The following is a 113,586-nucleotide window of genomic DNA, read 5'->3' on the forward strand; positions in this document are numbered from 1 at the left end:
CGGATACTTCCTCGGTGCCGGCACGAATCTGATCCTCTCGGGAAATCAGACCCTCCACCAGACCCGGGGCGATTCAGGCGGGTGGGGCTCCTCGGCGTGATCTACAGGCCGCATGCCGTCCATTGCGATGATCCCTTGCGCATCCATGCCCGCGATCTGTCGCGGCCTGCTCGAGTAGGACTATTGACGCTGTACGCCGCGCCCAATCGCGATGCCGAAAAGACCACCCACGCTTACGGCGGCCAGGACGAGCACGGTCGCCCCAGGGCCGCTCGTCATCCAGGTGGACACGCCCGCCGCCACTCCTGATCCGAACAGCGCGAACCAGACTTGTGTTCGCACCGACGACGCTGAGCGAGTCATAGCGCGCCAGTCCGCATGACTCATCGACCGCTCGGCACCGCGGTCCCGCACCGCCGGTGTGTCTCCCTGAGGTCCGTCATCGACCCCAGCCGTTGCCGTTGAATCCGAAGACGGTGGGTCGACGGCCGTCCTGGTGGCGGGGCGCCGCCGAGGAGAACTGTGGGGAGGGTCGAGGCCGGAGCAGGTAGTTCGGGTTCAGGTATCGAATCAATTCGCGCATTCGCGCTCGGAACCCATGTGGGCGAGGAGCAAGCGTGACCGGTTGGTCGCCGGGCTCAAAACTGTACTTTTGCTCCATAGAATGATGCTAACGCCGCCCTAACGATGTCGAGTGCTCGTTTGGTTCAGACGGTGATGTACCGGTACAGGGTGGCGCGACCTACGCCGAGGACCTCAGCGATCTCGGTCATGGTGACACCGTCGCCCCGCATCCTTCTGGCCTGTCGGATCTTGGCGGGGGTCATCTTGGGTGGGCGCCCTCCGGTGCGTCCCTGCTCTCGGGCGGCGGCCAGGCCGAGCTGGGTGCGCTCGCGAATGAGGTTGCGCTCGAATTCGGTGATTGCGCCGAAGATGGTGAAGACGAGTTTGCCGGAGGTCGACGTCGTGTCGATCTTCTCGTTCAGCGAGACGAACTCGACGCCGCGGGACTGGAGCTCGTCGACGACCTGGAGCAGGTGGGGGAGTGACCTCCCGATCCGGTCGAAGCGCCACACGGCCACAAGTCGGCGGCACGCACGCTCGACACTAATGCAGACCTGCTTCCCTACGACCTCGAGGCGGTCGCCGGGGCGCTCGACCGAGCGTGCTACTCGGCTCTGCCGGCGTTCGAAAATCCTGCTGCGGACTGTGTGCGGACTGGGGGCGATTTGCCAATGCCGACAACACTTCGAAACGAGGAAACCCTGACCGGGTTTCCCTGGTCAGGGTTTCATCTGTGTCTCAACCAACACGTCGGGGTGGCGGGATTCGAACCCACGACCTCCTCGTCCCGAACGAGGCACGCTACCAAGCTGCGCCACACCCCGTGGTCGTCCTCGCGGACGGCCTCGCACAGACTACCGCCCGAACCGTTCTCGGACTAAATCGCCCGACAGACCGTCCGCGGCCGCATGGACGAGAGGGCAGAACACGGTGTCGACGATGTCGTCGACGGCGGCCTCGCTGAGATCGCCGTTGACGATGAACTCGTAGCGCGCCAGGTCGAAGGCGAGCGAGCGGATGCGGTCGGGGATGGGCTCGGGGCCGATCTCGCCGCGCGCTCGGGCCGCGTCGAGGATCGTGTCGGTGACAGCGGCGCCCTTGTCCCGTAGCAGTTGCAGCGGGGTTGCACCGGGGGTCTCGACGGCCTCGGCCAACACGCCGAGCGCGACGCCTCGACCCATCGAGTCGAAGCGATCGAGCACCGACAGGAGCGTCGCGCGCACATCCTCGGCCATCGACCCGGTGTCGACCGGTCGCAAGGCGGCCTCGCTGATGCCGACCAGCGCGGCCACCACCAGGTCGACACGTGTGGGCCAGCGCCGGTACAGCACCGACTTGCTCGTCTCGGCCCGGCGGGCGACACCCTCGAACGTCAGGCCCCCGTATCCCGAATCGCGGAGTTCGTCGGCGACGGCGGCGAGGATCGCGGCGTCGAGCTCCTCGCCTCGTCGACGTGTGCCGGCCATCCGACCTCCTCGTAGGAAACGTTGCGTACCTTATCGCGGGCGGCTAGCGTCAGGCGAACAAGAAACGGTACGTATCTTAAGGGGGCCCGCATGGCCGGCACGAAGGACATGGCACGACCCGTCGCCGCGGTGATCGGCGTGACGGCGCTGCTCTCGGTGCTGCTGCTCGCGTTCACGCTGCCGTCCGTCCACTCCGGACCGCACGACGTCCGGATCGGCATCGTGGCCGATCGTGCTGCGGCGCAGCAGATCGCGGGAGGTCTCGACGCTCAGGAGCCCGGGGCGGTGCGCCCGGCGTTCCCAGCCTCGGCGCAGGACGCGCGCGACGACATCGCCCACCGTCGGATCGACGGCGCCCTCGTCGTCGGACCCGACCGCGTCGTCACGCTGGTGACCTCCGCAGGGAGTCCCTCCCTCACGACCGTGATCGAAGGGATCGGGTCGTCGATCGCCCGAACGCGGGGGCTGCCCGCGTCGTCGGTCGACGTCCAGTCGTTCGGACATCGGGATCCGCGGGGGATGGGTCTGTCGGCGGGCGCGTTGCCGATGGCGCTCGGCGGCTGGATCGGCGCCCTCGTGATCATGATGGTCGCGCGCCGGCCGCGTGCGATCGCGGGCGCCGCGGTCGCATTCTCGGTCGTGGGCGGGTTGGCCCTCACCGCGGTGCTGCGCTTCGTCGTCGGGACCTTCGACGGCTCCTTCTGGCCCGTGGCCCTGACAGCGATGTTCTCGCTGTGTGCGACGGCTTTCGCGGTCCTGGGGCTCCGGATGGCAGGCGGGCTGTTCGGTACCGCGATCGCGGCGGTCGCGTTGATAGTCCTCGGCAACCCGCTGTCCGGTCTGACGAGCTCGCCACGACTGCTCCCCGAGCCCTGGGGGACGATCGGCCAGCTGCTCCCGCCGGGTGCGACGGGCAGTGCCCTACGGTCGGTCGCGTTCTTCGACGGCCACGGCAGCAGCACCGCGTTCGCGGTCCTGGCGGTCTGGCTCGTGGGTGGTGTCGGCTTGTTCCTCCGGGCGGTGACGCGCGGCAAGACCACCGACGACGCGCTCGAGCGGGAGCTCGACGACGCCGTCGGCTACGACGAGGGACTCAGCCCCGTCGCGTCTCCGCGAGCGGCGGAACCGACTGCTCCTCGTCGTACTCCGCATCGCCATGCGATACCGGCGTGAGGGTCAGCAGCGTCGCCTCGGGGCGGCAGCAGAAGCGGGCCGGCGCGTAAGGCGACGTCCCGAGGCCCGCGCTGACGTGCAGCTTCATGGAGGCACCCCAGCTCGACGGACCCTTCACGCGGGACCGGTCGATGTGGCAGTTCGTCACCAGCGCACCGAAGAACGGCAGGCACAGCTGGCCGCCGTGGGTGTGGCCGGCCATGACGAGGTCGTAGCCGTCGTCGGCGAACTGGTCGAGGACACGCGGCTCGGGGGAGTGCGTGAGACCCAGACGCAGGTGCGCGAGCGGGTTCGGGCGGCCGGCGACGGTCTCGTAGCGGTCGCGGCCGATGTGCGGGTCGTCGACGCCCGCCGCGGCGACGCGAACGCCCGCCACCTCGAGCTCGCGGATGGTGTGGGTGGCGTCGAGCCAGCCGCGCTCGGTGAAGGCGGCGCGGAGGTCTTGCCACGGCAGAGGCGCCCCGTGACTGCGCTTGTGGTCCTTCTTGAAGTACTTCATCGGGTTCTTCGGCGTCGGCCCGAAGTAGTCGTTCGAGCCGAAGACGAACAGGCCCGGCCGCGACAGCAGCCCGCCGAGGGACTGGATGACCGCGGGCACCGCCTGCGGGTGCGCGAGGTTGTCGCCGGTGTTGACGACGAGGTCGGGCTCCAGGGCCTCGAGCTCGGAGATCCACGCCTGCTTCAGTCGCTGGCCCGGCAGCATGTGGATGTCGCTGATGTGGAGCACCCGCAGCGTGCTCGACCCGGGCTCCAGGACGTTCATCGTCTGGTGCCGGAGGACGAACGCGTTGCGTTCGATCAGTGTCGCGTAGGCCAGGCCTGCCGCGGCGGCGCCTGCGGTGACCGCAGCGGTCTGCTGTATGCGGGTGAGGCGCTCAGGCGAGACCCCGACAGCTCGCCGCACCGGATCGAACGCGTTCATCCGGCCAGGATAGCCACCGTTCTCCGTCGCGCGGCGCAATCACTTCCACCAGCGGTGGTGAGCTCACCGATCCGTCGCCGGATGGGCGAGGATTCGCCCGCGGGATCGATGGTTCGCCACCGCGCGGTGGAATCGCCCGAAAGATCGCGGTGGCGAGACCGGATACGGGTGGCGAGGTCGCGACGATGCGCGCGAAACCGCTCGACACGGCCACTACCGTTGGCGCCATGGCCGATGCACCCCTAAAACAACGAATCCGCGGCGACCTCACCGCGGCGATGAAGGCGCGGGACACCGCCACCACGGCCACGCTGCGGATGCTGATCGCGGCGATCGGCGCCGAGGAGGTCTCGGGGTCGACAGCCACCGAGCTGTCCGACGAGCAGGTCCTCGCCGTGCTGATGCGGGAGACCAAGAAGCGCGGGGAGTCCGCGGCGATCTACGACGAGAACGGCCGCGGCGAGCTCGCCGACGCCGAACGCGCCGAGGCGGCCATCATCGAGCGCTACCTCCCGGCACCGCTCGACGACGACGGTCTGCGGGCGCTCGTGACGGAGGCCGTCGACCAGGTCGCCGCCGACCTCGGCGAGAAGCCCGGTATGCGCCAGATGGGGCAGGTCATGGGCATCGCGAAGTCCAAGGCCGCCGGCCGCGCCGACGGGAAGCGACTGTCCGACGCCGTCCGCGCCGCCCTGGGCTGACCGCCCCCGCTACCCGCCGGGGATGACGATCGGTCCGATCCCGGGGATCTGGATCGTCGTCGGCGGCAGGCGAGGACCTGGGTCGGGCCGTGAGACCTGGCCCTGCCCGTTGCTCACGTAGATCGTCACGGTGCTCCCGGGGATCGCGGTCCCGGTGGGAGCGGTGCCGACGACGGTGCCCGAGCTCTCGGCGCTCGTCGTCGACTCCTGGTCGACCTTGAAGCCGTTGTCCTGCAGGCGTTCGGTCGCCGCGTCGGCGGTCAGGCCGACGACGTTGGGCACCCGGCCCTGGTTGCTGCCCTCCACGTAGCGGGGATCGGTCGGCGGCAACTCCGTCGGACCGAACTTGTTCGCGATGGGCAGCATGGCGTTGTACCAGGTGCGGGCGGGTTCGAGGCCGCCGTAGAGGTCGCCGCCGTAGCACTGGCGCAGCGGCGAGGAGCAGATGTCCTCCGGGCTGGTCGAGTCGCCGTAGATGTAGCTGGCGCCGGCCAGGTTGTTGGTGAACCCGAGGAACGCCGACGAGCGGTGCGCCTCGGTGGTGCCGGTCTTGCCGGACACCGGCAGACTCCACCCGGCCGACCGCGCGGCACCAGCCGACGTGCCGCCACCGCGGTCGTCGCCGGACAGGGCGTTGGCTAGCGAGTTCGCCAGGCCCTCCGGCACCACCTGCTCGCACTTCGGCGGGTTGAAGGACACCTGGGTCGTCTCTGGCTCCCCGTTCGAGCCGATCACCGTGTTGCCGTAGCGGTCCCGCTTCTTCTGGGTGATCGAGGCAATCGGGTTGGGTGGGCACCAGACACCACCCGACGCGAGGGTTGCCGCGACATTCGACAGCTCGAGCGGGTTGACGGCGTTCGGCCCGAGCGTGAACGAGCCGAAATTGCCCTGCTTCACGTAGTCGGCGAGGCTCAGGTCGCCTTGGCCGGAGGTACCGGGTTGCGCGTACGAGCGCATCCCCAGCTTCACCGCCATGTCGACGGCCGACGACACACCGACCTGCTGGAGCAGCTTCACGAACGCGGTGTTCGGGGACTGGGCAAGGGCGTTGGTGATCGACATCGTCCGGGGATAGCGGCCGTCGTTCTTCACGCAGTACGTGTTGACGGGACAGCCGTTGGCACCGCCCGACGACCCCATTCCCTTGGCCTGGTAGGTCGTCGGGACGTCGAGGTTGGCCGAGGTCCCGAGGCCCTTCTCCATCGCCGCGGCGACGGTGAAGATCTTGAACACAGACCCGGCACCGTCACCGACCATCGAGTACGGCTGCGGCTGCACCGTCTGGTCGCGGTTGGCGTCGAGGCCGTACTCGCGGCTGGACGTCATCGCCAGGAGGTCGTGGGAGTTCTTGCCCGGCTTGATCACGTTCATCACGTCCGCGATGCCCTCGAGGTCCGGGGCGGCGACGGCCTGGACCGCGGACTTCGTCGCCTGCTGCACCTGCGGGTCGAGGGTGGTGCGGATCGTGTACCCGCCACGGAGCACCGCGTCGCGGCTGATGCCGTTCTCGGCGAGGAACTGCAGTGCGTAGTCGCAGAAGAAGCCGCTGTCGCCCGACGAGATGCAGCCCTGCGGCAGCGATCGCGGCTGGGGGAGCACACCGAGTGGTTGCGCCTTGTCGGCCTCGAACTCCGCCGCCCGAGCGGGGAAGTTCTGCTTCATGGTCTCCAACACCAGGTTCCGGCGATCTGTCACGCCGGAGGGGTTGGTGTAGGGGTTCAGCGCGGAACTCGACTGCACCATGCCGGCGAGCATCGCCGACTCGGTGACCGAGAGATCCTTGGCCGGCTTGCCGAAGTAGGTCTGGGCCGCCGCCTCGATCCCGTACGCGCCGTTGCCGAACGGGACGATGTTCAGGTAGCGGGTGACGATCTCCTTCTTCGCCTCCTGCTTCGCCGCCTCGCGGTCGATGTTCTTGTCGCGCATGGCCTGGTCGGTCAGCGTCTGCTCGAGGGTCAGCGCCATCCGGGCCTCGCGGAGCTTGCGCGCCGGGGTGGTCGCGGTGGCCGCCTCGCGGTCGGCCTCGCTGCGCGCGAGCACCAGCAGTTGGTAGTTCTTCACGTACTGCTGGTCGAGGGTCGACGCACCCTGCTGCACCTCACCCGACGACGAGTTCTTCAGGAACGCGCGGATGGTGCCCTTCCAGTCGACGCCGTCGTGCTCGAGGAAGCGACGGTCCTCGATCGAGATGATCGCGCGGATCATGTCCGGCGAGATGTCGTCGTAGGCGACCTGCTGGCGGCGCTGGTCGTACAGGTAGGCGATGGGCCGTCCGGTGGAGTCGGTCATCGTGGTGACCTCGGGCACGGTCCCGTCGAGCAGCTCCGACGACGAGTTCTCGACCGTCGTCGCGGCCTTGGTGGTGAGCAGTCCCAGGCCGCCTGCGAGCGGGAAGATCAGCGCGGCGACGAGCACGCCGGCGAGCACACAGCAGCCGAGGAGCACCCACAGCGCACGGGACCGCTCGGGGCGGCGGGTGGCATCGGACACGTGGCACAGGATACGGGTCTCACATGAGAGTCCCCGTCGACGCGGCGATCACGGCCGCGCTGCACGCCCGTCTCGATCCGGGTTGGACGGCGGTCCCATTTCCGGACTTGACGCTAGCGGACGCCAATACCTAGATTGATGTACCGAATGTGACTCACGTAACAGTTGCTCGCGAAAGTGACGCACGATCGTCGGCAACGTGTTCGACCACTGCAGACAGGGGTTCGATGATGGCCAACGCGGCAGTTAGCACCGGAGAAGCGGAAGCCCGGTTGGCGTGGGTGTCGCAGGCGCGATGCCGCGGAAGCAACCCCGACGAGTTGTTCGTGCGCGGAGCCGCCCAGCGCAAGGCCGCGACCATCTGCCGCCACTGCCCCGTGCAGCTCGAGTGCGGTGCCGACGCCCTCGACAACCGCGTCGAGTTCGGCGTCTGGGGCGGCATGACCGAGCGTCAGCGCCGCGCACTCCTGCGCCAGCACCCCGATGTCACCTCGTGGGGTGAGTTCTTCGAGGTGCAGCGTCGGCGCCACGCCGACGCCGTCTGACCTCTCGGGCCTAGTCCGCGACGATCTGCTCGACGACCGCCTTCAGGGCGGTCATGTCGGCCACCTCGAACGGCAGCGACGGGACCCCGACGATCGGCACCCCCGGGTGCGACGAGGTGAACCGCTGCAGCAACTGGAGTTCCCGACGGCCGGTGGTCGTCCGCTCCGCGTGGATGGACAGCACCGCCCGGGCCAGTGGATCGGTCGCCGACTCCAGTGCCGAGCGCGCGGCGTCGGCGCTGATGGTCGTCAGGTTCGGGTGCGTGCGGTTCAGGATCAATCCCGCCAGCGGCATGGACTCCTCCGAAAGGCGTTCGACGAAGAACGCCGCCTCGCGCAGGGCGTCGGGCTCGGCGGACGCCACCACCACGAACTGGGTGCCCGGCCGCTTCAGCAGGTTGTAGGTCGTCGTCGCGCGGTCCTGGAACCCACCGAACATCGCGTCGAGCGACTGCACGAACGTCGACACGTCCCGCAGGGTGTCGCCGCCGACGATCGTCGAGACGCCACGCATCGCCAGGCTCACCACACCGGTGACGACGCGACCCACGCCGCGCCCACCGCCGAGCAACACCTTCATCAGACGGCCGCTGAGGAACGAGCCCAGCCGCGCAGGGGCGTCGAGGAAGTCGAGCGCGTTCCGTGACGGCGGGGTGTCGACGACGATGAGATCCCACTTGTCGAGCGCGATCAGCTGCCCCAGCTTCTCCATCGCCATGTACTCCTGCGTGCCGGAGAACGATGTGGCGACGGTTTGGTAGAAGGGGTTGTTCATGATCGCCTCGGCGCGATCGGGCGAGGAGTACTGCGTCACCATCTCGTCGAAGGTGCGACGCATGTCCAGCATCATCGCGTCGAGCGAGCCCGACCCCTCGATGGTCACCGGCTGCGGGGTGTTGGTCAGCTCGGTCATCCCCAGCGACTGCGCCAGACGACGCGCGGGGTCGATGGTGAGCACCACGACGCGACGCCCCTGCTCGGCGGCGTGGACGGCCATGGCCGCGGCGGTCGTGGTCTTGCCGACGCCGCCGGCGCCGCAACACACGACGACGCGGGTGGACGGGTCGGCGAGGACGCTGCCCATCTTCAGCTTCTTGGTTGCCATCTCACGCACCTGCCTGCCGCAGCAGCGCTGCGATCTCGTAGACGCGGCCGAGGTCGACGCCGTCGTCGAAGGACGGGATCTCGACCGCCGCGGTGTCGATCTCGTCGAGCTGTGCTTTGGCGACCTGTTGGGCCTGCACACGGCTGGCGTGCTCGATCGACTCGGTGAGCAGACCCTGCAGATCGGCGTCGGTGAGCGTGAGCCCCGCCGAGGTCAGCGCGTCGGCGAGTGCGGGGCCGTCGACGTCGCCCACCGCCATGGGGTCGATCTGCTCCTCGGTGAGGTGCGGCGGCTCCACGCGGTTGACGATCAACGCCCCGACGGGGAGGTCCTTGCTGCGCAACTCCGCGACGGCCTCGACGGTCTCCTGGATCGGCATGGCCTCGAGCAGCGTCACCAGGTGCACGACGGTGTTCTCCGAGTGCAGCAACTGCGCGACACCGTCGCTCTGGTTGCGGATCGGGCCCGTCTTGGTCAGATCGCGCATCGCCGTCGTGACATCGAGGAAGTTGCCGATCCGTCCGGTCGGGGGCGCATCGACGACGACGGCGTCGTACACGGCCCGCCCGCGGTCGTCGACGCGGATGACGCACTCCTTGATCTTCCCGGTGATCAGCACGTCGCGGAGGCCCGGCGCGACGGTCGTCACGAAGTCGATCGCGCCGATACGACGCATGGCGCGACCGGCGAAACCGAGGTTGTAGAACATGTCGAGGTACTCGAGCAGGGCGTGCTCGATGTCGATGGCGAGCCCGTGGACCGAGCCGCCGCCCTCGGCGGTCGCGATCTTGGTCTCGGTCGGCGGCAGTGGCGGCAGGTCGAAGAGCTGCGCGATCCCCTGCCGACCCTCGCACTCGACGAGGAGCACCTTCTTTCCCTCCCCGGCCAGCGCGAGAGCGAGTGCCGACGCCAGCGTCGTCTTGCCGGTCCCGCCCTTGCCGGAGACGAAATGCAGTCGGGCGTAGCGTGCGCTCTCCGGCCAGGGGTCACCGGATTCGGTGACGTCCTTGTGGAGATCGGTCACGCCTCGTTGCGGATCGGTCGCGGGTTGTGGGACCACGTCCCCGAGGATATCGACGCGCACGTGCCCTGAACGCCGATCGGCGGGTGATGCGGGGCACGCCCGGCGGATAGGGTGAGCGCCATGAGTGAGCTCACCCGCTGGGAGTACGCGACCGTCCCCCTGCTGACCCACGCCACGAAGCAGATCCTCGACACGTGGGGCACCGACGGGTGGGAACTCGTGAGCGTCCTGCCGGGGCCCACCGGTGAGCAGCATGTCGCCTACCTCAAGCGTCCGAAGGGCTGAGCGGTGGGCTGGTCGCAGCGGCTGTCCGAGCTCGGCATCGAGCTGCCCAAGGTCGTCGCGCCGCTCGGTGTGTACTACCCGGCGGTGCAGACCGGGTCACTCGTCTACACCTCGGGTCAGCTGCCCATGGCCGACGGTGAGCTGACCCTGCACGGCAAGGTGTCCGACGGCGCCGAGGGCGTCGTCCGTCCCGCGCAGGCCACCGAGGCGGCGCGACTCTGCGCGCTCAACGCGCTCGCCGCGATCCACGGACTTGTCGGGATCGACTCCGTCGTGCGGGTGGTGAAAGTGGTGGGGTTCGTCGCGTCGGCGCCGGGCTTCACCGGACAGCCGGGCGTGATCAACGGCGCGTCCGATCTGCTCGGTGAGGTCTTCGGGACGGCCGGACACCACGCGCGGTCGGCAGTCGGCGTCGCCGAGCTGCCCCTCGGTGCACCGGTCGAGGTCGAGCTCGTCGTCGAGGTCGCGAGCTAGTCCCACACGCACCGCCGAGCGTGCAGAAGATCCCGCCGAGCGTGCAGTAACCACCGCTGAACGTGCCGTCCATGCGCGTCCTGTCACGCTCACTGCACGGTGGGTCGCATCTGCCGCACGGTCGACGGCATCTGGTGCACAGCGGGCGAGGTGTGCCGACGGTCGCGGGGGAACTCAGATCGCGGACGCGAGCACGAGGCCCAGTGCGCACGCGCCGACCGACGCCCCCAGGGTGCCGACGAGGTTGCCCAGTGCCGCGAGGTGCCGACCGGACTGTGCCAGTCGCACGGTCTCCACGCTCGATGTGCTGAATGTGGTGTAGCCACCGCAGAATCCGGTCCCGAGGACCGTCTGCCAGTCCGGACTCGCAGCGTGGAAGAGCACCACACCGGCGAGGACGCCGAGCACGAACGAGCCGGAGACGTTGATGCCGACGGTCGCCCAGGGGAACCGGGGTGCGAAGCGCGCCTTCACGGTCGAGTCGACGACGAAGCGGGCGACGCTGCCGAGTGCTCCGGCCAGGAAAACCAGGGCGACGATCACGACGTCCGCCGCCGTACCGCGGTGGTCGCTGCGACCACGCCGAGCCACACCGCGACGAGTCCCGCGAGCACCGACACCACGGCATAGAGAACTGCCATCCCGACGGCGTCGTCGCGGAGGAACAGTGAGATCTCCAGTGCCAGCGTGCTGTACGTCGTGAACGCGCCGCAGAACCCGACGCCGAGCATCAGGCGCACGTCACGTCGACGGCCCGTGTCGTCGCCGAGACGGACCAGCGCCTCGAGCACCAGCCCGAGGGCGAACGCGCCGAGCATGTTCGCCACGAACGTTCCTGTGGGCCAGCCGGTCCCATGGTGGGGGAACGCCTCGGCCAGCCCGTGACGCGCCGCGGTCCCGGCCACGCCGCCGAGGAACACCAGTGCCAACGTCCGAGGTCGGAGGTGGAAGGGGAGCCCGGCGGCGCCGGAGGCGTCGGGGTCGTCCTCGACGGCCCGATCGGGGCCGCTCACGCCTCGCGGAGATACTGCAGCTGTGCCTTCACCGACATCCGGGCGGCGGGCCACAGCTTCTTGTCGACGTCGGAGTAGACCTTCCGCACCAGCGTCATCGGCTTGGCCTTCTCCGGAGTGGTGCCGAGTTCGGCCATGGCGGAACGGATCTGGTCGATACGGTCCTCGCGGTGCTTCTTGTAGAACTGCGCGACCGGGATCAGGTCGGGGTGGTCGGGACCGTGCCCGGGCAGCAGCACGCACCCCTCACCCTCGACGATGAGCCGGTTGAGCGAGTTCATGTAGTCGCGCAAGGTGCCGTCGGTGGGGTCGAGAACCGTGGTGCCCGAACCGAGGATGGTGTCGCCGGTGACCATCGCGCGGCCGATCACGCGTTCCGGCTCGGCGCCCCGGCTCGCGGGATCGGTGGCCGCGAGATGTTCGACGAGGAAGCTGACCGAGTCGCCGGTGTGACCCGGGGTGGTGAGCACCGTGATCCGGAGTCCTCCCGCCTCGATCACCTCGCGGTCGGTGAGGCGTGGGGCGTCGCGGCACCACTTCTCCTCGCGGGCCCGCACCGGACTGCCGGTCATGGCGTGCCAGCGCTTGATGGCGCCGGTGTGGTCTCGGTGGCGGTGGGTGATGAGGGTCAGCGCCACCTCGCCCTGGTCGGCGAGACGCGTGAGGTGCTGACGGTGCTTCTTCGGCCCGGGATCGACGACGACGCAGTCGGTCCGTCCTGGCGCCCGCAGGATCCAGGTGTTGGTGCCGTCGAGCTCCATCATCCCGGGGTTCTCGCACAGCACCACCGACGCGAACGGCGTGACCTGCCTGAGGGTCTCGTACGCGGGATGCTCGGGTGCGCCCATGGCCGAGAACGCTACACCGATGCCCGGCGCCGCAAGGGTGCTCACGCGGCGGCGAACACGCTGCCGCTGACGGTGCCGCGCAGGGTGTGGCCGGCGACGGTGACCCATGCTCCGAGGAGGACGACGTAGAGCGCGACCGCGAGCGCATGGACGACGCTGATGCCGACTGCGGTTCCGAGTGCGGTGGCGCCGGTGACACAGGTGCCGACAGGGAAGGTGAAGCTCCACCAGGTGAGGGAGAACCGCAGACCGCGCCGCGCCGCGTGGACGGTCAGCATGGTCGCGAGCGCGAACATCAGCACACCGAAGCCGCCCATGGCGAACCCGTAGGCGATGCCGAACACATGCAGTCCGGTCGCGACGACGGCCTGCTTCCCGACGAACACCGAGGATGCGTGCGTGCCGAGGAGATTGGTCGCGGTGATCGACTGACCGATCATCCCGAGCGTGATCCACACGGTGGGAGCTGCCTGCAGCGCCGGCATGCCGCCGTGGACGAGCCGCGACCAGATCATCGTCATGGTGATCATCCCGAGGAACAGGCTGAGTCCGAACATCGCGTAGCAGGCCGCGATGAGAGCGAGCCGTGGTTGTCCCGCAGGAACATGGTCGAGCAGCAGTGCGCCGGTCGACGCCGACACCATGGGCGGCACGATCGGCATCAGCCAGGCCGGCACGGCGACCGCCGTGTCGTGATCGTGAGCGGTGATCATCCGGAACGGGATCCACACACTCGTGGCGAGGCCGGTCACCGTGCCGGCGGTCCACAGGACCGCGTCGATCCACACCGCGGGCCCGGCTCCGACCACGGATGGACCCAGCGTGATCGCGCCGGCTCCGACCGTGAGCATCGCCATCGGGGGCGCGCCGTAGAACTGCGACATCACGGGGTGAGCGGCGTGGTCCCGCGCGTTGCTCCCGAACATCACCCAGTGCGCGGCGAACGCCACCGTGAGCGCGACGAGGGCGGTCGACGCCACGAGCCACACGCCGATCGCGAAGGCGTGCAGACCGGGGACCTGCACCGGCAGGGTCGCGGCCGCGGTGGCGACTATCCCCGTGCCCATCACCGACGCGAACCAATTCGGGGTGATGTGGGCGACCACGTCCCTGGGGTCGTCGAGTGCGGCGAGCAGTCGCCGACGATCAGGACGCGGGGTCGACGCGACGTGGTGTGAGAGGACTGCGGTCATGGATTCGAGTCTCGGCCGCGGGCGTCGTCGCTGGTAGACGGCTGCACGCGGTGAGATCACAAACAATCGTTGTGACTAGTCGGGGTTGTCGGTCCCCTCGATGTGCTCGACGAGGTCGCGGGCCGCGCCGGCGGGGGGTGTGGCGCCACCGACCCAGACGGCGCGCAGCGGGCGATGCAGGTCCAGACCGATCGTGGGGACGACCGCGAGCCGCCGCATCGCGATGTCGTCGGCGACGGCGAGGCGGCTGATCACCGCGGGCGCCGTGCCCGCGAGGACGGCGGCCCGTACGCCGGACGCGGTCGGCATCTCGGCGGCGGGTGCATGCACCACGACGTCTCCACCCAGGGCGGCCCGGAGTGCGGCATCCAGGAAGAGTCGTGTGCCCGAGCCGGGTTCGCGGGTCACCAGCGGTGTGCGCGCGAGTGCCGCCGCGTCGACCGCGGTGCCCTCGCGCGCCCATGGGTGGGCCGGCGACACCACCAGCGTGAGCTCGTCGTGGGCGACCACCCGACTGCGCAGGTCCGAGGGGACGTCGGGGGACTCCACGAACCCGAGGTCGGCGCCGCCGGAGCGCACGGCGTCGACGGCACCGTCGCTGTTGGTCGCCGAGAGCGTCACCGCCGGCGGCGACGCCCCGTGACGGGTGGCCGCGGCGGCCCACGAGACCAGCCAGCGCGGCAGCAACTGCTCGGCGATCGTCTGACTGGCGGCGACGGCGAGGTGGTCGCGGGACTCCCCGCGGATCGTCGCCAGGCCGGTGTCGAGCCGGTGGGCGGCGTCGAGCAGCGCGGCGCCCCACTCGGCGACGAGCTCCCCGTTCGGCGTGAGCGTCGACCCCCGCGGCGACCGTCGGACGAGCGCGATCCCGGTCTGCGTCTCCATCGACCGGACCCGCGCGGATGCCGCCTGCTGCGTCATGCCGAGTTCGCGACCGGCCGCCCCGAGACTGCCGCTGCGTGCGACGGCGACGAGTAGTTCGAGCGACGCGAGGTCGGGCATCCGCGGGCTCAGCCGACGGCCGTCGGTCACCCTGCGCCCCCGGCCGGCGGGGACGTCATCGGTGCGAGGGCGGGTGCCACGGGGGCGTCGCCCGCGACGCGGGCGGAGTAGATCGAGTAGCCGTCGATGCGTCGGGTGACGGCGGTCGCCAGGACCGTCGCGACCACCATCGGAGCCATCAACGACAAGCCGCTGTGGGTCAGTTCGGCGACCAGCAGCAACCCGGCGAGCGGTGCCTGCATCCCGGCGCCGATCATCGCGGCGGCGCCGATCATGGCGTACGCCCCCACCGGGCTGCCCGGCCACAGGTGCCCGAACAGGATGCCGCCCACCGCGCCGATCGCGGCGCCCGTGCACATGACCGGGGTGAAGAGTCCACCCGACGCGCCCGCGCCGAGGCACAGCGCGGTGACAACGGGTTTCAGGACGGCGAGCACGGCCAGGACGGCCAGGCTGCCGACGCCGAGGAACGCGTCGTGGGCGATGGACCGGCCGTTGCCGTAGAGCTGCGGGTAGACGACGGCGAGCGCGGCCAGTCCGGCGAACACCACCGGGATGGCGATCAGGATCCACGCCCCGCGTGCGCCGCGGAACGAGATCCACCCGATGAACCGGATGTAGACGGCGGCGAGGACACCGATGACCGGCCCGGCGACGAGCGCCCACACGAGTAGTCGCGCGTCGAACGGGTAGTCGGGGACTCCGGGATAGATCGCGTTGTCACCCAACGAGATCCACGCGACCATCGTCGCGACGGCCGAGCACGCCAACGCCGGCATGACGGTCGGCAGTGTCACCGACCCGATGAGCACCTCCGCGGTGAACAGGGCACCGCCGAGCGGGACGTTGTAGACCGCGGCCAGACCGGCGCCGCCACCACACGCGACGAGGAGTCGCCGCTGAGCATCCGACAACCGCGCCCACTCGCCGACGAGGCTGCCGGCCACCGCGCCCATCAACTTCGGGGCGGCCTCACGGCCGAGTGATGCCCCCAGCCCGATGACGATCTCGGACAGCACCGAGGTACCCGCGCTGCGCCGGAAGGACAACCGGCCCTTCCCGGTCCACAGCACCTCGTCGGCCTCGGACTTCATCCCCGGCGTGAACCGCCGCAGGACATACCACCCGACGCCGCCGATCACACCCGCGATGAGCACCGGCGTGGCGCGCTCCCAGCCGCTCGCCCGCTCGACCGCCGCGGTGAACCCCTGGCCGTCGCTGCCGACGCCGAACGCGAGGTGCTCGACGAGGAACAGCAGGCGCATCAACGCGATCCCGACGACCCCGGCCACCACGCCCACCACCGCGACGAGCGCCCAGAACCGAGGGGTCAGGGGCGTCTCGCCGTCGCCGGTCACGTTCGGCTGGATCATCGAGCCCTGCCCCGAGGGCATCCGCTTCTTCAGCAGGGGCAGCGGACGCCGCTGCCGCTCGAACGAGGTCACCCGGGCATTCTGCACCGCCATCACCGCGCTCACAGCGAACCGGCAGGCGGATGACATCCGACGATCAGGTGAGGTGGGCAGAGTCCTCGGTGTCGCGCTCCTGTGCTGCGCGACGGAGACGGCGCGACGACCGCCCCTGACCCCTGACCCGGGCGGTCGTCGCGTCGCCTGGTGCTACCGACGCCCGATCAGCGCACCGCGTCGAGGATCTGACCGAGGACCTTCTGGACGTGCAGCCCGCGGTGGACGTCGCACTCGTGCGGAGTGCCGGACGCGGCCGATGCGAGGAACTCGTCGATCAGTGTGGTGAAGCAGTCCACCGACGACGTCGACCGGTCGGTCAGTGACACGACGCCGCTGGTTCCGTGCACCGCGAACTCGGTGACGGTGGGTCGGGCGGGGACGCAGAGCGACATCTGGATCGCCGACGTGGCGCCTGTCGTGTGGGCGATCGTGATGTGCCACAGGTCGTCGGGGACCAGCCGGGCGTCGATCACCTCGGTGATCTCGCCGAGTGCGGCGTCCATCAGGTCGACGACGTGCGGCCCGACGTCCAGGAGCGCGCCGCCGTCCTTGCGCCACTGCGACGACGAGTAGCGGCCACCCAGCAGAGCGCCCGACAGCCACCGTCCGAGTCCGCCCGCGTACGTCCCGGACCGCGCCGCCTCGAGGAAAGCGCGCGTCTCCGGGGCGAAGCGGCGGGTGAACGTGACGATCGACGTGACTCCCGCCGCGTCGACCGCCTCGGCGAGTTCGGTGGCCTGCTCGACCGATCCGGCGATCGGCTTGTCGAGGATGACGTGCTTGCCCGCGCGCACGGCCTGCAGGGCGATCGCGGCCTGTGCGTCGGGTGGCACGGCGAGACTCACGGCGTCGGTGGCGTCGAGCATGGCCTCGACGTTCTCGAACCGGGGCACGGGCAGGTCGTCGGCCGCCTCCGGTCGTCGGGTCCATCCACCGACCACGTCGACGCCCGGGTGGGCGAGGAGTGCCGGGTAGTGGGTCTCGAGCGCCCAGGGGCCGGCTCCGACGACGGCGATACGCATGGCGACGAGCGTATCGCCGACCTCGGTCGCTCCCGCATGCGTGGACACCGTGCGAGTGCTACGAATCAACGCAACCGATCACCCGACGGAAGCGACACGCATGCCCCGCACCACGCCATCGGTCGCCGTCCGCGGCGGTTTCCGCCGGTCCGATCTGCGCCCGCTGTCGGCGATGGCCGTCGTGGTGGTGATGTTGCACGTCGTCGGGTTCGTCGGGCTGTTCGCGGTGGCGTCCGGGGATCATCGGCTGGCCGGTGGGGCGGCGTTCGGGGTCGGGCTCGGCATCACGGCGTACACGCTCGGCATGCGACACGCGTTCGACGCCGACCACATCGCGGCCATCGACAACACCACGCGCAAGCTCGTCGTCGACGGTCGTCGTCCGCTGACCGTCGGCTTCTGGTTCTCCCTCGGGCATTCGACGGTGGTGTTCGGGCTCTGTCTCCTGCTCGCGGTCGGGGTGCGGTCGATCGCCCCGCAGATCGGGGACGAGTCGTCGACGCTGCAGACGGTCACCGGCATCGTCGGCACGAGCGTGTCCGGGGTCTTCCTCGTCGCCATCGGTTTGCTGAACCTCGTTGTGCTGCTGCGGATCCGGCAGATCGTCACCGATGTGCGCGGCGGTCGGTTCGACGAAGCCGAGCTCGACGCGCGACTCGAGGAGCGCGGAGCGATGAACCGGCTCGTCGGACGCTTCCTCCGCGCGATCCGCGCGCCCTGGCAGATGTACCCCGTCGGTCTGCTGTTCGGACTCGGATTCGACACCGCGACCGAGGTCTCGCTGTTGGTGCTCGCCGGGACGGCCGCGGTGAGTCTGCCCTGGTATGCGATCCTCACCCTCCCGGTGTTGTTCACCGCCGGGATGTCGTTGTTCGACAGTCTCGACGGCGCCGTCATGCACTACGCCTACGGCTGGGCGCATCGCCGGCCCGCGCGGCGGTTGTTCTACAACGTGACCATCACGGCCCTGTCGGTGGCGGTCGCGCTGCTGATCGGCGGCATCGAGCTCATCGGGCTGCTCGCCGACAAGCTCGGGATCACGGCCGGTCCGATCGCCTGGATCGGCGGCATCGATCTCGAGTATGTCGGCTACGTCGTCGTCGGACTGTTCGTCGCCAGTTGGGTTCTCGCGATGGCCATCTGGCACTTCGGCGACATCGAACGCCGCTGGACGCCCGACGCGGGCTGATGCGACCACCGTCCGAAAACCAGGCGACGTCCTGGAACGAACGCCCTAGGGTGCTCGACCATGAGGAGCACAGGCACCGTCCGCTCCTGGGACTTCGACGAGGGCCAGGGCATCATCGATTCTCCCGACATCCCGGCTGGTCTGGTCGCGTCGTCGTGGGATGTGCGATGCGAAGCGGTCACCACGGATCCGGCGTCCGGCATGTCCGCCCTCGGGCTCGAGATCGGCGAAGAGGTCGATGTCATCTGGTCTCCCGCAGACACCGACGAGGAGGCTCCGCATGTGATCGCCGTGTGGCCCTCGCGGTGCCCCACGCCGGTGCTGCGGACGGGTGCGTTCAGCACCGCGCTGTGGACGAGCGCAACCCGCGATGACGGGGTCACCGTGATGCGCGAGGTCGATCCGAACAGCCTGCCCCCGGTTCCGCCACGGCCGCCTCTGCCCCGGACGACAGGTGTCGTGCGTGCGTGGCATCCCGAGGAAGGCTGGGGTGTCGTCGAGTCACCGGAGACCCCTGGTGGTGCATGGGTCCACTTCAGTGAGGTCCGCGGCGACGGGTACCGGTCATTGATTGACGGACAGCGCGTCGAGTTCGACTGGGAGGCGGCGCATCAGGACGGGTTCTCGTTCCGCGCGTCGGACGTCGAGGTGATCGCGACGCCCGACGCGGGCTGATGCTGCTGAGATCTGCACCCAGACGGTCCACCATGGTCATATAGGCCACGGCGTCCGTTCTCGGTGCGGATCTCAGCCGCGGGCGACGTCCTCGGGGGCCACCCAGCCGCCGAAGACGGACTCGAGGTGCTGGGCGACGGCGATGGTGACGTGGTCGTTGCCGGGTTTCGCGGCCACCTGGACGCCGACGGGCAGTCCGCGGCGGTCGAAGCCGAGCGGCACCTCGGTGACCGCCATCCCGAGCATGTTGAACATCGCCGCACCACCGAAAAGCCATGGGCGCGCCAGGGTCCCGTGGTGCAGCGGCGCAGGCGCCGGCAGCGGTGGGTGCAGCATCACGCCGTCCCCGACGGCCGCGAAGACCTCGTCCCGCAGGTCGCGCGCGAACCGGTCGAGCAGGTCGCGGCCGGGCTTCGGGAGCAACTCGGGGATCCGGTCGCCGATCATCGCCAGGCGCAGCTGCAGGCTGTCCGCACGCAGCACCGCCGGGGTGAGGTGCCTTCCGGCGTCTGGAGACAGCGAGTCGAACAGGGACATGACGGGCATCCCGGCGTGCCGTCGCAACTCCATGAGGTAGCTGCCGATCACCCGACGCATCGCCGGCATCGGCTGCCACGTCACGTCACTGCCGACATCGGCCAGTGCCCGCCCCGCCGCGTCCCGGGCGTCGCGAACCGCGCGGTTCATCGGGCGGACGAACGACGACTTCGTCGGGACGACGACGGTGAGTCCGCGGAGGTCGACGGAATCGACGTCACCGCAGCGGGTCCCGTCGTCGTCGGCGAGGATCCGCAGGAGAGGCATCAGGTCCTCGGCGCGACGGGCCATGGGGCCCAACGTCTCCAGTGTGTCGACCTCGGCCTCACCGGCCAGGGACGGGACGCTCTCGTTCGCCGGCACCAGACCGGGGGAGGGCTTGTGTCCGAAGACGCCGCAGTAGAAGGACGGGATGCGGATGGAACCGCCGGTGTCCCCGCCGATCCCGATCGGGCTGCCGCCGCTGCCGATCGCGGCGCCCTCACCACCCGACGACCCGCCGGAGACCCGGCGCTCGTCGTAGGGGTTGCACGTCCGACCGTGGACACTGTTGGTGCTCTCGATGCCGAGACACAGCTCGGCGGTGTTCGTGACGCCGAGGACGATCGCCCCGGCCGCGCGGATGCGTTGCACGACGACGGCGTCCGTCCGGGCGACGATCCCGCGTCGACTCGCCATCCCCGCCGTGTGTGGCATGCCGACGACGGGGATCGACTCCTTGACGGTGCACGGCACCCCGGCCAGCGGACCGCCGGGGGACTCGCCCGCCGCGATGCGGGCGTCGACGGCGTCGGCCTCGTCGAGGGCGTCGTCGTACCGGTCGGCGACGACGGAGGTCAACGTCGAGCGGGCGCGCAGGCGGTTCACGTGGAACTGCACGGCCTGCCGAGACGTGATCTCACCGACACGTATCGCCGCGGCGATCTCGGTGGCGGAGGCGTCCCGGATCCACACGTCGGACACCCCCGTCACCCGGTCCGACGCGGCGTCAGCGGGCGCGACGCGCCAGACGCTCGGAGTCGGCGATGAGGACGCTCTTGCCCTCGAGCCGCAGCCACCCGCGCTGCGCGAAGTCCGCCAGTGCCTTGTTCACGGTCTCGCGGGACGCGCCCACCAGCTGGGCGATCTCCTCCTGCGTCAGGTCGTGCGTGACGCGGAGGGCGCCCGCCTCCTGCGTGCCGAAACGCTGCGCGAGCTGAAGCAACTGCTTGGCGACGCGACCCGGGACGTCGGTGAAGATGAGGTCGGCGAGGTTGTTGTTGGTGCGGCGCAGACGACGGGCCAGGACGCGCAGCAACTGCTCGGCGATCTCGGGGCGGTCGGCGATCCACGCCCGGAGGGCGTCGCGGTCCATCGACACGGTGCGCACCTCGGTGACCGTCGTCGCCGACGACGTCCGGGGACCGGGGTCGAAGATCGAGAGCTCACCGAACATGTCGGACGGCCCCATGATCGTCAGCAGGTTCTCGCGACCGTCGGCCGAGCGACGTCCGACCTTCACCTTGCCGCTGAGGATGATGTAGAGCCGGTCACCTGGCTCGCCCTCGTTGAAGATGACGTGGCCGCGCGGGAAGTCGACGGGCTGCAGCTGCTTGGTGAGCGCGGCCACCGCACTGGGCTCGACCCCTTGGAAGATGCCGGCCCTGGCGAGTACTTCCTCCACGTACGTCCCTTTCATCGCATTCGGCGGCGGTGTCGTCGCACGACGGTCACCGCGAAGTGTTGACTGTGTCACTCGCGGGCATCTGAAGTCTACGACCAAACAGCCCGGGGAGGCGGTGAACCCCGACGCGCCGGGTGTGTGGCGGTCAGCCCGCGCGGTGTACCGGGACCTCGACGGCATGCCCGAAGGCCGACGGCACATCGAACTCGATGGTGTCGCGGCGACCCGCCAGGTCGTCGTCGGAGGGCGTGGGGAGGATGTCGGGCGCGGTGGCCCCGGCGAGGAAGTCGTCGACCTCCTCACGGTGCACGCTGTGCTGGTCGACCTCGTTCTCCATGCGTTCCATGGCGAGGGCGAACAGCATGAGCACTGCCGGGAAGAGCAGTACGGCCAGTCCGTGCATGGCTTGCAGTAAACACATCGCAGGTCTCGGCGAGGCAACGAAAACGGCCTCCGGAACACAAGTGTTACCTCCGGCGCCGCACCTGAAGTCCCCTTCAGGCGCCCTCAGTAGTCTGGTCGCCGTGAACGAGCCGGACAGCGCACCCTCCGCGCCCGCGCGCAGGCCGGCCTCCCGGCGCCGCACCGCAGCCGAGAAGGGCACCGAGACCCGGACCGGGCTGGTGCGTCGCGCACGTCGGATGGATCGCACCCTGCAGGTCGCGTTCCCCCATGTCTACTGCGAACTCGACTTCACGACGCCGCTGGAACTGTCGGTCGCGACGATCCTGTCCGCGCAGTGCACCGATGTTCGGGTCAACATGGTGACGCCGGCGCTCTTCGCGCGGTATCCCGATGCGCAGGCCTATGCGTCGGCCGACCGGACGGAGCTCGAGGAGTACATCCGCAGCACCGGCTTCTATCGCAACAAGGCCACGTCGATCATGGGGCTCGCGCAGGCGCTGCTCGAGCGGTTCGACGGTGAGGTGCCGGGTCGGCTCGAGGACCTGGTGACCCTGCCCGGGTTCGGTCGCAAGACGGCCAACGTGGTCCTCGGCAACGCGTTCGGCGTCCCGGGGATCACCGTCGACACCCACTTCGGCCGTCTCGTGCGCCGCTGGCGGTGGACCGAGGAGACAGACCCGGTGAAGGTGGAGCACGCCGTCGGCGAGCTCATCGAGCGACAGCACTGGACCGACCTGTCCCACCGGGTGATCTTCCACGGCCGACGTGTCTGCCACGCGAAGAAGCCCGCCTGCGGCGTGTGCGTGCTGGCCGCCGACTGCCCGTCGTTCGGCGAGGGGCCGACCGACCCGCAGGTCGCGGCAGCACTGGTCAAGGGTCCCGAGACCGAGCACCTGCTCGCGCTGGCCGGGGTGTGACGCCGGTGTCCTCACGTCTGTCGCGGATCCCCGCGTCGGCTCGCTGGTCGGTGGTCCTGCTCGTCGTGGTCGTCGCGCTCATCGTCGCCATCTGGCCGCGCGGTGGGGGCGGCAGTTCCCTCGACGCGGGCGGGACGGCCCAGAGCGCCGGGCCGATCCCCGGCGCGACGGCGTCGGTGAGCCCCGACGACCTCTCCGCCGCACGGTCACGCGCCGCCCTCGCGCCGTGCCCCGTCGGCACCGGTGCGGCGCCCGCCTCGTCGGTGCTGCGCGGCGTCACCGTGCCGTGCCTCGGTGCGCCCGGCGAGGTCGATCTCGGCGCCGCGACCGCGGGCAAGCCGATGCTGGTGAACTTCTGGGCCCCGTGGTGCCTGCCGTGCCGTCGTGAGCTGCCGACCATCGAGGCCTTCGCGCAGCGCGCCGGATCGTCGATGACCGTCCTCGCGGTGCAGGCGAAAGAGGGATCGGAGAACCCGGTGCTGGCCCTGGCGCTGCTCAGCGAGATCGACGTCCGCCTGCCGTCCGTCGTCGACTCGAACGCCCGCGTCGCCGCGGCCCTGGGCATCCCCCGGGTGTTCCCGGTGTCGGTGCTCGTCCGTGCCGACGGGACCGTCGCGAAGGTCCTCCCGACGGTGTTCGAGGGCGAGCAGGACGTCGCCGACGCCGTCGCCCGCGACCTCGGCGTACGCGTGTGAGCGGCCCGTCGACGCCTGACGCGTCGGTCGGCGGCGCCGGGGACACCCCGGGCCCACTCGTTCCCCTCGACACCATTCCGCCCTGGCTCCGATCGCTCGCGGCCGACGTCGACGCGGTGACGTCGGCGGTCGAGAACCGCGGCGGCGACCGCACCCGCTTCCTGGCCGCCCTCAAGCCGAACCGTCGGGCCGCGGCGGTGCTGATCGCGATGACCGGGTCGTTCGGGGCGGACTCGACGCCGCCCGACGACGCCGCCGTCCTGCTCACCCAGCGCGCCAACACGCTGCGCAACCACGCCGGACAGGTCGCGTTCCCCGGCGGCGCGCGCGACCCCGGCGACGACTGGCCCATCGGTACAGCGTTGAGGGAGGCCACAGAGGAGACCGGACTCGTCGCGACCGACGTGACCCCGGTGGCGCGACTGCGGTCGTTCCCGGTCCCACCGTCCGGGTTCGACGTCATCCCCGTGGTGGCGTGGTCGCCGCATCCGACACCGGTCCGCGTCGTCGACACCGCCGAGACTGCCCGGGTGGTCCGGGTGCCGATCCGCGACCTCCTCGACCCCGACCACCGGTTCCAGGTGCAGCGCTCGGTGATGGGCGGTCGCGTCTACCGCGGCCCGGCGTTCGCGGTCGAGGGGATGCTCGTCTGGGGCTTCACCGGCGGACTGCTCGCCGCACTCTTCGACGCCGCCGGCTGGACCAGACCCTGGGACCTCGACGACATCCGTGAACTCAACGACGAATTGACGAAGGTGGGACAACGATGAGCGGCTCCACCTGGGTCGACATCGTCGTCGTGGTGATCGCGCTGCTGGCCGCGGGTTCGGGTTACCGACAGGGCGCGGTCGCGTCCGCGCTGGCGTTCGTCGGTGTGCTGCTCGGCGCGGTCGCGGGGATCATGTTGGCGCCCACGGTGATCGGTGAGATCGACGACCGTCGGTGGCGGCTCCTCGTGGGTGTCGCGTTGCTCGTCGCGCTGGTGCTGATCGGCGAGGCCGCGGGCATGGTGCTCGGCCGCGCCGCGCGCAGCGTCATCCGCTCGGTCGGAGTCCGACGCGTGGACAGCGTGATCGGGTCGGTCCTGCAGGCCGTCGCCGTGCTCATCGCGGCGTGGCTGCTGGCCATCCCGGTGAGCAGCTCGGCCGAACCGACCATCGCGTCGGCGGTCCGCGGCTCGCAGGTGCTCGGCGGTGTCGACGACGTCGCACCGCAGTGGCTGCGCGACCTGCCGAGCGACTTCAGCGCACTGCTCGACGACTCCGGCCTGCCGCAGGTCATCGGTCCGTTCGGGCGCACGCCGATCGTCTCGGTCGACCCGCCCGACCAGGGTCTCACCGCGCTGCCCGTCGTGTCGTCCGTGCGGCCGAGCGTCGTCAAGATCGAGGGCGTCGCACCCAGCTGCAACCAGGCGCTCGAGGGGAGCGGGTTCGTCGTGTCCCCCGAACGGGTCATGACCAACGCCCACGTCGTCGCGGGGACCCGCACGCTGCGCGTCGAGTCGAACGACGGCACCCTCGACGCGACGGTCGTGTTGTTCGACCCCTCCACCGACATCGCGATCCTCGACGTCCCGGGTCTCACCGCGCCGGCGTTGCAGTTCGTCGACCGCCCCGCGTCGACCGGCGACGACGCGATCGCGCTGGGTTACCCGGAGGCCGGTCCGTTCACCGCCAGCCCCGAGCGGATCCGTGAGGTGGTCGACCTGTCGGGACCCGACATCTACCGCGAGAGCCAGGTCCGCCGGGAGGTCTACACGGTGCGAGGGTCCATCCGCCAGGGCAACTCGGGTGGTCCGCTGATCGACACGGACGGGCGGGTTCTGGGCGTGGTGTTCGGCGCCGCCGAGGACACCACCAGCGAGACCGGGTTCGTCCTCACCGCCAAGCAGGTCTCCGACGACCTCGCCCGCTCGGAGAATCTCACCGAGGCCGTCGACACGCAGTCCTGCGTCCACGGCTGACGGCCGGGACGTCGGCGGGGCTCAGCGGTCGACGGAGTCGAGGTGGTCGACGAGGAGCTCCGAGGTGTGCGCGGGGTTTTCCTGGTGGGCGTAGTGGGCGGCGTCGGGGATCTCGGTGTAGGTCAGCCGAGACGCGTAGTACCGCGCCGCGGCGACCGCGTCGGCCCGGATGTAGTCGTCGTCGTGCCCGCGCAGGGCCAGCACGGGGACCGTCAGGCGACGGTTCATCAGGCGCATGAACGTCGCCCCGTCGCGACGGAACTGTGAGCGGAACGCCCACCGGCGGTACTCCAGCGAGCAGTGCGCCGCGCCGGGGATCTGGATGGCGGATCGGTTGCGCCGCACCACCTCCACGAACTCCGGGGTCTGCTGCCAGGCCGCCGTCGACCGTTCCATGAACATGCGGGCGATGAACGCGCCGTCGTCGCGGGTGAGTGTCTTCTCGGCCCGCCGCGGCAGCTGGTTGCCGAGGAAGTCGGCGAGGAACGCACTGCGCTGGGCGCCGTCGCGCAGGACGGCCCGCCGCAGCGCCCGCGGGTGCGGGGAGGCGAGGGTCGCGATCGAGTCGACCGCGCGGGGGTGCAGCGTCGCCGTCGCCCAGCAGACGAGACCACCGTCGGCGTGGCCGACCAGCGACGCGTGCGTGTGCCCGAGCGAGCGGATCAGCGCGTTGGTGTCGCCGGCGAGGGTCCACCCGTCGTACCCGCGCGGGGGCTTGTCGCTGTCGCCGTATCCGCGCAGGTCGATCGCCACGGCGCGGTACCCCGCGGCGTCGAGAGCGGCCAGTTGGTGACGCCAGCTCCACCAGAACTCGCCGAAGCCGTGCAGCAGCAGGACGAGCGGACGGTCCAGGCGCGACGGGCCACGTTCGACGGCGTGGAACCGGATGCCGTTGGCGCGGACGTCGAGATCGATCCAGGGTCCCTCGATCCGTGCGGTCGACGGGTCGGGAGCGGCCATGGGCGCGGGGTCGGGCGGGCGTTCGGTGTCAGCGACTGCTCGTCACGTCACCGACGCGGCGCGACACCGGTCCCTCCGGGCAGGTCGACCGGGGCGCCCTTGCCCGAGCCGGGGACCACCGACGGGACGGCCTTCACGGTCTCGATCGTCTTCTTCGGGCCGCGGACGCGCTTGAAGATGATCCACCCGGCGATCGCCGCGATGACCGTGACGACCACGAGGATGCCGAACACGATCGCGAACGCGGCCCAGCGGGGCAGCCACACGTCGAGGAGCTCGGCGAGGAAGAAGAAGAAGAAAATGCTCGAGTAGAGTGCGATCACCGCGGCGACGATGAACAGACCTGCACCGATGGCGGCCTTCTTGGCCTCGCCGACGATCTCGGCCTTCGCCAGCTCCACCTCGGCGCGGACGAGCGTCGACATGTGCGACGTCGCGTCCTTGACCAGTCCGCCGATCGACTGCGTCGTGGGATCGTGCGGATCGGTCAACGGGATGGAGGAGACGGCTCTGTCGCCGGCAATCGGGGCACGGTCGTCCAGGCTCACTGGGATCCCTTCATCGAGGTCGTTCGTCGGCGGACGGCGAACCGCCTGCGCTGCGGTCTCATCGTGCCATGCCCGGCGCGGGTCGCTCGGCGACGGCAGGGGTCATGATGACCAGGACCGCCTCCGTGGGCTCGTCGCCGGCGCGGTAGCGGTGCGCGGAATCGCTGCGGAACGACGTCGACGACCCCGCCGCGACGGTGCGCATCCGCCCGCTCGGGCCGACGGAGAGCGACCCGGCGACCACGGTGATGTGCTCGACGACGCCGGGCCCGTGGGCGGGGGAGGTGTGGTCGGCGCCGGGGGCGAACTCCAGGCGGAACACCTCGACGGTGCGGTCGGACAGGTGCCGGACGTCGAGCGTCACCGACGTCATCCCGCCGCCGCGCGTGCGGGGATGGTCGGCCGTCGGGGTGTCGCCGACGAGCGCCGTCATCGGCACCGACATCGGGCCACAGAGGGCGTACAGGGTCTCGATCGTCGGGTTGCGATGCCCCGCCTCGATCTCCGACAGCGACCCCTTGCCGATCCCCGCCCGGCGGGCCAGCTCCGACAGGCTCAGGCCGCGCTCCACGCGCAGCGCGCGCACCCGGCGCCCCACGGCAGCCGAATTCCCGTCGCGATCCACCGGTCGAGTGTGTCATGGTGTTCCGTCTACAGAACGTTCCGTGTACAGAACGGTGGTGATCATGGACAGGTCCGGTCTCGTGGCCGCAGGCGTGGTGTGCGCGCTCGTCGGGTTCACCAGTTCGTTCGCCGTGGTGTTGACCGGCCTTCGCGCGGTGGGTGCATCGCCCACCCAGGCCGCATCGGGGCTGGTGGCCGCGTGCGTGCTGCAGGGAATCGTGATGATCGGGATGGGGCTGCGGTACCGACTCCCGCTGGCCTTCGCCTGGTCGACACCGGGTGCGGCGGTGTTGGCCGGTGTCGGCGGCGACATCGGCGGGTGGCCCGCGGCGGTCGGCGCGTTCGCGGTGTGTGGAGTGCTGATCGTCGTGACGGGGTTCGTACCGGCGCTCGCCGCCCTCATCCGACGGATCCCGACGCGCGTCGCCCAGGCGATGCTGGCCGGCGTCCTCCTGCCGCTGTGCACGGCGCCGGTGACCGCGCTGGCCCACCATCCGCTGTCGGTCGCCCCGGTCCTCGTCGTGTGGCTCGTGCTCAGCCGGTTCGCCCCGCGGTGGTCGGTTCCGTCCGCGTTCGTGGTGGCCGCCGTCGTGGTTATCGTGGACCTGGTGCGCTCGGGCACGTCCGTCGACGCCGCCGATCTCGTCCCGCGCCTGGAGTGGACGACACCGCACCTGACGCTCGCCGCGGTGACCGGTGTGGCGCTGCCGCTGTTCGTCGCGACGATGGCGGCCCAGAACATCCCCGGTGTCGCGATCATGCGGGCGTTCGGCTACCGCGTGCCGTGGCGTTCGTCGATGGCGGCGACGGGCGCCGCGACCGTCGTCGGCTCCGCGGTCGGTGTGCACGCGCTCAACCTCGCCGCGATCTCGGCGGCCCTCGCCGCCGGGCCCGACGTCCACCCCGACCGGTCGCGCCGATGGGTCGCGTCGGTGACGGCTGGGTGGGTCTACCTCGTCCTGGGTGCGCTGTCGGCGGCCGCGGCGACGATCGTCGCGCTCGCCCCCGACGGGGTGATCCAGGCCGTCGCCGGTGTCGCGCTCTTCGGGACCCTCGCGGCCTCCCTGGCCGCCGCCGTGGGAGCGGGCTCGGACGGGGTGGCCGCCCGCCCGCACGAGACGATCGCCGCGCTCGCCGCGTTCGTCACCGCGGCCTCCGGTGCGACGTTCCTCGGTGTCGGAGCGGCGTTCTGGGCTCTGGTGGTCGGGATCGGGATCTGGGAGGCGCTACGTCCCCGCCGGTTCGGTGGCAGCGTGGACCCGACCCCGGCGGATCAGGGCAGCCGCGCCGAGCAGTGACGCGGCCATCGAGCTGAGCAGCACCGCAGCCTTCGCGGCGTCGGCCTCTCCGGTGGGCAGTGCGAGTTCGGCGATCAGCAGGCTCACGGTGAACCCGATGCCGCCCAGGATCGACACGGCGAGCATGTCGCGCAGCGACAACCCGTCGGGGCGAGCCACCCACTTCATGCGGATCGCGACGAACGACACCCCGAAGATGCCGATCGTCTTGCCGACGACGAGTCCGACGACGATGCCGATGGCGATCCGGTCGGTGGCCAGATCGCCGAGAGCGGAGACGGTCAGCGGGACGCCCGCCGCGAAGAGCGCGAACAATGGCACACAGATGGCCGCCGAGACCGGTTGGATCCGGTGCTCGAGTCGGCCCGCCGGGGAGCAGTCCTCACCGGGATCGGCGCGGACGCGGGTGAGCAGACCGAGCGCGACACCGGCGATGGTGGCGTGGATACCTGCGTTGTACATCGCGACCCAGGTGATCAGCGCCAGCGGCACATACAGCAATGGGGTCCGGATCCGGGCGCGCTGGGCCAGTGCGTAGGCGACGCAGGCGGCGACCGCGACGAGCAGAGCCCACCAGTTGATCGATTCGGTGAAGACCGCGGCGATGATCGCGATGGCGATCAGGTCGTCGACGACCGCCAGCGCGAGCAAAAAGACCCGCGCGCTCGAGGGGATCCGGGATCCCACCAGCGCGAGCACACCGAGGGCGAACGCGATGTCGGTCGCGGCGGGGATGGCCCAGGCCTGTCCGGCGCCGGGCGTGCCGTGCGCGATGAGAAGGAAGATCCCGATGGGGACGATCACGCCGCCGGCGGCGGCGATGACCGGCAGCGCGGCCTGCCGCGCACTGGACAGCTCGCCGACGACGATCTCGCGTTTCAGCTCGAGTCCGGCGACGAAGAAGAACACCGCGAGGACGGCCTCCTGCGCCCAGTGGCCGACCGTCAGGTCGAGATTCAGGAACGACATGCCGATGTGCGCATCCCGCAGGGACACATAGGAATCCGACCACGGCGAGTTCGCCCACAGCAGGGCGACCGCGGCGGCGACCAACAGGACGACGCCACCGAACGTCTCGGTGCGGAGGTACCGGGCGAACTCACCGGGACCTGGCGGTGACAGACGCGACAGCGTCGAAGAGAACGACATGGCGGGAATCCTTCGGGGTCGACGGCACGATCGCCGACCAGACTTCCCGGCACACCAGGCCCCATCTTAACGGTTCCGATACGCCGCCCGCGCGCTTGGTTTCGCCCGCGATCTCGCACGCCCGCCACCCGGACGCGGTCTCGCCCGGCCATTCGAGCGGGCGACACCGGACCGCGGTGGCGAACCGCGCACTCCCCGGGCGATTCGCGTGGTGCCGGGTCGTTCGCACGGGGACGCGATGTTCGCATGCCGCCGGGGGCGTGCGAACGACGACCGGGCGTGCGAACGCCTGGATTTCGCCCGCGACTTCCCACGCCCGCCACCCGGTCGTGCTCTCGCCCGGCCAGTCAGGCGGGCGACACCGGACCGCGGTTGCGAATCACCGAACCCGTGGGCGATTCGCAAGGACAGCCGCGCGACGCTCTGTTGTTGCGGGGTGTCGCACCTCGCAACCAGCCTGCGGTGCCGAACCCCTAGCCGTTGCGGCGGCGGATGTTCTCGAAGACCGTCGGGTCGACGAGGGTCGAGGTGTCACCGAGTTCACGCCCTTCGGCCACGTCCTTGAGCAGTCGACGCATGATCTTGCCGCTGCGCGTCTTGGGCAGCTCGGGCACGACGATGATCTCCCGCGGCTTGGCGATGGGCGAGATGTCCTTCGACACATGCGCTTTGAGTTCGTCGATCAGCTCGTCACCACGGTCCTCGACGCCGCTGCGCAGGATGACGAACGCGACGATGCCCTGACCGGTGGTCTCGTCGGCCGCGCCGATCACCGCGGCCTCGGCGACACCGGAGTGCCCGACGAGCGCGGACTCGACCTCGGAGGTGGAGATGCGGTGTCCCGACACGTTCATCACGTCGTCGATGCGGCCGAGCACCCAGAGGGCGCCGTCCTCGTCGTAGCGGGCGCCGTCACCGGCGAAGTACCACCCCTGCGCGGCGAAGCGCGACCAGTAGGTGTCGCGGAAGCGGTCGTCGTCGCCCCACACACCGCGCAGCATCGACGGCCACGGCTGGTCGAGCACGAGATATCCCTGCTCACCGGGGGCGACGGGGTTGGCGTCGTCGTCGACGATCTTCGCGCTGATGCCGGGCAGCGGACGCATCGCCGAGCCGGGCTTGGCGTGGGTGACGCCCGGCAGCGGCGAGATCATCATCGCGCCGGTCTCGGTCTGCCACCAGGTGTCGACGATCGGGCAGCGGTCGGCGCCGATCACGGTGCGGTACCAGCGCCACGCCTCGGGGTTGATGGGCTCGCCGACGCTGCCGAGCAGCCGCAGCGAGGTGAGGTCGTGGGCGTCGGGGATCTCGCGACCCCACTTCATGAACGTGCGGATCAGCGTCGGCGCGACGTAGTACGTCGTCACCTTGTACTTCTCGATGATCTCGAAGTGTCGGTGCTCGTTCGGGGAGTTCGGGGTTCCCTCGTAGACGATCTCGGTCGCGCCGTTCGAGAGCGGTCCGTAGACGAGGTAGCTGTGCCCGGTGACCCACCCGATGTCGGCGCCGCACCAGAACACGTCGGTCTCGGGCCGGTGGTCGAAGACGTTCTTGAACGTGTACGCGATCTGGGTCAGGTAGCCACCGGAGGTGTGCAGGATGCCCTTGGGCTTGCCGGTGGTCCCCGAGGTGTACAGCAGGAACAACGGGTGCTCGGCGTCGAATGCGGTGTAGGAGTGCTGATCCGACGCCTGCCCGACGGTCTCGTGCCACCACAGGTCCCGACCCTGCACCCAGTTCAGGTCGGGGTCGTGGTCGGTGCGCTTGACGACGAGCACGTGTTCGACGGACTTCGCGGCGTCCTCGCCGGTCCCGAGTGCCTCGTCGACGGCGCTCTTGAGCGGCGCGGGCTTCCCGCGGCGGAACTGTCCGTCGGTGGTGATGACCAGCTTGGCCTCGGCGTCGTCGACACGCGACCGCAGTGCTGCGGCGGAGAAGCCGGCGAACACCACCGAGTGGGGCAGACCCAGCCGCGCGCAGGCCAGGATCGCGACGATCGCCTCGGGCACCATCGGCATGTAGATGGCGACGCGGTCGCCGGCGGTCAGGCCGAGCTCCCCGATGTAGTTGGCCGCCTTGCTCACCTCGGCGAGCAGCTGCGCATAGGTCAGGTCGCGGGTGTCGCCCGGCTCGCCGACCCAGTGGATCGCGACCCGATCCCCGTTGCCGGCCTCGACGTGACGGTCGAGGCAGTTCGCCGCGACGTTGAGCTTCCCGCCGACGAACCACTTCGCGAACGGTGCGTTCGACCAGTCCAGCGTGTCGGTGAAATCGGTGTCCCACTGCAGCGCACGCGCCTGCTTCGCCCAGAACGCGAGGCGATCGGCGTCGGCCTCGTCGTACAGATCCGCCGTCGCCACGGCCGAGGCCGCGAACTCCTCGGGCGGCGGGTAGGCCTTCGGGTGTTCGGCTGTCGCCGATTCCGTTCCGGACTGGCCTGCGCTGGACATGATCTGCTGTCACCTCTCGGTCGTCGGGCGATCGCCGTCATCGTGAGGGTAGTCACGTTGGGATCGCGTTGCAGGCACCCTGGTCGCCGGGGATGTCCGGAAAATCCGGTTGCGCGTTCACGGCGCCCGATGCGTAGGCCACGCAATTTCCCACTCACCGAGACGACCTGTGATTCGCCTGGGTATCGTCTGCCGAGTCCATGGCCTCCGCGCATCCACCAGGTGCACGGCGGGTGGACTCCACCGACGGCCGGGACCCGGGCGTCGTGCAGCGCTCGAGAAGAGAGATCAACACGGTGAGATTCACGAAACTGGCTGCCGTCGTCGGCGCAGTCGTCATCGGCGCGGGCGTCCTCGCGGCATGTGGCGGGTCGTCGTCGGACAACGGCATGGTGACGGTCAACGGCAGTGAGCCGGAGGTCGGACTCGTCACGACGAACACCAACGAGAACGGCGGCGGTCGCATCGTCGACCGGCTGTTCACCGGTCTCTACTACTACGACGCCGACGGCAATCCGCAGCCCGGCATGGTCGACACGCTGCAGACGACGGACAACAAGAACTACACCATCACCATCAAGAAGGGGTGGAAGTTCACCGACGGCACCGAGGTGAAGGCGCACAACTTCGTCGACGCCTGGAACTTCGGCGCCTACACGCCGAACGCGCAGCGCCAGCAGAGCTTCTTCGCCCCGATCGAGGGCTACGACGCGGTCTCGGCGGAGAAGCCGACCGCGAAGACCATGTCCGGTCTGAAGGTCGTGAACGACTACACCTTCACCGTCGCGCTGAAGAACCCCGCCATCGACTTCAAGCTCGGCCTCGGTTTCACGCCGTTCAAGCCGCTGCCCGACGTCGCGTTCAAGGACATCAAGGCGTTCGGCGAGAACCCCGTCGGCAACGGCCCGTACAAGTTGCAGAGCTGGCAGCACAACGTGCAGGCGACGCTGGTCCCTGACGACCAGTACCCGGGCACCAACAAGGCCAAGAACAAGGGCCTGGTCTTCAAGTTCTATCTCGACTTCGACTCCGCCTACAGCGATCTGCAGTCGGGCAACCTCGACTTCCTCGACACCATCCCGGTGAGTGCCCTGCGCACCTACAAGCAGGATCTCGGCGACCGCGCCATCACCAAGCCGACGGCGCAGAACCAGACCGTCGACATCCCGTACACGCTGCCGCACTTCTCCGGTCCGGAGGGCGTCCTCCGGCGTCAGGCGATCTCGATGGCGATCGACCGCAAGCAGATCACCGACAACATCTTCGCCGGCTCGCGTAACCCCGCGCGGGACTTCACCGCGAAGACGCTGCCCGGCTACAACGGTGACCTGCCGAACTCGTCGAACCTCGACTACAACCCGACCAAGGCGGTCCAGCTGTGGAACCAGGCGAACGCCATCTCCCCGTGGAGCGGGTCGTTCGTGCTGGCGTCGAACTACGACGGCGGCCACAAGGAGTGGATCGAGGCCGCGGTCAACAGCATCAAGAACGTGCTGAAGATCGACGCACAGCCGCAGGCCATCGCGACGTTCTCGCAGCTGCGTCAGCAGGTGAACGCCCGGACGATCAAGTCCGCGTTCCGTGCGGGGTGGCAGGGTGACTACCCGTCGATGCTGGAGTTCCTCGAGCCGATCTTCGTGACCGGTGCGGGATCGAACGACGTCGACTACTCGAACCCGGCGTTCGACGCGAAGCTGCGCGAGTCCGAGGCTGCGTCGACGGCGGAGCAGTCCTACCAGCTGACCGGTCAGGCGCAGAGCATCCTGCTCAACGATCTGCCGGCAATCCCGATGTGGGACTACGTCGCCAACTGCGGCGAGGGTGTCGGCGTCAACGCGCCGGTGACCTGGTCGGGCCTGGCCGACTTCGAGAACATCACCAAGAGCTGACACCACTCCGGCGTCCTCCCGTCCCGGCCCCGTCCGGTTCGGGAGGACGCAGGTGTGTGCGAAGGAAGTGACCGAACATGCTCTGGTACACCGCCCGGCGGATCCTGCAGCTGATCCCCGTCTTCTTCGGCGCGACGCTGCTCCTCTACTTCATGGTCTACAAGCTGCCGGGTGACCCGACGGCCGCGCTGGGTGGTGGGCGTCCCCTGACACCCGCTGTGCGGGAACAGATCCGGGAGCAGTACCACCTGAACGACAGCTTCTTCCAGCAGTACTGGATCTACCTCAAGGGCATCTTCACGTTCGACTTCGGCCAGTCCTTCTCGGGCCGGCCGGTTCTCGACGTGATGCAGCAGACCTTCCCGACGACGATCAAGCTCGCGGTGATGGCGCTGATCATCGAGGCGGTGCTCGGCATCGTGATCGGTGTGATCGCCGGTCTGCGCCGCGGCGGCTGGTTCGACTCGACCGTGCTGGTCGCGAGCCTGATCGTCATCGCCATCCCGATCTTCGTGCTGGGCTTCCTCGCGCAGTTCGTGATCGGGGTGAAGTGGGGCCTGGCGCCGGTGACCGTCGGCGGGAACACGTCGATACAGAACCTGTTGTTGCCGGCGTTCGTGTTGGCGCTGGTGTCGATCGCCTACATCCTGCGGCTGACCCGCAACTCCGTCGCGGAGGTGGCCGGCGCCGACCACGTCCGCACCGCCACGGCCAAGGGACTGGGCCGACCGCGCGTGGTCACCGTCCACATCCTGCGCAACTCGCTGATCCCGGTGGTGACGTTCCTCGGTGCCGATCTCGGCGCCCTGATGGCCGGTGCCGTGGTCACCGAGGGCATCTTCAACATCAACGGGATCGGCCAGACCGTCTTCCGCAGCGTGCAGATCGGCGAGGCGCCGACGGTGGTCTCCATCGTCACGGTGCTGGTGCTGATCTACCTCATCGCCAACCTGGTGGTGGATCTCCTGTACGCCCTCATCGATCCGAGGATCCGTTATGCCTGACCGCGATCCGGACACCGCAGAGTCGGGCGTCCCCACCACCTACCCGCATCAGGACCGCTTCGTCGCCGGCGCGTCGGAGGCCGAGGTCCTGGCCGTGGACGTCGTCGTCGAGAGCGACTCGTCGGCGGGGTTCTGGAAGGGCGCATGGATCAACCTGCGTCGCCGCCCGCTCTTCATCGTGTCGGCACTGATGATCGTGCTGGTGATCGTGGTGAGCCTCTTCCCGGGCCTGTTCGCGCACCAGGACCCGCGCCTGTGTCTGGGTTCGCTCAGCCTGCAGAAGCCCTCGGGCGCACACTGGTTCGGCACCGACCTCCAGGGCTGTGACATCTACGCACGGACCATCTACGGCGCCCGGGCGTCGGTGGTGGTGGGTGTGGTCACCACCCTGATCGTCTTCGTGATCGGCACCGCGTTCGGCGTGTTGGCCGGGTTCTTCGGCGGATGGCTCGACGTCATCATCTCGCGCGTCACCGACATCTTCTTCGCGTTGCCGCTGATCCTCGCCGCCATCGTGATCATGCAGATGTTCGCCAACCGCAGTGTGTGGACGGTCGTCACGATCCTCGCCGTGTTCGGGTGGCCGCAGGTCGCGCGCATCGCGCGCGGCGCGACGATCTCGATCCGCAACGAGGAGTTCATCACCGCCTCGAAGGCGTTGGGCGCGTCCCGCGCCCGGATCATCGTCTCGCACGTGGTCCCGAACGCGCTGGGCCCGATCATCGTCATCTGCACGATCAGCCTCGGCGTGTTCATCGTGACCGAGGCGACGCTGTCGTACCTCGGCATCGGTCTGCCGGCCACGAGCGTCTCCTGGGGCATCGACATCGCCGCCGGGCAGAACCTACTGCGATCGGGCAACCCGATCCTGCTGTATCCCGCTGTGGCGCTGGCCCTCACGGTGCTCGCGTTCATCATGATGGGTGACGCGCTGCGCGACGCCCTCGACCCGAAGGCGCGGACCCGATGACCGAGCAGACACCGGCCTCGACCGGCCCCGCGCCGATCCTCGCCGTCCGCGACCTCGCAGTCTCCTTCGGCGACAACGAGGCGGTCTCCGGCGTCGACCTCACCGTGTACCCGGGACAGACGGTCGCCATCGTCGGCGAGTCGGGGTCGGGCAAGACGACGACCGCGAACGCCGTGCTGAACCTGTTGCCCGGCGCCGGTCGGGTCACGCGCGGCAGCATCCTGTTCGACGGCACCGAGCTGACGACCGCCTCGAAGCGGGATGTCGACGCCCTGCGCGGAAGCGACATCGGTCTCGTTCCGCAGGACCCGATGTCCAACCTGAACCCACTGTGGCGGATCGGCTTCCAGGTCCGCGAGGCCCTCGAGGCGAACAACGTCGCGAAGGGGTCGGCCGCGAAGAAGCGGGCCGCCGAGCTGCTGTCCGAGGCGGGCATGCGTGACGCGGACAAGCGGATGAACCAGTTCCCGCACGAGTTCTCGGGCGGCATGCGGCAGCGCGCGCTCATCGCGATCGGCCTGGCATGTCGGCCGAAGCTGCTGGTCGCCGACGAGCCGACCTCAGCGCTCGACGTGACCGTGCAGCGCCAGATCCTCGATCATCTCGACGGTCTGACACGGGATCTGGGCACCGCGGTCCTGCTGATCACCCACGACCTCGGGCTCGCCGCCGAGCGTGCCTCGCACCTGGTGGTCATGTACCGCGGGCGCGTCGTCGAGAGCGGTCCCGCGCTCGAGATCCTGCGGGATCCGCAGCACGAGTACACCAAGCGGCTCATCGCGTCCGCGCCGTCGCTCGCCTCCACCCGTCGGTCGATCAGCGAGGTCCGCGCGGAGATCGTCGAGAAGGCCGCCGAGGCCGCCGGGGAGATCGCCCCCGCCGAGGCCGGCAGGGACGTCGTCGTCGCCTCCGGGCTCACGAGGGAGTTCTCCATCCGCGGCAGCGCGCCCTGGCGGTCGTCGTCGTTGCTGGCGGTCGACGACGTCTCGTTCTCCATCCGCCGCGGAACCACCACGGCGATCGTGGGCGAATCCGGATCCGGTAAATCGACTGTCGCGCAGATGGTCCTGGGTCTGTTGGAGCCGACGCGGGGGACCGTGGAGTTCGACGGCCGCGACGTGCGGTCCTACACCGGACGGGAGTCCGGGTCGTTCCGGCGGCGAGTCCAGCCGATCTTCCAGAACCCCTACGGCTCCATCGATCCGCTGTTCTCCATCTACCGCGTGATCGAGGAACCGCTGCGGATCCACAAGATCGGCGCGCCGAAGGAGCGTGAGGCGCGGGTGCGGGACCTGCTCGACAAGGTCGCATTGCCGTCGTCGGTGATGAAGCGGTTCCCCAACGAGTTGTCGGGCGGACAGCGACAGCGTGTCGCGATCGCCCGGGCGCTCGCGTTGGAGCCCGAACTCGTCGTCTGCGACGAGGCGGTGTCCGCGCTCGACGTGCTGGTGCAGGCGCAGATCCTGGAGTTGCTCAACCAGTTGCAGGCCGACCTCGGGCTGACGTACCTGTTCATCACGCACGATCTAGCGGTGGTCCGGCAGATCGCCGACGACGTCGTCGTCATGGAGCAGGGCAAAGTCGTCGAACGCAACACCACCGACGCCGTCTTCGACTCGCCGGAGAAGGAGTACACCCGCACCCTGCTCGACGCGATCCCGGGTGCGGCGCTGCTGCGGTGAGGAGGCGCGGCGTCGCCGCGACCACCCGTCATTAGGGTTGGGGCCGTGAGTCCTGACCCCTTGGCGCCCCTGATGGACCTGCCCGGTGTCGCCGCTGCCGCCGACGCGGCCCGCGACGCTCTGGCCGCGGTGCACCGTCACCCCGTGAACCTGCGCGGGTGGATGGACTCGTCGGTAGAGGCGTCGTGGCGTGCGGCGCAGTCGTCGGCAGCGCTCGACGGTGCCGTGGTGACGGCGCGTCGGGACGACGACGTCGCCGACCCGATCCTGGCCGGCGCGCTGCGAGTGGCCATGGCGCTGACCGGTGAATCGCTCGACTCGCTCACGGCGGTGTGGACGCGTGCCCCGCTGCAAGCGTTGGCGCGCCTGCACCTGCTGGCCGCGGCCGATGTCGTCGACGACTCCGACCACCTCGGGCGTCCCCGCGTGGACGCCGCGGTGTCGCAGCGACTCGATCTGCTGGCGGACCTCGTGACGACCGGCGGCACGGCGGTGCCGGCGCCCGTCCTGACCGCCGTCGTGCACGGTGAGCTGATGGCGATGGCACCCTTCGCGACGGCCAACGGCGTCGTCGCGCGGGCTGCCGCGCGACTGGCCGGCGCCGCCTCCGGCCTCGACCCGCACGGTCTCGGTGTACCGGAGGTGACGTGGCTCGGACGCGCAGACGCCTACCGCGCCGGCGTCGACGGGTTCGCGTCCGGGACCGCGGACGGTCTTGCGGCCTGGCTGCTGCTGCACATGGAGGCGCTGGAAAAGGGTGCGGGAGAGGCGCGTTCGATCGCCGAGGCGCGTCGCTGACCGCGGAGTCCCGTCGAGACGACCCCGAACACATTGCAGGCCCTGCGATCTGGGGAGATCGCAGGGCCTGCGAGCACGGATCCGAGTTACCAAGCGTGCTGGGTGGGTTGCGTGGGTGGCCTCGGCGAACTCGTCGGGGCAGAACGTCCACGATGCCCACCCAAGGGTTGATCGTGACCGTTCGCCTGCCGAGAAGTCGCAGGCCCGCAACACTTCTGCCTGTCGCGGCGCGCTCCGCGTGGGTGCTCGGTATCCGTGCTGGGAGGCCCCTGCCCGGGGGTCCGCTCCTTCTCTTCCGGAGTGGACGTTGCCGTCGGTGCCTGCCGTGCCCCCAGTTCTACACCGTGGCCGTCGTCACATCAAGGGTGTGGCGGGTGGCGATTCGGTCTCGTCACCGTGACCGGCCCCGATGCAGCGCCGCGTAGGTCAATCCGCCGGCCACGACGGCCCCGATCCCCAGCGCGACGGCCCCGCCGGTGGTCGTCGGGCGGGACGGATGGGGGAACCGGTCGCGGATCGAGACCGGTCGACTGAAGGACACGACCGGCCAGCCGCGACTCGACGCGGCGCGGCGCAGCGCCCGATCGGGGTTGACCGCGGTGGGGTGTCCGACGGCGTCGAGCATGGGCAGGTCGGTGACGGAGTCGGAGTAGGCGAAGCACTGGGTGAGGTCGTAGCCGGCGCGGTCGGCGAGTTCCTGCATCGCGGTCACCTTGGCGTCGCCGTAGCAGTAGAAGTCCATCTCGCCGGTGTAGTGCCCGTCGTCGACCTGCATCCGGCTGGCCAGGACCGTCGACACCCCGAGCATCTCGCCGATGGGTTCGACCATCTCCACGCCCGACGCCGACACGATGACGACGTCGTGCCCGCGCGCCCGGTGCCCCGCGATGAGCTCGGCGGCCTCGGCGTAGACGAGGGGCTCGACGATGTCGTGCAGCGTCTCCCCGACGATGGAGCGCACCTGCTCGACGTCCCAGCCCGTGCACATCTGCGTGACGTGGCGTCGCATCCGGTCGACCTGGTCGTGATCGGCGGCGGTCAACAGGAACAGGAACTGCGCATAACTCGACTTCAGGACCGCGCGTCGGTTGATCAACCCCTCGTCGAAGAAGGGTCGCGAGAATGCGAGCGTGCTCGATTTCGCGATGATCGTCTTGTCGAGGTCGAAGAATGCCGCTATCGGCGCGGTCGGGGACGCCGACGGCGACAGGGCGGACTGATCGGATCCGGGCGACGCCGAGTTCACGCGATCAGACTACGTCCGGTCGGTGCCGCGGGCCGGGCTCTCGGGGCCGTCACCGCCAGAACCCTCGACGAGGATGACCGAAGTTACGGAGCGGTAGGTCACACGAGCGGCTTCCGCAGGTCAGGCCGGGTAAATTACCGGCGGGTAACCGATGCTCGGGGTTGCAATCATCAGGGTGAGGGTGTGTATAGTCGGAGTCACCCGGTTCATCCGGGGCTTTCAGCCCGACCCCCCGGGGCTGAAACGCGACGACCCTGGCCTCCTCCCCCCCTGGCCGGGGTCGTCCCCTTTTCTGGGTCTTTTTCGTCCGGCGCATCATCACCTGTGGTGATCCGCTGTTCCTGCGTTGTGCACCATTTCCTGTCCATCAACAGGAATGGCATTTCGACATCTGTACGGGACGTGGTGAGTCGGGCCGACCCACGACGATCGCCCTATGACGAATCCGTCCGCGGTCGGCGACCTCCTGGTGGCGATGGTCGACGAATCACTCCTCGACGACGTGACCCGTTGCGCCGCGGCAGCGGGCTACCGGGTCGTCGCAGCGGACCCGGCCACCGGCCGGCGGGCGTGGACCGACGCCACCGCCGTCGTCCTCGACCCGTCCTCCGCCGCAGCTGTCGCCGACGCGGGCTGGCCTCGACGGGCCGGGGTCGTCGTGGTCGGCCCCGGCCCCCTCGACGCAGACCTGTGGCGCGCGGCGGTCCGGCTCGGTGCCGAGGACGCCCATGTCCTGCCCGACGCCGATCACGCGGTGGTCGGGGTGTTGAGCCGCCTGCGTCTCCCGCACCGCGGCGCCGGGGTGTCGGTGGCCGTGGTGGGAGGACACGGCGGCGCGGGCGCGAGCGTCCTCGCCGCCGCGGTCGCGACCCGGGCCGCGGAGGACCTCGCCGGCGACACCCTCCTGCTCGACCTCGACGACCTCGGCGGCGGTGTCGACCTGATCCTGGGGATCGAGGAGTCGGGTGGGCTGCGCTGGCCCGAGTTGACTGTGGACAGCGGACAGGTCGTGGCGGCGAGCCTCCACGCCGCACTGCCGCGGAGCGCCGCGGGGGTCACGGTTCTCGCGCCCCGACGCGGCGTCGACCACGTGGTCACCGCCGACTCCGCGAGGGCGGTCCTGGAGGCGGCCTGCGCCGCCGGCGGGACGGTCGTCGTCGACCTGTCGAGGCGTGTCGACGACGTCGCCCGTGCGGTCGTCGAGGTGGTCGACCTCGTGGTCGTCGTGACCACCGCGACGGTGCGCGGATGCGCGGCGACCTGCGAGATGTCGGGTCGGTGGCAGTCGGTCACCGACCGGTCGGGACTGGTGGTACGCGGCCCCGCGCCGGGTGGGCTGGGCGCGTCGGTCGTCGCGTCGACGGTCGGGCTCGAGCTGCTCGCGGCGGTGCGCTCGGATCCGCGGGTGGTGCACGGACTGGAATCGGGACGGCTACCGCTCGCCCGCCGCTCGTCCCTGTCGCGAGCGGCGGACACCGTGCTCGACCGTGTCCTGGACCTGACGGCGGTCGGTGCATGACCGGCGACCTCCATGCCCGGCGGGACCTGTTGGCCCGCGTTCGGGAACGTCTCGCCGGCGACGCCGCGGATCCGACCCCGCAGGTCATGGCCGACGCGATCCGGGCCGAGTCCGGTGGGGTCCTCGGCGACACCGACCTGCTGGAGGCGCTGCGGTTCCTGCAGACCGAGCTCGTCGGCGCAGGACTGCTCGAGGAGATCCTCGGCGAGCCCGACGTGGCCGATGTCCTCGTGGTGGGGCCCCGCCAGGTCTGGGTCGACCGTGGCGCCGGGCTGCAACTCACCGATGTCGTCTTCGACGACGACGCAGCCGTCCGTCGGCTTGCCGTACGGCTCGCCGCGGGAGCGGGACGCCGTCTCGACGACGCCGCACCGTGGGTCGACGGACAGCTCCGCAACGTCGGCCGACGGGGGTACAGCGTGCGCCTGCACGCGGTGATCCCGCCCATCGCCGTCGACGGCACCTGCCTGTCGCTGCGAGTGTTGCGACCGGCCACGCTCGATTTCGCGGCACTCGTGGCACGGGGTGCGATCCCCGCCGAGATCGTCGACCTCGTCGACGAGATGGTCGTCGCCCGCCTGGCCTTCCTCGTGGTCGGGGGTACTGGCGCGGGCAAGACCTCGCTGCTCAGCGGTCTGCTCGGCCGTGTCGACCCCGCCGAGCGCATCGTCTGCGTCGAGGACGCCGTCGAACTCGCGCCGACACACCCGCACGTCGTGCGACTCGTCGCGCGGACTGCGAACGTCGAAGGGGTCGGGGTGGTCGGCGTCCGCGACCTCGTCCGTCAGGCGCTGCGGATGCGCCCCGACCGCATCGTCGTCGGCGAGGTCCGCGGGGCCGAGGTCGTCGACCTGCTGACCGCACTCAACACCGGGCACGAGGGGTGCGCCGGGACCCTGCACGCGAACTCGGTGGAAGAGGTCCCGGCGAGGGTCGAGGCCCTCGCGGCGCTCGGCGGGATGGACCGCCCCGCCGTCCACAGTCAGTTGGCCGCAGCGGTCGACGTGGTCATCGCGGTGGCGCGTGACCCCGACGGCCACCGCGGGATCTGCGAGATCGGACTGCTCGACCGCGCTGCCGACGGGTGGGTCCGCACCCGGCCCGTGTGGCGTCGGGGATCCGGTTTCACCGATGCGCTGGCCGATCTCCGGAAGCGGATGCGGCGGGCGGGCCTGCCGGCGGCGACGTCGTGACCGGCGCAGCGCTCCTGATGTCACTGGCCGCCCTGGTGGCCCTCTGGCCGGTGGGGGTTCCCCGCAGCCGGCTCGACGCCACCGTGTCCACACCGACTGTGCGAAGTGGGCTGCGTCGCAGACCAACCCGCGTCGACAGCTGGGTTGTCGGGGGCTGTGCGTGCGTCGCCGGTGCCCTCGTGGTCGTCGGGGCGGCGGCGGGAGTCGCCGCCGGGATCGCCACCGCGGCTGTTCTCCGACAGCGCCGTCGCCGCCGTCGCGATCGCGCGCGGGACGCCGAGCTCGATGCCGTACTGGACGCGGTGACGGTGATCGTGGCCGAGATGTCCGTCGGCGCGCACCCCGCACGTGCCTGCCGTCAGGCCGCCGACGATCTCGCCCGGCGGGCGTCGACGGACGGTGTCGCGCCGACCCTGGACGTGGTCACCGCCATGGCGGGGCGGGCGGAACTCGGCGGCGACGTCGCCGCGGGTCTGCAGTCGGTCGGGGGAGACCGGTCTCAGGCGTGGCACCGGATCGCGGTGGCGTGGCGGACCGCCGAGGAGCACGGACTGCCGATGGCCGACCTGGTGCAGTCGGTGCGCGACGACCTCGTCGCCCGCCGTCGGTTCGCCGAGCGCACACGGGCATCCCTCGCAGGTGCCCGGGCGACGTCGGCGGTGCTCGCCGGACTCCCGGTGCTCGGGGTCCTCCTCGGCGAGGCCATGGGCGCGGGACCGATCGCGGTGCTGCTCGGCGGCGGACTCGGCGGGATCCTCCTGGTCGTCGGCGTGGTGCTCGTCGTCGCCGGGCTCGCCTGGACGCGCCGGATCACCGAGAAGGTGATGACGCCATGAGCCCGTGGTGGATCGGAGCGGGTGTCGCTGCGGCCCTGGCGCTCCTGCTCGCGCCGTCCGGGGGCTGGATGATCGCTCGTCTGGTCCCGCCGTCGCCGCCCGACCGATCGCCACGGTGGCTCGGTGTCACGCGGGAGAGGACCGACCCGTTCGCGGTCGCCGCGGGTTACGACCTGCTGGCGTTGTGCCTGCGGGCCGGGATGCCGATGGGTGCGGCGGCGGCCGTCGTGGCCCGATCGGCACCCCCGGAACTCGCGGCGACGTTGCGGCGCGCATCGGAACTGTTGGCACTCGGCGCCGACCCGCTGCAGGCGTGGGAGCCCGGGCAGGACGCGGCGCCGGCCGCGGTCTCGTTGTGCGCCATGGCCCGTCGCTCCGCCCGCGCAGGGTCGTCACCGGTCGGCGGGTTGACGGAGCTTGCGCAGTCGGAGCGCGAGGCAGCCCAGGACTCGGCGGCCGCTGCCGCCGAGCGGGCCGGTGTCGCGGTCGCGGGGCCGCTGGGCCTGTGTTTCCTCCCGGCGTTCGTCTGCCTCGGCATCGTGCCGGTGGTGGTCGGGCTGGCCGGGACAGTCCTACGCGGAGGGGTGCTGTGACACAGCGGTCCGCAGGGTCGACCGACGGACCGTCCGTCGGTCACACGAGGGGAGAAGGCATGCATCACAACTGGATCCGGGCCGCGCAGGTCCGCATGATGGAGGCCGCGGCCGCCGACGACGGGATGTCGACGGCGGAGTACGCGATCGGCACGATCGCCGCCGCGGCGTTCGGGGCCATCCTCTACACCGTGGTAGCGAATGTCCGAGTTACACTGCAACGGTGTCAAGAACTGACTGCGTCATCTACACCAGGATCTCTCAGGACCGCGCCGGAGAGCAGGGTGGCGTCGAGAGGCAGCAGAAGGACTGCCGAGCCCTGGCGGACCAACTCGGGGTCGACGTGGTCAAGGTGTTCACCGACAACGACGTCTCCGCCTACTCCGGTCGCCCCCGACCCGGGTACACGGACATGCTGCGTTTGGTGGAGAGCGGAGCGGTCGGCGTCGTACTGGCGTGGCACGTCGATCGGCTGTACCGCTCCATCCCCGACCTGTCCCAGCTCGTTGAGGTGTGTGCGATCCACAATGTCGCAATCCATACGGTTAAGGCTGGGCCGGTTGACCTGACTACTTCGAGCGGCCGTATGGCGGCCACGATGTTCGCGAGCGTCGCTCGCTACGAGGTCGAACGTTCAGCTGAGCGCATCAAGGCGGCCAAGAGCCAGCAGGCGCGCGACGGCAAGTTCCGTGGTGGCCCACGCCCTTTTGGTTACACGCGAGACGGAATGGAGTTGATTCCAGAGGAGGCGGATCTCATCCGGCAGGCCGCAGCTCATGTTCTAGCTGGGGGATCGTTGATGTCAGTCACCAAGCGCTGGAAGCAGGCCGGAGTAAAGACTGCACGAGGCCGTGACGAGTTCACCGTCTCCAGCCTCCGGCGGATTCTGATCCGGGCACGCAACGCCGGCTTGGTCGAGGAGGGCGGCAGGATCATCGGGCCGGCACTCTGGCCCGCCATCTTCGACGAGGACACACTGCACGCGGTTCGGGCCGTCATCGCCGACCCGAAACGCCGTACCGCGGTCAGCTACGAACGCCAGCACCAGGGCAGCGGGGTCTACCGATGTGGAAAGTGTGGCGGTCCTATGAAGGTGTTCAAGGGCAGCGGAAACGGCCGAGACTACCGATGCGTAGCGACCCCCCACTTGTCACAACGCAAGGAACCGCTCGACAACTACATCTCCGATGTGGTGATAGCTCGGCTGTCGCGGCCGGACGCGGCGGCCGTGTTCGTTGAGCGGGTAGACATAGATACAGCAGCGCTGCAGATAGAGCGAGACGCGTTGCAAGCAAGGAAGAATGAGCTGTCGGAGATGTTCGGCGACGGGTACATCGACGGTCAACAGATGCGGCGCGGCAGCACCGCGATCCAGACAAAGATCGACCGCCTCGATAAGGTGCTGATGGCGGCGAGGCAGTCCTCACCGTTGGCAGACCTGTTGTCCTCCGATGACATCGCCGACCGCTGGGCCGCGATGTCGGCGGACGTCCGGAACAAGATCATCGACTCGTTGATGACGGTGACGATCAACCCGTTGGGGTCTGGACGCCGCGCCCCGGATGGGTTGGTGGTGGAGCGCGTCGAGATCGCCTGGAAGGCGTAGCGCCGGGCGGGCAGCTGTTGCCACTTGCGTCGAACACGCGTTCGGGTTATTCTTCGTTCCGTTGGCTTCTCGTGTCTCGCTGAGACGCGGTGCGAAACGCAAAGGTTTAGTCACCCGCCGGGTGATCTGTGCCTGTTTACGCACCCGAGATTGGATACTCCGAGATGAACAACCCCAGCAAGCCCACGCCCAAGGATCACGCTCTCGCGGTGGCGCTCGCCGCACCGCGCCTGTCCGCCGAACAAGTGGATCGGCTTTGCGCTCTCATCGGCACGGGGGCTGATCGCAAGCCTGTCGGCGTCTGAATCACGAACTGCGGCAATAAAGGTCGCTGTCCACCCCTGAGTATAATCAGGGGTATACGGACGTTGGAGACGGCGAGTTCTGCGCCGCCACCGCCCTTCCATCTGCTGCCCCGTGCGGCCACCCCTCCCACTCGCGGCGATACCCGCTGCCCTCCTGCCAGGAGACTGAGGCTCTCATGACTACCAGCATTACCACCTCGTTCGACCGCGTCATCGACGCATTCGAGATCGCCGGACTGCGCGTCAAGCGCAGGGGCCAGTACAAGGCTCTCTGTCAGGCGCCCGGCCACTCTGATGAGGACCGCAGCGTCCTGGTCTCGTACCAGGGCGACCAGGCCCTCATCCACTCCTACGCCGGTGAGGACACCAGAGTCATCCTGGAGGCCATCGGCCTTTCCTACCGGGACCTGTTCGACAACCCGAAGGGCGTCACCTACACCTACAGCGACGGCCGTCAGGTCCAGCGCACCGTGGACAAGAAGTTCTACCAGTCCGGCGACACCTCCGGAACTGCGCTCTACGGCGTCCAGAACCTCACCACCGACATGTCCGTTCCGGTGTTGGTCGTCGAGGGCGAGAAGGACGTAAACACCGCTCGCTTTAACGGGTTTCAGGCCGTGTCGCCGCCGCAAGGGGCGAGCACTGGGGCGGCCCGGTTCGACTGGACCCCGGTGGCCGGTCGTCCTGTCATGATCGTGGCCGACAAGGACGATGCGGGCCGCAAGCACGCCAACGACGTCGCCGACAGCCTCGAACAGATCGCGTCGTCAGTGATCATCGTGGAAGCGGCAGAGGGCAAGGACCTCACGGACCACCTCGCTGCCGATCTCACCGTCGACGACCTGAGACGGGTGACGCCCGACATCGAGGCCACGCACGAAGTGTTCCGGCGGTGGCTGGGCGACAGCTACGACCTCGACGTGCTCGACATCGTGCTCTCGGTCGCCGCCTCGGAGAAGCTCGATGGAGACCCCGCCTGGCTGCTGGTGGTGTCGGGATCCGGCAACGCCAAGACCGAGACCGTCCAGGCACTGGCGGGCGCTGGCGCCCGCGTCACCTCCGAGATCAAGTCACCCGGTGCACTGCTCTCCGCGACCGCGTCGAAGGAACGGAGCAAGAACGCCACCGGTGGACTTCTCGCCGGGATGAATCGCGGCCTGCTGATCATCAAGGACGTGACCACGATCCTCTCGATGTCGCGGGACTCGCGCGCCGAGCTACTCGCCGCGCTCCGCGAGATCGCGGACGGCTACTGGGAACGCAACGTCGGCAGCGACGGCGGACTGACTCTCACCTGGAAGGGTCGCCTGGTCACGATCGGCGCTGTTACAACCGCGTGGGACAAGGCGCACGCGGTCATCGCAGCATGCGGCGACCGGTTCCTGCTGGTGCGCGCCGACTCAACCATCAACCGCAAGGCCGCCGGCCGATCCGCGCTCGCCAACGTCGGGTCCGAGAAGCAGATGCGCCAGGAACTGTCGGACGCAGTGGGAGCCCTGTTCGCTGGCCTGCGAACGTCGGCGACCATCAACCTCGACGCCGAGGCTGAGGAACTCATCCTCGATGCGGGCGACCTCGTGGCGCAGGTGCGCACAGCCGTGGAAGTCGACAGGATGGGCACACCGGAGATGGCGCATGCCCCAGAAGCGGCGACCCGCATCGTGAAGCAACTGGCCCAGGTGGCCCGTGGTGCGCTCGCCCTCGGCATCGACAGGGACCGGGCAATCAAGCTCGCTGTCCGCTGCGCTCGCGACACGATGCCGCCGATGCGCCTCGAACTCATCGACTACCTCGCGGAGCACCCCAACTCGTCGAAGGCGGACGTGGCCAGGGGCGTCAATAAGCCGCGTGCGTCCACGGTCCGACAGCTGCAGATGCTCCAGCTGCTCGGTGTCGTCGAGGAGGACGACAGCCAGGAGCGGTGGGCTCTCTCTGCGCACATCGATCCGAAGGTCATCGACATGGAGAGCATGTCCAGAAACGGCACCACACTCTCTATCTCTCAAGAGGGACCTCGTCAGCCGGGAGTGGCCTCTACCTCTACTGCCACTTCTGGGCAGACTCCCTCGATGCAGAGCGATGGGTCTACCGCCGTTTCTGGGCAGCCGTCGATCTGGTGTGAGTGCGGCAAGCCAGCCGACGAACCATCCGTCCTGTGCATCGCCTGCCAAGTCGACGACGCCATGTCGGAGTTCACCGCGTGATCATCGACGCCCCAGCGTGAACCGGGGAGGGGCGGCCCGCGCGGTGACGCGGGTGGTGCGGTCCTACAGCGTCTGACGACGCCGCCACATCGCTCTCCACCCGGCGGATGCGCGGCCTCAGGCTCTCGCATCCGCCGGGTCCGCCGCGCTTGGCATCACGACCGCCAGTTCTGCTGTCCACGGTGCGCCCTAAACGGGCGAATGGGGCCGCCAAGGGTTCTTCCACCCGTGGCCAAATTCTGGCCGTCCTACCGGCAAATATGTCACTTCTCCGGAGGGACTCCTATGGAGCCTGGATCCCCCCTGCCCGAAAGCAGCCACATGGTGACCTGCGAGCAATGCGGCGCCAAACCCGGACGACCCTGCAACTCGGCTCTGCTGAGTGATCACCGGGCGCGGCTGTGGCGCTACACACGAATTCGACTCTCGGACAACCCGTACAGATTTCGGCATTGGTGACCGCCGACCAACGGGTCACCACAACAACCAACAATGAAAGAGATTGACTATGCGTTCGACTGATCCGGCGACTTTCGCCGCACCCCTGCACGCCCTGGGCCTGCTCACCGACGACGACCTCGCCGCCGTCGACCACCACCTCGACATCGCCAACCGCGCCCGCGCGTTCGCCGCGAACGCCGCCGTGTTGCGCCGTGACTCTGTTCTCGACGCTACCGACGACGTGATGAAGTCCAAGGACGTTGAGAAGGCGATCCTGTCCGCGGCCGGGAAGGTCCAGACCGACGCTGCTGCTGACGTCGCCGCCCAGGTCGCGATCGCTGCCGACACCCGCGCCGATGAGATCGTCCGCAAGCACCGGGACCACTATGCGGCGGCGATCACCGCCGAGTTTGAGGCGATGACACAGGAAGCGGTGGAGCCCCTGCAGGAACTGGCCGGGATCTCCACCCCGGCGCAGGCGATCGAGCACGGTGTCGCCGACGCCTGGAAGCGCCTCACCGACATCAAGGAGCGATGGGGAGTTCTCGACGACCTCGTCGTCATGCTCCGTCTCGCCGGACTCATCGCGTCCGCTCGCAACGGCGACCACGGATGGCATTGGGCGTGGCGGCAGGGTCCGGTCGACTCGTACGCGATGCAGCGCGCCCGCAACGGCGACCCCAGCGGGGTCGTCGCGTTCGCCCTGGACCTCACCCGCGGCCGATACGTGCCACAGGACGCCGACGAGGCCAGCCGCGTCCTCGACGCCTACGAGTCCAGCACCACAGGGAACGCCGCGTGATCGCCGAGACCGTTCTCCTCCGGGCAGCACTCACCGCAGAGGCAGGTGGGCGCTGGATCCCGGCCGGATCGGACGTGTACGTCAAGCCCTCGGGACCATCCGTCGACTTCCTCGTCGAAGTTGCCGGAGCCAAGGAGGACGGGCGACTGCTGCATGGCGGCGGCGCCCCGATGCCGATGGACGGCGAGGTGCTGTTCGACGCCAGCGATTTGGCTGACCGACTTCGCAGCGGCCCGATCCACCGGGACTACAAGCCGAGCGCACCGACCGTGGCGCGCCACCTGCGCCCGTGAAGCACTGCCGGGTGTGCGGGGAGCGCAAGAACGAGCGTGAGTACTTCTCCGACGGGCGGGGCGGAACTAGATCAGATTGCATGAGCTGCAATCGATCCGCCGCTCGCGCGCGCTATACCGGGGACCTGCGGGACCGTCGCCGGATCCAATCCCGGGACTACTGGCGTGCGCGTGAAGGGGACGCCGCCGCGTAGAGAAGAGGTCCTTGCCCTCCAGTGCGCCCCCGTGACCGCAGAACTTGGTCACGGGGGCGCGGCCTCAGAATTTGGACGCGTAGGTCTCAATCAAGTTCGTCGAGCCTCCGCTCCCACTCGTCAAAGAAGGCTTGGCCATCGAGAAAACTCTGAGCGCCAGTCCCTACGCGTCGGAGCGGTTTACGAATGTCCTTACTCATCGCTGCGACGTCACTAACTACTTGCTGAAATTCGACGACCTTTTCGCATGCTTCCCGCGCAGTTTGTACGAAATCTCGGATAATTTCCTTGAACTCCTCGACATCCTGTTGTTCGGATGGGGTTACCGACAGATTGAGCTGGCTTAAAATAACCGACATGTGCGCGTCGAGTTGTCGGGTGTAATCCAGATAGTCTCGACCGCGTTCGACGATCCTGTCGGCCAACGGATCGAGATCCCGAGCGAGTCGTCGCGCTGTCACAACCTTCGCACTACTTGTCGGCGCGCTATTCATCGCGGGCGTATAGGCTTCGAAGAGACCGCCAATCTCGACTACGACTTCCTGGTATCGCTCAAGGACTTGCTTCCATTTGGGTAGCTCCTCCTCCGCAAACGCGAGGGCATCCATGATGCCGGGCGCGTCGTCATCTGGCTCCTCGGCATTGTCGGGTGCAATTTCGACCTCAGGTCTAGCCGAGATCTCCGCCGCGATTACCGACAACCGTTGTGCCAGTTTGTTTATGGCGCGACTGTAGCTTGGACTCCGCTCATCTTCGAATCGCAGTTCGGTCCAGTCTTCGTACTGAGTCCTAGCAATCGTCGCGAGAACCTCGTCGGGCGAGTCTTCCTCCAGGCCCGGGACCGCGAGGTAGAGAATAGGGAGAACTAGTTCAGGGACGCCCTTGCGGCGTGCATTCGCGGAGAACTTGAGAAGTTCCCGTCGACACTCAGGCCGCCGCACATACCGAGCGGTCACTATTGGTATAAAAAACGCGGTGTCGGTTAGCGCCTCGTCTATCACGGATCGCCACTTTTGCCCCCACTCAATACTTTCTCTGTCTAGAAATATCTCAATCTCATCCCCGCCCGTAATCATCTTGTACTCATCTTTGATCCGAGTACTCAGACGGGCGATCTTGCCGCCGTCCGCCGCATCGTCGTCGTGCACATAGCTCCAGAAGCCGTACGGCTTCTCTTCCCCGGTTCCCATGACCAAACGTTATTACAGATTTTGTTGGCTTCGGGCAAGTTTGGACGGTCGGTCGGGCCATTGACGCGACTACATGGGGCCTATGAGAAATGGGCGCAGGGCGCCCATAAAGCCCGCTACTTAGATCCGGGGTATGCCCCCACCCTCGAAAGGACCATCTAGATGATGCTTCAGACTGACGCGGTGTTGCGTGCCCGCGCTGACCTCGCGGCCGAACTTGAACGGCGGGAGGCGTTCCCGCTCTTGGATGCTTGGCTGGTTCCGTGCGGTAATCGCCCGGTCTGGACTCGTGAGGAGTGGATCGATAAGTTCCGTGCGCTCGGCTACCGGGAGGACGGCTGGGTGTCGGCCCCGACTGATCAGGATTTTATGTTCCGGGGGTGTCGTTTTGAGGACCGCGAGGGCTTGTCCTGGACCCCGTCGTATTCCCTGGCCGCATGGTTCGCTCGCCGGTGTGATGGAGAGGTCTATGTAGTTCTCGGCATCCCGGCCGAACGGCTTCTGGCCCGGATTGGACCCACCTACGCGGATCGACAGACCGGGCCGGCGGTGGAGTTCGTTGTTGATGTGCGAGGGCTCGAAACTCGATTGGTGTGACGTGATGAGGCATAGCGTCGGTATTGAGCCGGTGGACGTCTATGGCCGCCGCGTTAGTACTAGCATCACCCGAGGGCACGTCCCAACCAGTCGACCCCGCCACCGGAAACAGTGGCGGGGTCGACTGGGGCCTATCAGCTGACGTAGGCAGGGAGCGTGTAGCTCTTGCCCGTGAACTCGTCGAGGTGCTTCTGGAGCGTCGTGACCTCCTCGGCGGTGTAGCTCTTGCCGGCCACGAGGTAGGAGATGAGTTCGGCGCTGCGTCGGTAGTTCTCGGCGCGAGCGACGATGCGACCGCTCGCGAGAACGAGCAATCCCTCCCAAGTGGACGAGCTGACGTCCCAATCGATCCTGTTGGCTCGCTTGATCGCGGTCTTCATGTCCACGCCGTGTCGTTCGGTGGCCATGAGCAGACCCCGCACGAGGGCGATCTGACCAGCGGGCTTGAGCAGCAGGTTGTCGGTCTCGCGCTGTCGGAGCGCGGGGATCGCGTTCGGCTTGTCGACCGCCTCCTTGTAGACATCGATGTTGTCGACCAGGGAGTGCCACCACGCCGTGACGATGTCGGCCGCATCATGCAACTCGTCCTCGGGCGGTCGCACAACGAGGTCCTTCTCGTCGAAATTTTTTCCGTTCTCCCGACAGATGTCCTTCACCGTTTCGTACACCGCGCTCACGGTGGTGAGCTGTGCGCTGCGGTCGCCGAGGGTGTTCGACTTCCAGTTGACGATCAGCTCTCCGTTCTTGGTGACTGCGCCGAGGGGTGCGCCGGGCTCCAGGAGCGAGCGGGTGATGATGGCGTAGCCGTCGTCTTCGGAGGTGATGATGTTGTCGGATCGTCCGGTCGGCTTGGCCGACTTGTTGATCTTGTTGAACATCCGTCGGGTGGACTGGCTGCTGGTGTACTCGACGAAGATGACGGTGACCTCGTCGTTCCGAACGTCTTCGACGAACTCGCCCTCGATGGCCTGATCTCGGGTGTCCTTCTTCTCCGACACCATCTTCAGTGCCTTCCATCGGTGCTGGCCGTCGAGGACGACGAGGTCGCCGCCGTCGACTGTCAGCACCCCCATGTCACTCATGACTCGCTTGTAGATGGGTGGGGCCTTCGTGAGCCACTGGTCGGCGACTTCGTACTCGAAGATGTCGGCCTCGCGAACGAGGATGATGATGGACCCGAAGAATCGGTCCTCCGACTTGGCGAGGTAGGGGACCAGCTCATCGCGGACACGCTTCTCGTTGAGCTTGCGCTGGATCCGTTCCTCGATGCCCTGGGTGGCCCAGTCATCCTTCTCGCTGGCCGCCCGAGCGAGCGTCGCGATGTCCGCCGCTCGCATCTTGGTGGTGTAATACTCGATGTTGCCCATCTGGCTCTTGATCGCGGGCAGAAGTGTTGCCATGGTTAGCTCCGTTTCTTGAGTGCGTAACGGATGTCGTTACACAGTGGGTTGAGGGTCCTGATCAGCGCAGGTTCCAGGCTGCGCTGATCAGGACCGTCTGCGAAGATCCATGCGAACCGGACGTTCCCGACCCGGTTTCGCAAGGCGATCCGCAGTTTTCTGTTGTGACTGTCCTCCAGGTGCTTGTGGAAGCGCCTGTTGAGGTCGTCGGTGCGGCCGATGTAAAGCGGACCGCGGAGATCGCTGATGACATAGACCCCGCCCACGTCGGGAATGTCTGCCGTGCTGCTGGGCCGGAAGGCGACGTCTCCGTCGACTCCCATGGCGGCCGTGGCGAGACCATGCATCTGTAAAGCCTCCTCTCTCAATTACTTTCGATGGTGCCGGCCGGTTTGGCTGACATGAACGAAGCTACATGGTTTGCGCCGACATGGGAAGAGTCTGCGCAAACTTTTTCCAGATTTTTCGTTCTGACTCGCGTGTTTGTACCAACAGGACCTTCCGTTTTGGCCGCTGACCAGCAACAATCGGGGGGTGGACGAGTCTCTGGCCTCGAAGCTGGCCTCCCTCAGGACTGCGCGTCAGGGCCCGGGTGTGCCCCGGCTGCACAAGCCGGCGATGGTTGCGCTTCTTCTTCATCGCTACATCGCCGACGGTTGGGTGGCTGCGAGCCATGACGACATCACCGACGACCTCAAGCGGTTGCTTACGGCGGTCGGTGTCGAGGGACAAATCAGGACGGAGTACCCGTTTTGGCGGCTGCGGACCGATGGATTTTGGACCGTCGACGGCGCGGACGAACTCGAAGCCGCCATGAACGATGCAGGAGATGTCGTAACAGCCGATCTCACCGCCGCGCATATCGGCCGTTGGACTCAGGACGCCCTCGCTGACTTCCGCGCCGACGGGGCCCGCCGACATCTGAACACTGTCTTGGGCACCTACTTCGACGCAGCCCAACGCGCGGCGCTGCTCGCCGCTCTGCCCAGCAGACGAGACTTCGCTCAAAGTCCGATTACGAACAACGGTAGGGAGGACTGATGCAGACCATCTACTGGTACGACGGCGCGGGGATCGACGATTCCAGCTCAGTCCTACTGCGAATCGACGTCCCCGACGGAGCCCCGCTCTACGCGGGAAAGAACGGCATGCGTTGGGCAGGAAGTGACGGTTGGGTCCCCTGCGATGTCATCGACCGTGTGTGGGGAAAGGGCGACTATCAATCCCTCAGCGAGGCTGATGCCATGCACCTGATCGCCATCAAGGATGCCGTCTGAGAGGTCTCACCACTGCGTGCCGCTTATCGACTCAGACACGCGCCCAGAGCCGACTGATGGATTACTAGCCCCCAACCCGGCCTCTTGGAGAAGCGGTGGATCTTGCGAGAGGCTCGAATGAGTATCGTGCCGTTTCATGAGAAGATCTGGTCGGCGAAACGACACTAACGGACCAACCGTCTCGGAGCTTGTGGTCAACTTCGGGGGCGTTGTACACCCGCAGGCGGGTAATTGGCGGATTTACGGACCGGTCAACGTGAAAATCGAAGATAGGCAGTTCAGGATCGCATTACTCAATTCATGCTTTAGCGTTCGGGTTGTCATTAAGGACCCTCCGGATCAATCTTCAGGTCTGCAGGAGTACGTGACCCGGCTTTGGTACGACACCGACGCAGTTGTCATGAGCGTTATTGATGCGCTCGGATTCTGCCTAGCGGCAGCGCCAATGCAACTGCAACTTATCACGGGATCGATTGACGGTAGAGACGCGCTAATAGGCGGCAAGACGTCGATGGACGACCTCTCGGTCGCCGTTGCCGATGAGGTAACCGGGGATCTCTTGGGCCCTTACCTGGGTCACTCGGTGACAAACGCCAACGTCCGACACGCGCTGGCTGACATCCGGATGGCTATGGGCTTCACCGAGGATTGTTTTTTCTACTGCTACCGGGCGATCGAGAGCATGCGACAGCAATACTTCGATGATCCTGGAGCGTTCGACGATGGTGCTGATCGGCGGCAATCGTGGGTGAGGCTGCGTGAAGCCCTCGACGTGGACGAGTCGACTCTCCGCGCTCTGCATGTGAAGGCGAACACGCGTAGGCACGGCAGGAACGTGTCGAGCCAGTTCGAAGAAAGGCGCGAGGCGGTCAGGATGACCCGAGAGCTACTGCGCAAGTTCATTCTCACCCTGCCGCCACCCCCGCCGATGCCCACGTTCGACGCCTAGGGCCGCCTTGCTTGACCCGTCTATGGAGTAGAGGCCGCGGATCGCCTTCGTCAGACTCATTCCTTCCGTGTCGCACCGCAATCGATGGCTCGCGCGTCGGCGCACTTGCGATGAGTGTCGGGAGCACGACGGGCGTGTGCGGCCCGGGTTAGATGCCCTCTCGCAGAGGGCGAAAGTGGCTATAGTCGAGGCGTCATCTGACGCAATCGATAGAGACGCTGCGCATGAATGGGGAAATATGTGGGTCGTCACTCCTCTATTGACGAGGCTGAACAATCGCCGTCTCCGAAGCGGAGGTCGTTTCTGCGGTCCAAATGGACTTGGGTTGTCACGACTCTCATCGCAGTTGCTTCGCTCACGGCCACGGTGACTTTCGGTTCGCTCAATTTCTCGAAGGACCCGCCACAAGCCGGTAACGTGTTCAACGCGCCGGTAACGTTCTTCAATGGTCCCCAAGCCCCGATAACTAAGACCACTACCGAACCAAACCAGCCCGTGAGCGGGTCGCTTTACCAAAACGGTCCCTGCCCGGACAACCCTCGTAAGGCCGGGTGGGGTCCTGCGCGCGACATCCTGCCCAGGGACAAGTTCTCCCCGCTTCCCTCTTTCAATTCTGATAACTTTCCGGAAGTTATCGGCGATGAGCGCGGATTTTTCGGAATACGTGACGTAACCTATGGAGAGCAATCTGAGCCGTGGCGTTATTCGATGGGAATGGAGCCAGGACACACATACCGGCTCAGGATTTTCATTCACAACAGTGGTGACCAAGATACGGTTGCAAAGGGCACCCGCCTGATCGTGGGGCTACCGACATGCACCGGTCGTCGAATAGCTACCAGCGCTATTATCTCAGCTAGTAATGCTAATCCACGTGAGGTGTGGGGCGGGGTAAATTTGTTCTCCGATAGAGTGTTCAATATCGCTTACCTGAATGGATCTGCGCTTTACTGCAATAATTACTTCAAGTGCTCAGACGGGGGCGAAGGCGGCGTTCGGCTGTCAGAAGATTTTCTGACTAGCCGCGGCGCTCTCCTCGGTTACGACGCCCTGAACGGAGAATTCCGGGGAAACTACGATTTCTCGGCATTCTTTAGTTTTCGCATCAAGCCACAGTTCGCGCCCGAGCGATGACCGTCGGCCCTCCTCTGAAAACGGTCCTTCTCAGACCTTTGCTGTCACCGGTGACAACATCGTGTCCGCGTTGACGGGGATCGTGACGAAGGCACTCAACACGTCCGTCGGCTGAGGGACGGGTGACCGCGGCGGCATTCACGTGTCGCCGCGGGAACCCCTCTCGCTCAGCGGATGTCGACCTTCTTGCCGGTGGTGTCGCGTTCCTTCTCGCCGTACCAGGCGACGAACTCGCGGACCCCGACCTCGTGGAGGCGGCGCAGCGAGATGCGCACGACTGCCTTCGGCGCCAACGCGATCCCGTCCGCACCGACGAGAGCTCGCACACGCCGATGGAAGACGAGGTCCTCGTCGGTGTCGTCCATCGACGCCCGCGGGAAGCCGCCGCTGAGCTCGTAGACCTCGGCGTCGAAGGCCATGTTCGGTCCACAGATCGCGAAGCTGCGTCGGTTCTGGTCGGGCTCGTTGCGGGTCCGATACCACTCGAGCACGTGTCCGAGACGCCACCCGTTCCCGATGACGTTGAAGACGCGGTTCGTGAGGCCCTCGTCGTCGCGGGCGCGCAAACGGCCCCCGACGAGACGCTTCCCCGCGTAGAGCGGGCGGAGGATCTCGGCGAGCCAGTCGGGCTCGGGGAGGGTGTCGGCGTCGGTCCGTGCGATGAACGTCGCACCCGTTGCGATCGCATACCGCGTCGCGGTGTCGACCGCGTACCCACAGCCCTTCTCCCGCTCCGAGATCAGCTCCACCGGGAAGCGGGGCCCGCTGGCGATGTGCTCGCGGACGATGTCCGCGGTCCGGTCGGTGCTGTTGTTGTCCACGACGATGACGCGGAACCCGTCGAACACCCGGCGGTGGAGCACCGAGTCGAACCGTTGGTCGTCGAGGGCGCGAAGCGTGTCGAGGATGTAACTCTCCTCGTTGAACGCAGCGACGATCACGGCAACTGGCGACTGATCGCTCGTCATTAGTTCAGTACAACACAGGTGCACCGAGGCCGCAGGACCGATTCAGGTCAGCGGATGTCGGCGTCACGATCGGGCCGGTCGTCGCCGGCAGAGCTGTACCAGGACACGAAGTCCCGGGTCCCGTACTCGTCGAGACGGCGGAGCGAGGTGCGGACCAGTGCCCGCGTGGCGAGTGCGATGCCGTCGCCCCCGACGAGTGCCCGCACGCGCTGGTGGAGGACCTCGTCCTCGTGGGCGTCCTCGATGCGTGTGCGCGGGAAACCGCCGGATCGTTCGTACATCTCGGCGTCGATCGCCATGTTGTTGCCGACGACGGCGAAACTGCGGCGCTCGTGCGGCGCCGCGCGCCGCGTGCGCACCCATTCCACTGCGTGGCCGACGCGCCAGAGACTCCCGACCGCGTTGAACACCGTCGCCGACGTCCCTCCGTCGGACCGCGCCTGGACACGACCCCCGACCAGCCGGTACCCGTCGAGCAGGGGCGCGACGATGTTCGCGAGCCAGTCGGGTGCGGGCAACGTGTCGGCGTCGGTGCGAGCGATGAACTGCGCGCCGAGCTCGATGGCCCGGCGGACGCCGGTGTCCGCGGCGCACCCGGTGCCCTTCTCCGGCTCGGACACCAGCTCCATCGGCGCCGCGGTGCCGGCGTCCAGGAACGACCGGACGACGTCGGCCGTCCCGTCGGTGCTCGCGTTGTCCACCACGACCACCCGGTATCCGTGCAGGACGTGCCTGTGGACGACGGAGTCGAACCGCTGGCGGTCGAGCGCGCGCAGGGTGTCGGTGATCAGGCGTTCCTCGTTGTGGGCCGGGACGACGACGGCCACCGCGGGGACGGCCGCGACGCCGGGGTTGCTGGTCACCCCGGGAGTAAAGCACCGTCGGGTGGGCGGTGTCGGATGGTGGCCGCGCGATCACGCCGAATGCGCCTGTAACCCGGCTCACGCACGTCACGATGATGGGAGGGCGGCCGCAGTGGCACGTGTGCCACACGACGGGAGGAGGCGTGGGGGTGAACTCGCAGGCGGTCACACACCGCGCTCTCACCGGACCTACCGCGAAGCCGTCCTTCCGGCAACTGCTGGTGCGATGGCTGGTGGACGACTTCGACTACCGCTACGTCATCGAGCACCACTCGCTGCGCCCGCTCTACCACCCGATGCGGGTGATCCTCGCCGGCAACACCGCGTTGCTGGCGGTCTGCGCGATGCTCCTGCTCTCCAGCCGGGAGGGCCCGTCGACGACGGCGGGAGTGGTGTGGGTGTGGATCGTGCTCGCGGTCCAACTGGTGGTCATCACGTTCATCCTCACCATCAGGAAGTCGTTCCTCACCGAGCACGCCCGGGGATGCCTGGTCGGCTTCGGCATCTTCGGCGACGTCGGTCTGACCTCCGTGCTGTTCCTGTACAGCCCGACGGTCAGCGCGTTCGCCTGCGTGTTCTTCGTGGTGAACAGCGCGCTGTGCACCTTCCTGGTGAGTTCGCGCTGGCTCCTCGTCCACACCGTGTTCGTGACGGTGGTCATCGTCCTCACGGCGCTGCGGCTGCAGATGGCGGGGATGTTCGACACCCAGGCCGTGATCGCGGGCACCATCGTCCTCGTCGCCGCCGTCGACGGCATCCCCGCCGTCGCGCACTTCGCCTGGTCGACGCTGTCCACGGACTCCCGCCAGGCCATCCGCGACCCCCTGACGGGGCTGCTGAACCGGCGCGGCGCCGACGTGTCCGTGGAGCCGCTGTGGTCGGCCGCCGTCGAGGCCGGCCATGCCGTCGCGGTGGTCGTCGTCGACGTCGACGACTTCAAACGCATCAACGACAACCACGGTCACGACGAGGGCGATCGCACCCTGCGTCGCATCGCCGACGCGCTGGACGCGGCCGTCGGCGACGGTGTGCTGGCGCGGACCGGCGGCGAGGAGTTCACCGCCTACCTCGCGGGGACACCCGACGAGCTGCGGCGACGGATCGCCGCGGTGCCGACGACGATCGGGAACGACGGCACGATCGGCTGCTCGATCAGTGTCGGTGCCGCGATCATCACGCAGCCGGCCGTCGCCGGTGTCGGCCTGGGCGTGGTGCTCCCGGCCCTGCGGACGGCGGACACGCTGATGTACGAGGCGAAGCAGCGCGGCGGAGGGCGGGCACTGACCACCGACGTCGAGGGCTGAGGCGGGCTCGACGGAACCGAACCGCCCCCGCCGGCGTCCAACGGACATGGTGGGTGGGCAGGGACGCGACAGGCCATCGCTGCGTGCGATGGTTCGCGACGACCGCGGGATGGTGACCGTGGAGGCGGCGTTCGCGATCGCGGCGATCGTGGCAGTGGTGATGCTCGGCGTCGGCGTGGTGTCCGCGGCGGCGACACACGTCCGGTGCGTCGATGCCGCCCGGGAGGTGGCGCGGCTCGCCGCCGCCGACGACCCGCGTGCGCTCGACGTCGGGCGATCGGTGGCACCTGGCGGCGCCGGCGTGGGGGTGACCGTCGACGACGACCGCGCCACGGCGCGGGTCACCGCCCGATCGTCGCTTCTTCCCGGGGTCGATCTCGGGGCGACCGCTGTCGCCGCCCGGGAGCCAGGCGGGTCCGGGTGAGGCCAGCGGCATCGGCCCTGATCGACGACGAGCGCGGATCGGTCACCGTGCTCGGCGCGTTCGTCGTCGCCGCCCTGGTCGGCGTGACCGTGCTGGTCGTCCACCTCGGCGCGGCGACCGCGGCCCGTCATCGCGCCCAGACCGGCGCCGACCTCGCGGCGCTGGCCGGTGCGGGTCGGGCGCTGCTCGCCGAACCCGACCCGTGTGGCGCGGCACGGGCGATCGGGTCGGTGAACGCCGTCCGCGTCGTCGACTGCCGCGTCGACGGCTCGGACGTCTCGGTGGACGTCGCGGTGTCGGTGTCGCTGGGCCCGTTCGGGTCCCGGGAGGCGCGGGCCCGGGCTCGCGCCGGGCCGTCGGAGGCGGACGGGTGACGGTCAGTCGCCCGCGAGGTCGAGTACGAGGCGCAGCACGGCGATCGCCCCGGCCTTGTCGAGCGGGTCGTTGCCGTTGCCGCACTTCGGCGACTGCACGCACGACGGGCACCCCGTCTCACAGCGACATGCCGTCACCGCGTCGAGGGTCGCCCGGATCCAGGTGCGGAACGCGCGGTAGCCGCGCTCGCCGAACCCGGCGCCGCCCGGATAGCCGTCGTAGACGAAGACGGTGGGCAGATCGGTGTCGGGGTGCAGGTTCGTCGAGAGGCCGCCGATGTCCCAGCGGTCGCAGGTGGCGATGAGCGGCAGGAGTCCGATGGCCGCGTGCTCGGCGGCGTGCAGAGCGCCGGGGAACCGGGCCGCCTCGACGCCGGCGCCCTCGAGGGCCTCGGGCGTGAGCGTGTACATCACCGAGCGGGTGTGCAGGGTCTGCGGCGGCATGTCGAGCTCGACCACGTCGAGGACCTCACCCGAGACCAACGTGCGCAGGTAGCCCACCACCTGGTGGGTCACGTCGACCTCCACGAACGCCACGTGCAGCGGGCCGGCGTCGAAGGACTCCAGCACGGCGGTGATGTCGGTCGAGGTGGTCTCGCGTGCCGAGGTCGTCCAGTCCGGCTCCTCGGGGTGGCACAGCGCCAGGCCCTCCTCGAGGTCGAGTTCGTCGACGACGAACGTGCGCCCCTGGTGGAGGTGCACGGCACCCGCGTGCACGGTCGACATCGCCCGGCCGGTGTCGACGGTGCCCAGCAACTGCGACGTCGTGGTGTCGACGATCATGACCTGCCCGCCGATGCCGCCCCGGATGTCGACGTCGGCGTGCGGCTCGAGGCCCGCGGCGGGGTACCACCCCGCGGCCCGGCGTCGGAGCAGACCGCGCTCGGTCAGGTCGGCGACGACGGGCCCCGCACCGAACGCCGTCACGTCGTCGTCGGTCAGCGGTGCCTCCGTCGCGGCGCAGAGCATGTGCGGACCGAGGACGTAGGGGTTCGCGGGGTCGAACACGCCCGCCTCCACCGGGCGGCCCAGCAGCGCCTCGGGGTGGTGGACCAGGTAGGTGTCGAGCGGATCGTCCCGGGCGACCATCACCACGAGCGAGCCCTCCCCGCGGCGCCCGGCCCGTCCTGCCTGTTGCCAGAACGAGGCGACGGTGCCCGGGTAGCCCGCGACGACGACGGCGTCGAGGCCGGCGATGTCGACGCCGAGCTCGAGAGCGTTGGTGGTGGCGACCCCGAGCAGCGTGCCGTCGGAGAGCGCGGCCTCCAGGGCGCGACGGTCGTCGGCCAGATAACCGGCCCGGTAGGCGGCGACACGGTCGGTGAGCTCGGGGTCGGCCGAGGCGAGAAGGTGTCGCGCGCTGAGGGCAGCGATCTCCGCGCCGCGACGGCTGCGGACGAAACACAGGGTGCGGGCACCCTCCACGACGAGGTCGGCGAGGATCCGCGCCGCGTCGGCTCCCGCGGACCGCCGGACCGGTGCCCCGTTCTCACCCGTGACCCCGGGGGTGAAGCCCGGCTCCCAGAGTGCGACGGTGCGTTCGCCGTGCGGCGACCCGTCGGCGGTGACCGCGACACAGTCGTCGCCGATCAACCGGGTCAGCGCGCCCTGGGGATCTCCGGCGGTCGCGCTCGCGGCCACGACGACCGGGTCGGCCCCGTACCGCCGCGCCATCCGCAGCGTGCGCTGCACGACCAGCGCCGTGTGCGCGCCGAAAACCCCGCGATAGTGGTGGCATTCGTCGATCACCACGTACCGCAGATGCCGGAAGAAGTGACGCCACCGACCGGGCGACCCCAGGAACCCCAGGTGCAGCATGTCGGGGTTGGTGAACAACCATCGGGAGTGTTCGCGGGCCCATTGCCGCACATCGGGTTCGGTGTCGCCGTCGTAGGAACACGGTGCGATGTGCGCGAATTCGGGTCGTCCCGCGATCAGGCCGCTGACCGATCGGATCTGATCGGCCCCGAGGGCCTTGGTGGGGGAGATGTACAGCGCGGTGGCACGGGGATCGTCGACGAGGTCGGTGAGGACGGGCAGCTGGTAGGCGATCGACTTCCCGGACGCGGTTCCCGTCGCCACCACGACATGTCGGCCCCCGTGCGCGTGGTCGGCGGCCTGCATCTGGTGGGTCCACGGGCGCGCCACACCCCGCTCGCGGAACGCGGCCACCACCGCGGGATCGGCCCACTCCGGCCACTCGGCGAACTGTGCTGTCTGCGAACTGATCACGGTCGCGTATGTGACAGGTGACAAGGAATCGTCGATGCCGGCCAGCGTGCGTCTCAGCAGGCCTCCACCGAACGTGTCGGGCAGGGTCACCAGGCGCGACGGCGTTGTCGGACACCATGACCGGGAGGTGTCGACCAGTTGAAATGTGACAGTGTTGCGAACAGAGTGGCTTCCTGACTGACGGGACCGGTTCCTTCGTGATTGACTGTCGTCGGTCGCAGCTCCCGGGGGTCGGCGCGATGACGTCGCGCTCCCTCGGGAACGTGTTGCGTACGTGATACCCAAGGTTAGTGCGCGGCTCGTCCGCAAACGTCGCCAGTAGGTATGGCGGTCGGAACGGACCCGGCGCGATGCACGTCACGCCGCAATCTGTGAGCAGTGAGGACAGCAGTACATGGCACAGGGGACTGTGAAGTGGTTCAACGCGGAGAAGGGCTTCGGGTTCATCGCACCCGACGAGGGACCTGACGACGTGTTCGTCCACTACTCGGAGATCCAGGGTTCGGGATTCCGCACCCTCGAGGAGAACCAGCGCGTGGAGTTCGAGGTCGGTCAGGGCACCAAGGGCCCGCAGGCCACCGGCGTCCGCGGACTCTGAGGGTCTCTCGGTCCTGGCGGTGACCACCGGTCCCGCCGTACTGCGACCGTGACTCTTCGTCGTCGCCCCCGGCATCCCCGTGATGCCGGGGGCGACGTCTCTCCGGGGGTGGTCACCGCGGCGTCCGTCCAGGTCGCCCCCATACCCCCGGGGTAGGGTCCATCCGTGGGTCAGCTGTCCTTCTTCTCCGCCGAGACCGACGAGCCGTCGCTCGCCGATCTCGCGGGTTTGTTTGCGGCGCAGGGGCAGTCGAGCCACACCCCCGCAGGCAGCCGTGTCTCCATCGTCGTGGCCGCGCCCTGGCGGGCCGAGGCGCTGGTCGAGGAGATCGAACGCAGCGGAGCCCGCGCGTCCACGGCCGTCTCCGACGAGGGCTCGCCCATGGCGCGCACGGAGACCAGCAAGGCGCTCGACGCCCTCACGCGGTCGTGGACCACCGGCGCGGTCAAGACCATGCCGGCGGGTTGGGTCCCGTCGCCGCGCGCGCTGCGGCTGTGGACCATCGCCGCGGGTCGGCCCGACGAGGGCCGCTACACCCTCGGCCTCGACCCGCACGCCCCCGAGACCCACGCGCCGCTCGCGACCGCACTGATGCGCGCGGGCATCGCCCCCACGCTCGTCGGGACCAGGGGCGCCGGCCCGGGGTTGCGGATCACGGGCCGTCGGCGGCTGAGTCGTCTGGTCGAGAGCATCGGGGCCCCGCCGGACCACCCCGCCGCGTTCGCTGCGTGGCCGACCGTCTGAACAGGCGATTCGTGACCCGCTGACCTGCGCTTTGTGGATCGTCACGGGCGACGACGCGCCGGGTGGCGACGCGCTGGGAAACGATCGGCGCCGATCCTGCGTTGTGCCAAAAGAGTCCGGTATGGGGTAGAACAGGCCAGAAGTGCGCCGATGCCTCGGCGCCGCGGTCGGCAGCGTGCCGACACACATGAGGAAGGGCACGGGAAGACACCGTGGCAGACAGCGACACCACGTCCCCGTCACGGGGCGACGTGCGTCGTCTGGTGATCGTCGAGTCACCGACGAAGGCGCGCAAGATCGCGGGCTACCTCGGGTCGAACTATGTCGTCGAGTCCTCCCGCGGGCACATCCGCGACCTCCCCCGCGGCGCCGCGGACGTGCCTGCCAAGTACAAGGGGCAGCCCTGGGCGCGCCTCGGCGTCAACGTCGACGAGGACTTCGAGCCGCTCTACGTGGTCTCGCCCGACAAGAAGTCGACGGTCAGCGAACTCAAGCAGCTCCTCAAGGGTGTCGACGAGCTCTACCTCGCCACCGACGGTGACCGCGAGGGCGAGGCCATCGCGTGGCACCTGCTGGAGACCCTGCGCCCCAGCGTCCCGGTCCGCCGGATGGTGTTCCACGAGATCACCCAGTCGGCCATCCAGGCCGCCGCCGACAACCCCCGCGATCTCGACATCGACCTCGTCGACGCGCAGGAGACGCGCCGCATCCTCGACCGGCTCTACGGGTACGAGGTGTCGCCGGTCCTGTGGAAGAAGGTCATGCCGAAGCTGTCGGCGGGCCGCGTGCAGTCGGTCGCGACGCGCATCATCGTCGAGCGCGAACGCGAGCGGATGGCGTTCGTCTCCGCCGGCTACTGGGACATCGCGGCCACCCTCGACGCCGGCGCCGACGTCACACCGCGGACCTTCGGGGCGAAGCTGGTCTCCGTCGACGACGCCCGCGTCGCCAGCGGCCGCGACTTCGACTCCACCGGTTCCGTGAAGAAGGCCGACGGGATCGTCGTCCTCGACGAGACCCGGGCACGCGCACTCGCCGACGGTCTGCAGGGCGCGGACATGACGGTCACCTCCGTCGAGGAGAAGCCGTACACCCGTCGGCCCTACGCACCGTTCATGACGTCGACGCTGCAGCAGGAGGCCGGGCGCAAGCTGCGCTTCACCTCCGACCGCACCATGCGGGTCGCGCAGCGCCTGTACGAGAACGGCTACATCACCTACATGCGTACCGACTCCACGACGCTGTCGGAGTCGGCGATCACCGCGGCACGAGACCAGGCCCGTGAGCTCTACGGCGCCGACTACGTGCACCCGTCGCCGCGGCAGTACACCCGCAAGGTCAAGAACGCGCAGGAGGCCCACGAGGCCATCCGCCCCGCGGGTGAGTCGTTCCGGACCCCCGGTCAGGTCGCGTCGTCCCTGCAGTCCGACGAGTTCCGCCTCTACGAGCTGATCTGGCAGCGCACCGTCGCCTCGCAGATGGCCGACGCCCGCGGCACCACGATGAGCCTGCGGATCAGCGGCACCGCCACCACCGGCGAGCGCGCGACGTTCGCCGCGTCCGGTCGCACCATCACCTTCCCCGGCTTCCTCTCGGCCTATGTCGAGACGGTCGACGAGCAGGCCGGTGGCCAGGCCGACAACGACGAGGTCCGGCTGCCGACCCTCACCGAGGGCCAGCACCTGACCAGCACGGACCTGCAGGCCGAGGGGCATTCGACCAACCCGCCCGCGCGCTACACCGAGGCGTCGCTGGTGAAGATGCTCGAGGACCTCGGCATCGGCCGCCCGTCCACGTACGCGTCGATCATCGGGACCATCCAGGATCGCGGGTACGTCCACAAGAAGGGCAGCGCGCTGGTCCCGTCGTGGGTCGCGTTCGCCGTCGTCGGTCTGCTGGAGGCCTACTTCCGTCGCCTCGTCGACTACGACTTCACCGCGTCCCTCGAGGACGACCTCGACCAGATCGCGTCGGGGTCGGAGAACCGCACCGACTGGTTGTCGCGCTTCTACTTCGGCGGGTCGACCTCGGGGTCGCACGCCGACGCCGAGATCGCCGAGGACGGTGGGCTGAAGAAGCTCGTCGGGGTGAACCTCGAGGAGATCGACGCCCGGGAGATCAACTCCATCAAGCTCTTCGACGACGAGCAGGGTCGCCCCGTCGTCGTCCGCGTGGGTCGCTTCGGCCCGTACCTCGAACGCAACGTCGCCGGGCCGGACGCCGAGCCCGATCTGCAGCGCGCCAACCTCCCCGACGACATGACACCCGACGAGCTCACCCTCGAGGTGGCCGAGAAGCTCTTCAGCACACCGCAGGAGGGTCGTTCTCTCGGGTACGACCCGGTCACCGGGCACGAGATCGTCGCGAAGGAGGGCCGCTTCGGTCCGTACGTGACCGAGGTCCTTCCCGACCCGGACGACGATGACGGCGACGGCTCGGACATCGGTGGCGGCCCGTCGGCGCCGACCCCGCTCGACGGCGGAGAGCCCGCGGTCGCGTCGGGTGGCGGCACCGCCACGGCCACGAAAGCCCCAGCCGCACAGGCGCCCCCGGCGAAGAAGGCGGCCAAGAAGACCGCGGCGAAGAAGGCCGGCCCCAAGCCGCGCACCGGCTCGCTGTTCAAGTCGATGGAGATCGGCTCGGTCACGCTGGAGGATGCGCTCAAGCTGTTGTCGCTGCCGCGCGTCGTCGGCACCGATCCCGAGTCGGGTGAGGAGATCACCGCCCAGAACGGCCGCTACGGGCCGTATCTGAAGAAGGGCACCGACTCTCGCTCCCTCGCGACGGAGTCGCAGATCTTCGAGATCACCCTCGAGGAGGCGCTGAAGATCTACTCCGAGCCCAAGCGGCGGGGGCGGCAGGCCGCAGCCCCGCCGCTGCGCGAGCTCGGCAACGACAGCGTCAGCGAGAAGCCCATGGTCATCAAGGACGGCCGTTTCGGTCCGTACGTGACCGACGGCGAGACCAACGCCAGTCTCCGCAAGGACGACGACGTCGCGTCCATCACCCCCGAGCGGGCGATGGAGCTGCTCGCCGACCGTCGGGCACGTGGACCCGCGCCCAAGCGTGCCAAGAAGGCAGCCGCGAAGAAGACGACGGCGAAGAAGGCCACGGCCACGAAGACGGCGGCGAAGAAGTCGACCGCGAAGAAGACGACCGCGAAGAAGTCGACCGCCAAGAAGTCGACCGCCACGAAGTCCGCAGCCAAGAAGTCCGGCGGCGCAGGCTCTTCGGGGACCTAGACGCGGTCGGGGTGGGGGCATCCGTGGGGGATGGCGAGATCTGTTCGGAGGCGGTCGATCCGATCGACGTCGGATGGTTCCGCGCGATGTTCGACGCCAGCACGGTCCCGATGGCGCTCGCCGACGAGCAGGGTCTCCTGACGGCGGCGAACGCGGCCTACTGCGCAATGGTGGGCCGTTCCTGGACGGAGATCGCAGGCCGTTCGTCGCGCGACTTCACCCACCCCGACGACATCGCCGCCCACCACGCGATGGAGACGAAGCTGGCCGCGGCCGCGGATCGCCACGAGGCGCACCGCGAGGAGAAGCGTTACATCCATCCCGACGGGAGTGTGCGCTGGGGATGGGTGTCGGCAACGCCGGTGACCGGACCCGACGGGCGTACCTGGACGATGGCCGTCGTCCACGACACCACCGAGCGTCGCCGTACCGAGGACAACCTCCTCGCGGCTGCCTGGACGGATTCGCTGACCGGCCTGCTGAACCGGCGAGGGTGGGAGAACCGGTTGGCGCGGTTCGACGAGGCCCCCGTCCGGGTGGGGACGATCTCGCTCGCCGTCATCGACCTCGACCGGTTCAAGGCCTACAACGACACGCACGGTCACAACGCGGGCGATCGCCTGCTGGTCGAGTTCGCGCACGGAGCGGTCGCGACCGTCGAACCGCCGGGGGTCGTAGCACGGTGGGGCGGTGAGGAATTCGCCCTCGCGTTGCCGCACGCCGACGGCACCCGGGCCGCCGACCTGCTCATGCGGTTGGCGGCGGTGGTGCCCGACGGGCAGACCTTCTGCGCCGGGCACACCACCCTGCGCGCCGACGAGAGCCCGTCGGACTGTTTCGCGCGCGCCGACGCACTGCTCTACCGCGCGAAGCGCGCCGGGCCCGGCCGCGTCGTCGGGGACTGACCGCGCCGCCGCAGATCAGCGGCGTGACGAGCGGGCTTCCTCGTCGTCGTCCTCGTCGTCGGCCGCCTGTGCGTCTCCGGTGCCGGTGCCGGTCCGCGTCCCGGTGGGGCCTCGCGTCAACGACGCCCCGACAGCACTGTCGACGACACCGTCTGTGTCGTCGTCGACTGGCTCGTCGTCCTCGACGACGAGCGCGAACTTCGGTCGGGCCAGCTTGGTCTCGATCCCGCGGCCCCGGAGTTCGACGCTCTCCCCGATGTCCCAGCACTCTGCCTCGGCGTCGGAGGCGAGGTAGATCGCGCGCGCCGAGGCGAGTACACGCGTCGCCTCGTCCTTCGCCATCTCCGTCAGGCGGGCCGCCTCGTTCACCGGGTCGCCGATCACCGTGTACTCCAGGCGCTTCTCGGACCCGATGTGCCCGGCGATGGCCTTGCCCGCCGAGACGCCGATGCCGACGTCGGTCTCACCGAGGGTCCGCTCGAGCTCGATGCGGAGCTCGCGGGCGGCCGCCAACGCCTGACCGGCGAAGTCGGTGAGGTCGAGGGGTGCGCCGAAGATCGCGAGGGCCGCGTCACCCTGGAACTTGTTGATGAAGCCGCCGTGCCGTCCGACGGTCTCGACGACGACGCGGAAGAACTCGTTGAGCAGGTCGACCACCTCGCGCGGCGGTCGGGTGACGGCCAGTCGCGTCGAGCCGACGATGTCGACGAACAGGACACCGACGTAGCGCTCCTCGCCGCCCAGCTCGGTGCCGGTCTCGATGGCGCGGCGCGCGACGTCCTCGCCGACGTAGCGGCCGAACAGGTTCCGGAGCTCCTGTCGTTCCCGGAGGTCGGCGACCATGTCGTTGAAACCGGCCTGTAGCAGGCCGATGTCGCTGCCGTCGTAGATCCGGACCGAGGCGTCGAGATCGCCGGCGCTGACCGACCGCTGCGCCTCCCGCAGTTCCTTGATCGGGTCGGCGATGGCGCCGACGAGACGGATGAGCCCGATGAGTCCGAACAGCATGGTGGCGATGACCAGCCACAGCAGCGGGCGTTGCAGTCCGGCGGCGTCGGTGGTGATGACCCCGGTCTGCTGGCCGATCACCAGCAGGACCACGAACAGCAGCGGGGCGACGACGCTGATGCACCAGAACAGCACGATCCTGCCGGTGACGCTGGGCGCGATCGGGGTGCTCGACGGGTCGTTGGCCATGGCCGAGACGGTGATGGGCCGCAGTACCTTCTCCGCCTGCATGTACCCGAGGACGCACGAGACGAACCCGCCGATGGCCGAGGCGATCCAGACGACCAGTGCCGTCGAGCCCGACGCCTGCACGTTCAACAGGGCGAAGAGGACACCACCGACGGTCCACAGCGCGAGATTGACCAGGGTGAGCAGCACCGGCAGCCGCAGGGCACGACGTCGTGCGAAGTCGTTGTCGAGCCGGCTGCGTCGCCGATGCCACACCAGCACCGGCAGCGTCAGGAGGATGCTGAGATACCCACCGACGAACGCGGCCGCCACCAGGTAGACGACGAAAACGGCCTGGTTGTACCCGTTGATCCGGTCGAGTCGGACCGTGTACTCGTACGGCATCCCGAAGCGCAGGAAGGCGAAGGTGAACAGTGCGCCGATGATGTTCGCCCGGAGCAGGTCGAGCGCGAGGATCGGCCACGGCGTGTGCGCCAGCCAACGCAGCAGGTGGATCATCCTGCGCGCGCGCGACTGACGTTCGACCACGGGTGTAACGGTAGCGGTCCGACCCCGGCCACCACGGGTGTTGGTCGGACGGGCGAGCGGTCGTGCGGTGGTATCCGGGCCGCGTCGGTGGGCGCGGTTACGCTGGCCGCGTGACTTCGGTGTTCGACCGCCTCGTCGGGCAGCAGCACGTCGTCGACGAGCTCGCCGCCGCCGCGCGGTCGGCGCGTGCGGTGTCGGCAGACATCGCGTCGGCCGAGAACGGCGAGGTCTCGATGTTCGCCGAGGATTCCGGCGCGGGAACCGTGCCCGTCCGCAGCTCGATGACGCACGCGTGGCTGTTCACCGGTCCGCCGGGCAGCGGGCGGTCGGTGGCGGCGCAGTGCTTCGCGGCCGCGCTCCAGTGCGAGGCCCCCGACGTCGTCGGGTGCGGTCACTGCCACGCCTGCACCACCGTGATGAGCGGAACGCACGCCGACGTGCGCCGCATCGTGCCGGACGGGCTGAGCATCTCGGTGAAGCTGATCCGCGAGACGGTGCAGATCGCGGCGCGGAGGCCGGCGACGGGTCGGTGGCAGGTGGTGCTCATCGAGGACGCCGACCGTCTCACCGAGCAGGCGGCGAACGCCCTGCTGAAGGTGGTCGAGGAGCCGCCGTCGCGCACGGTGATCCTGCTGTGCGCGCCCAGCGTCGACCCCGAGGACATCTCGGTGACGCTGCGGTCGCGGTGTCGTCACATCCCGCTGACCATGCCCTCGGTGTCCGCGATCGCCGAGGTGCTCACGCTCGACGGAGTCGACACCGAGACCGCGCGGTGGGCTGCGTCGGTGTGCGGTGGCCACGTCGGGCGAGCACGTCGACTCGCCACCGACGAGCAGGCCCGCAGTCAGCGGACCCAGGCGCTCGGGCTCGCCCGTGCCGCCACGCGGGAGTCGACGGTGTACGGCGACGCGGAGAACCTCGTGCGCGCGGCGGAGTCGGTCGCGAAGTCGATCAGCACCGAGGTCGACGAGGCGGAGACCGAGGAGTTGCGGATGGCGCTTGGCGCGGGCGGCACCGGCAAGGGATCCGCCGGGGCGCTCCGCGGATCGGCCGGCGTTCTGAAAGATCTGGAGCGGCAACAGAAGTCCCGACGGACCCGCCTGCAGCGCGACGTGCTCGACCGCGCTCTCGTCGACCTGGCCGCGCTGTTCCGTGACGCGGTGGTCGCGGCCTACGGAGCTCCCGTCGCCGCCATGCACCCCGACATGGCCGACCAGACCCACCGCATGGCCGCGTATGCACCACCCGAGAAGCTGCTGCAGTGCGTCGAGGCTGTCCTCGAGTGCCGCGAAGTGCTCGACCAGAACGTGAAGCCGAAGTTCGCCGTCGACGCGATGGTCGCCTCCATCGCGACGGCTCTGCGTCGCTGAGCGGGCGTGGCGACGCGGTTTGGTCGCGGTGCGCGGCGGTCGATACACTGGTCGGCGCTGCCTTCGGGTGGCACGCCGCCTTAGCTCAGTCGGTAGAGCGCTTCACTCGTAATGAAAAGGTCGCGAGTTCGATTCTCGCAGGCGGCTCCACGTGTGACCAGTGACCAGTGTCAGCGCTTCTGGGCGCCGATACCGTCGAGCATCAGCTCCACGCCCGCCAGGAACTGCTCCCGGTCGTCGTGGTCGCGCAGCGAGTCGGCCATCGCCCGCACGAACGGATAGCGGTCGACGTCGAGCCCCGCCCATCTCTGCGACTCCTGTCCCAGCGCCTCGGCGCGAGACCCGGCCTGAGCGTCCTGCGCGTGCCGGCGCGCGTTGGCCGCGTTCTGGCCGGCGCCTCCGAGGATGTAACTGAGCACCGCCGTGGCCGTGTCGAAGAGGCGATCCGTCGGCACGCCGAGCTCCTCGACGCGCTGGCCGACCGCGTCGAGCACCGCGATCATCCCCGGCTGACCGAGCCCGCGGGCGAGGTGGGTGGCGACCCACGGGTGATCGTCGACCGTGTCGAAGACGCGAAGAGCGATCGCGCGCAGCGCTTCTCGCGGGTCAGCGATGCCGTCGACACCGGTCAGCGTCCGATCGATGGCGTCGGCGGCAGCCGCGGTGAGCAGCTCGTCCTTGTTCGCGACATGCCAGTAGATCGCGCCGGCACCCGTCTCGAGGCGCGCCGCCAGGGCGCGGAACGTCAGCGCGTCCTCGCCGTCGGCGTCGAGGATCTCCGTCGCGGCGGCGACGATCGCGTCCTTCGACAGCGATTCGGTACGGCGTCCCCGTGGCGGCATGGCCCCATCTTGACATTCCTGGAACGTCGTTCCAAACTCGGTCACGAGCACTGGAACGCCGTTCCAGCACGGCGAAGGGAGACAGTATGAGCACCATCACGATCATCGGAGCCGGGCTCGGCGGGCTCGTACTCGCTCGTGTCCTGCACGTCCACGGCATCCCCGCGACGGTCGTCGAGGCCGAGCCGTCCGCCGAGAGCCGGACGCAGGGCGGTCAGCTCGACATCCACGAGGAGGACGGTCAGGTGGCGCTCGACGCCGCGGGTCTGACCGAGGGGTTCCGTGCGATCATCCACGCCGGCGGCCAGGCGACGCGCGTCGTCGACAGCTCCGGGGAGGTCCTCCTCGACGACGACGCGCCCGAGGTCGACGTGGCGTCCGGCAGGCCCGAGGTGCTGCGCGGCGACCTACGGCGACTGCTCCTCGAGTCCCTGCCCGAGGGTGCGGTGCGGTGGGGGATGAAGGTCGCGTCCGTGGCGACCCTCGACGACGGACGGCACGAGATCCGCTTCGTCGACGGGAGTTCGACCGTCACCGACATCCTCGTCGGCGCGGACGGGGCGTGGTCCCGCGTGCGGTCACTGCTCACCGATGCGACGCCCGAGTACAGCGGCGTCACATTCGTGGAGACCTGGCTGCACGACGTCGATCTCGCCCATCCCGCGACGGCGGCGCTCGCTGGCGCCGGTGCGATGTTCGCCCTCGCGCCGGGCCAGGGCATCTCGACGCACCGGGAGGCCGGTGACGTGCTGCACGCCTACGTCCAGCTGCGACGACCGGCGGAGTGGGTCGACGATCTGGAGGCCTCCGGCGATGTCCGCGGGCGGGTCGCCGCCGAGTTCGACGGCTGGGCTCCGGAGCTCCGCGCGGTGATCACGGACTCCACGACGCCGCCGGTGATCCGGCGGATCCACGCGCTCCCCGAGGGCACAGGCTGGGACCGTGTCCGCGGCGTCACGCTTGTCGGTGACGCGGCCCATCTCGCACCGCCGGCGGGCGACGGCGCGAACCTGGCCATGCTGGACGGCGCAGAACTGGCGCAGGCGATCGTGTCCCACCGCGACGACGTGGACGCTGCGATCGCCGCCTACGAGACGGCGATGTTCGCACGGACGACCGACGCCGGGCGGGATGCCCGCGCGATCCTCGACCTCTGCATCGGCGACTCCGCCCCGTACGGACTCGCGGCGTTCCTGCGCGGCCACGGCGAACCGGCCGAGACGGTCACGGCCGATTCCGGGTCCACTGGTCTGCACGGGCGATGAGCACACGCTCGACGGCGTCGAGCGGCTCGATCGACCGACCCGCGCGGGCCACCAGCGCTGCGCCCTCGAGAGCGGAGATGACGAGAACAGCCTCGTCCCACGCGGCGGCGCGGTCGACGCCGAACCGGCGGTACAGGGACGCGAGGGTCGTGCGCCACCGGCTGAACCGTTTCTCTGCCTCCACGCGCAGCGGGTCCACCTCCGCGACGTCGACCACGAACGACGCGATCGGACATCCCGCGGTGAAGTCGGTACGCAGCAGCACCTCGCGCCACGACGCCACGATCATCCCGATCGCCTGCGGCAGATCCGTGGCGTCGGCGTGGGCGCGCAGCGTGCCGGCGACGAAGTCCTCCAGGGCGATGTCGATCGCCTCGGTGAGCACCTGCGCCTTGCCGCCCGGGAAATAGCGTTGCAACGAGCCGCGCGGACCGCCGGCGTCGGCGGCGATCTGACGCATACCGACCCCGGTCACCCCGCGTTCACGGATCATCCGCGCCGCGCTGCGGACCATCCGCGTGCGGGGTGGTTCGAGGTCCTCCGTGGTCATGAGGAGAAGTTTAGCCACGGATTATGACAGTCGTCTTCGTCTGTTAGCGTGATCGCACGATGACGGTCGTCATCGACGAGGTCCATGGCCCGGGAGGGCGCGATGCAGGCGTTGCAGCTGAATGAGTACGGCCGTCCGGGCTCGGGCGTCGTAGAGCTCGTCGATGTGCCGGCCGACGAACCCGGCGACGGACAGGTCGTCGTGGCGCTCGATGTCGCGGCCATCAACCCGTCGGATCTCCTCATGATCGCGGGGCGGTACGGCTACCGGCCCGCGTTGCCGACGATCCTGGGCGCCGAGGGTGTCGGGCACATCGTGGCCGTGGGCCCCGGCGTCGACGCCGGTCGAGTCGGGGAGCAGGTGCTCGTCCGGCCGACGCTGGTGGACACGACCTGGCGTGAACAGACCGTGATCGCAGCGAGCGACGCGATCGCCGTGAACGGCGACGCCATGCAGCTCGCGATGCTGGGCATCAATCCGATGACCGCGTGGGGCATGCTCCACGGGTTCACCGATCTGGCGCCCGGTGCCTGGGTGGCTCAGACCGGGGCGAGCTCGGCCACCGCCGGGTACGTCCGCGCGCTCGCCCGTCGTGCCGGGCTCCGCCTGGTCGACATCGTCCGCCGGCCGGAATCGGCGGCGGCCCTGCGGGAGTCGGGTGCCGATCTCGTGCTCGTCGAGGGCCCCGACATCGCCTCGCAGGTCGGACAGGCACTCGGTCGCGACACCGTGGACCTGCTCATCGACGGGGTCGGCGGCGCGACGACGACCGCACTCGCGTCGCGGATGTCGGTCGGCGGCACGATCATCAGCTACACGTCGCGCGGCGGTCAGCCGGTCAGCATCGACATCCCCGACCTGATCTTCCGTGGCCTCGTCGTCCGCGGGTTCTGGCTCAGGAACTGGCAGGACTCGGCACCCCCGGGCACGGTGGCGGAGCGGTATCGCGAGCTGGCCGCACTGGTCGCCGACGGGACCCTGCACGCGACGATCGAGGCGACGTATCCGCTCGCGGAGTTCGACGCAGCTCTCGCGCACGCCGCCCGGCGCGACCGGGCCGGCAAGGTGCTCTTCGCGATCGGTGATCACAGCTGATGGCGACCGCGGATGTCGGTCGCGTCGGATCCCCGCGCACCACTCTCACCGTCTCGGCCCTGGGCACCCTGCTGGTGTTGGTCGCGTTCACCGCGCCGCTGTCGACGCTGAACGTGACCGCCGCATCGCTGGGCGCCGACGTGAGCGGCAAGACCTGGATCCTGAGCTCGATGAGCATCGGACTGGCCGCGGCCCTGCTGTCGGCGGGGACCATCGCCGACGACTTCGGTCGTCGTCGCACCCTCACCCTCGGTCTCGTCCTGATGGCCGTCGGATCCGTTGTGGGCGTGCTGGTACCGGATGTCCTCGTGTTCGTGCTGACCCGCGTCATCGTCGGCGTCGGTGGCGCCGCGGTGATCGCGGCGAGCCTGGGCATCATCGCCCACACCTTCGCTCCCGGTCCTGCGCGGGCGGCGGCGAGCGGCGTCTGGGGTGCGAGCGTGGGCGCGGGCATCGCGATCGGGCCGCTGCTCTCGGCGCTGCTGGAGAAGGCGCACAGCTGGCACGACGCCTACTGGGTCCTCGCCGCCGCGTCGCTGATCCTGGCCGGGCTCGCGGAGCGCGTCGTGCCCGAATCGCGGTCCGATGCACCGAGAGGTCTCGACCTGCCGGGTGCGCTGCTGTTCGCCGGCGGTATCGCGACACTGCTGGCCGGCCTCGTCGAGGGCCGTCAGGGGTGGGGACAGCCGCTGGTGATCGGCTTGTTCGTCGCGTCGGCGGCGCTGCTCGTCCTGTTCGTGGTCGTCGAACACCGCAGCGCGACGTCGATGCTCGACCTGTCGCTGGTGCGCTCACCCGCCTTCGGCGCCGCGACCCTCGCCGCCGTGGCGATCGGTGCCGGTGCGATCGCGCTCATGTCGTACATGTCGGGCTTCCTGGGTGCGGCGCTCGGGGTCTCGGCCCTCGGCGCCGCGCTGCTGCTGTTCGCGTGGTCGGGCACATCCGTCGTCACCGCGCTGCTGGCCCGCCGCATCCCCGCCCGGATCGCGGGACGGGTCCAGCTCGGGGTCGGGTTGCTCGGCGTCGCCGTCGGTCTCGCCGGTCTGACCGGAATCGGGGAGGGCTCGGGATGGCCGCGATTCCTCCCGGGCCTGCTGGTCGCGGGGATCGCGACCGGCGTGGTGAACGCCAACCTGGGCAAGGAGGCGGTCGCGAGCGTCCCGGCCGGGCGCGGTGGGATGGGCAGCGGGGCCAACAACACCGCCCGCTACGTCGGGTCGGCGATCGGTGTGACGATCGTGTCGGTGATCGCCACCCACCCGGGACCAGGGTCGGTCGCCGCCGATCTCGTCCATGGCTGGAACACCGCCTCGGTGGTGACGGCGGTCATCTCCGCGGTGGGCGGGCTGGTGGTGCTCGGACTGCACCTGCGGGCCACTAAACTCGCCGACAACGCCCTCGCGGGCCCGACTGTGCAGGTGGCCGACAAGCTGTGAGCGTTCTCGTGTGTTTCCACGCCCATCCCGACGACGAGGTGTTCTCCACCGGCGGCACCATCCGTCTCGCCGCCGATGCCGGTCACCGCGTCGTGTTGGTGACGGCCACCGACGGTGCGCTCGGCGAGTTCCCCGACGGGATCCTCGAACCGGGTGAGTCGCTGCTGTCGCGGCGTCGCCGGGAACTCGAGGCGTCGGCGTCGGCGCTCGGGGTGCACCGACTCGTCATGCTCGACTACCCCGACTCCGGGATGGCCGGCACCGCGGACAACGACAACACCGCCGCGTTCTCGAACCTGCCCGTCGACGAGCCTGCTCGTCGTCTCGCGGATGTCCTCGTCGAGGAGTCGGCCGACGTGGTGACCTTCTACGACAGCAACGGTGGGTACGGCCACCCCGACCACATCGCGGTGCACCACGTCGGACGTGCTGCGGCCGAGATGGCCGGGACGCCACATCGTTTCGAGAGCGTCGCCAACCGGGACCGGATGCGCGAGATGATGAGGGCCAACCCGCGCTGGACCGAGGACGCCCCCGACCTCGACCTCGATTCGTTCGGGGTGCCGGCCTCGGAGATCACCGTCGAGGTCGACGTGACCGCAGCGATCGACGCCAAGCGGGCGGCGATGGAGGCACACGCGACGCAGGTCGGCGACTTCGGTCCGTTCCTGCAGATGCCGATCGATCTGCTGCGCATGGTGATGGGACTCGAGTCCTACCGCCACGCCGACCTGGTGAACCGGTCGATGGTGGACAGCCTGCCGCTGTGACGCCGGCTCAGCCGATCGTCGCGTGCATCTCCCAGACGATGACCTCGGCACCGGTCGTGCTGGACATCCGCTGACCGCCGGATCCGGTGAGCCGCACGGCGTCTCCCTCGTGCAGGTGACCCACACCCTCCATCTCGACCTCGCCGCGGGCGACGAAGACGTGCCCCATCGGGCTGTCGGGGAGGGTGATCGCCTCGCTGCCGGGCCGTAGCCGCGCGACGTGCATCGCCGCGTACTTGTTGGCGATGCGGATGGCCGAGTGGTCGACGTGCTCGGGCATGCCCGACGCGACCGTCACGAGACCGCCCGACAGCAGCTCGTCGTCGATCTCGAGTTGCTCGTAACTCGGCGTGATCCCGGATTCGTCGGGGACGACCCACATCTGGATGAAGTGCACGGGGTCGTCGTGGCGATCGCCGTGGCCGCCGGCGTCGACGCCGAGGCGCCACGAGTCGTTCTTCTCCGAGTGCAGGATCCCGGTTCCCGCGCTCATCCGTTGGGCCAGGCCGGGATAGATCACACCCGAGTGGCCCATCGAGTCCTGGTGGACCAGCGACCCCTGCAGGACCCAGGTCACGATCTCCATGTCCCGGTGGGGGTGCGTGTCGAAACCCTGGCCGGGCGTGACGATGTCGTCGTTGTTGACCAGCAGCAACCCGTGGTGGGTGTTGTCGGGGTCGTAGTGCGACGAGAACGAGAACGAGTGGTGCGAGTCGAGCCAGCCGATCTGCGTGGAGAATCGGTCCGCCGCGCGACGGACGTCGACGACGGGTGCGGGTGCAGTCATGCGAACCTCACTGGGATGACGACTTCGGGGAGAACGACGCCGGGAGACGACACGGCGGGCGCCCCGGTGTCGGAACGCCCGCCGCGATGGTGAGTCCTACTGTGCCAGCTTGCCGGCGAAGGTGACGACGCGCTGGGCCAGGTGCTCGAGGGCGGCGACGGTCTCCGGCGCGAGCTCCTCGGTGTTGTTCGGGCCGGTCACGTGGCCGACGCCGTAGGGGTTGCCGTCGGCGAACTTCAGACCGTCGGTGTAACCGGGAGCGACGACGAGGCCGCCCCAGTGCATGATCGTGGTGTAGAGCGCGAGCAGCGTCGCCTCCTGGCCGCCGTGCAGCGTCTGGCTCGACGTGAACGCGGCGTACGCCTTGTTCGCGAGCTTGCCCTGGGCCCACAGTCCACCGAGCGTGTCGATGAAGGCCTGGAACGGCGCGGCGGTGTTGCCGAAGCGGGTGGGCGAGCCCAAGATGACGCCGTCGGCCCACTCGATGTCGTCGCCGGTCGCGGCGGGCAGATCCTTGGTGGCCTCGTAGTTCGCGGTCCACGCCGGGTTCTCCGCGAACACCGACGGGTCGGTGGTCTCGGCGATGTGGCGCACACGCACCTCGGCGCCGGCGGCCTGTGCGGCCTCCTCCAGCTTCTTCGCCATCGTCGTGCCGTGGCCGGTCGCGGAGTAGTAGATGATCGCGAGCTTCGTCATCAGGGTGTCCTTCACCTCTCGTCGTCTGTCTGTCCCGACCAACGCTACCGGAGATGATTGCGATGTCAACTACTTCGTCTAGACTGGCGACTATGGACGAGATGCGATGGCTGTCGGCGGGTGAGCAGCGCAGTTGGCGCGCCTACCTCGAGGCCACGCGCATGTTGCTGGCTCGACTCGACCAGCAACTCCAGCGCGACGCCGACATCTCGTTCACCGACTTCGAACTGTTGGTGACCCTGTCGGAGGCCGAGGCCGGCCAGATGCGCATGTCGTCGCTCGCGGAGGCCACGATGGCGACCCGCAGCGGTGTGACCAGGGCGATCAGTCGTCTCGTCGACCTGGGGTGGGTAGAGCGACGCCCCTGTCCCAGCGATCGCCGCGGTCAGGTGGCGGTCCTGACCGAGGCCGGACGAGCGAAGTTGGAGGCCACCAGCCCCGGCCACGTCGCCGCGGTGCGTCGGCTGCTGTTCGACAGCCTCAGTCCGCGTGACGTCGACCGCATCGGGCAGGTGTTCGGCGAGGTGCGCGATCACATCGCCGACGACACCACGCGGAGTTGACCGTGGTGTGTACCCCGGCGATTGTTTCGCGCGCAACGACCTGAGGGCTGTCGAGATGCACGGCGCCGTCGGGCGTCGCACACTGTCGTCCGCGGCGTCGGCGACATGCGAGGGCGCGCATCCGGTGAGGACCGACCATGGACCGTTCCCCTGAACTCGACTTCGACGTCCCCGTGATCGACATCGATGCGGTGGTTCGCGGCGGACCATCACAGGACGTCGCGGCGGTGGTCGAGGCTGTCGACGACGCGTGCCGACGGGTGGGATTCATCCAGATCCGGGGACACGGCATCCCGGAGACCGTGACGCGCGGACTGGCCGACGCGATGGACGCGCTCTTCGGTCTCCCGATCGAGGTCAAGAAGACCTGGCGTGTGGCCGGCGCGAACCGCGGCTACAGCCCGCCCGCGAGCGAATCGCTGAGTCTGAGTCTGGGTGTGGCGGCGGCGTCGGGGATGAACGACTTCTTCGAGGCCTACAACGTCGGTGTCGAGGCGGCGTCGTTCCCGGACCTCGGGTTGTCGGAGTCGGACTACGGCACGAACCTCTGGCCCGACGTCGACGGCTTCCGACCGCAGGTGGAGTCCTATTTCGACGAGGCATCGCGCGTGGCGCGGACGCTCACCGGGATCTTCGCCGCGGCGTTGGGCGTGTCCGAGGACTTCTTCCCGTCGATCACCGACCACTCCATCGACGTCCTCCGGATGAACAACTACGCGCTGCCCGAGGGGACGGTCACACTCGACGGGGATCTCACCGGCATGGGGGAGCACACCGACTTCGGCATCGTCACGGTGCTCTGGGCCGATCAGGTCGCGGGCCTGCAGGTCCTGGGCTCGGACCGGCGCTGGCACGACGTGACACCGGTCGACGATGCGCTGCTGGTCAACCTGGGCGATCTCACCGCCCGCCTCACCGGCGACAGGTGGATGTCGACGCTGCACCGCGTGAAGCCCCCGATCGTCGACGGGACCATCGTCCGTCGGAGGTCGGCCGCGTTCTTCCACGACGGCAACCCCGACGCGGTCGTCGGCACCCTGCCCGGATGGGAGGGGCACGCCCGGATGCCCTACGAATCGATCACGGTGCGCGACCACATCGCGGCCAAGCTGGCGGGCTCGCGCGAGGGGACGTCGAACGCCCGCGCGGTCCGCGAGGCGGATCGGGTCCGGGCGGCGGCGCGACCGGCCGGCTGACCGCGGCAGCTGTCAGGGGCGACTCAGTCGTCGGGGCCGCGCGCGCCGTCGAGGCGTCCGAGGATGCGCCGCAGGGTCTCGACGTCATCGTCGTCGAGGTGGGCGAAGGCAGGCGGCGCCGGGTCCGGGGTGGTCATCGCGGAGTGCAGCACCGCCCGCCCGGCCTCGGTGACGGACACGATCTTGCGTCGACGGTTCGCCGGGTCGATGTGGCGCTCGACGAGGCCGTCGCGCTCGAGGTGCGTCATGGCGACCGACGCGGCGGGCGCGTCGATCCCGACCGCCTCGGCGAGTTCCGACACCGACCGTGGCTGCGCGGCGATCCGTCGCAACAGGCGGATCTGGTTGAACGCCAGGCCCGTCCGCTCGGTGACGGCCTTCTTCCACGCACCGCGGTTGTCGATCACGAAGTGCGCCATGAGCTGCCACGCCTCGTCGGTCGCGGTGGACGTGTGGGTGGTGGACCAGTGTCCGGCCCGCGTGCCCGACCCCATCTCAGACCCTCGCCGGGACCGGGGCGGCCGGCTGCGATCCGGTTGCCTCGTCGCCGAACAGGAAGGCGATGCGATCGGTGGTGCGGTGCGCCCACGGCGTCGTGCTGACGATCCCGAGCGCGAGGATCGCGACGGCGAACCCGGCGGTGATCCACCACAGGGGCGCGATCGCGTCGGTGAAGGTGAGGCCGGTGGCGGCGATGGCAGACCCGGCGACCGAACCGCTGATCGCGACACCCAGACTCACGCCGAGTTGGCGGCTGGTGGATGCGACCGCGGACGCGGCTCCTGCGCGTTCGCGAGGCATGCCGCTCACCGCCGACGTGGTGATCGGTGCGTTGACCAGGCCGAACCCGCATCCGAACAGGAAGAATGTGCCCAGCACCTGCCACAGCGGTGTCGTCGGCGTCAGGAGGGTGAGCAGCACCGACCCGGCCGCCAGCAACACGCCCGAGGTCACCAGCGACGGCCGTGTCCCGTACCGCCCGACGAGGCGGCCCGACAGGGGTGAGAACAGCAGCGTGGCGACGGCGATCGGCAGGTACATCAGACCCGCGCGGATGGCCGAGAAGTCGCGCACGTTCTGCAGGTAGCTCGACATCAGGAACAGGAAGGCGCCGTACGCGGCGAACGCCATGATGCCGACGACGGTCGCCGTCGAGAACGGCACGCTGCGGAAGAACCGCACGTCGATGAACGGCGAGTGGTGCCGCAGCTCCCACGCGATGAACCCCACGAGGCCCGCGACGCCCACGGCGAACAACGCGAGAGTCCGCGGATCCGACCAGCCCATCTCCGGGCCCTCGATCAGGCCCGAGACGATCGTCGCCATGAACACGATGCCGAGGACCTGACCGACCGGGTCGAGGCGTCGAACGGTCGACGACTTGGACTCGGGCACGAAGATCGCCGAGAGGACGATCGCCGCGGCGCAGATCGGCAGGTTGATCCAGAACACCGACTGCCACCGCAGGGTGTCGATGAGGACACCGCCGACGATGGGGCCCAGCGCCATCGAGATGCCGACGACGGCACCCCAGACGCCGACCGCCTTGGCGCGTTCCTGCTTGCCGGTGAAGACCTGGGTGATGATCGACATCGCCACCGGGTTGAGCATCGACCCGCCGATGGCCTGCAGGAACCGGGAACCGACGAGCATGTCGACGCTGGTGGAGAGGCTGCACAGCAGCGACCCGACCGCGAAGACGGTCAGGCCGATCTGGAACACCCGGCGCCGCCCGAAACGGTCGGCGGTGGCACCGGACAGCAGCAGCAGGCTGGCGACGGTCAGCGTGTAGACGTCGATCACCCACTGCAGTCCGGACACCGAGGCGCCGAGGTCACGGCGGATGTCCGGGAGCGCGACGTTGAGGATGGTCACGTCCATCGACACGATCAGCAGGCTCAGGCAGCAGGTCGCCAGGATGATCGTCTTCCGGCGAGCGGTGAGTTCTTGACCCATGGCAACCATTGTGAAACCACAACTGTCCGGGTCGCAACCCGGACATCGTCCTCACGGTGCCGTCGGAGACGCCCAGACCTGCTCGCCGGCGCGGTCGAGGCTGCCCGTCGGTGACAGGCCGAGTCCGGTGGCGACGCGTTCGGAGACGGTGTGCCCCGGGGCGATGTGCGCGAGGAACCGACGCGGGTCGTCCGTCTCGACGATCAGACCGACGAAGGCGCGCATCATCTCCCGCGCGAAGCCCTGTCCCTGATGATCGGGGTGCACGCTGTACCCGAGCGTGCAGTCGGTCTCGCCGTCGCTGCCGACGGCCACGAGGGTCCCCTGGCAGTGACCGACGAGGTCGCCGGTGTCCGCGCGCCGCACGACGTGGTTGATCCAGCGCCGGTCGGGGTCCGACGACCCGGCGATCCACCGCTCGACGCGGCGTCGGGCGTCGTCCTCGTCGGCGGGGGAGCCGCCGATCACCGTGTAGATCTCGCGGCGGAGCACCATCGCGACGAAGTCCTCCAGGTCGTCCGGACGCAGCGGACTGACGGTCAGACGCGAGGTTCGAGCGATCACGGTGGGACTCATCTCTGCGTCGGGGAGGCGCATGCCTACGGTAGGCGCACGGGTGCGACGACCGCGGTGCGCGGGTAGGGCAGGACGGGGACGGACATGGCGGGTGCTCTCGACGGGATCGTCGTGGCCGACTTCAGCCGGGTGCTCGCCGGCCCGTACGCGACGATGTTGATGGCCGACCTCGGTGCCGAGGTGATCAAGATCGAACGCCCCGGATCCGGCGACGACACCCGGTCGTGGGGGCCGCCGTACGTCGACGACCATCGGGGCGAGCCGATGGCCACCTACTTCGCGTCGGTGAACCGCAACAAGTCGTCGGTCGCACTCGACCTGTCCACCGACGTCGGACGCGACGCGGCCCGCGAGATCGTCGCGCGGTCGGATGTGGTGATGGAGAACTTCCGGGCGGGGACGATGGAGCGCCTGCGCCTCGGATACGACGATCTCCTCGCGGTGAAGCCGGACCTGATCTACTGCGCCATCACGGGTTTCGGTCGTGACGCCGGCGCGGCGATCCCCGGGTACGACCTCCTCATCCAGGCGATGAGCGGGTTGATGAGCATCACCGGCGAACCCGACGGGCCGCCCGTGAAGGTGGGTGTCGCGGTGGTCGACGTCCTGACCGGGGTGCACGCGATGGCGGGGATCCTCGCGGCCCTGCGGCACCGGGATCGCACCGGCGAGGGGCAGCGCATCGACCTCGACCTGCTCTCGGTCGCGCTGGCCACGATGTCGAACCAGACCACCGCGTACCTCGCCGCCGACGTCGTGCCGACCGCGATGGGGAGCCGTCACCCGAGCATCGTCCCCTACGAGGTGCTCCCCACCGCCGATCGGCCGCTCGCGCTCGCGGTCGGCAACGACGGTCAGTTCCGGCGACTGGTCGAGGCGATCGGGGTCCCCGATCTCGCCGACGACGAACGGTTTCGGACCAACTCAGACCGCGTCGCCCACCACGACGAACTCGTCGACGCGATGACACCCGCGTTGGCCGCGCACGGGGCCGACCACTGGTTCGAGATCCTCACCGCGGCCGGTGTCCCCGCCGGACCCATCAACGACATGGCCGAGGCGTTCGCGGCCGCCCGGGCCGTCGACATCGAGCCGAGGGTCGATCTGCCCGGGGGCGCGCCCACCGTCCGCAACCCCATCGGGATGTCGCGCACCCCGCCGACCTACCGGACGCCGCCACCGTCGCTGGGGGACTCGTCCACCGGGACAACGGGATCCGATCGCAGCAGGCCGTAGAGCACGACATCGTGGCGGATCCCGCCGTTGCCGAGGTGCGCCTCGCGCAGGATCCCCTCCTGGGCCATGCCGCAGTTCTCGGCGACGCGGCGTGATGCGAGGTTGGTCGCGAACGCGTCGAGCGCGACGCGGTGCGCGCCGACGGACCACGCGAACTCGATCAGCAGACGCGTTGCGCGGGTGGCGATCCCGCGGCCGCGCGCCAGGGGCGACACCATGTATCCGATGGCCACCACATCGCTGTCCTCGTCGCGGACACGCAGGCCGCAGGTCCCGAGAAGCGCGTCGTCGTCGCCGGTGATCGCCACCTCGAAGCCCGGCCACACCTGTGCTGATGCGCGGTCGACGAACTCGACGGCGTCGCTCCAGTCGTACGGGCTGGGGACCGTCGTGAACTGCTGTGACGCGAGGTCGGAGGCGCAGATGTAGACCGCGTCGACATCGGGCGGTTCCAGCGGACGGAGCCACACGACGCCGTCGGTCAGCGTGGGGATCTGACGGGGCCACTCCAGCGTCATCGTTGATTACCGTACCGGCGCAACGCTTCCAGAAGTTCTTCGACCACCGGCTCCTCCGGCGCGGGACGGCGGTCGCCGGGCCGTCCCCGCACGATCGCGCACACGGGGACCCGCAATCGCCCGCTGCTCTCCCGGAGCCGCGAGATCGCCTGCGCGTGGGGCTCGTCGTAGAGGACCGTCCAGGCGTCGGGGCGATTCACCAGGTCGAGTGTGGCCGTGTGATCCGCGGCGACGGGATCGCCGAGTCGGGGGGTGAGCCCTGCGTCACCGAACGCCGTGTCGACGATGCCGTGCAGCAGGACCTGTTGACGCCGCGGGGGCAGCAGCAGCGGGTATCGGGCGAGCTCGTCGAGGTCGACGACATCCCGTCCGGCCAGCGGGTGGCGGCGCGAGGTGGCGACGACGAGGTCCTCCACCCAGAGGCGGTGGACGGTGACGCGGTCGTCGACCAACTCGCCGCGGATCAACGCGACGTCGACGTCGCCGGTGACCACCGCGTCGACACGCTGGGTGAAGTCCTTCAGCACGAACTCGATCTCGATGTCGGCCCGTTCCTCGCGGACCGCGGCGATCGCGGCGAGCGCGCGCTCGGCGAATGACATGTTCGCCGCCAGTCGGACGCGGGACGCGCGTTCGCGGACGACAGCCCGGGCACGCTCGGCCAGTTCGAGGATCTGTTCGGCGACGGGGAGCAGGCGCCGTCCGGGTTCGGTGACGGCGACCGACCGCGTCGACCGTTCGAACAACGCCACCCCGAGGTCGCGCTCGAGCCGGGCGACCTGGTGGCTGACCGACGACTGCGACATGTACAGCCGCTCGGCCGCACGGGAGAAGCTGAGGTCTGCGCAGACGGTCACGAACGCGGTGAGTTGTCGCAGCTCCATCCGGGCAGCGTAGCGATTGATCGAAGACATCGATAGATGTCATCGCAAGAATGCGCTGGTGGTGGGGAGTAACAGTGCCGACGATGGACGTTGTCGATGACGAGAAGAGTTCGACGGATGCGAGAGGAGTCGGTGATGAACACACCGCAGTTCGACGTGATCGTGGTCGGGTCGGGTTTCGGAGGTGTCGCCGCCGCCCGTCGGCTCGCCCGCTCGGACAAGTCCGTGCTGATGATCTCGGCCGCCGCGCAGTACCTCTTCCAGCCGCTGCTGTACCAGGTCGCGACCGGAGTCCTCGATCCCGAGACCATCTCGCCGGAGGCGACTGAGGTTCTCTCCGACCGCATCACCGTCGTGGAGGGCCGCGTCACCGGAATCGACCCCGACGCCCACCGCGTCACCTACCGGTCCGAGGCCGGCGAGCGCGAGGTCGGGTACTCGTCGCTGATCGCGGCCACCGGCGCCGCGCAGTCGTACTTCGGGCGCGACGAGTACGCGCACCGGACCTTCGCGCTGAAGACGCGCGACAACGCCGTCCGCCTGCGCGAGCAGTTGGTCCGGAACTTCGACCGCCCCGGCGACCGCGCCGCCGCGAGCTACGTGATCGTCGGCGCCGGCGCCACCGGTGTCGAGCTCGCCGGCGAGATCGCCGGTCTCGCCCGGCGGCACAAGAGGGCCGACGTCGCCATCACCCTGGTGGAGGGCGTCGACGACGTGCTGCCCGCCTACGGCGGTCGGCTCAGCCGGTACGCCCGCCGCTCACTGGAGAAGGCCGGCGTCGAGGTGCTGCTGAAGTCGCTCGTCACCGACATCGACGACGGCGTCGTGACGGTCGACATCGAGAAGGGCGCGGCGACCCGCCGGATCACCGCCGACACGGTCATCTGGGCCGCGGGCGTCGCGGCGTCGCCGTTCGCGCAGGTCCTCGCCGGGGCGACAGGCTGCAGCACCGACCGCGCCGGGAGGCTCGAGGTGAACCCCGATCTGACCGTCGGTGGCTACGCCGACATCTTCGCCGTCGGCGACATGACGACGCTCGACGGCTACCCCGGCCAGAGCCCGGTCGCCATGCAGGAGGGTCGTCACGCCGCGGACACGATCACCCGCACGATCGGGCCCGGGACACGCTTCCGCTACTTCGACAAGGGCAGCATGTCGATCATCGGGCGGGGCAAGGCCGTCCTGCAGACACCGGTGAAGGTGGGCATGACCGGCCTCCCGGCCTGGGGTGCCTGGCTCGCCGTGCATCTGTACTACCTGTCGGGTGTCGGCAATCGCGTCGAGGCCGTCGGTCGGTGGCTGGGTGCCTACGGCACGAACCGTCGCCCGGGTCTCGCCGACGTCGAGCGCTCCGACGACCGCGAGCTGACCCGCACGGCCGGCTGATCGATCACGCTCGCTGCCCCGTCAGACGATGTCGACGGGGCAGCGGGCGTTGTGCGGTGTCGTCGGCCCTCAGTCGGCGACGGCGAGGCGCGTGTCGGTCTCCTCCTGTGCTTCGACCCGTGCTGCGTGGAAGTCCTTCGAGCGGATGAGCACGGCGGAGCAGAGCGCGGCGGCCACCGCGATGCCGGTGGCGATGAGCAGGATGAGGTCGAGTGCATCGGCGTAGCCCTGGCCGGCGCGCGCGGCGACAAGCCCTCGCAGCGGCGGGGGCACCGAGGAGATGACCTGGGCGGCGGCGCCGTTCGCGACGGCGTCGCCGATCTCGCGACCGCGGTCGGCGAGCGGTGTCCCCGCCAGTCCCTGCTGGACGTCGTTGCTGAGATGCGAGGCCAGCAGGCTGCCGAGAAGGGCGACGCCGGTCGCGATCCCGATCTGACGGAACGTCGAGTTCATGCCCGACGCCATCCCGGCGCGCGACTGCTCGACCACACCGACTGCGGTCGACGCGAGTGGCACGTTGATCAGTCCCGTGCCGATGCCGGCGACGACGAACCCCGGGATGAACTGTGTCCACCCACCGGTCGGGTCGGTGCCGCGCATCAGCAGCAGGCCGCCGGCGACGAGGAGGAAGCCGGGGGTGATGAGCCAGCGCGCCGGGACCTTGTCCGAGAGTCGGCCGGCGATGGCCGCGGCGACGAACACCAGACCGGAGAACGGCAGGAAGTACAGGCCCGCCTGCAGCGCCGAGTAGCCCATGGTGCCCTGCAGGTAGATGACGATGTAGGTCAAGAGCGAGAACATCGCGGCGGAGATGCCCCACGCCGCGATGAGTCCACCGGTGAAGGTCGGGACGCGGAACAGCGACGCGTCGACCATCGGCTCGGTGACCATCCGCTCCACGACCGCGAACACGACGAGCAGGACCGCGGCGGCGATCAGCGACCCGGCGACCGGGAGCGAGCTCCAGCCGTCGGCGTGGCTGCGGATCAGTCCGAAGACCAGGAAAGCCAGCGCGGCACTGAAGGTCACACAGCCGAGCCAGTCGATGCGGTGCGTGCCCGGCGCCTTCGACTCGTCGACGCCGACGATGGTGATGACGAGGGCGATCACACCGACGGGGATGTTGACGAAGAAGATCCAGTGCCACGACAGGCCGGTGGTGAGCACGCCGCCGAGCACCGGTCCGACGGCGACGGAGACGCCGGTGACCGCGCCGAAGACGCCGAAGGCGATGCCACGCTCGCGGGGCGCGAACGCCTGGGCCAGCAGGGCCAGGGCGGTGGCGAACATGATCGCGCCACCGACGCCCTGCGCGAGGCGGGCGACGATGAGCGTGAGGATGTTCGGCGCGAGCCCGCAGGCGAGGGAACCGACGGTGAACACGACGATCCCGGTCGCGAAGACGAGGCGCCTGCCCACGATGTCGGCGATCGTGCCCGACGTCAGCAGCAGCGCGGCCAGCGACAACGCGTAGGCGTCGACCACCCACTGCAGGTCCGACAGGTTCGAGTCGAGGTCTTTCTGGATGTCGGGGAGCGCGACGTTCACGATCGTGACGTCGAGCAGGAGCATGAAGACGCCGGTGCAGACGGCGGTCAGGGTCAGCCACTTACGGGCCATGGTGCCTCCAGGTCTGAGTGCGTGCTCAGAAAAGATCGCACATTCTGAGTAGATACTCAAGAATTGACTTCCGGTGGGTATCGTGGCCGCCATGGCGCGACGCGGCAGACCTCCGGCGATCGGGCGGGACGAGGTTCTCTCGTCTGCGCTCGACGTCCTGCGCGAGCGCGGGGTCGCACGTCTCACGACTCGTGAGGTCGCTTCGCGCGCAGGGGTTTCCGAGGGATCGATCTTCTACCACTTCACCGATCGACGCGGCCTGTTGACGGCGGTCTTCTCCGAGGCCCTGCGTCCGCTGTTCGCGTTCAAGGAGAACCTGGACCCGGCTGCCGCCCGCACCTTCGACGACGTCGCGATCGTTCTCGAGCGCTACGCGCAGGCGATGCGCGCGTTCCTCGACGACGCCCTCGAGGTGCTCGTGGCCGCGCACGGCGACGCGGGCGTCCGCGACGAGGTCGGCACGGTGGTGACGGCCAACGACTTCGGGCCGCACCGGGGCATCGCGGCGATGACGAACTACTTCGACGGACTGCGCGCGACGGGGCTCGTCGGGGCGGACGTCGACACGCACGCCGCCGCGTACCTCATGGTCGGCGCGACATTCCTGCGGTCGGCGCAACCGACGCTCTTCGGGCACTCGACCGGGATCCCCGCGACGTCGGAGATCGTCGCCGCCGTTCTACGGCTGCTCGGTGCCGACACGTCTCGCCGCCCGGGGTCGACGGGCCCAGCGTCGTCGATCACGGTCGCCGACGCGTCGGCCGCACCCGAACTCCTGGTGCTGCAACGGTGTTGCTGGGTGCAGGAGGCGGTCGCCAACGACACCCTCGACATCCCCCCGCTCCACGAGACGCAGGCGCAGGTCCGCGCCTGGTTCGACGAGTGGACCGTCCTCACCGTGCGAGACGGTCCGCGGCTGATCGGTGCGGTGCGCGGGCGCCTGGTCGGGCACACCTGGGAGGTGGGTCGCCTGATGGTGGCGCCGGACCGGTCTGGTCACGGGATGGGGAGCCGACTGCTGGCCGAGGCGGAGGCCATCGCGCCCGACGCGGCGACGGTCGTGGAGTTGTTCACCGGTGCCCGCAGCGACCGCAACCTCGCGATCTACCGGCGGGCCGGGTTCACGGTGGTCGAGGCGGACGACGCGCCGGCCGGCGTCGTCGTGTTGCGCAAACCGCGCACGCCGGCCGCGTCACACTCTGCGCGCGGGTAGCGCGGTCAGCCGGTGACGCGTTCGGTGACCGCGTACTTCTGCTCGACGGCGTCCTTGACCGGGCGCCACCAGGACTCGTTGTCGCGGTACCACTCGATCGTCGCGCGCAGCCCGGCGTCGAAGTCGGTGTAGCGCGGCGTCCAGCCGAGTTCCGTGCGCAGCCGCGTCGAGTCGATCGCGTAGCGCATGTCGTGGCCGGGGCGGTCGGTGACGTGGTCGTAGGCGTCGGCAGGCTGTCCCAGGATCGTGAGGATCTTCTCGACGACCGTCGTGTTGTCGGTCTCGCCGTCGGCGCCGATGAGATAGGTCTGCCCGATCTCGCCGCGCTCGACGATGGTCCACACGGCGTCGTTGTGGTCGTCGACGTGGATCCAGTCACGGACGTTGGTGCCCGCGCCGTAGAGCTTCGGGCGGGTGCCGCTCAGGACGTTGGTGATCTGACGCGGGATGAACTTCTCGACGTGCTGGTAGGGCCCGTAGTTGTTGGAGCAGTTCGACAGGGTCGCCGCGACGCCGAATGATCGCACCCACGCCCGCACGAGGAGGTCGCTGCCGGCCTTGGTGGAGCTGTACGGACTCGACGGGTTGTAGGGCGTCGCCTCGGTGAACCGCGCGGGGTCGTCCAGCTCGAGGTCGCCGTAGACCTCGTCGGTACTGATGTGGTGATAGCGGGTGCCGTGACGACGCACGGCTTCGAGCAGGGTGAACGTACCGACGAGGTTGGTCTGCACGAACGCCGACGGGTCGGCGAGCGAGTTGTCGTTGTGGGACTCGGCGGCGAAGTGGACGACGAGGTCGGCGTCGGCGACGAGACCGTCGACGAGGTCGGCGTCGGCGACGTCACCGGTGACGACACGGACACGGTCGGCGACGGAGGTGAGCGTGTCGGGGTTGGCCGCGTAGGTCATCTTGTCCAGCACGGTGATCCGCGTGTCCGGATGTTGATCCACAGTTCGCAGGACGAAATTCGCGCCGATGAACCCGGCGCCGCCGGTGACGAGAACGCGCATGGGGCGACAGTACCGGCGTGTCGCGTCCGTCGCGGGGCGGCCGCATCCCCCGGATGCACGACACGCGGACATCTGTCCGCTGTTCTAGGGTGATCGTCATGCGGGGAATCATCCTGGCGGGTGGCACGGGGTCTCGGCTGCATCCGATCACCTTGGGCGTGAGCAAGCAGCTCGTCCCGGTCTACGACAAGCCGATGATCTACTATCCGCTCTCGACACTGCTGTTGGCGGGCATCCGCGACATCCTCGTCATCACCACCCCGACCGACGCACCGTCGTTCCGGGCGCTGCTGGGCGACGGCAGCCAGTTCGGTGTCGACATCTCCTACACGGTGCAGCCGTCGCCGGACGGACTTGCGCAGGCGTTCGTGCTCGGCGCCGACCACATCGGCACCGACTCGGTCGCACTCGTGTTGGGCGACAACATCTTCTACGGGCCGGGTCTGGGCAACCAGCTGATGCGGTTCAGTTCGGTGGTGGGTGGTGCGATCTTCGCCTATTGGGTCGCGAACCCGTCGGCGTACGGTGTCGTCGACTTCGACGACGACGGCAAGGCCGTTGCGCTGCAGGAGAAGCCGGAGAACCCGCGGTCGAACTACGCCGTGCCCGGGCTGTACTTCTACGACAACGACGTCGTCGAGATCGCCCGGGATCTGAAGCCGAGTCCGCGCGGGGAGTTGGAGATCACCGACGTCAACGCCACCTACCTGCGGCAGGGCCGGTTGTCGGTGCACGTGCTGCCGCGCGGTACCGCCTGGCTCGACACCGGCACGTTCGCCGACCTGCAGGACGCCGGCGCGTTCGTCCGGACCGTCGAGCTGCGACAGGGGCTGAAGATCGCGGTGCCCGAGGAGATCGCCTGGCGTCGCGGCTTCATCGACGACGACACGTTGCGCACGCGCGCGGAGACGCTGCGGAAGTCCGGCTACGGCGACTACCTCATCGGCCTGCTCGAACGGGGGCGGTGAGGCATGCAGATCCGACCGCTGTCGATCGACGGTGCGTGGGAGGTCACGCCGAAGCAGCACGGTGACCCCCGGGGGGTGTTCCTGGAGGCCTTCACGGCAGACGCGCTGCAGGAGGCCACCGGGCGACGCCTGGACCTCGCTCAGGTGAACCTGTCGGTGTCCGCGGCGGGCACGCTGCGCGGGGTGCACTTCGCCGATGTGCCGCCGGGGCAGGCGAAGTACGTGGTCTGTCCGCGCGGCGCCGTGCTCGACGTCGTCGTCGACATCCGCGTCGGGTCGCCCACGTTCGGACGGTGGGACTCGGTGCTCCTCGACGACACCGATCGTCGGGCGATCTTCCTCTCCGAGGGGTTGGGGCACGCGTTCTGCGCGATCGAGGACGACAGCACGGTCACCTACTTCTGCTCCACCGGGTACAACCCGAGCGGCGAACACGGCATCCATCCGCTGGACCCGGAGATCGGCATCGACTGGCCCGCGAACGCCAGGGACGGATCGCCGCTGGAGTTCCGCCTCTCGGAGAAGGACACGGCCGCGCCGACGCTCGCGCAAGCACGCGAGTCCGGACTGTTACCGACGGCGGAGTCGGTCACGGATTTCTTGCGAACCATCGCCGTCGACTGAGCTGGTGGCCGCCGCGACGCGGCACGTGGCAGGGTGGACGACATGAAGGACGACGTCGAGAGCATCTCCGAGGGATCCGACGGGGAGTACAACTACGACCCCGACGACCAGCTGCAACCCGAGGACACCCTCGACGACCGGGGTGTCGACGACATCCTGGACGAGGGCATCTCCCCGCCGGAGAAGCCGAGCTCGGCGACCCGGTACGGGGTGACCGCCGAGGAGCAGCGTGAGGGCGAGTCCCTCGACCAGCACCTCGCCGAGGAGGAGCCGGACCCCGCCACCGAGGTCGCCTTCCACGAGGACTCCGCGCCGCGCGTGCCGGAGAACGACGACGAGATCACCGAGGACATCGACGAGATCGAGGAGTTCGATCCGGAGACCGGCGACGACCGGTCGGGTCGGCTCGTCGGACCGGACGGCGGGGTGGATCACACCACGCACCAGGAGATCGCCTCCGACGCCGGCATCGACGCAGGCGCGGCATCCGCGGAAGAGGCTGCGGTGCACACCGTCCCGTCCGACCAGCTGCCCTGAGACCCCGGAGCTGATCCGCCGAGCGTGCCAGAACCAGCCGCCGAGTGGGCCGAAAACACACGCGGTCCCGCCATCGTGGGGCGTCTGCACGCTCGGCGTGACTTGTCTGCACGGTCGACGGGATCTTCCGCACGCTCGACGCGGTGTTTCGGCACGCTCGGCGAGGTGTATTGGCCCGCTCGGCGGCGGGTGAGGCCGGCTCAGGCGTCGGGGAGGTCCGGGAGGGGCTTCTCGTGGAGCCACTCGTCCCACAGGTCGCTCAGCGACAGATCGGTGTGCCGGGCCGCCACGCCGACGAAGTCGTCGGTGGTGACCGAGCTGTAGCGGTACTCGTGCGTCCAGTCGCGCAGCAGGTCGAAGAACGCGTCGTCGCCGATCGTCAGCCGGAGCGCGTGCAGCGTCAGCGCACCGCGCTTGTAGACGCGGTCGTCGAACATCAGCTCGGCACCGGGATCGGACAGCACGAGATCCTGGCGTTGCGACGCGAGGCGTCGGTGGTGCGACCGGGCGAGCGCGTCGGCGGTGTCGTCCCCGGCGCGCTCGGCCCACAACCACTCGCTGTAGCAGGCGAATCCCTCGTGGAGCCAGATGTCGCGCCACCGAGTCAGGGTCAATGAGTTCCCGAACCACTGGTGCGCGAGTTCGTGTGCGACCAGGCGCTCCGACCCGCGCCGGCCGTTGCAGTGGTTCGCGCCGAACGTCGACATCCCCTGCGCCTCGATGGGGATCTCGAGGTCGTCGTCGGTGACGACGACGGTGTACTCGGGGAACGGGTACGGCCCGAACATGTCGGAGAACGCGGCCATCATGTCGGCCTGACGTCCGAAGTCGTGCTCGAACACCTCGGTCAGCCGGGACGGGAGCACCCCGGTGATCGGGACCGGTTTGCGGGCCAACTGCTTCTTCTCGTACGGGCCGATGGAGACGGTGGCCAGGTAGGTCGCCATCGGCTCCTCCTGCTCGTACACCCACGTCGTCATCGCGGCCTTGGTGCGCTTGCGGACGAGCGTGCCGTTCGCGACCGCCATATACGGCGACTCCGTCGTGATCGCGAAGCGATACGACGCCTTCGATCCGGGGTGGTCGTCACACGGGAACCACGACGCGGCGCCGTTCGGCTGGTTCGCGCACAGTGCGCCCTCGGTGAGCTCCTCGAAACCGACCTCACCCCACGGGCCGCGGACGGGACGCGGGGAGCCGCTGTACTTGATCTCGACCGTCATCGCCGCGCCGGTGGGCAGCGGGTGCGCCGGGGTGATCGACAGCTTCCCCGACCGGTGCGAGTACCGGGTCGGGCGGTGGCCGTTCACGCTGACCTTCGCCACCGACAGGTGGTGGGCCAGGTCGACGGTGAACCGTCCGACATGGGCGACGGCCGTCGCGGTGAGCGTGGCCGTGCCCGACAACCGGTTGCTGGCCACCTTGTACTCGAGGTCCAGGTCGTAGCGGCTGACGCGGTAACCGAGGTTGCCGGTGGTGGGCAGGTACGGGTCGATGCCGTCGGTGGGGTCGCCGAGGAGGGGACCGCCGGTCGTGGCCGAGCCGTTCTTGTGGGACTTGCCCGGCACCGATCCTCCGCTCACACCCGAGATGCTGTGAGGCACGACGTTACCCGCCGGTATGACGACGCGCGGGACGGGCGGGGTCCGCCGCCGAGGGGCGCCGTGTAAACGGACCGCGGACCGGTTAGGCTTCCCTCAGTCGAACCGTCGGGGTAGCGTCCCCGACGCGCCGAGTCCGACCAACCGGACACCGGCACCCCACCCGAGAGGACATCAGCCCACATGGATTCGTCACGGAGCATCACGTCACTGGTCGCGCGGGTGATCCTCGGGATCATCTTCATCATGCACGGGTGGCAGAAGCTGCACACCAACGGGATCGGGGCCACCGAGAAGGGTTTTCGTGCGATGGACGTACCTTTCCCCGAGTTCAGCGCGCACTACGCGACCTGGGTCGAGTTCGTCGGCGGCATCCTGCTCATCGTCGGGGTGCTGGTGCCGCTGGTGTCCGTGCTGCTGATCATCGACATGGCCGGCGCGATCATCACCGTCCACGCGGACAAGGGCTTCTGGAACTCCGACGGTGGCTACGAGTTCCCGCTCGCGCTGATCGCCGCCCTCGTGGCGGTCGGTCTGGTGAACACCGGCCGCACCGGCGTCGACGGCTACCTCGTCAACCGTCGCCGCCGCGTCCGCACGTAGGCAACACCGGTCACGATCTGCCCCGACAAGCACTGCCGACGACGTCACGCCGTCGAGCACGCTTCTCGGGGCAGATCTCGTCTGCCGTCGACTGGCTCAGCGCCCCGACCACGGCGCGATCGGGTTGCCCTGCCAGCGGGTGTGGGCGGGGACGACGTCGCCGCGCATCACCAGCGATGCGGGACCGACGGTGGCCGATTCGCCGAGTCCGGACGCGGGGAGCGCGACGCAGTGGGGGCCGAGGGTCGCCCCGGCCGCGACGGTGACGGCATCCATCGCCATCACCCGGTCGTGGAACAGGTGCGTCTGGACGACGCAGCCACGCTGCACCGTGGCGCCGTCACCGAGCGTCACCAGATCCGCCTCGGGCAGCCAGTAGGTCTCGCACCAGACGCCGCGACCGATGGTCGCGCCGAGCATCCGTAGCCACAGGTTGAGGATCGGGGTGCCGGTGGCGGCGTTGGCGAACCACGGGGCGGCGACCGTCTCGACGAACGCGTCCGACAGCTCGTTGCGCCACACGAACGAACTCCACAGCGGGTGCTCGCCAGCGGAGATCCGTCCCACGACAAGCCATTTGGCCGCCGCGGCGACGCAGCAAGCCGATGCCCCGGCGACGAGCAGCACCAGCCCGCTCACCAGTCCGGCGACCCAGAACGCCGACTGCGACGCGATGTACTGCAGGCCGAGGAGCACGAACAGGCCCAGGCCGAAGCTGATCATCACCGGGATGAGCCGCAGGGTCTCGACGGCGGCGCGCGCGACCTTCAGTCGCCGGGGCGGGTCGAAGGTGCGGGAGCTGTCGGTGTCGGCGACGGCCCGACGCAGCCGGACCGGCGGGCTGCCGAGCCAGCTCGTCCCCGACTTCGCCTTGTCCGGCGTCGCCGACAGCACCGCGACGAGGCTGTTCTTGGGCACCTTGCGGCCGGGTCCGGTCATGCCGGAGTTCCCCAGGAACGCCCGCTTGCCGACGCGGGCCTCGTCGATGTGCACCCACCCGCCGCCGAGCTCGTAGGAGGCGACCATCGTGTCGTCGGCCAGGAACGCCCCGTCGCCGACGGAGGTGAACTTCGGGATCACGAGGGCGGTGCTGATCTCGGTGCCCGTACCGATGTCGGCGCCGAGCAGCCGGAACCAGGCCGGTGTCAGCAGGCTGGCGTACAGCGGGAACAGATAGGTGCGCGCCGAGTCCATCAGTCGCTCGGTCGCCCACACCTGCCAGCCGACCCGCGACCGCACCGGGTGGTACCCCTGGCGCATCCCGACCGCGAGCGCCCGGACGCCGATCGCGGTGATCGCCGCGAACACCAGCAGGCTCGTCAGCGTGGCCGCGGGCAGCAGGATCAGCGCGCGGACGGCGACGTCGCGGAGGCGGTCGGCGTGCAACGCCCAGCTCGCGATGACCCCGAGGCCGGCGGCGAGCGCGGCCAGCGGCACACCGGCCAGCAATACCGACGTGACGCCGTAGACCGGCACCCACCAGCTGCGGCGCGGCGGGCGTTCCGCCGGCCAGTGGGGCACGGCCTTGCCGACCTTCACCGCCGGGGATCCGGCCCACCGCTGACGGGCCTTGACCTTCCCGATCACCGCGGAGCCGGGGTCGACGACGGCGTCGCGCCCGACACGCGCGCCCGGGAACAGGGTCGATCGCGCGCCGACGGTCGCGCGCTCGCCGATCTCGATGTCACCGATGTGCACGACGTCCCCGTCGATCCACCACCCGGCGAGGTCGACCTCGGGCTCGACGGAACACCCATCGCCGAGCGCCAGCATCCCGGTGACCGGTGGCAGCGTGTGCAGGTCGACGCCGTGGCCGATCTCTGCGCCGAGCGCGCGGGCGAAGTAGATCATCCAGGGCGCGCCGGCCAGGTTCGCCGCGCCGCTGGCCTCGGTGAGTCGCTCGGCGACCCACAGGCGCAGGTGCACCCCGCCGCCCCGCGGATGCTGACCCGGGCGGACCCCGGCGAGCAGCACCCGGCAGCCGGCCACCGCGATCGCCATGCGACCGAGCGGGGTGATGAACACGACGAACGCGACCAGCAGCAGCCACCAGTCGACCGAGATCAGCCAGGGGACGTCGGTGAGAGCGGCGGCGACGTTGTTCGCGACGCCCAGCCACGTCGCCCACTGCAGGCCGGTGAGCGTGGTGAGCGGAACCGACAGCGCCACCTGCGCGATGCCGGTACGACGCGGCGTGGGGGTGACGTCCCGCACTTCGACCTCGGTCTGCGGGGTGGACTCGTCGAGCATCTCGGCGAGCGCTCCGAGGCGCGGGTGGTCGTACAGGTCGGCGACGGTGACCTCGGGATACCGCTCACGCAACGCCGTGACCAGCTGGGCCGCGGCGAGCGACCCGCCGCCCTCGGCGAAGAAGTCGACGTCGGCGTCGGCGATGGTCACCCCGAGCACGGCGGTCCAGCGGTCGGCGACCCAGCGCTGCGTCGCGGTGAGGTCGTCGCCGTCACCGCCTGCCGGGCCCGGGAGCGGCCAGGGCAGCGCGGCCCGATCGACCTTGCCCGACGTCCGGGTGGGCAGGTCGTCGACGAGCGCGAGGCGCGGGACCATGGCCGCGGGGAGCTGCTCGGTGAGCAGGTTGTGGGCGGCCTCGACGTCGAAGTCGGGGTCGGTGGACACGAGGTAGCCCACCAGCACGGAGTTGCCCGCGGCGGTCTTCCGTACAGCCGCAGCGGCTCCGCCGACGCCGGGGAGGTGTTGCAGCGCGGTGTCGATCTCGCCGAGCTCGATGCGTCGTCCGCCGACCTTCACCTGGTCGTCGGCGCGTCCGGCGAAGACCAGCCCCTCGGGCTCGAGCCGCACCAGGTCGCCGCTGCGGTAGGCGCGTTCCCATCCGAGAGTCGGCATGGGGGAGTACTTCTCGGCGTCCTTGGCGGGGTCGAGATACCGCGCGAGCCCCACGCCGCCGATGACGAGTTCACCGGTCCCGCCCTCGTCGACCGGCCGGCCGGAGGCGTCGACAACGGCGAGATCCCATCCGTCCAGCGGGAGTCCGATGCGGACCGGGCCTCGCCCGGTCAGGGGAGCGGCGCAGGCGACCACCGTGGCCTCGGTGGGGCCGTAGGTGTTCCACACCTCGCGCCCGGGCACGGCCAGGCGCTCGCCGAGCTCGGGCGGGCACGCCTCACCGCCGAAGATGAGCAGCCGCACGGCCTCGAGTGCCTCCGCGGGCCACAGCGCCGCCAGCGTCGGGACCGTCGAGACGACCGTGATGTCGCGGGCGACGAGCCAGGGTCCGAGGTCCATGCCGCTGCGGACCAGCGATCGGGGTGCGGGCACCAGGCACGCCCCGTGACGCCAGGCGAGCCACATCTCCTCACACGACGCGTCGAACGCGACCGACAGTCCGGCGAGCACGCGGTCACCGGGCCCGATGGGCTCGTTCTGCAGGAACAGACGGGCCTCGGCGTCGACGAACGCCGCCGCGTTGCGATGCGTGACCGCAACCCCTTTCGGCGTCCCCGTCGATCCCGAGGTGAAGATGATCCAGGCGTCGTCCGACGGTGTGGGCGCCAGTGACGACACGTCGACGTCTGGCGGCACCGTGCGGTCGCGGACCGTCTGCGCACGGTGCAGTCCGTTCGCGTCGACGACCGCGGCGACCTCGGCCTCGCCGAACACCAGGTCAGCGCGGTCGTCGGGATCGTCGACGTCGACGGGAACGTAGGCGGCGCCCGCGGCGAGCGTGGACAGGATCGACAGGTACAGCGACCGCGACCCCGAGGGCATACGGATGCCGATGCGGTCGCCCCGGGTGATCCCCTGCGCCGCCATCCACGACGCGCCCTCCTCGACCGCCTCGACGAGCTCCGCGTAGCTCAGAACGGCCTCACCGTCGTCGACGGCCGCGGCCTGGGGATGCTGCTCCGCGGTCTCCCGCAGGACGTCGATCAGCGTCCGCGCCGCCGGAGCGGCCGCGGAGGCCAGGAATTGCGGTGGTGCGGGCGGACGGGTCTGCGACGATGCCGGGTGATGGGACGGTGTGGCGGTGACGTCCACCAGGGTCCTTTCCGCTGCTCGGGCCGAGACGCACCCGCGGGAGCGCGCCGTCGAGAAGTTTCCCACCACGGCCGCGGACACGCCGCCGTGGGCGCGCGTACCCCGGATCCGTGTCACCCGCACTCGCTCGGGTGACGTGCACAACCAGACGACGCGACATCCTGACTTGTCACAAAACCTGGGTACCGAGGCGCCCGTCGCGGCACACTGCGAAGTGAGAACCGGCGGTCCAGAGGTGCAGGCGCCGCCGGCGAGGATGCGGTCGCCACGGCACCGACATCGCCGAGATGACGGCGCCGGACGCGAACGACGAGCGTTCCGGTCGACCGCGACACGCCGGAGGAGGACTCCATGCCGGTGATCACCCATGACAATCCCAGCCGCGGTTCGTACGCGATGTGGTTCGGCACCCGCCTGCTGATCCGCCCGCTGCTGAAGTACTTCCCGCTCACGAACCTGACGATGAGATTCCTGTACCTCGCCGACGCGCCGCTCGCGCTCGCGCCGAAGCCGAAGGGCGTGGTCGGCGAGGAGATCGAGCTCGCCGGGTGTCCGGCCGAGTACATCGTCCCGTCGGGGCCGAGTCGCCGGGACAGCGACACCGCGATCCTGTACCTGCACGGCGGGGCGTTCATCGTCTGTGGCCTGGCGACACACCGCTCGGTGGCGGCGCGTCTCTCCCGGCGCACGTCGCTGCCGGTGTTCTCCCTCGCCTACCGCCAGCTGCCCGACGCGGGCGTCGGCACGTCGGTGAACGACGCCTACATGGCGTATCGCGAGCTGATCATCGAGCGCGGATACCGCCACGTGGTGGTCGCCGGCGATTCCGCCGGGGGTTTCCTGGCCCCGAAGGTGTCCGAACTCGCCGTCGCCGACGGGCTGCCGGCGCCGGACGCCTTCGTCGGCTTCTCGCCGCTGCTCGACCTCGACCTCGCGTCGAACCCCGACCGCAGCAGCAAGAGCGACGCGTATCTGCCCAAGTCGAAGATGGCGGTGCTCGCGAAGCTGTTCGACCGTGGGCCGATCGCGCTGCGTGGGGCGCGCCGCATCCCGGACATCCCCGCCGAGCACCTCGCGCCGACGTTGATCATCAGCGCGGCCGACGAGATGCTCGAGGCCGACATCATCGAGCTGGTCGAGACCATCGACGCCGCCGGCGGGATCGCCGTGTGCCACCGCTTCCGCTGGCAGGTCCATGCGTTCCCCGTGATGAACGCCAAGCACCCGGAGTCGCTGGAGGCGATCGCGCTGGCCGCCGACTTCATCGACGAGGCCGTCCGGTCGTCGAAGGCGACGGAGTTCGGCGAGGCCCGGGGTCACGCGGGCTGACACGGTGTCGGCCGAATCGGACCTCGGAGCGGGTCCCGGTGCGACGATGACCTGGTGCGGTCACGTCAGAAGATCATCGATGCGACGTTGCGCCTGATCGAGTCGGGTGGTTTCGGCGCGGCGTCGATCGCTGCCGTCGCGGCGTCGGCCGGTGTGTCACGTCAGACGGTGTACTCCATCTTCGGCTCGCGCGAGCAGTTGGTCTCCGACGCCGTCGCGGACCTCACGCGCACCGTGTTCGACGAGGTCACGGGGGCTGCCGCGTCGATGGACGGCGTGGTCGAGGAGATCGTCGCCACGCTGATCGCCGCGAGGCGGGTCGTCCGCGAACACGCGGTGCTCGCGATCCTCGCGGGGACGTCCGACCTCAACCCGCTGTTCGACGACGGGATGATCCACCGCGCTCGTCCGGTGGTGGGGGAGATGTTGGCGCCCATCCGCGAGCGTCATCCCGACGTCGGCCGCAGCTGGGACGACATCGTCGACGCGGCACTGGCGATCGGCTTGTTCGTCGTCCTGTTCGAGGACCCGGACCGTCCCGACGACGATGTCGCCGGGTTCCTCACCCGCTGGTTGACCCCGGCGATCAAATCGCACACACCCTCAGGTTTTTGACACTTTCGCCGATCTCTGTCTAGTTTTCCGTGACACAGCTCACGATGACGACGGGGGTCGACGGTGAACACGTTCGGACGCAGGACATTTCTCGCGGGTGTCGGCGCGGCAGGCGCCGCCGTCGCGGCGGTGGGATCGGGCGTCGGGTCCGCGACGGCCGAACCCACCGCGCCACGACCGGGACGGATCCCGGTCCGTCGCGAGGAGCACCGCGTCGTCGTCATCGGCTCCGGGTTCGGTGGTGGTGTCACCGCCTTGCGTCTGACCCAGGCCGGTGTGCCGGTCACGATGCTCGAGCGCGGACGCCGGTGGGCGACCGGGCCGAACGCGAACACGTTCGCCGAGCCGACGAGTCCCGACAAGCGGATGCTCTGGTATCGCTCCGCGCCGACGCTGTTCGGCCGGCCGCTCGTGGTGGAGCCGTATGTCGGCCTCATCGAAGCCGTTGCGGGCGAGAACATGTCGGCACTGTGCGCGGCCGGCCTCGGTGGCGGGTCTCTCGTGTACCAGGGGATGACGCTGCAGCCGATCGAGCCGGTCTTCTACACGCAGTTCCCGTCCCGCATGGACTACGGGCTGCTCGCGCGCACCTACTACCCGCGCGTCGCGAAGATGCTCCAGATCGAGACCGCACCCGACGCGCTGATCGACTCGCCGGAATATCTCGCGCCGCGGGTGTTCCGGGACCACTGCATCAAGGCGGGGTTGCCGGTGTCGAAGATCCCGATGCCCATCGACTGGAGCTACGCGCTCGCCGAACTGCGGGGCGAGATGAAGCGCTCGTACACCAACGGGATGGGTGCCATCGGCGTCAACAACGGGGGCAAGCACAGCGTCGACGTCACCTACATCAAGCAGGCGGAGGCCACCGGCCGGCTCGACCTGCGGCTGCAGCACGAGGTCACCGACGTCATCCGTGCGAAGGACGGGCGCTGGACGGTGCGGGTGAACCGCATCTCCGCCGCGGGACAGACGCTCGAGACCATCGAGATGACGACGCGCGCGCTGGTGATGGCCGCGGGGACGATGAACACGACCAAGCTCCTCATGCGCGCGCAGGCGCACGACACCATCCCGGACCTGCCCGCGGGCGTCGGAACGGGGTGGGGCAGCAACGGCGACCGCATCTACACCTGGACCGACTTCGCCGACGCGATGGGCACCCGCGGTCAGGGCGGTCCGGTGGTGTTCGGCAGCCTCGACTGGTCGGGCGACCCCCGCAAGGCCGCCACGGTGATCCAGGCGTCGATCCCGACCCTGGGGACCGATCCGCGGACCACGATGATGGTCGGCTACGGCGTGAGCGACGCGCGCGGGAAGTTCGTCTGGGACCGCGCGCAGGACCAGGCGGTGCTCCACTGGCCGCGCGACGGAGACCACGTCCTGCAGGACACCCGCATCACCCCGCTGACGCAGAAGATCGCCGGGCCGTCGTCGTTCCTGTTCGACACCTTCAAGCCCTACCCGTCGACCTGGCACCCGCTCGGAGGCGCTCCGATGGACGTCGTCTGCGACCTGCAGGGTCGCGTCAACGGCCACCGCGGCCTCTATGTGCTCGACGGCGCGCTGATGCCCGGCAACACCGCCGCGTGCAACCCGTCGATGACCATCGCGGCGATCGCGGAGTGGGCGATCGACCGGATCATCCCCGAGGACGTCGGCACGGTCTTCTGACTCGCGGGCCTGATCAGGTCGCGGGACGGTCTCCGCTTCGTCGCAGACGGCGGGCCTCGCGGCGGCAGGCCTGCGAGCAGTAGCGGACCTCGTCCCACTGTCCGCGGGAGTTCCACCGCTTCCGGTTGGTGAACGGGCGTCCGCACACCTCGCACACCTTGGACTCGCGGTCGGTCATCTCCCCATTGTGCCGGGGTTAGTGTGGATCGAGATTGCCCACGAGAGGGAGTGACGCTGATGTCCGCTCAGACGATCGGTGACCTGTTCGGGTTCGACGACATCCTGGACGCCGACGAGCGGGAGATCCGGGACACCGTCCGCCGCTTCGGTGACGAACGGCTCCGACCGCACGTCGGTGAATGGTTCGAGAACGCGCACCTGCCGGTGCGGGAGCTCGCGAGCGAACTCGGCGAGCTCGGACTGTTCGGCATGCACCTCACCGGCTACGGCTGCGCCGGCATGTCGGCGACGACGTACGGGCTCGCGTGCCAGGAACTCGAGGCCGTCGACTCCGGCCTGCGCAGCTTCGTCTCGGTGCAGGGGTCGCTGGCGATGTTCGCCATCCACGCGTTCGGCAGCGACGAGCAGAAGGACGAGTGGCTGCCGAAGATGTCCGCCGGTCAGGCCATCGGCTGCTTCGGTCTGACCGAGGCCGACTACGGTTCCAACCCCGGCGGCATGCGCACCAACGCCAAGCATGACGGCGACGACTGGGTGCTCAACGGGTCGAAGATGTGGATCACCAACGGGTCCGTCGCCGACGTCGCCGTCATCTGGGCGCGCACCGACCTCGACGAGGGTGCCCGCGGGATCCGCGGGTTCGTCGTGCCCACGGACACACCGGGATTCAGCGCGCCGGAGATCAAGCGCAAGCTGTCGCTGCGCGCCTCGGTGACCTCCGAGCTGGTGCTCGAGGACGTCCGCCTGCCGGCGTCGGCGATGCTGCCGGGCGTCACCGGACTGAAGGGCCCGCTCAGCTGCCTCAACGAGGCACGCTTCGGCATCGTCTTCGGGTCGCTGGGCGCGGCACGCGACTGTCTCGAGACGGCGATCTCCTACGCCGCCGACCGCGAGGTGTTCGACAAGCCGCTCTCGGCGTACCAGCTCACCCAGGCCAAGCTCGCCGACATGGCACTCGAACTCGGCAAGGGCCAGCTGCTCGCCGTGCACCTGGGACGCATCAAGGACCGCGGTGAGATCCGGCCCGAGCAGATCAGCACCGGCAAGCTGAACAACGTCCGCGAGTCGATCCAGATCGCGCGGGAGTGCCGGACGATCCTCGGCGCCAACGGGATCACCCTGGAGTACCCGATCATCCGGCACATCAACAACCTCGAGTCGGTGCTCACCTACGAGGGCACCAGTGAGATGCACCAGCTCACCGTCGGGAAGGCACTGACCGGGCGCGACGCGTTCCGCTGAGCGACCGCGACCCGATGGGACGGGTCACCTGAACACTTGACGTCACACTGTTCATTCTGCTGGGGTGGCGGGATGGATCTGGGGATCGCGGGTCGGGCGTTCGTGGTGGTGGGTGGGACCACCGGGATGGGTTTCGCGGCGGCGACGGAACTGGCTGCCAACGGCGCGGACGTCGCTCTGCTCGCTCGGGACGCCGAGCGTGCGACGGCGAGAGCAGATGCCCTGACCGCCGACCACGGTGTCCGCGCGGTGGGGGTGGGAGTCGACGCGTCCGCTCCCGGCGACGGCGTCCGACGTGCGATCGACGAGGCCGCCGACGCGATCGGGCCGCTGCGTGGCCTCGCGGTCACGGCAGGACCCATGAAGCAGCAGGGTCCGTTCCTCGAGCACGAGGACGACTCGTGGGACTGGTACTACCAGACCATCCTCATGGCGACCGTTCGCTCGTGCCGGGCGGTCATCCCCCATCTGCAGCGCAACGGCGGCGGCGCGATCGTCACGACCGCGGCCTACTCGGTCCGGGCGCCGAAGATCCTCATCCCGCCGTACAACGCGCTGAAGGCGTCGGTGCTCACGATCTCGAAGATCATGGCGAAGACCCATGGGCCGGAGGGGATCCGCGTCAACACGATCTGTCCCGGCCTGTTCGACACCGAGGTCAACGACGGGATCCGGCAGACACGGGCCGACCAGTACGACGTCCCGCTCGAGGACGCCATCTACACGCATCTGTCCAGCAATCCCGCATGGAACATGCGGGTCGCGCTCGACCGCGCGGGTCGCCCCCACGAGGCGGGGGAGTTGATCGCGTTCATGCTCAGCGACCGCGCGGCCTACATGACGGGTGCGGCGATCAACATCGACGGCGGTACCGACTTCGGCGCCTGACTCAGTCGGTGCGGGCGGTGGGGTCGACGCGCGGGGTCGGTGCGTCGCGACGGAGTGCGGCGATCCACCTGTCGGCCGGCGGTGGTGCCGGTACCGGGTGGCTGTGACGGTCCTCGTCGGACCAGAATTCCGCCCACGCCGCGGAGATCTCGTGGAAGGTCCCGGGTGACGACGCTGCCCCGGGCCACCGCATCTTGTTCTCCCCCAGAGGTGGCTCGGTGAGGTCGGAGCGGTACCAGAACATCGGGGTCCGCCGTCGGAACCACCATCGGCCGTCGCGCCGCTCGTAGGAGTCGAGGTACGCGACGAACTCGACGAGCCAGGTCGATTCCGTCTCGAGATCGTTGCGCGAGTACACGATCCCGGACGCCGCGGGCCCGTCGACGTCGATGACGTGCCCGACGATCCCGTGCGCGGTCCCCAGGAGGTCGCGCCGCATGGCGGCGTCGTACCAGTCGCGCAGGGCCTCACGTCCCCGACGGCCCCCGGGGGCGCCGACGTCGTCGACGAAGAGGCCGACCACGGCGTCCAGATCGCGCTGGTCGAGCGCGACCGCGTACTTCGCGGCGAGCTGGCGGATCTCGTCGAGCGCCTCGAGACGCTCGACGCGGGCCTGCAGATCCGACGGTGATGCCTGCTGGTTCGGGGGCATCGGTACATCAGAACACGAGATGTACTCTTGATCACCATGCCTGACCTGTCCGACCGCGTCGTCGTGATCACCGGTGCCAGCGGGGGTATCGGGCGGGTGATGGCCCGGAGGTACGCCCGGTGTGGCGCTCGCGTGATGTTGGTGGCTCGTCGACCGGACGAGCTCGCGATCACCGCGGAGGCGATCGCCGGTGACGGGGCCGAGGCGGCGATCCACGTCGCCGACATCACCGACGAGGCACAGTGCACCGAGGTGATCGCGGACGCCGTGCGACGGTGGGGTCGGCTGGATGTGCTGGTGAACAACGCCGCGATCCCCGGGGCCGATCAGCCGGTGGCGGAGGCGACCATCGCGAACTGGCTCGACGTGCTGACCACCGATCTCGTCGCTCCCATGGTGCTGTCACGAGAGGCGTTGCGGCAGGCGATGATCCCGGCGGGGTCGGGCAACGTCCAGTTCGTCTCGTCGTCGGCGTCGCGGCAGGTGCAACCGAACAAGGCCCACTACGCCTCGGCGAAGCTCGCACTGACCGCGCTGGCGCAGACGCTCGCGCTCGAGGTGGGGCGGCAGGGCATCCGGGTGAACACGCTGGTGGTGGGCAGCGTCGCCGGTGAACTGTTCGACACCTACATCGCCCGCACGGCGCGCGAGAACGACGTCGACCCAGGAGAACTGCGCCGCCGCCTCTCGGGTCTGACGAAGATGGGACGGCTGGTGCAGCCCGACGAGGTGGCCGACGTGTCCGTGTGGCTGGCGTCCGACGAGTCGTCGGCGATCACCGGCCAGGACATCGCGGTGACCGGCGGCTGACATGGCCGACATCGACGAGGGGGCCGTGCGCGATCTGCTCGCGCGCGAGCAGATCCGGCAGCTGCCGGTGCGCTACGCATCCGCACTCGACGCTCGGGACATCGACGCGATGGCAGACCTGTTCGCCGCGCAGGCGCGCTTCGGCGACCACGGTGTGGGTCCCGACGGCGCTCGGAGCCTGATGGCCGACAGCATGCGCGACAGCGTCTTCGCCGTGATCCTGGTGGCCAACCACCTGATCGAGATGGACGACGAGACGACCGCGCACGGCCAGGTGTGGGCGCACTGTCACGCTCAGAGCGCGGAGGGTTTCGTCGAGCAACTCATCCGGTACGACGACCGCTACGTCCTCGAGGGCGGTCGCTGGCTGTTCCTGCACCGCCGCCACCGGCTGTGGTTCGGCGTGGCACACGACGTGTCGCCGCTCGACCAGGCTCCCGCGGAGTGGCCGGCGCGTCAGACGGGTGTCGGCGACCTGCCTCTCGCCGATCCGCTGTTCGCAGGGTGGTGGGAGGACCGGCGCAGAGAGCGCCCCTCCCCGCACTAGGCTGCTGCCCATGGAGAAGGGGATGAAGACCTTCGCGAACAGCCTGACCCTGATCGGCTCGGTGGTCCTGATCGGATGCGTCGGCTACCTCACCGTCGGATGGTGGGACGACCGGCGGTGGGGGTGGGTCGTCATCGGTGCGGTCGTCATCGTCGCGAACCTCGGCGTCGTCGCGGTCCGGCTGCGCCCGACGCCGAAGCCGCGCGACTGGACGATCGAGGAGGTCAGAGCGGTCATCGAACCGATCCACGGTGAGGTCGCCCAGATCCGGACGCTGCGTCGCGCCGACAAGGGGCTGAGCCTCGCGCAGGCCGCCTCCCTGGTGTCGGAGGCCCGCGCCGACCGGTGAGGTCTCACCGGAACGGCCGCACGAGTTCGTCGGCCACCCACCGCGCGACCCCGTCGGGCCAGGGCGCACCCAGTCCGAGCACGACGTGGGTGAACCCCGCGTCGATCGCCGCCTCGACGGCGTCACGGGTGTCGGCCGGCCGGTCGTAGGACACACCCAGATGGATCGACCGCGTGACCGCCGCCGGATCGCGGCCGGCCTCGACGCAGTAGCGGTCGAGCAGCCGGCTGCGGGCGATCGCGTCGTCGAGGTCGCCGCCGGGGATGTTCCAGAGATCGGCGTGGTCGGCGGCGATCCGCAGCACCGCCGACGACCGTCCACCGACCATGATCGGCGGCGTCGGCGACTGCACGGGACGCGGCCGCTGGAAGGCGCCGTCCACCCGGACCACCTCGCCGTCGACGTCGAACGGTGCGTCCTCGGTCCAGATGCGGCGGATGAGGGGGAGGGCTTCGCGGAGCGCGGTGATCGCCTCACCCGTCTCGACGTAGGGCAGGCCGAACGCGTCGTACTCGCGGCGCGCCCACGGGACGCTCGGGCGCGATCCCACACCGATCCCGAAGTCGAGCCGGCCGTCGGACACCACGTCGACCGTCGTCGCGATCTTCGCGAGCAGCGCGGGTGGTCGGATCCGGTTGCTGGTCACCAACAGTCCGAGCCGGAGACGCCGCGTCTGCGCGGCGAGCGCGGCCAGCAGCGTCCACCCCTCGAGGATCGGACCGTCGAGGTCGCCCCCGATCGGCATGAGGTGGTCGAACAGCCAGGCGTGCTCGATCTCGGCCAGCCCGTCCGCCTCCTGCCACACCCGCACGAGGTCGGCGTATCCGACGTTCTGCGGTGCCGTCATGACGCCGAAGGAGACCATGTCACCGCCTCCGCAGGGACGAGTCGAGCAGGGACGGCGGGGTGTCGAACTTCTCGTCGGGGGCCAGGTCGACACCGGGCGCGACGATCTCGTCGATCGCGTCGAGGACATCCGACGGCAGCACGGTGTCCGCGGCCGCTACCTGTGACCGGAGATGGTCGAGCGTGCGGGGGCCGATGATCGCGCTGGTCACGCCCGGGTGCGCGGTCACGAACCCCAGCGCGAGCTGGATGAGCGACAGGCCCGCCTCGTCCGCGACGGTGATCAGCTTCTCGACTGCGTCGATCTTGGCGACGGTGGTCGGGGAGTCGCCGGCGAAGCGCGCCGGGAGCAGGGACGAACGGCGGGTGGTGATCTCCTGTCCGGCGCGGATGGCACCGGACAGGAAGCCGCCGGCCAGCGGACTCCACACCAGCACGCCCATCCCGTACTCCTGGGTGACCGGCAGGACGTGGGACTCGATGCCCCGCTGCAGGATCGAGTAGGGCGGCTGCTCGGTGACGAAGCGGCCCAGGTGGTTCTCGCGGGCGGCCCACTGCGCCTGCACGATGCGGTGCGCCGGATAGGTCGACGAGCCGAAGTAGCGGATCTTCCCGGCCCGCTGCAGATCGGTGAGCACGGACAGCGTCTCGTCGTCGCCGGTCGTCGGATCGTCGCGGTGGATCTGGTACAGGTCGACGTGGTCCACGTCGAGGCGGCGGAGGCTGTTCTCGAGCTCGGTGGTGATCCACCGGCGGGAGCTTCCTCGGTGGTTGCGCTCGTCCCCCATCGGGTTGAACACCTTGGTCGCGAGCACGATGTCGTCGCGGCGGCCGGCGATCGCGCGCCCGACCATCTCCTCCGACTCGCCCTCGCTGTACATGTCGGCGGTGTCGATGACGTTGATGCCGGCCTCGAGCGCGGCGTCGACGATGGCGGTGGCCTCGTCCTGCGTGGTGCGCCCCATGGCGCCGAAGTTCATGGCGCCGAGCGAGAGGGCGCTGACGGTGACGCCGGTGCGTCCGAGGGTGCGGTACTGCATGGTGGTCTCTTCTCCGTGGTGCGAGTGGATGCGTCGACGGTCGGTCTGGCATCCTGACAACGAAGCGGAACGCTGTTCCGCTCACATCCGAGACGATACGGAACGCTGTTCCGTTTGCCAAGTGGCAGTGAGGAGGCCGCCATGACCAGCGCCCCGCCGCCGCGGAAGCGGGCCGACGCGCGTCGCAACGCGGACGCGCTGGTCGACGCCGCGGCCACCGCGTTCGTCGAGTCCGGCGTGGGTGTGCCCGTCCGGGACGTCGCCGCCCGGGCCGGCGTGGGCGTCGGGACCATCTACCGCCACTTCCCGACACGGGCCGACCTCGTCGTCGCGGTCTACCGCCACCAGGTGGAGGCGCTGGCGGAGGCCGGGCCGCGACTGCTCGACGCCGCCGACACGCCTCACGAGGCGTTGTCCGCCTGGATCGACCAGTTCGTCGACTTCCTCGTGACCAAGCACGGACTCGCCGAGGCGATGCGATCGGACGACGCGGCGTTCGAGGGCCTGCACACCTGGTTCCTCGACCGCCTGGTGCCGGTGTGCGCGCAGATCATGCAGGCGGGGACCACTGCGGGCCAGATCCGCGACGACGTCGGTGCGATCGCGGTGATGCGCGGCGTCGGCAACCTGTGCATCGGCGCGGGGACCGACGACCGCTACGACGCGCGCCGCATGGTGGGAGTCCTGCTCGACGGCCTGCGCGTCGGCTGAACGCTCCCGACACGCGCTGAGATGGGGCAGGATCCACGGGGGCGCACCGGGGCTGTGCCCACGACGAGAGGGACGAGATGGACCGCAGGCGCAGGGCGTTCGACCGCCGCACATTCGTCAAGGCCACCGGCGTGGGCGCCGCGGCGGCGTACCTCGGGGCGAAGCTGTCGCCCTTCGCGTGGGCCGAACCCGCGGTGTCACGGGCGGCGTCGATCGCGGGCACCACGCTCGACGTCGTCGGTGTGCCCGCTGCGACCGGGCCGAAGCAGTACCGCAAGCTCGTCGCCGGGGCGGGATGGCCGCTCATCGTGCGGTCGGAGCTCGCGGCCCCGAAGGCGGGTCGCGACGACCGTCGCGTGGGCCTCGCGTCCGTCGTGCAGACCACCGACGTCCACATCGTCGACGCGGAGAGTCCGGTGCGCGCGGAGTTCATCCACCTGCAGAACGGGTCGGCGTTCCGTCCGCACGAGAAACTCGGCCCGCACGGGGCGATCACCCTCGTCGAGCGCATCAACGCTCTCGGATCGTCCCCGTTCACCGGGCGCCGGTTCGATGCCGTCGTCTCCACCGGTGACAACACCGACAACCACGAGTTCGCCGAGCTCGACTGGTTCCTCACCGTGTTCTCCGGCGGCCGTTTCCAGCCGTCGACGGGTGACCTGAACCGGTACGAGGGCGTGCAGGTGTGGGGGTCGACGCTGTACTGGCAGCCGGAGACCACGGTGAACGACATCTACAAGCAGAAGGGCTTCCCGCAGGTCCCCGGTCTGCTCTCGTCGTCGATCACCCCGATCCAGAGCCCGGGCCTGAACACGCGCTGGTACAGCGTGTTCGGCAACCACGACGACAGCGTCGAGGGCACGCTGCCCAGCGGGATCGCGTTCATCGACGCGCTCTACACCGGCGACATCAAGATCGACCTGCCGCAGGACCGTCGTCAGATCGACGCGATGGCACGCGTGTTCGGTACCGATCCCTACGCCGCCGGCAAGGTGTTCGCCGCGCAGGTCGCGTCGGGACCGATCCGGAAGGTGACGCCTGACGCGCGGCGCGCACCGTTCACGCCGCGGCAGTACATGGCCGAGCACTTCCGCCCCCGGTACACCGGTCCGGGACCGGTCGGGCACGGATTCGCCGCCGACGCACCGCAATCGGGGATCACCTACTACTCGTTCGAGATCGCCCCCGGTGTCGTCGGGCTGTCGATGGACACGACGAACCACGCCGGGTTCACCGACGGATCGATCGGGCAGGGCCAGCTCGACTGGATGGAGCGGCTGATCACCCGCAACCGCGACACGCTGTTCGTCGCGTTCAGTCACCACACCAGCGACACCATGGAGCTGCCGATCCCCGACCCCGAGCGCCCCCTCGAGCCGCGTCGGACGGGCAAGCAGCTCGTCGACTTCTTCCACCGGTTCCCGAACGTGGTGGCGTGGGTCAACGGGCACACCCACGAGAACAGGATCACCCCGCACGTCGGACCGACTCCCGCGCAGAGCTTCTGGGAGATCAACACCGCGTCCCACATCGATTTCCCGCAGAACGCGCGGATCCTCGAGGTCTGCGACAACAAGGACGGGACACTGTCGCTGTTCTGCACCCTGATCGAGTCGGCTGCGCCCTACTCGGTCGACTACGCCGACCACTCGATCACCGGCCTGGCGTCGATGTACCGCGAGTTCTCCTACAACGACATCGGATACGAGGCCAAGCGGCTCGGCGGTGCCACCGACCACAACGTCGAACTGCTGCTGACCAACCCGCGCTGACGGTCTGACGCGTCGGCCCCCACCTCGCCGACCCGTTTGTCGGGCGGCAGGAGCAGTTGGTTGGGCACCAGGAACCGTCTGTTGGGCGGCAGGAACAATCGGTTGGGCGGCCGGGACTTCGCCGGCGTCCTGACCGCCCAACGAACGGTTCCAACTGCCCAACGAGCGGTTCCTGGTGCCCAACGGATGGATCGACCGGGTGTCCGACTACCCGGACCCGGACCGGTGGGTGCTCACACGTTCGCGGCGGTGACAGACGGTGCTTCGGGGTCGTCGGCGAACTGCGTGCGGTACAGCTCGGCGTAGCGGCCGTTCTGGGCGAGCAAGGACAGGTGCGTGCCGCGTTCGACGATCCGACCGGCCTCGAGCACCAGGATCTGGTGGGCCGCACGGACGGTCGACAGGCGGTGGGCGATGACGATCGACGTCCGTCCCACCAGCGCCTCGGCGAGCGCCTCCTGCACGGCGGCCTCCGACGTCGAGTCCAGGTGCGCGGTCGCCTCGTCGAGGATCACCACCGACGGTGCCGCGAGGAGCAGCCGCGCGATGGTGAGTCGCTGACGCTCCCCGCCGGACAGTCGGTAGCCGCGCTCGCCGACGACGGTGTCGAGACCGTCGGGCAGCGAGGCGATCAGCTCGTCGAGCCGGGCGCGACGCAGCGCCGCCCAGATCTCCTCCTCGGAGGCGCCGGGATTCGACAGCAGCAGGTTGTCCCGGACGGAGTCGTGGAACAGATGACCGTCCTGCGTGACGAGACCGACGGCCCGGTGCAGCGACTGCGACGTCACGTCCCGCACGTCGAGGTCGTTGACCCGTACGGCACCGGCGTCGACGTCGTAGAGGCGCGTCGCCAGCTGCGCGATGGTCGACTTGCCGGCGCCGGAACTGCCGACGAGAGCGACCATCTCGCCGGCGGGCACCTCGAACGAGATGTCGTGCAGGACATCGACGCCGCCGCGGGTGTCGAGCGCGGCGACCTCCTCCAGCGACGCCAACGACACCTTGTCCGCCGACGGGTAGGCGAACCGCACGTCGGAGAACCGCATCGACAGCGGGCCCTGCGGGACGGGGACGGCGTCGGGCTTGTCGTCGATGAGGGGGACCAGGTCGGTGACCTCGAAGACGCGCTCGAAACTGACCAGAGCACTCATGATCTCGACGCGGGCGTTGGCCAGCGCGGTGAGCGGGGCGTACATGCGCGTCAGCAGCAACGCGAGGGAGACGACCGCACCCGCGTTGAGATGGCCGTCGACGGCGAGCACACCGCCGAGCCCGTAGACGAGGGCCAGGGCGAGCGCCGAGACCAGCGTGAGCGCGGTGACGAAGTACGACTGCGACATCGCGCGCGCGACACCGACGTCGCGGACCTGGGCGGCGCGGTCGGAGAAGCGCCGCGACTCCTCGTCGGGCCGGCCGTAGAGCTTCACCAGCGTCGCGCCGGGCGCCGAGAAGCGTTCGGTCATCTGCGTGGACATCTGCGCGTTGTACTCGGCCGCCTGCCGCGAGAGCGCCGCCATCCGGCGCCCCATCAGTCGCGCGGGGATGACGAACACCGGCAGCAGCACGAGCGCCAACAGCGTGATCTGCCAGGAGATGAGCAGCATCGTGGTGAGGGTCAGCGCCAGGGTCACGATGTTCGACACGACGCCCGAGAGGGTGTCGGAGAAGGCGCGCTGCGCGCCGATGACGTCGTTGTTGAGGCGGCTCACCAGGGCGCCGGTCCGGGTGCGGGTGAAGAACGCGAT

108 protein-coding genes, 2 tRNA genes and 1 pseudogene (1 of these 111 only partly in view) are annotated in these 113,586 nt (G+C 69.3%); 63 read left to right on the plus strand and 48 right to left on the minus strand.

Annotation, left to right across the window (positions count from 1 at the left end; genetic code table 11):
• Positions 1-707: 707 nt before the first annotated feature.
• The 3 genes from Q1A98_RS10335 to Q1A98_RS10345 form a co-directional block, all read right to left on the minus strand.
• A complete protein-coding gene (locus Q1A98_RS10335) occupies positions 708-1,082 on the minus strand; it encodes a recombinase family protein (RefSeq protein ID WP_299572877.1) in 375 nt (124 codons plus the stop codon).
• Between the two features lie 232 nt (positions 1,083-1,314).
• Positions 1,315-1,388, minus strand: a tRNA-Pro gene (locus Q1A98_RS10340).
• 30 nt (positions 1,389-1,418) lie between these two features.
• On the minus strand, positions 1,419-2,030 hold the full coding sequence (locus Q1A98_RS10345; RefSeq protein WP_299572880.1) for a TetR/AcrR family transcriptional regulator: 612 nt from the start codon (positions 2,028-2,030) through the stop codon (positions 1,419-1,421).
• Between the two features lie 90 nt (positions 2,031-2,120).
• Here Q1A98_RS10345 and Q1A98_RS10350 point away from each other — a divergent pair, with 90 nt between their 5' ends.
• Entirely contained in the window at positions 2,121-3,203 is a 1,083-nt protein-coding gene (locus Q1A98_RS10350; RefSeq protein ID WP_299572883.1) for an ABC transporter permease, read from the plus strand.
• On the opposite strand, the gene Q1A98_RS10355 is transcribed toward Q1A98_RS10350, so the two are convergent.
• Entirely contained in the window at positions 3,124-4,125 is a 1,002-nt protein-coding gene (locus tag Q1A98_RS10355; protein ID WP_299572885.1) for a metallophosphoesterase, read from the minus strand. The genes Q1A98_RS10350 and Q1A98_RS10355 overlap by 80 nt on opposite strands.
• A gap of 227 nt (positions 4,126-4,352) precedes the next feature.
• Here Q1A98_RS10355 and Q1A98_RS10360 point away from each other — a divergent pair, with 227 nt between their 5' ends.
• Positions 4,353-4,826: a GatB/YqeY domain-containing protein gene (locus Q1A98_RS10360; RefSeq protein WP_299572887.1), complete on the plus strand. Its 474-nt coding sequence runs from the start codon at positions 4,353-4,355 to the stop codon at positions 4,824-4,826.
• Positions 4,827-4,835: 9 nt separating this feature from the next.
• Here the strand turns inward: Q1A98_RS10360 and Q1A98_RS10365 are convergent, their stop codons facing one another.
• Positions 4,836-7,271, minus strand: a complete 2,436-nt coding sequence (locus Q1A98_RS10365) for a transglycosylase domain-containing protein (protein ID WP_299573789.1) — start codon at positions 7,269-7,271, stop codon at positions 4,836-4,838.
• 275 nt (positions 7,272-7,546) lie between these two features.
• Here Q1A98_RS10365 and Q1A98_RS10370 point away from each other — a divergent pair, with 275 nt between their 5' ends.
• Positions 7,547-7,861, plus strand: coding sequence for a WhiB family transcriptional regulator (locus Q1A98_RS10370; protein WP_299573792.1), 315 nt, complete (start codon positions 7,547-7,549; stop codon positions 7,859-7,861).
• Between the two features lie 10 nt (positions 7,862-7,871).
• Here Q1A98_RS10370 and Q1A98_RS10375 read toward each other — a convergent pair whose 3' ends face one another.
• Together Q1A98_RS10375 and Q1A98_RS10380 are read right to left on the minus strand one after the other, a co-directional pair.
• Positions 7,872-8,966 carry an ArsA family ATPase gene (locus tag Q1A98_RS10375; protein WP_299572888.1) on the minus strand — a complete coding sequence of 365 codons (1,095 nt, stop codon included), beginning with the start codon at positions 8,964-8,966 and terminating at the stop codon, positions 7,872-7,874.
• Between the two features lies 1 nt (position 8,967).
• Entirely contained in the window at positions 8,968-9,990 is a 1,023-nt protein-coding gene (locus Q1A98_RS10380; protein ID WP_299572889.1) for an ArsA-related P-loop ATPase, read from the minus strand.
• Between the two features lie 120 nt (positions 9,991-10,110).
• Between Q1A98_RS10380 and Q1A98_RS10385 the strand changes: the two genes are divergently transcribed.
• Positions 10,111-10,275: a DUF4177 domain-containing protein gene (locus Q1A98_RS10385; RefSeq protein ID WP_253655819.1), complete on the plus strand. Its 165-nt coding sequence runs from the start codon at positions 10,111-10,113 to the stop codon at positions 10,273-10,275.
• 3 nt (positions 10,276-10,278) lie between these two features.
• Positions 10,279-10,749 (plus strand): RidA family protein, encoded by a 471-nt coding sequence (locus Q1A98_RS10390; protein ID WP_299572891.1) that lies wholly within the window; start codon positions 10,279-10,281, stop codon positions 10,747-10,749.
• A gap of 174 nt (positions 10,750-10,923) precedes the next feature.
• Here Q1A98_RS10390 and crcB (Q1A98_RS10395) read toward each other — a convergent pair whose 3' ends face one another.
• From crcB (Q1A98_RS10395) to Q1A98_RS10425, 7 genes are all read right to left on the minus strand, one after another.
• The gene (gene crcB / locus Q1A98_RS10395; RefSeq protein ID WP_299572893.1) at positions 10,924-11,292 is read right to left on the minus strand and encodes a fluoride efflux transporter CrcB; all 369 of its coding nucleotides are present in this window, start codon (positions 11,290-11,292) and stop codon (positions 10,924-10,926) included.
• Positions 11,289-11,762, minus strand: coding sequence for a fluoride efflux transporter CrcB (gene crcB, locus Q1A98_RS10400; RefSeq protein ID WP_299572896.1), 474 nt, complete (start codon positions 11,760-11,762; stop codon positions 11,289-11,291). Before crcB (Q1A98_RS10400) ends, crcB (Q1A98_RS10395) begins: the two co-directional genes overlap by 4 nt.
• Positions 11,759-12,610, minus strand: a complete 852-nt coding sequence (locus Q1A98_RS10405; protein ID WP_299573794.1) for an MBL fold metallo-hydrolase — start codon at positions 12,608-12,610, stop codon at positions 11,759-11,761. The genes crcB (Q1A98_RS10400) and Q1A98_RS10405 overlap by 4 nt, the downstream gene beginning before the upstream one ends.
• 41 nt (positions 12,611-12,651) lie before the next feature.
• Complete coding sequence (locus Q1A98_RS10410; RefSeq protein ID WP_299572899.1) at positions 12,652-13,803, minus strand: TDT family transporter; 1,152 nt, start codon at positions 13,801-13,803, stop codon at positions 12,652-12,654.
• Positions 13,804-13,878: 75 nt separating this feature from the next.
• Positions 13,879-14,805, minus strand: coding sequence for a LysR family transcriptional regulator (locus tag Q1A98_RS10415; RefSeq protein WP_299573796.1), 927 nt, complete (start codon positions 14,803-14,805; stop codon positions 13,879-13,881).
• A 26-nt stretch (positions 14,806-14,831) separates the two neighbouring features.
• On the minus strand, positions 14,832-16,250 hold the full coding sequence (locus Q1A98_RS10420) for a chloride channel protein (RefSeq protein WP_299572901.1): 1,419 nt from the start codon (positions 16,248-16,250) through the stop codon (positions 14,832-14,834).
• Between the two features lie 188 nt (positions 16,251-16,438).
• Positions 16,439-17,296: a Gfo/Idh/MocA family oxidoreductase gene (locus Q1A98_RS10425; RefSeq protein WP_299572903.1), complete on the minus strand. Its 858-nt coding sequence runs from the start codon at positions 17,294-17,296 to the stop codon at positions 16,439-16,441.
• Positions 17,297-17,468: 172 nt separating this feature from the next.
• Here Q1A98_RS10425 and Q1A98_RS10430 point away from each other — a divergent pair, with 172 nt between their 5' ends.
• Entirely contained in the window at positions 17,469-18,485 is a 1,017-nt protein-coding gene (locus Q1A98_RS10430) for a HoxN/HupN/NixA family nickel/cobalt transporter (protein WP_299573797.1), read from the plus strand.
• A 60-nt stretch (positions 18,486-18,545) separates the two neighbouring features.
• Positions 18,546-19,160: a cold shock domain-containing protein gene (locus tag Q1A98_RS10435; protein WP_299572929.1), complete on the plus strand. Its 615-nt coding sequence runs from the start codon at positions 18,546-18,548 to the stop codon at positions 19,158-19,160.
• 72 nt (positions 19,161-19,232) lie between these two features.
• Here Q1A98_RS10435 and Q1A98_RS10440 read toward each other — a convergent pair whose 3' ends face one another.
• The 3 genes from Q1A98_RS10440 to Q1A98_RS10450 form a co-directional block, all read right to left on the minus strand.
• A complete protein-coding gene (locus Q1A98_RS10440; RefSeq protein WP_299572930.1) occupies positions 19,233-20,660 on the minus strand; it encodes an amidase in 1,428 nt (475 codons plus the stop codon).
• A 25-nt stretch (positions 20,661-20,685) separates the two neighbouring features.
• Entirely contained in the window at positions 20,686-21,360 is a 675-nt protein-coding gene (locus Q1A98_RS10445; protein WP_253655800.1) for a Crp/Fnr family transcriptional regulator, read from the minus strand.
• 145 nt (positions 21,361-21,505) lie between these two features.
• Complete coding sequence (locus Q1A98_RS10450; RefSeq protein WP_299572933.1) at positions 21,506-21,763, minus strand: hypothetical protein; 258 nt, start codon at positions 21,761-21,763, stop codon at positions 21,506-21,508.
• Between the two features lie 238 nt (positions 21,764-22,001).
• Between Q1A98_RS10450 and nth the strand changes: the two genes are divergently transcribed.
• From nth to Q1A98_RS10470, 4 genes are read left to right on the plus strand one after another with little or no spacing between them, the layout of a single operon-like run.
• Positions 22,002-22,682 (plus strand): endonuclease III, encoded by a 681-nt coding sequence (gene nth / locus Q1A98_RS10455; RefSeq protein ID WP_299573799.1) that lies wholly within the window; start codon positions 22,002-22,004, stop codon positions 22,680-22,682.
• A 5-nt stretch (positions 22,683-22,687) separates the two neighbouring features.
• On the plus strand, positions 22,688-23,377 hold the full coding sequence (locus tag Q1A98_RS10460) for a TlpA disulfide reductase family protein (RefSeq protein WP_299572936.1): 690 nt from the start codon (positions 22,688-22,690) through the stop codon (positions 23,375-23,377).
• Positions 23,374-24,147 (plus strand): CoA pyrophosphatase, encoded by a 774-nt coding sequence (locus Q1A98_RS10465; RefSeq protein ID WP_299572939.1) that lies wholly within the window; start codon positions 23,374-23,376, stop codon positions 24,145-24,147. The genes Q1A98_RS10460 and Q1A98_RS10465 overlap by 4 nt, the downstream gene beginning before the upstream one ends.
• Entirely contained in the window at positions 24,144-25,340 is a 1,197-nt protein-coding gene (locus Q1A98_RS10470; protein WP_299572942.1) for a MarP family serine protease, read from the plus strand. Before Q1A98_RS10465 ends, Q1A98_RS10470 begins: the two co-directional genes overlap by 4 nt.
• Before the next feature lie 21 nt (positions 25,341-25,361).
• Here the strand turns inward: Q1A98_RS10470 and Q1A98_RS10475 are convergent, their stop codons facing one another.
• The 3 genes from Q1A98_RS10475 to Q1A98_RS10485 are packed head-to-tail and all read right to left on the minus strand — an operon-like array spanning position 25,362 to position 27,473.
• Positions 25,362-26,300 (minus strand): alpha/beta hydrolase, encoded by a 939-nt coding sequence (locus Q1A98_RS10475; protein ID WP_299572945.1) that lies wholly within the window; start codon positions 26,298-26,300, stop codon positions 25,362-25,364.
• A gap of 47 nt (positions 26,301-26,347) precedes the next feature.
• Positions 26,348-26,848, minus strand: a complete 501-nt coding sequence (locus Q1A98_RS10480; protein ID WP_299572946.1) for a phage holin family protein — start codon at positions 26,846-26,848, stop codon at positions 26,348-26,350.
• Positions 26,849-26,906: 58 nt separating this feature from the next.
• Positions 26,907-27,473, minus strand: coding sequence for an XRE family transcriptional regulator (locus Q1A98_RS10485; RefSeq protein WP_299572949.1), 567 nt, complete (start codon positions 27,471-27,473; stop codon positions 26,907-26,909).
• 61 nt (positions 27,474-27,534) lie between these two features.
• On the opposite strand from Q1A98_RS10485, the gene Q1A98_RS10490 reads away from it, so the two are divergent.
• The gene (locus Q1A98_RS10490; RefSeq protein ID WP_299572952.1) at positions 27,535-28,770 is read left to right on the plus strand and encodes a benzoate/H(+) symporter BenE family transporter; all 1,236 of its coding nucleotides are present in this window, start codon (positions 27,535-27,537) and stop codon (positions 28,768-28,770) included.
• Here the strand turns inward: Q1A98_RS10490 and nhaA are convergent.
• Positions 28,699-29,919, minus strand: coding sequence for a Na+/H+ antiporter NhaA (nhaA, locus tag Q1A98_RS10495; protein ID WP_299572954.1), 1,221 nt, complete (start codon positions 29,917-29,919; stop codon positions 28,699-28,701). The genes Q1A98_RS10490 and nhaA overlap by 72 nt on opposite strands.
• Positions 29,920-30,392: 473 nt before the next feature.
• Positions 30,393-32,369, minus strand: a complete 1,977-nt coding sequence (gene acs, locus Q1A98_RS10500; RefSeq protein ID WP_299572956.1) for an acetate--CoA ligase — start codon at positions 32,367-32,369, stop codon at positions 30,393-30,395.
• 389 nt (positions 32,370-32,758) lie between these two features.
• Between acs and Q1A98_RS10505 the strand changes: the two genes are divergently transcribed.
• The 5 genes from Q1A98_RS10505 (at position 32,759) to Q1A98_RS10525 (ending at position 38,712) form a co-directional block, all read left to right on the plus strand.
• On the plus strand, positions 32,759-34,258 hold the full coding sequence (locus Q1A98_RS10505; RefSeq protein ID WP_299573800.1) for an ABC transporter substrate-binding protein: 1,500 nt from the start codon (positions 32,759-32,761) through the stop codon (positions 34,256-34,258).
• A gap of 77 nt (positions 34,259-34,335) precedes the next feature.
• Positions 34,336-35,262: an ABC transporter permease gene (locus Q1A98_RS10510; RefSeq protein WP_253655788.1), complete on the plus strand. Its 927-nt coding sequence runs from the start codon at positions 34,336-34,338 to the stop codon at positions 35,260-35,262.
• A complete protein-coding gene (locus Q1A98_RS10515; RefSeq protein WP_299572959.1) occupies positions 35,255-36,232 on the plus strand; it encodes an ABC transporter permease in 978 nt (325 codons plus the stop codon). The genes Q1A98_RS10510 and Q1A98_RS10515 overlap by 8 nt, the downstream gene beginning before the upstream one ends.
• Positions 36,229-37,914, plus strand: coding sequence for an ABC transporter ATP-binding protein (locus Q1A98_RS10520; RefSeq protein WP_299572962.1), 1,686 nt, complete (start codon positions 36,229-36,231; stop codon positions 37,912-37,914). Before Q1A98_RS10515 ends, Q1A98_RS10520 begins: the two co-directional genes overlap by 4 nt.
• Before the next feature lie 45 nt (positions 37,915-37,959).
• The gene (locus tag Q1A98_RS10525) at positions 37,960-38,712 is read left to right on the plus strand and encodes an oxidoreductase (protein WP_299572963.1); all 753 of its coding nucleotides are present in this window, start codon (positions 37,960-37,962) and stop codon (positions 38,710-38,712) included.
• Positions 38,713-39,103: 391 nt separating this feature from the next.
• Here Q1A98_RS10525 and Q1A98_RS10530 read toward each other — a convergent pair whose 3' ends face one another.
• Positions 39,104-39,922, minus strand: coding sequence for an HAD family phosphatase (locus tag Q1A98_RS10530; RefSeq protein ID WP_299573801.1), 819 nt, complete (start codon positions 39,920-39,922; stop codon positions 39,104-39,106).
• 472 nt (positions 39,923-40,394) lie between these two features.
• Between Q1A98_RS10530 and ssd the strand changes: the two genes are divergently transcribed.
• From ssd to Q1A98_RS10575, 9 genes and pseudogenes are all read left to right on the plus strand, one after another.
• Positions 40,395-41,477, plus strand: coding sequence for a septum site-determining protein Ssd (gene ssd / locus Q1A98_RS10535; protein ID WP_299572965.1), 1,083 nt, complete (start codon positions 40,395-40,397; stop codon positions 41,475-41,477).
• Positions 41,474-42,670: a TadA family conjugal transfer-associated ATPase gene (locus tag Q1A98_RS10540; RefSeq protein ID WP_299572968.1), complete on the plus strand. Its 1,197-nt coding sequence runs from the start codon at positions 41,474-41,476 to the stop codon at positions 42,668-42,670. The genes ssd and Q1A98_RS10540 overlap by 4 nt, the downstream gene beginning before the upstream one ends.
• Positions 42,667-43,506, plus strand: a complete 840-nt coding sequence (locus tag Q1A98_RS10545; protein WP_299572970.1) for a type II secretion system protein F — start codon at positions 42,667-42,669, stop codon at positions 43,504-43,506. Before Q1A98_RS10540 ends, Q1A98_RS10545 begins: the two co-directional genes overlap by 4 nt.
• A complete protein-coding gene (locus tag Q1A98_RS10550; protein WP_299572973.1) occupies positions 43,503-44,099 on the plus strand; it encodes a type II secretion system F family protein in 597 nt (198 codons plus the stop codon). Before Q1A98_RS10545 ends, Q1A98_RS10550 begins: the two co-directional genes overlap by 4 nt.
• Positions 44,100-44,158: 59 nt before the next feature.
• A pseudogene (locus tag Q1A98_RS10555) lies at positions 44,159-44,296 on the plus strand (DUF4244 domain-containing protein); the annotation flags it as partial.
• 26 nt (positions 44,297-44,322) lie between these two features.
• Positions 44,323-45,705: a recombinase family protein gene (locus Q1A98_RS10560; RefSeq protein WP_299572975.1), complete on the plus strand. Its 1,383-nt coding sequence runs from the start codon at positions 44,323-44,325 to the stop codon at positions 45,703-45,705.
• Positions 45,706-46,480: 775 nt separating this feature from the next.
• The gene (locus Q1A98_RS10565; protein WP_299572977.1) at positions 46,481-48,214 is read left to right on the plus strand and encodes a helix-turn-helix domain-containing protein; all 1,734 of its coding nucleotides are present in this window, start codon (positions 46,481-46,483) and stop codon (positions 48,212-48,214) included.
• A gap of 508 nt (positions 48,215-48,722) precedes the next feature.
• Positions 48,723-49,457, plus strand: a complete 735-nt coding sequence (locus Q1A98_RS10570; RefSeq protein WP_299572979.1) for a hypothetical protein — start codon at positions 48,723-48,725, stop codon at positions 49,455-49,457.
• Complete coding sequence (locus Q1A98_RS10575; RefSeq protein ID WP_299572981.1) at positions 49,454-49,750, plus strand: hypothetical protein; 297 nt, start codon at positions 49,454-49,456, stop codon at positions 49,748-49,750. Before Q1A98_RS10570 ends, Q1A98_RS10575 begins: the two co-directional genes overlap by 4 nt.
• Before the next feature lie 280 nt (positions 49,751-50,030).
• Here the strand turns inward: Q1A98_RS10575 and Q1A98_RS10580 are convergent, their stop codons facing one another.
• On the minus strand, positions 50,031-51,134 hold the full coding sequence (locus tag Q1A98_RS10580; RefSeq protein ID WP_299572983.1) for a toll/interleukin-1 receptor domain-containing protein: 1,104 nt from the start codon (positions 51,132-51,134) through the stop codon (positions 50,031-50,033).
• Between the two features lie 162 nt (positions 51,135-51,296).
• Here Q1A98_RS10580 and Q1A98_RS10585 point away from each other — a divergent pair, with 162 nt between their 5' ends.
• On the plus strand, positions 51,297-51,731 hold the full coding sequence (locus Q1A98_RS10585; protein WP_299572986.1) for a hypothetical protein: 435 nt from the start codon (positions 51,297-51,299) through the stop codon (positions 51,729-51,731).
• 134 nt (positions 51,732-51,865) lie between these two features.
• Here the strand turns inward: Q1A98_RS10585 and Q1A98_RS10590 are convergent, their stop codons facing one another.
• Both Q1A98_RS10590 and Q1A98_RS10595 read right to left on the minus strand, forming a co-directional pair.
• Positions 51,866-53,131: a DNA sulfur modification protein DndB gene (locus Q1A98_RS10590; RefSeq protein ID WP_299572989.1), complete on the minus strand. Its 1,266-nt coding sequence runs from the start codon at positions 53,129-53,131 to the stop codon at positions 51,866-51,868.
• 2 nt (positions 53,132-53,133) lie between these two features.
• Complete coding sequence (locus Q1A98_RS10595; RefSeq protein ID WP_299572992.1) at positions 53,134-53,478, minus strand: GIY-YIG nuclease family protein; 345 nt, start codon at positions 53,476-53,478, stop codon at positions 53,134-53,136.
• A 187-nt stretch (positions 53,479-53,665) separates the two neighbouring features.
• On the opposite strand from Q1A98_RS10595, the gene Q1A98_RS10600 reads away from it, so the two are divergent.
• From Q1A98_RS10600 to Q1A98_RS10615, 4 genes are all read left to right on the plus strand, one after another.
• Positions 53,666-54,172: a hypothetical protein gene (locus Q1A98_RS10600; protein ID WP_299572995.1), complete on the plus strand. Its 507-nt coding sequence runs from the start codon at positions 53,666-53,668 to the stop codon at positions 54,170-54,172.
• The gene (locus Q1A98_RS10605; protein ID WP_299572998.1) at positions 54,172-54,408 is read left to right on the plus strand and encodes a hypothetical protein; all 237 of its coding nucleotides are present in this window, start codon (positions 54,172-54,174) and stop codon (positions 54,406-54,408) included. The genes Q1A98_RS10600 and Q1A98_RS10605 overlap by 1 nt, the downstream gene beginning before the upstream one ends.
• A 136-nt stretch (positions 54,409-54,544) precedes the next feature.
• Positions 54,545-55,357, plus strand: coding sequence for a hypothetical protein (locus tag Q1A98_RS10610; protein ID WP_299573001.1), 813 nt, complete (start codon positions 54,545-54,547; stop codon positions 55,355-55,357).
• Between the two features lie 228 nt (positions 55,358-55,585).
• Complete coding sequence (locus Q1A98_RS10615; protein ID WP_299573004.1) at positions 55,586-56,491, plus strand: hypothetical protein; 906 nt, start codon at positions 55,586-55,588, stop codon at positions 56,489-56,491.
• A gap of 167 nt (positions 56,492-56,658) precedes the next feature.
• On the opposite strand, the gene Q1A98_RS10620 is transcribed toward Q1A98_RS10615, so the two are convergent.
• Together Q1A98_RS10620 and Q1A98_RS10625 are read right to left on the minus strand one after the other, a co-directional pair.
• Positions 56,659-57,459: a glycosyltransferase family 2 protein gene (locus Q1A98_RS10620; RefSeq protein WP_299573006.1), complete on the minus strand. Its 801-nt coding sequence runs from the start codon at positions 57,457-57,459 to the stop codon at positions 56,659-56,661.
• Between the two features lie 47 nt (positions 57,460-57,506).
• Positions 57,507-58,322, minus strand: a complete 816-nt coding sequence (locus tag Q1A98_RS10625; protein ID WP_299573008.1) for a glycosyltransferase — start codon at positions 58,320-58,322, stop codon at positions 57,507-57,509.
• Between the two features lie 149 nt (positions 58,323-58,471).
• Here Q1A98_RS10625 and Q1A98_RS10630 point away from each other — a divergent pair, with 149 nt between their 5' ends.
• From Q1A98_RS10630 to Q1A98_RS10640, 3 genes are all read left to right on the plus strand, one after another.
• Entirely contained in the window at positions 58,472-59,626 is a 1,155-nt protein-coding gene (locus tag Q1A98_RS10630; RefSeq protein WP_299573010.1) for a diguanylate cyclase, read from the plus strand.
• A gap of 88 nt (positions 59,627-59,714) precedes the next feature.
• Entirely contained in the window at positions 59,715-60,050 is a 336-nt protein-coding gene (locus Q1A98_RS10635; protein ID WP_299573012.1) for a TadE family type IV pilus minor pilin, read from the plus strand.
• Complete coding sequence (locus Q1A98_RS10640; RefSeq protein WP_299573014.1) at positions 60,047-60,424, plus strand: Rv3654c family TadE-like protein; 378 nt, start codon at positions 60,047-60,049, stop codon at positions 60,422-60,424. The genes Q1A98_RS10635 and Q1A98_RS10640 overlap by 4 nt, the downstream gene beginning before the upstream one ends.
• A 3-nt stretch (positions 60,425-60,427) precedes the next feature.
• Here Q1A98_RS10640 and Q1A98_RS10645 read toward each other — a convergent pair whose 3' ends face one another.
• Positions 60,428-62,746: a DEAD/DEAH box helicase gene (locus Q1A98_RS10645; protein WP_299573016.1), complete on the minus strand. Its 2,319-nt coding sequence runs from the start codon at positions 62,744-62,746 to the stop codon at positions 60,428-60,430.
• Between the two features lie 304 nt (positions 62,747-63,050).
• On the opposite strand from Q1A98_RS10645, the gene Q1A98_RS10650 reads away from it, so the two are divergent.
• From Q1A98_RS10650 to Q1A98_RS10665, 4 genes are all read left to right on the plus strand, one after another.
• A complete protein-coding gene (locus Q1A98_RS10650) occupies positions 63,051-63,254 on the plus strand; it encodes a cold-shock protein (RefSeq protein ID WP_299573018.1) in 204 nt (67 codons plus the stop codon).
• A 165-nt stretch (positions 63,255-63,419) separates the two neighbouring features.
• Positions 63,420-63,998, plus strand: a complete 579-nt coding sequence (locus Q1A98_RS10655; protein WP_299573020.1) for a hypothetical protein — start codon at positions 63,420-63,422, stop codon at positions 63,996-63,998.
• Between the two features lie 212 nt (positions 63,999-64,210).
• Complete coding sequence (gene topA / locus Q1A98_RS10660; RefSeq protein WP_299573022.1) at positions 64,211-67,240, plus strand: type I DNA topoisomerase; 3,030 nt, start codon at positions 64,211-64,213, stop codon at positions 67,238-67,240.
• A gap of 23 nt (positions 67,241-67,263) precedes the next feature.
• Complete coding sequence (locus Q1A98_RS10665; RefSeq protein ID WP_299573024.1) at positions 67,264-68,145, plus strand: GGDEF domain-containing protein; 882 nt, start codon at positions 67,264-67,266, stop codon at positions 68,143-68,145.
• Between the two features lie 15 nt (positions 68,146-68,160).
• Here the strand turns inward: Q1A98_RS10665 and Q1A98_RS10670 are convergent, their stop codons facing one another.
• On the minus strand, positions 68,161-69,840 hold the full coding sequence (locus Q1A98_RS10670; protein ID WP_299573802.1) for an adenylate/guanylate cyclase domain-containing protein: 1,680 nt from the start codon (positions 69,838-69,840) through the stop codon (positions 68,161-68,163).
• 140 nt (positions 69,841-69,980) lie between these two features.
• Here Q1A98_RS10670 and Q1A98_RS10675 point away from each other — a divergent pair, with 140 nt between their 5' ends.
• Together Q1A98_RS10675 and Q1A98_RS10680 are read left to right on the plus strand one after the other, a co-directional pair.
• Entirely contained in the window at positions 69,981-71,240 is a 1,260-nt protein-coding gene (locus Q1A98_RS10675) for a DNA polymerase III subunit delta' (protein ID WP_299573026.1), read from the plus strand.
• 74 nt (positions 71,241-71,314) lie between these two features.
• Positions 71,315-71,390: transfer RNA gene (locus tag Q1A98_RS10680), tRNA-Thr, on the plus strand.
• Between the two features lie 20 nt (positions 71,391-71,410).
• Here Q1A98_RS10680 and Q1A98_RS10685 read toward each other — a convergent pair.
• A complete protein-coding gene (locus tag Q1A98_RS10685; RefSeq protein WP_299573028.1) occupies positions 71,411-72,082 on the minus strand; it encodes a TetR/AcrR family transcriptional regulator in 672 nt (223 codons plus the stop codon).
• Between the two features lie 86 nt (positions 72,083-72,168).
• On the opposite strand from Q1A98_RS10685, the gene Q1A98_RS10690 reads away from it, so the two are divergent.
• Positions 72,169-73,347 (plus strand): FAD-dependent monooxygenase, encoded by a 1,179-nt coding sequence (locus Q1A98_RS10690; protein WP_299573030.1) that lies wholly within the window; start codon positions 72,169-72,171, stop codon positions 73,345-73,347.
• Here the strand turns inward: Q1A98_RS10690 and Q1A98_RS10695 are convergent.
• The gene (locus Q1A98_RS10695; RefSeq protein ID WP_299573032.1) at positions 73,307-73,897 is read right to left on the minus strand and encodes a TetR/AcrR family transcriptional regulator; all 591 of its coding nucleotides are present in this window, start codon (positions 73,895-73,897) and stop codon (positions 73,307-73,309) included. The genes Q1A98_RS10690 and Q1A98_RS10695 overlap by 41 nt on opposite strands.
• Before the next feature lie 84 nt (positions 73,898-73,981).
• Here Q1A98_RS10695 and Q1A98_RS10700 point away from each other — a divergent pair, with 84 nt between their 5' ends.
• From Q1A98_RS10700 to Q1A98_RS10710, 3 genes are read left to right on the plus strand one after another with little or no spacing between them, the layout of a single operon-like run.
• Positions 73,982-74,992, plus strand: a complete 1,011-nt coding sequence (locus tag Q1A98_RS10700) for a zinc-dependent alcohol dehydrogenase family protein (protein ID WP_299573034.1) — start codon at positions 73,982-73,984, stop codon at positions 74,990-74,992.
• Positions 74,992-76,428: an MFS transporter gene (locus tag Q1A98_RS10705; protein WP_299573036.1), complete on the plus strand. Its 1,437-nt coding sequence runs from the start codon at positions 74,992-74,994 to the stop codon at positions 76,426-76,428. Before Q1A98_RS10700 ends, Q1A98_RS10705 begins: the two co-directional genes overlap by 1 nt.
• Positions 76,425-77,198 carry a PIG-L family deacetylase gene (locus Q1A98_RS10710; protein WP_299573038.1) on the plus strand — a complete coding sequence of 258 codons (774 nt, stop codon included), beginning with the start codon at positions 76,425-76,427 and terminating at the stop codon, positions 77,196-77,198. Before Q1A98_RS10705 ends, Q1A98_RS10710 begins: the two co-directional genes overlap by 4 nt.
• Positions 77,199-77,205: 7 nt before the next feature.
• Here Q1A98_RS10710 and Q1A98_RS10715 read toward each other — a convergent pair whose 3' ends face one another.
• Positions 77,206-77,985: a pirin family protein gene (locus Q1A98_RS10715; RefSeq protein ID WP_299573040.1), complete on the minus strand. Its 780-nt coding sequence runs from the start codon at positions 77,983-77,985 to the stop codon at positions 77,206-77,208.
• Positions 77,986-78,081: 96 nt separating this feature from the next.
• Complete coding sequence (locus tag Q1A98_RS10720; protein WP_299573041.1) at positions 78,082-78,681, minus strand: NAD(P)H-dependent oxidoreductase; 600 nt, start codon at positions 78,679-78,681, stop codon at positions 78,082-78,084.
• A 92-nt stretch (positions 78,682-78,773) separates the two neighbouring features.
• On the opposite strand from Q1A98_RS10720, the gene Q1A98_RS10725 reads away from it, so the two are divergent.
• Together Q1A98_RS10725 and Q1A98_RS10730 are read left to right on the plus strand one after the other, a co-directional pair.
• Positions 78,774-79,244, plus strand: a complete 471-nt coding sequence (locus Q1A98_RS10725; protein WP_299573042.1) for a MarR family transcriptional regulator — start codon at positions 78,774-78,776, stop codon at positions 79,242-79,244.
• Between the two features lie 137 nt (positions 79,245-79,381).
• Positions 79,382-80,440: a 2-oxoglutarate and iron-dependent oxygenase domain-containing protein gene (locus Q1A98_RS10730; RefSeq protein WP_299573043.1), complete on the plus strand. Its 1,059-nt coding sequence runs from the start codon at positions 79,382-79,384 to the stop codon at positions 80,438-80,440.
• A 23-nt stretch (positions 80,441-80,463) separates the two neighbouring features.
• Here the strand turns inward: Q1A98_RS10730 and Q1A98_RS10735 are convergent, their stop codons facing one another.
• Genes Q1A98_RS10735 through Q1A98_RS10745 form a run of 3 tightly spaced genes read right to left on the minus strand, consistent with a single transcriptional unit; the run spans position 80,464 to position 82,960 of the window.
• A complete protein-coding gene (locus Q1A98_RS10735) occupies positions 80,464-80,934 on the minus strand; it encodes a MarR family transcriptional regulator (protein WP_299573045.1) in 471 nt (156 codons plus the stop codon).
• Between the two features lies 1 nt (position 80,935).
• Positions 80,936-82,396, minus strand: coding sequence for an MFS transporter (locus Q1A98_RS10740; protein ID WP_299573048.1), 1,461 nt, complete (start codon positions 82,394-82,396; stop codon positions 80,936-80,938).
• 51 nt (positions 82,397-82,447) lie between these two features.
• A complete protein-coding gene (locus Q1A98_RS10745; RefSeq protein WP_299573051.1) occupies positions 82,448-82,960 on the minus strand; it encodes a GNAT family N-acetyltransferase in 513 nt (170 codons plus the stop codon).
• 96 nt (positions 82,961-83,056) lie between these two features.
• Between Q1A98_RS10745 and Q1A98_RS10750 the strand changes: the two genes are divergently transcribed.
• Complete coding sequence (locus tag Q1A98_RS10750) at positions 83,057-84,208, plus strand: CoA transferase (protein ID WP_299573054.1); 1,152 nt, start codon at positions 83,057-83,059, stop codon at positions 84,206-84,208.
• On the opposite strand, the gene Q1A98_RS10755 is transcribed toward Q1A98_RS10750, so the two are convergent.
• Positions 84,136-84,726: a GNAT family protein gene (locus Q1A98_RS10755; protein ID WP_299573056.1), complete on the minus strand. Its 591-nt coding sequence runs from the start codon at positions 84,724-84,726 to the stop codon at positions 84,136-84,138. The two genes, Q1A98_RS10750 and Q1A98_RS10755, sit on opposite strands and share 73 nt — an antisense overlap.
• Entirely contained in the window at positions 84,723-85,610 is an 888-nt protein-coding gene (locus tag Q1A98_RS10760) for a LysR family transcriptional regulator (RefSeq protein ID WP_299573058.1), read from the minus strand. The genes Q1A98_RS10755 and Q1A98_RS10760 overlap by 4 nt, the downstream gene beginning before the upstream one ends.
• A 135-nt stretch (positions 85,611-85,745) precedes the next feature.
• On the opposite strand from Q1A98_RS10760, the gene Q1A98_RS10765 reads away from it, so the two are divergent.
• Entirely contained in the window at positions 85,746-86,996 is a 1,251-nt protein-coding gene (locus Q1A98_RS10765; protein ID WP_299573060.1) for an NAD(P)/FAD-dependent oxidoreductase, read from the plus strand.
• A gap of 69 nt (positions 86,997-87,065) precedes the next feature.
• Here Q1A98_RS10765 and Q1A98_RS10770 read toward each other — a convergent pair whose 3' ends face one another.
• Complete coding sequence (locus Q1A98_RS10770) at positions 87,066-88,616, minus strand: MFS transporter (RefSeq protein ID WP_299573061.1); 1,551 nt, start codon at positions 88,614-88,616, stop codon at positions 87,066-87,068.
• Positions 88,617-88,707: 91 nt separating this feature from the next.
• On the opposite strand from Q1A98_RS10770, the gene Q1A98_RS10775 reads away from it, so the two are divergent.
• Positions 88,708-89,829, plus strand: a complete 1,122-nt coding sequence (locus Q1A98_RS10775; RefSeq protein WP_299573062.1) for a GNAT family N-acetyltransferase — start codon at positions 88,708-88,710, stop codon at positions 89,827-89,829.
• 5 nt (positions 89,830-89,834) lie between these two features.
• On the opposite strand, the gene rfbB is transcribed toward Q1A98_RS10775, so the two are convergent.
• Positions 89,835-90,839, minus strand: coding sequence for a dTDP-glucose 4,6-dehydratase (gene rfbB / locus Q1A98_RS10780; RefSeq protein WP_299573063.1), 1,005 nt, complete (start codon positions 90,837-90,839; stop codon positions 89,835-89,837).
• Positions 90,840-90,937: 98 nt separating this feature from the next.
• On the opposite strand from rfbB, the gene rfbA reads away from it, so the two are divergent.
• Genes rfbA through Q1A98_RS10795 form a run of 3 tightly spaced genes read left to right on the plus strand, consistent with a single transcriptional unit; the run spans position 90,938 to position 92,968 of the window.
• The gene (gene rfbA, locus Q1A98_RS10785; protein ID WP_299573064.1) at positions 90,938-91,807 is read left to right on the plus strand and encodes a glucose-1-phosphate thymidylyltransferase RfbA; all 870 of its coding nucleotides are present in this window, start codon (positions 90,938-90,940) and stop codon (positions 91,805-91,807) included.
• A 3-nt stretch (positions 91,808-91,810) separates the two neighbouring features.
• A complete protein-coding gene (gene rfbC, locus Q1A98_RS10790) occupies positions 91,811-92,431 on the plus strand; it encodes a dTDP-4-dehydrorhamnose 3,5-epimerase (protein ID WP_299573066.1) in 621 nt (206 codons plus the stop codon).
• A 42-nt stretch (positions 92,432-92,473) separates the two neighbouring features.
• Entirely contained in the window at positions 92,474-92,968 is a 495-nt protein-coding gene (locus Q1A98_RS10795; protein ID WP_299573067.1) for a DUF5709 domain-containing protein, read from the plus strand.
• Between the two features lie 200 nt (positions 92,969-93,168).
• Here Q1A98_RS10795 and Q1A98_RS10800 read toward each other — a convergent pair whose 3' ends face one another.
• Complete coding sequence (locus Q1A98_RS10800) at positions 93,169-94,536, minus strand: M1 family metallopeptidase (RefSeq protein WP_299573804.1); 1,368 nt, start codon at positions 94,534-94,536, stop codon at positions 93,169-93,171.
• A 216-nt stretch (positions 94,537-94,752) separates the two neighbouring features.
• Between Q1A98_RS10800 and Q1A98_RS10805 the strand changes: the two genes are divergently transcribed.
• Positions 94,753-95,172 (plus strand): DoxX family protein, encoded by a 420-nt coding sequence (locus tag Q1A98_RS10805; protein WP_299573068.1) that lies wholly within the window; start codon positions 94,753-94,755, stop codon positions 95,170-95,172.
• A 96-nt stretch (positions 95,173-95,268) separates the two neighbouring features.
• Here the strand turns inward: Q1A98_RS10805 and Q1A98_RS10810 are convergent, their stop codons facing one another.
• On the minus strand, positions 95,269-99,114 hold the full coding sequence (locus Q1A98_RS10810) for a Pls/PosA family non-ribosomal peptide synthetase (RefSeq protein WP_299573806.1): 3,846 nt from the start codon (positions 99,112-99,114) through the stop codon (positions 95,269-95,271).
• A gap of 423 nt (positions 99,115-99,537) precedes the next feature.
• Between Q1A98_RS10810 and Q1A98_RS10815 the strand changes: the two genes are divergently transcribed.
• From Q1A98_RS10815 to Q1A98_RS10825, 3 genes are all read left to right on the plus strand, one after another.
• Complete coding sequence (locus Q1A98_RS10815) at positions 99,538-100,515, plus strand: alpha/beta hydrolase (protein WP_299573070.1); 978 nt, start codon at positions 99,538-99,540, stop codon at positions 100,513-100,515.
• A 54-nt stretch (positions 100,516-100,569) separates the two neighbouring features.
• On the plus strand, positions 100,570-101,130 hold the full coding sequence (locus tag Q1A98_RS10820) for a TetR/AcrR family transcriptional regulator (protein ID WP_299573071.1): 561 nt from the start codon (positions 100,570-100,572) through the stop codon (positions 101,128-101,130).
• Positions 101,131-101,193: 63 nt separating this feature from the next.
• Positions 101,194-102,804: a GMC oxidoreductase gene (locus tag Q1A98_RS10825; protein WP_299573073.1), complete on the plus strand. Its 1,611-nt coding sequence runs from the start codon at positions 101,194-101,196 to the stop codon at positions 102,802-102,804.
• A 13-nt stretch (positions 102,805-102,817) separates the two neighbouring features.
• On the opposite strand, the gene Q1A98_RS10830 is transcribed toward Q1A98_RS10825, so the two are convergent.
• Positions 102,818-102,982, minus strand: a complete 165-nt coding sequence (locus Q1A98_RS10830; protein WP_299573076.1) for a DUF2256 domain-containing protein — start codon at positions 102,980-102,982, stop codon at positions 102,818-102,820.
• Between the two features lie 59 nt (positions 102,983-103,041).
• On the opposite strand from Q1A98_RS10830, the gene Q1A98_RS10835 reads away from it, so the two are divergent.
• Positions 103,042-104,226 carry an acyl-CoA dehydrogenase family protein gene (locus Q1A98_RS10835; RefSeq protein ID WP_299573078.1) on the plus strand — a complete coding sequence of 395 codons (1,185 nt, stop codon included), beginning with the start codon at positions 103,042-103,044 and terminating at the stop codon, positions 104,224-104,226.
• A 72-nt stretch (positions 104,227-104,298) separates the two neighbouring features.
• A complete protein-coding gene (locus Q1A98_RS10840; protein WP_299573081.1) occupies positions 104,299-105,114 on the plus strand; it encodes an SDR family oxidoreductase in 816 nt (271 codons plus the stop codon).
• A gap of 1 nt (position 105,115) precedes the next feature.
• Here Q1A98_RS10840 and Q1A98_RS10845 read toward each other — a convergent pair whose 3' ends face one another.
• Positions 105,116-105,766, minus strand: a complete 651-nt coding sequence (locus Q1A98_RS10845) for a nuclear transport factor 2 family protein (RefSeq protein ID WP_299573084.1) — start codon at positions 105,764-105,766, stop codon at positions 105,116-105,118.
• Positions 105,767-105,802: 36 nt separating this feature from the next.
• Here Q1A98_RS10845 and Q1A98_RS10850 point away from each other — a divergent pair, with 36 nt between their 5' ends.
• Genes Q1A98_RS10850 through Q1A98_RS10860 form a run of 3 tightly spaced genes read left to right on the plus strand, consistent with a single transcriptional unit; the run spans position 105,803 to position 107,472 of the window.
• Positions 105,803-106,576, plus strand: coding sequence for an SDR family oxidoreductase (locus tag Q1A98_RS10850; protein ID WP_299573086.1), 774 nt, complete (start codon positions 105,803-105,805; stop codon positions 106,574-106,576).
• A gap of 1 nt (position 106,577) precedes the next feature.
• Positions 106,578-107,123 carry a nuclear transport factor 2 family protein gene (locus Q1A98_RS10855; protein ID WP_299573088.1) on the plus strand — a complete coding sequence of 182 codons (546 nt, stop codon included), beginning with the start codon at positions 106,578-106,580 and terminating at the stop codon, positions 107,121-107,123.
• Positions 107,124-107,133: 10 nt separating this feature from the next.
• Complete coding sequence (locus Q1A98_RS10860) at positions 107,134-107,472, plus strand: hypothetical protein (RefSeq protein WP_299573090.1); 339 nt, start codon at positions 107,134-107,136, stop codon at positions 107,470-107,472.
• 4 nt (positions 107,473-107,476) lie between these two features.
• Here the strand turns inward: Q1A98_RS10860 and Q1A98_RS10865 are convergent, their stop codons facing one another.
• Both Q1A98_RS10865 and Q1A98_RS10870 read right to left on the minus strand, forming a co-directional pair.
• The gene (locus Q1A98_RS10865; protein WP_299573093.1) at positions 107,477-108,319 is read right to left on the minus strand and encodes an LLM class flavin-dependent oxidoreductase; all 843 of its coding nucleotides are present in this window, start codon (positions 108,317-108,319) and stop codon (positions 107,477-107,479) included.
• A gap of 19 nt (positions 108,320-108,338) precedes the next feature.
• Positions 108,339-109,358 carry an aldo/keto reductase gene (locus Q1A98_RS10870; protein WP_299573096.1) on the minus strand — a complete coding sequence of 340 codons (1,020 nt, stop codon included), beginning with the start codon at positions 109,356-109,358 and terminating at the stop codon, positions 108,339-108,341.
• A gap of 141 nt (positions 109,359-109,499) precedes the next feature.
• Here Q1A98_RS10870 and Q1A98_RS10875 point away from each other — a divergent pair, with 141 nt between their 5' ends.
• Both Q1A98_RS10875 and Q1A98_RS10880 read left to right on the plus strand, forming a co-directional pair.
• Positions 109,500-110,069, plus strand: coding sequence for a TetR/AcrR family transcriptional regulator (locus Q1A98_RS10875; RefSeq protein WP_299573098.1), 570 nt, complete (start codon positions 109,500-109,502; stop codon positions 110,067-110,069).
• A 77-nt stretch (positions 110,070-110,146) separates the two neighbouring features.
• Positions 110,147-111,841 carry a TIGR03767 family metallophosphoesterase gene (locus Q1A98_RS10880; RefSeq protein WP_299573101.1) on the plus strand — a complete coding sequence of 565 codons (1,695 nt, stop codon included), beginning with the start codon at positions 110,147-110,149 and terminating at the stop codon, positions 111,839-111,841.
• Positions 111,842-112,074: 233 nt separating this feature from the next.
• On the opposite strand, the gene Q1A98_RS10885 is transcribed toward Q1A98_RS10880, so the two are convergent.
• Positions 112,075-113,586: the 3' portion of an ABC transporter ATP-binding protein gene (locus tag Q1A98_RS10885; protein WP_299573104.1), read on the minus strand. 396 nt of this gene lie beyond the right edge of the window; only the last 1,512 of its 1,908 coding nucleotides appear in the window; its start codon lies off the right edge, out of view — the gene reads right to left on this strand; it ends in the stop codon at positions 112,075-112,077.

The sequence above is a fragment of the uncultured Williamsia sp. genome (genome assembly GCF_947494875.1).
GTDB lineage: Bacteria > Actinomycetota > Actinomycetes > Mycobacteriales > Mycobacteriaceae > Williamsia_A.

Coding starts and splice junctions, on each gene's coding strand:
- Q1A98_RS10765 (WP_299573060.1), top strand. CDS start 85,746: ATGAACACACCGCAGTTCGACGTGATCGTGGTCGGGTCGGGTTTCGGA.
- Q1A98_RS10695 (WP_299573032.1), bottom strand. CDS start 73,897: ATGACCACGGAGGACCTCGAACCACCCCGCACGCGGATGGTCCGCAGC.
- Q1A98_RS10605 (WP_299572998.1), top strand. CDS start 54,172: ATGCAGACCATCTACTGGTACGACGGCGCGGGGATCGACGATTCCAGC.
- Q1A98_RS10475 (WP_299572945.1), bottom strand. CDS start 26,300: ATGGCCGCTCCCGACCCGTCGACCGCACGGATCGAGGGACCCTGGATC.
- nhaA (WP_299572954.1), bottom strand. CDS start 29,919: ATGTCGTTCTCTTCGACGCTGTCGCGTCTGTCACCGCCAGGTCCCGGT.
- Q1A98_RS10360 (WP_299572887.1), top strand. CDS start 4,353: ATGGCCGATGCACCCCTAAAACAACGAATCCGCGGCGACCTCACCGCG.
- Q1A98_RS10830 (WP_299573076.1), bottom strand. CDS start 102,982: ATGACCGACCGCGAGTCCAAGGTGTGCGAGGTGTGCGGACGCCCGTTC.
- Q1A98_RS10720 (WP_299573041.1), bottom strand. CDS start 78,681: ATGACGAAGCTCGCGATCATCTACTACTCCGCGACCGGCCACGGCACG.
- Q1A98_RS10435 (WP_299572929.1), top strand. CDS start 18,546: ATGAGGAGCACAGGCACCGTCCGCTCCTGGGACTTCGACGAGGGCCAG.
- Q1A98_RS10870 (WP_299573096.1), bottom strand. CDS start 109,358: ATGCAGTACCGCACCCTCGGACGCACCGGCGTCACCGTCAGCGCCCTC.
- Q1A98_RS10690 (WP_299573030.1), top strand. CDS start 72,169: ATGAGCACCATCACGATCATCGGAGCCGGGCTCGGCGGGCTCGTACTC.
- Q1A98_RS10595 (WP_299572992.1), bottom strand. CDS start 53,478: ATGCATGGTCTCGCCACGGCCGCCATGGGAGTCGACGGAGACGTCGCC.
- Q1A98_RS10355 (WP_299572885.1), bottom strand. CDS start 4,125: ATGAACGCGTTCGATCCGGTGCGGCGAGCTGTCGGGGTCTCGCCTGAG.
- Q1A98_RS10725 (WP_299573042.1), top strand. CDS start 78,774: ATGGACGAGATGCGATGGCTGTCGGCGGGTGAGCAGCGCAGTTGGCGC.
- Q1A98_RS10750 (WP_299573054.1), top strand. CDS start 83,057: ATGGCGGGTGCTCTCGACGGGATCGTCGTGGCCGACTTCAGCCGGGTG.
- Q1A98_RS10670 (WP_299573802.1), bottom strand. CDS start 69,840: ATGATCCACCTGCTGCGTTGGCTGGCGCACACGCCGTGGCCGATCCTC.
- Q1A98_RS10880 (WP_299573101.1), top strand. CDS start 110,147: ATGGACCGCAGGCGCAGGGCGTTCGACCGCCGCACATTCGTCAAGGCC.
- Q1A98_RS10685 (WP_299573028.1), bottom strand. CDS start 72,082: ATGCCGCCACGGGGACGCCGTACCGAATCGCTGTCGAAGGACGCGATC.
- Q1A98_RS10405 (WP_299573794.1), bottom strand. CDS start 12,610: ATGGGCGCACCCGAGCATCCCGCGTACGAGACCCTCAGGCAGGTCACG.
- Q1A98_RS10755 (WP_299573056.1), bottom strand. CDS start 84,726: ATGACGCTGGAGTGGCCCCGTCAGATCCCCACGCTGACCGACGGCGTC.
- Q1A98_RS10835 (WP_299573078.1), top strand. CDS start 103,042: ATGTCCGCTCAGACGATCGGTGACCTGTTCGGGTTCGACGACATCCTG.
- Q1A98_RS10415 (WP_299573796.1), bottom strand. CDS start 14,805: ATGCCCGACCTCGCGTCGCTCGAACTACTCGTCGCCGTCGCACGCAGC.
- ssd (WP_299572965.1), top strand. CDS start 40,395: ATGACGAATCCGTCCGCGGTCGGCGACCTCCTGGTGGCGATGGTCGAC.
- nth (WP_299573799.1), top strand. CDS start 22,002: ATGGATCGCACCCTGCAGGTCGCGTTCCCCCATGTCTACTGCGAACTC.
- acs (WP_299572956.1), bottom strand. CDS start 32,369: ATGTCCAGCGCAGGCCAGTCCGGAACGGAATCGGCGACAGCCGAACAC.
- Q1A98_RS10840 (WP_299573081.1), top strand. CDS start 104,299: ATGGATCTGGGGATCGCGGGTCGGGCGTTCGTGGTGGTGGGTGGGACC.
- rfbA (WP_299573064.1), top strand. CDS start 90,938: ATGCGGGGAATCATCCTGGCGGGTGGCACGGGGTCTCGGCTGCATCCG.
- Q1A98_RS10770 (WP_299573061.1), bottom strand. CDS start 88,616: ATGGCCCGTAAGTGGCTGACCCTGACCGCCGTCTGCACCGGCGTCTTC.
- Q1A98_RS10615 (WP_299573004.1), top strand. CDS start 55,586: ATGGGGAAATATGTGGGTCGTCACTCCTCTATTGACGAGGCTGAACAA.
- Q1A98_RS10450 (WP_299572933.1), bottom strand. CDS start 21,763: ATGCACGGACTGGCCGTACTGCTCTTCCCGGCAGTGCTCATGCTGTTC.
- Q1A98_RS10705 (WP_299573036.1), top strand. CDS start 74,992: ATGGCGACCGCGGATGTCGGTCGCGTCGGATCCCCGCGCACCACTCTC.
- Q1A98_RS10845 (WP_299573084.1), bottom strand. CDS start 105,766: ATGCCCCCGAACCAGCAGGCATCACCGTCGGATCTGCAGGCCCGCGTC.
- Q1A98_RS10490 (WP_299572952.1), top strand. CDS start 27,535: ATGGACAGGTCCGGTCTCGTGGCCGCAGGCGTGGTGTGCGCGCTCGTC.
- Q1A98_RS10515 (WP_299572959.1), top strand. CDS start 35,255: ATGCCTGACCGCGATCCGGACACCGCAGAGTCGGGCGTCCCCACCACC.
- Q1A98_RS10760 (WP_299573058.1), bottom strand. CDS start 85,610: ATGGAGCTGCGACAACTCACCGCGTTCGTGACCGTCTGCGCAGACCTC.
- Q1A98_RS10410 (WP_299572899.1), bottom strand. CDS start 13,803: ATGACCGCAGTCCTCTCACACCACGTCGCGTCGACCCCGCGTCCTGAT.
- Q1A98_RS10385 (WP_253655819.1), top strand. CDS start 10,111: ATGAGTGAGCTCACCCGCTGGGAGTACGCGACCGTCCCCCTGCTGACC.
- Q1A98_RS10425 (WP_299572903.1), bottom strand. CDS start 17,296: ATGCGTATCGCCGTCGTCGGAGCCGGCCCCTGGGCGCTCGAGACCCAC.
- Q1A98_RS10550 (WP_299572973.1), top strand. CDS start 43,503: ATGAGCCCGTGGTGGATCGGAGCGGGTGTCGCTGCGGCCCTGGCGCTC.
- Q1A98_RS10610 (WP_299573001.1), top strand. CDS start 54,545: ATGAGAAGATCTGGTCGGCGAAACGACACTAACGGACCAACCGTCTCG.
- Q1A98_RS10430 (WP_299573797.1), top strand. CDS start 17,469: ATGGCCGTCGTGGTGGTGATGTTGCACGTCGTCGGGTTCGTCGGGCTG.
- Q1A98_RS10850 (WP_299573086.1), top strand. CDS start 105,803: ATGCCTGACCTGTCCGACCGCGTCGTCGTGATCACCGGTGCCAGCGGG.
- Q1A98_RS10570 (WP_299572979.1), top strand. CDS start 48,723: ATGCGTTCGACTGATCCGGCGACTTTCGCCGCACCCCTGCACGCCCTG.
- Q1A98_RS10350 (WP_299572883.1), top strand. CDS start 2,121: ATGGCCGGCACGAAGGACATGGCACGACCCGTCGCCGCGGTGATCGGC.
- Q1A98_RS10540 (WP_299572968.1), top strand. CDS start 41,474: ATGACCGGCGACCTCCATGCCCGGCGGGACCTGTTGGCCCGCGTTCGG.
- Q1A98_RS10585 (WP_299572986.1), top strand. CDS start 51,297: ATGATGCTTCAGACTGACGCGGTGTTGCGTGCCCGCGCTGACCTCGCG.
- Q1A98_RS10740 (WP_299573048.1), bottom strand. CDS start 82,396: ATGGGTCAAGAACTCACCGCTCGCCGGAAGACGATCATCCTGGCGACC.
- Q1A98_RS10370 (WP_299573792.1), top strand. CDS start 7,547: ATGGCCAACGCGGCAGTTAGCACCGGAGAAGCGGAAGCCCGGTTGGCG.
- rfbB (WP_299573063.1), bottom strand. CDS start 90,839: ATGCGCGTTCTCGTCACCGGCGGCGCCGGGTTCATCGGCGCGAATTTC.
- Q1A98_RS10865 (WP_299573093.1), bottom strand. CDS start 108,319: ATGACGGCACCGCAGAACGTCGGATACGCCGACCTCGTGCGGGTGTGG.
- Q1A98_RS10510 (WP_253655788.1), top strand. CDS start 34,336: ATGCTCTGGTACACCGCCCGGCGGATCCTGCAGCTGATCCCCGTCTTC.
- Q1A98_RS10345 (WP_299572880.1), bottom strand. CDS start 2,030: ATGGCCGGCACACGTCGACGAGGCGAGGAGCTCGACGCCGCGATCCTC.
- Q1A98_RS10520 (WP_299572962.1), top strand. CDS start 36,229: ATGACCGAGCAGACACCGGCCTCGACCGGCCCCGCGCCGATCCTCGCC.
- Q1A98_RS10470 (WP_299572942.1), top strand. CDS start 24,144: ATGAGCGGCTCCACCTGGGTCGACATCGTCGTCGTGGTGATCGCGCTG.
- Q1A98_RS10860 (WP_299573090.1), top strand. CDS start 107,134: ATGGAGAAGGGGATGAAGACCTTCGCGAACAGCCTGACCCTGATCGGC.
- Q1A98_RS10815 (WP_299573070.1), top strand. CDS start 99,538: ATGCCGGTGATCACCCATGACAATCCCAGCCGCGGTTCGTACGCGATG.
- Q1A98_RS10590 (WP_299572989.1), bottom strand. CDS start 53,131: ATGGCAACACTTCTGCCCGCGATCAAGAGCCAGATGGGCAACATCGAG.
- Q1A98_RS10650 (WP_299573018.1), top strand. CDS start 63,051: ATGGCACAGGGGACTGTGAAGTGGTTCAACGCGGAGAAGGGCTTCGGG.
- Q1A98_RS10855 (WP_299573088.1), top strand. CDS start 106,578: ATGGCCGACATCGACGAGGGGGCCGTGCGCGATCTGCTCGCGCGCGAG.
- Q1A98_RS10875 (WP_299573098.1), top strand. CDS start 109,500: ATGACCAGCGCCCCGCCGCCGCGGAAGCGGGCCGACGCGCGTCGCAAC.
- Q1A98_RS10715 (WP_299573040.1), bottom strand. CDS start 77,985: ATGACTGCACCCGCACCCGTCGTCGACGTCCGTCGCGCGGCGGACCGA.
- Q1A98_RS10375 (WP_299572888.1), bottom strand. CDS start 8,966: ATGGCAACCAAGAAGCTGAAGATGGGCAGCGTCCTCGCCGACCCGTCC.
- Q1A98_RS10505 (WP_299573800.1), top strand. CDS start 32,759: ATGGTGACGGTCAACGGCAGTGAGCCGGAGGTCGGACTCGTCACGACG.
- Q1A98_RS10700 (WP_299573034.1), top strand. CDS start 73,982: ATGGCCCGGGAGGGCGCGATGCAGGCGTTGCAGCTGAATGAGTACGGC.
- Q1A98_RS10795 (WP_299573067.1), top strand. CDS start 92,474: ATGAAGGACGACGTCGAGAGCATCTCCGAGGGATCCGACGGGGAGTAC.
- rfbC (WP_299573066.1), top strand. CDS start 91,811: ATGCAGATCCGACCGCTGTCGATCGACGGTGCGTGGGAGGTCACGCCG.
- Q1A98_RS10620 (WP_299573006.1), bottom strand. CDS start 57,459: ATGACGAGCGATCAGTCGCCAGTTGCCGTGATCGTCGCTGCGTTCAAC.
- Q1A98_RS10805 (WP_299573068.1), top strand. CDS start 94,753: ATGGATTCGTCACGGAGCATCACGTCACTGGTCGCGCGGGTGATCCTC.
- Q1A98_RS10580 (WP_299572983.1), bottom strand. CDS start 51,134: ATGGGAACCGGGGAAGAGAAGCCGTACGGCTTCTGGAGCTATGTGCAC.
- Q1A98_RS10735 (WP_299573045.1), bottom strand. CDS start 80,934: ATGGGGTCGGGCACGCGGGCCGGACACTGGTCCACCACCCACACGTCC.
- Q1A98_RS10775 (WP_299573062.1), top strand. CDS start 88,708: ATGGCGCGACGCGGCAGACCTCCGGCGATCGGGCGGGACGAGGTTCTC.
- Q1A98_RS10635 (WP_299573012.1), top strand. CDS start 59,715: ATGGTTCGCGACGACCGCGGGATGGTGACCGTGGAGGCGGCGTTCGCG.
- Q1A98_RS10730 (WP_299573043.1), top strand. CDS start 79,382: ATGGACCGTTCCCCTGAACTCGACTTCGACGTCCCCGTGATCGACATC.